The sequence below is a fragment of the Neorhizobium sp. SHOUNA12A genome (genome assembly GCF_023006505.1).
GTDB lineage: Bacteria > Pseudomonadota > Alphaproteobacteria > Rhizobiales > Rhizobiaceae > Neorhizobium.
Genome location: NZ_JALBGV010000001.1, coordinates 56,176 through 167,759, shown reverse-complemented (window position 1 = coordinate 167,759; position 111,584 = coordinate 56,176). Strand labels below are relative to the sequence as shown.

At 61.8% G+C, this 111,584-nt stretch carries 109 protein-coding genes (2 of these 109 only partly in view); 64 read left to right on the top strand and 45 right to left on the bottom strand.

All coding sequences use genetic code 11. The features are described from left to right. Positions 1–1,799, top strand: the 3' portion of a protein-coding gene (locus tag MOV63_RS00830; protein WP_247031102.1) for a xanthine dehydrogenase family protein molybdopterin-binding subunit. 490 nt of this gene lie to the left of the window's left edge; only the last 1,799 of its 2,289 coding nucleotides appear in the window; its start codon lies beyond the left edge, outside the window; its stop codon occupies positions 1,797–1,799. A 34-nt stretch (positions 1,800–1,833) separates the two neighbouring features. Here MOV63_RS00830 and MOV63_RS00825 read toward each other — a convergent pair whose 3' ends face one another. Further along, the gene (locus MOV63_RS00825) at positions 1,834–2,787 is read right to left on the bottom strand and encodes a LysR family transcriptional regulator (protein WP_247031101.1); all 954 of its coding nucleotides are present in this window, start codon (positions 2,785–2,787) and stop codon (positions 1,834–1,836) included. A gap of 107 nt (positions 2,788–2,894) precedes the next feature. Between MOV63_RS00825 and MOV63_RS00820 the strand changes: the two genes are divergently transcribed. Further along, positions 2,895–3,497: an NAD(P)-binding domain-containing protein gene (locus MOV63_RS00820; RefSeq protein ID WP_366518633.1), complete on the top strand. Its 603-nt coding sequence runs from the start codon at positions 2,895–2,897 to the stop codon at positions 3,495–3,497. On the opposite strand, the gene MOV63_RS00815 is transcribed toward MOV63_RS00820, so the two are convergent. Then, a complete protein-coding gene (locus MOV63_RS00815) occupies positions 3,494–4,156 on the bottom strand; it encodes a sulfite oxidase-like oxidoreductase (RefSeq protein ID WP_247031099.1) in 663 nt (220 codons plus the stop codon). The two genes, MOV63_RS00820 and MOV63_RS00815, sit on opposite strands and share 4 nt — an antisense overlap. 103 nt (positions 4,157–4,259) lie before the next feature. On the opposite strand from MOV63_RS00815, the gene MOV63_RS00810 reads away from it, so the two are divergent. Both MOV63_RS00810 and MOV63_RS00805 read left to right on the top strand, forming a co-directional pair. Then, positions 4,260–5,432: an aminotransferase gene (locus MOV63_RS00810; RefSeq protein WP_247031098.1), complete on the top strand. Its 1,173-nt coding sequence runs from the start codon at positions 4,260–4,262 to the stop codon at positions 5,430–5,432. A 27-nt stretch (positions 5,433–5,459) separates the two neighbouring features. Then, positions 5,460–6,725: a DUF763 domain-containing protein gene (locus tag MOV63_RS00805; protein ID WP_247031097.1), complete on the top strand. Its 1,266-nt coding sequence runs from the start codon at positions 5,460–5,462 to the stop codon at positions 6,723–6,725. A 105-nt stretch (positions 6,726–6,830) separates the two neighbouring features. Here MOV63_RS00805 and MOV63_RS00800 read toward each other — a convergent pair whose 3' ends face one another. From MOV63_RS00800 to MOV63_RS00790, 3 genes are all read right to left on the bottom strand, one after another. Continuing rightward, positions 6,831–7,427, bottom strand: coding sequence for a demethoxyubiquinone hydroxylase family protein (locus tag MOV63_RS00800; RefSeq protein ID WP_247031096.1), 597 nt, complete (start codon positions 7,425–7,427; stop codon positions 6,831–6,833). A gap of 136 nt (positions 7,428–7,563) precedes the next feature. Beyond that, positions 7,564–8,772: a pyridoxal phosphate-dependent aminotransferase gene (locus MOV63_RS00795; protein WP_247031095.1), complete on the bottom strand. Its 1,209-nt coding sequence runs from the start codon at positions 8,770–8,772 to the stop codon at positions 7,564–7,566. 15 nt (positions 8,773–8,787) lie between these two features. After that, entirely contained in the window at positions 8,788–9,429 is a 642-nt protein-coding gene (locus MOV63_RS00790; RefSeq protein WP_247031094.1) for a TetR family transcriptional regulator C-terminal domain-containing protein, read from the bottom strand. 259 nt (positions 9,430–9,688) lie between these two features. Between MOV63_RS00790 and MOV63_RS00785 the strand changes: the two genes are divergently transcribed. Then, positions 9,689–11,212, top strand: a complete 1,524-nt coding sequence (locus MOV63_RS00785; protein WP_247031093.1) for a globin-coupled sensor protein — start codon at positions 9,689–9,691, stop codon at positions 11,210–11,212. Between the two features lie 2 nt (positions 11,213–11,214). Here MOV63_RS00785 and MOV63_RS00780 read toward each other — a convergent pair whose 3' ends face one another. Both MOV63_RS00780 and MOV63_RS00775 read right to left on the bottom strand, forming a co-directional pair. Continuing rightward, positions 11,215–12,450 carry a nitrate/nitrite transporter gene (locus tag MOV63_RS00780; RefSeq protein ID WP_247031092.1) on the bottom strand — a complete coding sequence of 412 codons (1,236 nt, stop codon included), beginning with the start codon at positions 12,448–12,450 and terminating at the stop codon, positions 11,215–11,217. 4 nt (positions 12,451–12,454) lie between these two features. Then, positions 12,455–13,816, bottom strand: a complete 1,362-nt coding sequence (locus MOV63_RS00775) for an LLM class flavin-dependent oxidoreductase (protein ID WP_247031091.1) — start codon at positions 13,814–13,816, stop codon at positions 12,455–12,457. Between the two features lie 94 nt (positions 13,817–13,910). Between MOV63_RS00775 and MOV63_RS00770 the strand changes: the two genes are divergently transcribed. Continuing rightward, positions 13,911–14,474, top strand: a complete 564-nt coding sequence (locus MOV63_RS00770) for a helix-turn-helix domain-containing protein (protein WP_405029283.1) — start codon at positions 13,911–13,913, stop codon at positions 14,472–14,474. Positions 14,475–14,583: 109 nt separating this feature from the next. Here the strand turns inward: MOV63_RS00770 and cydB are convergent, their stop codons facing one another. Then, a complete protein-coding gene (gene cydB / locus MOV63_RS00765) occupies positions 14,584–15,588 on the bottom strand; it encodes a cytochrome d ubiquinol oxidase subunit II (protein ID WP_247031090.1) in 1,005 nt (334 codons plus the stop codon). Beyond that, positions 15,578–16,996, bottom strand: coding sequence for a cytochrome ubiquinol oxidase subunit I (locus MOV63_RS00760; protein WP_247031089.1), 1,419 nt, complete (start codon positions 16,994–16,996; stop codon positions 15,578–15,580). Before MOV63_RS00760 ends, cydB begins: the two co-directional genes overlap by 11 nt. 336 nt (positions 16,997–17,332) lie before the next feature. Here MOV63_RS00760 and MOV63_RS00755 point away from each other — a divergent pair, with 336 nt between their 5' ends. From MOV63_RS00755 to MOV63_RS00740, 4 genes are all read left to right on the top strand, one after another. Then, on the top strand, positions 17,333–17,602 hold the full coding sequence (locus tag MOV63_RS00755) for a hypothetical protein (protein WP_038545760.1): 270 nt from the start codon (positions 17,333–17,335) through the stop codon (positions 17,600–17,602). 42 nt (positions 17,603–17,644) lie between these two features. Then, complete coding sequence (locus MOV63_RS00750; RefSeq protein ID WP_038545756.1) at positions 17,645–17,851, top strand: hypothetical protein; 207 nt, start codon at positions 17,645–17,647, stop codon at positions 17,849–17,851. Positions 17,852–17,871: 20 nt separating this feature from the next. Further along, complete coding sequence (locus tag MOV63_RS00745; RefSeq protein WP_247031088.1) at positions 17,872–18,114, top strand: hypothetical protein; 243 nt, start codon at positions 17,872–17,874, stop codon at positions 18,112–18,114. A gap of 134 nt (positions 18,115–18,248) precedes the next feature. Then, the gene (locus MOV63_RS00740) at positions 18,249–18,932 is read left to right on the top strand and encodes a phosphoribosyltransferase (RefSeq protein WP_247031087.1); all 684 of its coding nucleotides are present in this window, start codon (positions 18,249–18,251) and stop codon (positions 18,930–18,932) included. A gap of 3 nt (positions 18,933–18,935) precedes the next feature. On the opposite strand, the gene MOV63_RS00735 is transcribed toward MOV63_RS00740, so the two are convergent. Next, positions 18,936–19,715, bottom strand: coding sequence for an endonuclease/exonuclease/phosphatase family protein (locus MOV63_RS00735; RefSeq protein ID WP_247031086.1), 780 nt, complete (start codon positions 19,713–19,715; stop codon positions 18,936–18,938). Between the two features lie 65 nt (positions 19,716–19,780). Between MOV63_RS00735 and MOV63_RS00730 the strand changes: the two genes are divergently transcribed. Beyond that, entirely contained in the window at positions 19,781–20,722 is a 942-nt protein-coding gene (locus MOV63_RS00730) for a UPF0104 family protein (protein WP_247031085.1), read from the top strand. Here the strand turns inward: MOV63_RS00730 and MOV63_RS00725 are convergent. The 3 genes from MOV63_RS00725 to MOV63_RS00715 all read right to left on the bottom strand — a co-directional run bounded on the left by MOV63_RS00725 (position 20,702) and on the right by MOV63_RS00715 (position 22,728). Next, a complete protein-coding gene (locus tag MOV63_RS00725) occupies positions 20,702–22,207 on the bottom strand; it encodes a phospholipase D-like domain-containing protein (RefSeq protein ID WP_247031084.1) in 1,506 nt (501 codons plus the stop codon). The two genes, MOV63_RS00730 and MOV63_RS00725, sit on opposite strands and share 21 nt — an antisense overlap. Before the next feature lie 101 nt (positions 22,208–22,308). Next, a complete protein-coding gene (locus tag MOV63_RS00720) occupies positions 22,309–22,512 on the bottom strand; it encodes a hypothetical protein (RefSeq protein ID WP_157885172.1) in 204 nt (67 codons plus the stop codon). Between the two features lie 36 nt (positions 22,513–22,548). Beyond that, on the bottom strand, positions 22,549–22,728 hold the full coding sequence (locus tag MOV63_RS00715; RefSeq protein WP_247031131.1) for a hypothetical protein: 180 nt from the start codon (positions 22,726–22,728) through the stop codon (positions 22,549–22,551). A 1-nt stretch (position 22,729) separates the two neighbouring features. On the opposite strand from MOV63_RS00715, the gene MOV63_RS00710 reads away from it, so the two are divergent. Both MOV63_RS00710 and MOV63_RS00705 read left to right on the top strand, forming a co-directional pair. Then, positions 22,730–22,927 carry a hypothetical protein gene (locus tag MOV63_RS00710; RefSeq protein ID WP_247031083.1) on the top strand — a complete coding sequence of 66 codons (198 nt, stop codon included), beginning with the start codon at positions 22,730–22,732 and terminating at the stop codon, positions 22,925–22,927. Positions 22,928–23,168: 241 nt separating this feature from the next. Then, positions 23,169–23,681 (top strand): ferritin-like domain-containing protein, encoded by a 513-nt coding sequence (locus tag MOV63_RS00705; RefSeq protein ID WP_247031082.1) that lies wholly within the window; start codon positions 23,169–23,171, stop codon positions 23,679–23,681. Between the two features lie 58 nt (positions 23,682–23,739). Here MOV63_RS00705 and MOV63_RS00700 read toward each other — a convergent pair whose 3' ends face one another. Together MOV63_RS00700 and MOV63_RS00695 are read right to left on the bottom strand one after the other, a co-directional pair. Further along, complete coding sequence (locus MOV63_RS00700; protein ID WP_038545737.1) at positions 23,740–23,955, bottom strand: hypothetical protein; 216 nt, start codon at positions 23,953–23,955, stop codon at positions 23,740–23,742. Between the two features lie 188 nt (positions 23,956–24,143). Beyond that, complete coding sequence (locus MOV63_RS00695; RefSeq protein ID WP_247031081.1) at positions 24,144–24,359, bottom strand: hypothetical protein; 216 nt, start codon at positions 24,357–24,359, stop codon at positions 24,144–24,146. 137 nt (positions 24,360–24,496) lie between these two features. On the opposite strand from MOV63_RS00695, the gene MOV63_RS00690 reads away from it, so the two are divergent. After that, positions 24,497–25,612, top strand: a complete 1,116-nt coding sequence (locus MOV63_RS00690; RefSeq protein WP_247031080.1) for a glycosyltransferase family 4 protein — start codon at positions 24,497–24,499, stop codon at positions 25,610–25,612. Here the strand turns inward: MOV63_RS00690 and MOV63_RS00685 are convergent. Beyond that, positions 25,609–27,033 carry a lipopolysaccharide biosynthesis protein gene (locus tag MOV63_RS00685; protein ID WP_247031079.1) on the bottom strand — a complete coding sequence of 475 codons (1,425 nt, stop codon included), beginning with the start codon at positions 27,031–27,033 and terminating at the stop codon, positions 25,609–25,611. The genes MOV63_RS00690 and MOV63_RS00685 overlap by 4 nt on opposite strands. A 134-nt stretch (positions 27,034–27,167) precedes the next feature. Between MOV63_RS00685 and MOV63_RS00680 the strand changes: the two genes are divergently transcribed. Both MOV63_RS00680 and MOV63_RS00675 read left to right on the top strand, forming a co-directional pair. Continuing rightward, positions 27,168–28,355, top strand: coding sequence for a glycosyltransferase (locus tag MOV63_RS00680; protein ID WP_247031078.1), 1,188 nt, complete (start codon positions 27,168–27,170; stop codon positions 28,353–28,355). A gap of 49 nt (positions 28,356–28,404) precedes the next feature. Beyond that, a complete protein-coding gene (locus MOV63_RS00675; protein WP_247031077.1) occupies positions 28,405–29,178 on the top strand; it encodes a polysaccharide deacetylase family protein in 774 nt (257 codons plus the stop codon). On the opposite strand, the gene MOV63_RS00670 is transcribed toward MOV63_RS00675, so the two are convergent. Together MOV63_RS00670 and MOV63_RS00665 are read right to left on the bottom strand one after the other, a co-directional pair. Continuing rightward, positions 29,175–29,990: a WecB/TagA/CpsF family glycosyltransferase gene (locus MOV63_RS00670; RefSeq protein WP_247031076.1), complete on the bottom strand. Its 816-nt coding sequence runs from the start codon at positions 29,988–29,990 to the stop codon at positions 29,175–29,177. The genes MOV63_RS00675 and MOV63_RS00670 overlap by 4 nt on opposite strands. Next, positions 29,971–31,278 carry an O-antigen ligase gene (locus MOV63_RS00665; RefSeq protein WP_247031075.1) on the bottom strand — a complete coding sequence of 436 codons (1,308 nt, stop codon included), beginning with the start codon at positions 31,276–31,278 and terminating at the stop codon, positions 29,971–29,973. Before MOV63_RS00665 ends, MOV63_RS00670 begins: the two co-directional genes overlap by 20 nt. A 283-nt stretch (positions 31,279–31,561) precedes the next feature. Between MOV63_RS00665 and MOV63_RS00660 the strand changes: the two genes are divergently transcribed. Next, entirely contained in the window at positions 31,562–32,659 is a 1,098-nt protein-coding gene (locus MOV63_RS00660) for a glycoside hydrolase family 5 protein (protein WP_051899823.1), read from the top strand. 5 nt (positions 32,660–32,664) lie between these two features. Here the strand turns inward: MOV63_RS00660 and MOV63_RS00655 are convergent, their stop codons facing one another. The 4 genes from MOV63_RS00655 to MOV63_RS00640 form a co-directional block, all read right to left on the bottom strand. Beyond that, complete coding sequence (locus tag MOV63_RS00655) at positions 32,665–34,308, bottom strand: GumC family protein (RefSeq protein WP_247031074.1); 1,644 nt, start codon at positions 34,306–34,308, stop codon at positions 32,665–32,667. A gap of 107 nt (positions 34,309–34,415) precedes the next feature. Further along, positions 34,416–36,374 carry an asparagine synthase (glutamine-hydrolyzing) gene (asnB, locus tag MOV63_RS00650; protein WP_247031073.1) on the bottom strand — a complete coding sequence of 653 codons (1,959 nt, stop codon included), beginning with the start codon at positions 36,372–36,374 and terminating at the stop codon, positions 34,416–34,418. Positions 36,375–36,479: 105 nt separating this feature from the next. After that, the gene (locus tag MOV63_RS00645; protein WP_247031072.1) at positions 36,480–37,853 is read right to left on the bottom strand and encodes an FAD-containing oxidoreductase; all 1,374 of its coding nucleotides are present in this window, start codon (positions 37,851–37,853) and stop codon (positions 36,480–36,482) included. Then, complete coding sequence (locus MOV63_RS00640) at positions 37,850–38,326, bottom strand: DUF4126 family protein (protein ID WP_247031071.1); 477 nt, start codon at positions 38,324–38,326, stop codon at positions 37,850–37,852. Before MOV63_RS00640 ends, MOV63_RS00645 begins: the two co-directional genes overlap by 4 nt. A gap of 281 nt (positions 38,327–38,607) precedes the next feature. On the opposite strand from MOV63_RS00640, the gene MOV63_RS00635 reads away from it, so the two are divergent. From MOV63_RS00635 to MOV63_RS00615, 5 genes are all read left to right on the top strand, one after another. Next, a complete protein-coding gene (locus MOV63_RS00635) occupies positions 38,608–40,434 on the top strand; it encodes a sensor histidine kinase (RefSeq protein WP_258719067.1) in 1,827 nt (608 codons plus the stop codon). Further along, positions 40,431–41,801 (top strand): sigma-54 dependent transcriptional regulator, encoded by a 1,371-nt coding sequence (locus tag MOV63_RS00630; protein WP_247031070.1) that lies wholly within the window; start codon positions 40,431–40,433, stop codon positions 41,799–41,801. Before MOV63_RS00635 ends, MOV63_RS00630 begins: the two co-directional genes overlap by 4 nt. Before the next feature lie 210 nt (positions 41,802–42,011). Beyond that, positions 42,012–42,995: a tripartite tricarboxylate transporter substrate-binding protein gene (locus MOV63_RS00625; protein WP_247031069.1), complete on the top strand. Its 984-nt coding sequence runs from the start codon at positions 42,012–42,014 to the stop codon at positions 42,993–42,995. A 197-nt stretch (positions 42,996–43,192) separates the two neighbouring features. Continuing rightward, positions 43,193–43,654: a tripartite tricarboxylate transporter TctB family protein gene (locus tag MOV63_RS00620; RefSeq protein ID WP_038545707.1), complete on the top strand. Its 462-nt coding sequence runs from the start codon at positions 43,193–43,195 to the stop codon at positions 43,652–43,654. 9 nt (positions 43,655–43,663) lie between these two features. Beyond that, positions 43,664–45,169 (top strand): tripartite tricarboxylate transporter permease, encoded by a 1,506-nt coding sequence (locus tag MOV63_RS00615; protein ID WP_038545704.1) that lies wholly within the window; start codon positions 43,664–43,666, stop codon positions 45,167–45,169. Between the two features lie 75 nt (positions 45,170–45,244). On the opposite strand, the gene MOV63_RS00610 is transcribed toward MOV63_RS00615, so the two are convergent. Then, positions 45,245–46,297 carry a LacI family transcriptional regulator gene (locus MOV63_RS00610; protein WP_247031068.1) on the bottom strand — a complete coding sequence of 351 codons (1,053 nt, stop codon included), beginning with the start codon at positions 46,295–46,297 and terminating at the stop codon, positions 45,245–45,247. Between the two features lie 266 nt (positions 46,298–46,563). Between MOV63_RS00610 and MOV63_RS00605 the strand changes: the two genes are divergently transcribed. The 8 genes from MOV63_RS00605 (at position 46,564) to MOV63_RS00570 (ending at position 55,027) form a co-directional block, all read left to right on the top strand. Next, positions 46,564–47,814, top strand: coding sequence for an ABC transporter substrate-binding protein (locus MOV63_RS00605; RefSeq protein WP_174479299.1), 1,251 nt, complete (start codon positions 46,564–46,566; stop codon positions 47,812–47,814). Between the two features lie 112 nt (positions 47,815–47,926). Beyond that, positions 47,927–48,853, top strand: coding sequence for a carbohydrate ABC transporter permease (locus MOV63_RS00600; RefSeq protein WP_247031067.1), 927 nt, complete (start codon positions 47,927–47,929; stop codon positions 48,851–48,853). Further along, on the top strand, positions 48,850–49,731 hold the full coding sequence (locus MOV63_RS00595; RefSeq protein ID WP_247031066.1) for a carbohydrate ABC transporter permease: 882 nt from the start codon (positions 48,850–48,852) through the stop codon (positions 49,729–49,731). The genes MOV63_RS00600 and MOV63_RS00595 overlap by 4 nt, the downstream gene beginning before the upstream one ends. A 6-nt stretch (positions 49,732–49,737) precedes the next feature. Continuing rightward, complete coding sequence (locus tag MOV63_RS00590) at positions 49,738–50,844, top strand: ABC transporter ATP-binding protein (RefSeq protein WP_247031065.1); 1,107 nt, start codon at positions 49,738–49,740, stop codon at positions 50,842–50,844. Between the two features lie 114 nt (positions 50,845–50,958). Beyond that, a complete protein-coding gene (locus MOV63_RS00585) occupies positions 50,959–51,759 on the top strand; it encodes a BON domain-containing protein (protein WP_309500809.1) in 801 nt (266 codons plus the stop codon). Positions 51,760–51,837: 78 nt separating this feature from the next. Further along, positions 51,838–52,053, top strand: a complete 216-nt coding sequence (locus MOV63_RS00580) for a hypothetical protein (RefSeq protein ID WP_247031064.1) — start codon at positions 51,838–51,840, stop codon at positions 52,051–52,053. A gap of 176 nt (positions 52,054–52,229) precedes the next feature. Then, a complete protein-coding gene (locus MOV63_RS00575) occupies positions 52,230–53,930 on the top strand; it encodes a sensor histidine kinase (RefSeq protein ID WP_247031063.1) in 1,701 nt (566 codons plus the stop codon). Between the two features lie 83 nt (positions 53,931–54,013). Then, complete coding sequence (locus tag MOV63_RS00570; RefSeq protein WP_247031128.1) at positions 54,014–55,027, top strand: DNA topoisomerase IB; 1,014 nt, start codon at positions 54,014–54,016, stop codon at positions 55,025–55,027. Positions 55,028–55,087: 60 nt separating this feature from the next. Here the strand turns inward: MOV63_RS00570 and MOV63_RS00565 are convergent, their stop codons facing one another. Together MOV63_RS00565 and MOV63_RS00560 are read right to left on the bottom strand one after the other, a co-directional pair. Then, on the bottom strand, positions 55,088–55,648 hold the full coding sequence (locus MOV63_RS00565; RefSeq protein ID WP_247031062.1) for a type 1 glutamine amidotransferase domain-containing protein: 561 nt from the start codon (positions 55,646–55,648) through the stop codon (positions 55,088–55,090). Between the two features lie 51 nt (positions 55,649–55,699). Continuing rightward, positions 55,700–55,897 carry a hypothetical protein gene (locus MOV63_RS00560; RefSeq protein ID WP_157885169.1) on the bottom strand — a complete coding sequence of 66 codons (198 nt, stop codon included), beginning with the start codon at positions 55,895–55,897 and terminating at the stop codon, positions 55,700–55,702. A gap of 355 nt (positions 55,898–56,252) precedes the next feature. On the opposite strand from MOV63_RS00560, the gene MOV63_RS00555 reads away from it, so the two are divergent. Beyond that, a complete protein-coding gene (locus tag MOV63_RS00555) occupies positions 56,253–57,317 on the top strand; it encodes a c-type cytochrome (protein WP_247031061.1) in 1,065 nt (354 codons plus the stop codon). Positions 57,318–57,550: 233 nt separating this feature from the next. On the opposite strand, the gene MOV63_RS00550 is transcribed toward MOV63_RS00555, so the two are convergent. Next, positions 57,551–57,814 (bottom strand): hypothetical protein, encoded by a 264-nt coding sequence (locus MOV63_RS00550; RefSeq protein WP_038545678.1) that lies wholly within the window; start codon positions 57,812–57,814, stop codon positions 57,551–57,553. Between the two features lie 115 nt (positions 57,815–57,929). Here MOV63_RS00550 and MOV63_RS00545 point away from each other — a divergent pair, with 115 nt between their 5' ends. The 3 genes from MOV63_RS00545 (at position 57,930) to glgX (ending at position 60,609) form a co-directional block, all read left to right on the top strand. Then, entirely contained in the window at positions 57,930–58,217 is a 288-nt protein-coding gene (locus MOV63_RS00545) for a hypothetical protein (RefSeq protein WP_038545675.1), read from the top strand. Continuing rightward, positions 58,214–58,459 carry a lipoprotein gene (locus MOV63_RS00540; RefSeq protein WP_247031060.1) on the top strand — a complete coding sequence of 82 codons (246 nt, stop codon included), beginning with the start codon at positions 58,214–58,216 and terminating at the stop codon, positions 58,457–58,459. The genes MOV63_RS00545 and MOV63_RS00540 overlap by 4 nt, the downstream gene beginning before the upstream one ends. A 71-nt stretch (positions 58,460–58,530) precedes the next feature. Beyond that, positions 58,531–60,609 (top strand): glycogen debranching protein GlgX, encoded by a 2,079-nt coding sequence (gene glgX, locus MOV63_RS00535; protein ID WP_247031059.1) that lies wholly within the window; start codon positions 58,531–58,533, stop codon positions 60,607–60,609. A 79-nt stretch (positions 60,610–60,688) separates the two neighbouring features. Here glgX and glgA read toward each other — a convergent pair whose 3' ends face one another. Together glgA and MOV63_RS00525 are read right to left on the bottom strand one after the other, a co-directional pair. Next, complete coding sequence (gene glgA, locus MOV63_RS00530; RefSeq protein ID WP_247031058.1) at positions 60,689–62,173, bottom strand: glycogen synthase GlgA; 1,485 nt, start codon at positions 62,171–62,173, stop codon at positions 60,689–60,691. 299 nt (positions 62,174–62,472) lie between these two features. Further along, entirely contained in the window at positions 62,473–62,823 is a 351-nt protein-coding gene (locus MOV63_RS00525; protein ID WP_247031057.1) for a DUF2934 domain-containing protein, read from the bottom strand. A gap of 174 nt (positions 62,824–62,997) precedes the next feature. Between MOV63_RS00525 and MOV63_RS00520 the strand changes: the two genes are divergently transcribed. Then, entirely contained in the window at positions 62,998–63,246 is a 249-nt protein-coding gene (locus tag MOV63_RS00520) for a hypothetical protein (protein WP_051899820.1), read from the top strand. A gap of 102 nt (positions 63,247–63,348) precedes the next feature. On the opposite strand, the gene MOV63_RS00515 is transcribed toward MOV63_RS00520, so the two are convergent. Next, entirely contained in the window at positions 63,349–63,846 is a 498-nt protein-coding gene (locus MOV63_RS00515) for a ferritin-like domain-containing protein (RefSeq protein WP_038545669.1), read from the bottom strand. A gap of 85 nt (positions 63,847–63,931) precedes the next feature. Next, positions 63,932–64,324, bottom strand: a complete 393-nt coding sequence (locus MOV63_RS00510) for a BON domain-containing protein (RefSeq protein WP_247031056.1) — start codon at positions 64,322–64,324, stop codon at positions 63,932–63,934. A 145-nt stretch (positions 64,325–64,469) separates the two neighbouring features. On the opposite strand from MOV63_RS00510, the gene MOV63_RS00505 reads away from it, so the two are divergent. Beyond that, complete coding sequence (locus tag MOV63_RS00505) at positions 64,470–64,799, top strand: hypothetical protein (RefSeq protein WP_038545666.1); 330 nt, start codon at positions 64,470–64,472, stop codon at positions 64,797–64,799. A 33-nt stretch (positions 64,800–64,832) separates the two neighbouring features. Here MOV63_RS00505 and MOV63_RS00500 read toward each other — a convergent pair whose 3' ends face one another. Continuing rightward, on the bottom strand, positions 64,833–65,012 hold the full coding sequence (locus tag MOV63_RS00500; protein ID WP_247031055.1) for a hypothetical protein: 180 nt from the start codon (positions 65,010–65,012) through the stop codon (positions 64,833–64,835). Positions 65,013–65,205: 193 nt separating this feature from the next. Further along, positions 65,206–65,406 carry a hypothetical protein gene (locus MOV63_RS00495; protein WP_247031054.1) on the bottom strand — a complete coding sequence of 67 codons (201 nt, stop codon included), beginning with the start codon at positions 65,404–65,406 and terminating at the stop codon, positions 65,206–65,208. A 110-nt stretch (positions 65,407–65,516) separates the two neighbouring features. Here MOV63_RS00495 and MOV63_RS00490 point away from each other — a divergent pair, with 110 nt between their 5' ends. Then, a complete protein-coding gene (locus MOV63_RS00490) occupies positions 65,517–66,323 on the top strand; it encodes a Ku protein (RefSeq protein ID WP_038545660.1) in 807 nt (268 codons plus the stop codon). 18 nt (positions 66,324–66,341) lie between these two features. On the opposite strand, the gene ligD is transcribed toward MOV63_RS00490, so the two are convergent. Both ligD and MOV63_RS00480 read right to left on the bottom strand, forming a co-directional pair. Continuing rightward, positions 66,342–68,873 (bottom strand): DNA ligase D, encoded by a 2,532-nt coding sequence (ligD, locus tag MOV63_RS00485; protein WP_247031053.1) that lies wholly within the window; start codon positions 68,871–68,873, stop codon positions 66,342–66,344. Positions 68,874–68,875: 2 nt separating this feature from the next. After that, positions 68,876–69,727, bottom strand: coding sequence for a Ku protein (locus MOV63_RS00480; protein WP_247031052.1), 852 nt, complete (start codon positions 69,725–69,727; stop codon positions 68,876–68,878). A gap of 202 nt (positions 69,728–69,929) precedes the next feature. On the opposite strand from MOV63_RS00480, the gene MOV63_RS00475 reads away from it, so the two are divergent. Continuing rightward, the gene (locus MOV63_RS00475; protein WP_080719211.1) at positions 69,930–70,421 is read left to right on the top strand and encodes a sigma-70 family RNA polymerase sigma factor; all 492 of its coding nucleotides are present in this window, start codon (positions 69,930–69,932) and stop codon (positions 70,419–70,421) included. Positions 70,422–70,533: 112 nt separating this feature from the next. Here MOV63_RS00475 and MOV63_RS00470 read toward each other — a convergent pair whose 3' ends face one another. Together MOV63_RS00470 and MOV63_RS00465 are read right to left on the bottom strand one after the other, a co-directional pair. Then, positions 70,534–71,259 carry a glutathione S-transferase gene (locus MOV63_RS00470; protein WP_247031051.1) on the bottom strand — a complete coding sequence of 242 codons (726 nt, stop codon included), beginning with the start codon at positions 71,257–71,259 and terminating at the stop codon, positions 70,534–70,536. A gap of 2 nt (positions 71,260–71,261) precedes the next feature. Next, on the bottom strand, positions 71,262–71,897 hold the full coding sequence (locus tag MOV63_RS00465; RefSeq protein ID WP_247031050.1) for a UdgX family uracil-DNA binding protein: 636 nt from the start codon (positions 71,895–71,897) through the stop codon (positions 71,262–71,264). Between the two features lie 170 nt (positions 71,898–72,067). Between MOV63_RS00465 and MOV63_RS00460 the strand changes: the two genes are divergently transcribed. Beyond that, a complete protein-coding gene (locus MOV63_RS00460; RefSeq protein ID WP_247031049.1) occupies positions 72,068–74,410 on the top strand; it encodes a glucose/quinate/shikimate family membrane-bound PQQ-dependent dehydrogenase in 2,343 nt (780 codons plus the stop codon). Positions 74,411–74,474: 64 nt separating this feature from the next. Here MOV63_RS00460 and MOV63_RS00455 read toward each other — a convergent pair whose 3' ends face one another. Together MOV63_RS00455 and MOV63_RS00450 are read right to left on the bottom strand one after the other, a co-directional pair. Then, positions 74,475–74,750 (bottom strand): BON domain-containing protein, encoded by a 276-nt coding sequence (locus tag MOV63_RS00455; RefSeq protein WP_038545642.1) that lies wholly within the window; start codon positions 74,748–74,750, stop codon positions 74,475–74,477. A 52-nt stretch (positions 74,751–74,802) separates the two neighbouring features. Next, positions 74,803–76,746: a PAS domain-containing sensor histidine kinase gene (locus tag MOV63_RS00450; RefSeq protein ID WP_247031048.1), complete on the bottom strand. Its 1,944-nt coding sequence runs from the start codon at positions 76,744–76,746 to the stop codon at positions 74,803–74,805. A gap of 273 nt (positions 76,747–77,019) precedes the next feature. On the opposite strand from MOV63_RS00450, the gene MOV63_RS00445 reads away from it, so the two are divergent. The 3 genes from MOV63_RS00445 to MOV63_RS00435 all read left to right on the top strand — a co-directional run bounded on the left by MOV63_RS00445 (position 77,020) and on the right by MOV63_RS00435 (position 82,039). Further along, the gene (locus tag MOV63_RS00445) at positions 77,020–77,622 is read left to right on the top strand and encodes a TetR/AcrR family transcriptional regulator (RefSeq protein ID WP_038549637.1); all 603 of its coding nucleotides are present in this window, start codon (positions 77,020–77,022) and stop codon (positions 77,620–77,622) included. 71 nt (positions 77,623–77,693) lie between these two features. After that, positions 77,694–78,851, top strand: coding sequence for an efflux RND transporter periplasmic adaptor subunit (locus MOV63_RS00440; RefSeq protein WP_247031047.1), 1,158 nt, complete (start codon positions 77,694–77,696; stop codon positions 78,849–78,851). 26 nt (positions 78,852–78,877) lie between these two features. Then, positions 78,878–82,039, top strand: coding sequence for an efflux RND transporter permease subunit (locus tag MOV63_RS00435; protein ID WP_038545631.1), 3,162 nt, complete (start codon positions 78,878–78,880; stop codon positions 82,037–82,039). Here the strand turns inward: MOV63_RS00435 and MOV63_RS00430 are convergent. Continuing rightward, complete coding sequence (locus tag MOV63_RS00430; protein ID WP_051899818.1) at positions 81,985–82,974, bottom strand: LysR family transcriptional regulator; 990 nt, start codon at positions 82,972–82,974, stop codon at positions 81,985–81,987. The genes MOV63_RS00435 and MOV63_RS00430 overlap by 55 nt on opposite strands. 184 nt (positions 82,975–83,158) lie before the next feature. Here MOV63_RS00430 and MOV63_RS00425 point away from each other — a divergent pair, with 184 nt between their 5' ends. From MOV63_RS00425 to MOV63_RS00365, 13 genes are all read left to right on the top strand, one after another. Further along, positions 83,159–84,385, top strand: a complete 1,227-nt coding sequence (locus tag MOV63_RS00425; RefSeq protein WP_258719066.1) for an ABC transporter substrate-binding protein — start codon at positions 83,159–83,161, stop codon at positions 84,383–84,385. Beyond that, on the top strand, positions 84,385–85,167 hold the full coding sequence (locus MOV63_RS00420) for an ABC transporter ATP-binding protein (RefSeq protein WP_247031046.1): 783 nt from the start codon (positions 84,385–84,387) through the stop codon (positions 85,165–85,167). Before MOV63_RS00425 ends, MOV63_RS00420 begins: the two co-directional genes overlap by 1 nt. After that, positions 85,167–85,868 carry an ABC transporter ATP-binding protein gene (locus MOV63_RS00415; RefSeq protein ID WP_038545622.1) on the top strand — a complete coding sequence of 234 codons (702 nt, stop codon included), beginning with the start codon at positions 85,167–85,169 and terminating at the stop codon, positions 85,866–85,868. The genes MOV63_RS00420 and MOV63_RS00415 overlap by 1 nt, the downstream gene beginning before the upstream one ends. A gap of 4 nt (positions 85,869–85,872) precedes the next feature. Next, positions 85,873–86,760, top strand: a complete 888-nt coding sequence (locus MOV63_RS00410; RefSeq protein WP_038545619.1) for a branched-chain amino acid ABC transporter permease — start codon at positions 85,873–85,875, stop codon at positions 86,758–86,760. Between the two features lies 1 nt (position 86,761). Next, a complete protein-coding gene (locus MOV63_RS00405) occupies positions 86,762–87,760 on the top strand; it encodes a branched-chain amino acid ABC transporter permease (RefSeq protein ID WP_247031045.1) in 999 nt (332 codons plus the stop codon). 70 nt (positions 87,761–87,830) lie between these two features. Next, on the top strand, positions 87,831–89,426 hold the full coding sequence (locus MOV63_RS00400) for a GMC family oxidoreductase (protein ID WP_247031044.1): 1,596 nt from the start codon (positions 87,831–87,833) through the stop codon (positions 89,424–89,426). A gap of 13 nt (positions 89,427–89,439) precedes the next feature. Continuing rightward, on the top strand, positions 89,440–90,519 hold the full coding sequence (locus tag MOV63_RS00395; protein WP_247031043.1) for an enoyl-CoA hydratase/isomerase family protein: 1,080 nt from the start codon (positions 89,440–89,442) through the stop codon (positions 90,517–90,519). 26 nt (positions 90,520–90,545) lie between these two features. Beyond that, complete coding sequence (gene mmsB / locus MOV63_RS00390; RefSeq protein ID WP_247031042.1) at positions 90,546–91,439, top strand: 3-hydroxyisobutyrate dehydrogenase; 894 nt, start codon at positions 90,546–90,548, stop codon at positions 91,437–91,439. Between the two features lie 98 nt (positions 91,440–91,537). Beyond that, positions 91,538–91,741, top strand: coding sequence for a DUF1059 domain-containing protein (locus MOV63_RS00385; RefSeq protein WP_038545604.1), 204 nt, complete (start codon positions 91,538–91,540; stop codon positions 91,739–91,741). A 204-nt stretch (positions 91,742–91,945) separates the two neighbouring features. Beyond that, complete coding sequence (cysP, locus tag MOV63_RS00380) at positions 91,946–92,944, top strand: thiosulfate ABC transporter substrate-binding protein CysP (protein ID WP_247031041.1); 999 nt, start codon at positions 91,946–91,948, stop codon at positions 92,942–92,944. 82 nt (positions 92,945–93,026) lie between these two features. After that, positions 93,027–93,848: a sulfate ABC transporter permease subunit CysT gene (gene cysT / locus MOV63_RS00375; protein WP_247031040.1), complete on the top strand. Its 822-nt coding sequence runs from the start codon at positions 93,027–93,029 to the stop codon at positions 93,846–93,848. Positions 93,849–93,850: 2 nt separating this feature from the next. After that, entirely contained in the window at positions 93,851–94,738 is an 888-nt protein-coding gene (gene cysW / locus MOV63_RS00370) for a sulfate ABC transporter permease subunit CysW (protein WP_247031039.1), read from the top strand. Beyond that, positions 94,735–95,757 (top strand): sulfate/molybdate ABC transporter ATP-binding protein, encoded by a 1,023-nt coding sequence (locus tag MOV63_RS00365; protein WP_247031038.1) that lies wholly within the window; start codon positions 94,735–94,737, stop codon positions 95,755–95,757. Before cysW ends, MOV63_RS00365 begins: the two co-directional genes overlap by 4 nt. Positions 95,758–96,002: 245 nt before the next feature. Here MOV63_RS00365 and MOV63_RS00360 read toward each other — a convergent pair whose 3' ends face one another. The 3 genes from MOV63_RS00360 to MOV63_RS00350 form a co-directional block, all read right to left on the bottom strand. Continuing rightward, a complete protein-coding gene (locus tag MOV63_RS00360; RefSeq protein WP_247031037.1) occupies positions 96,003–97,103 on the bottom strand; it encodes a DNA alkylation repair protein in 1,101 nt (366 codons plus the stop codon). Between the two features lie 132 nt (positions 97,104–97,235). Continuing rightward, positions 97,236–98,672 carry an NAD-dependent succinate-semialdehyde dehydrogenase gene (locus MOV63_RS00355; RefSeq protein ID WP_247031036.1) on the bottom strand — a complete coding sequence of 479 codons (1,437 nt, stop codon included), beginning with the start codon at positions 98,670–98,672 and terminating at the stop codon, positions 97,236–97,238. A gap of 158 nt (positions 98,673–98,830) precedes the next feature. Next, positions 98,831–99,412, bottom strand: coding sequence for a cupin domain-containing protein (locus MOV63_RS00350; RefSeq protein ID WP_247031035.1), 582 nt, complete (start codon positions 99,410–99,412; stop codon positions 98,831–98,833). A gap of 217 nt (positions 99,413–99,629) precedes the next feature. Between MOV63_RS00350 and MOV63_RS00345 the strand changes: the two genes are divergently transcribed. Continuing rightward, the gene (locus MOV63_RS00345; protein WP_247031034.1) at positions 99,630–100,103 is read left to right on the top strand and encodes a VOC family protein; all 474 of its coding nucleotides are present in this window, start codon (positions 99,630–99,632) and stop codon (positions 100,101–100,103) included. A gap of 12 nt (positions 100,104–100,115) precedes the next feature. Continuing rightward, positions 100,116–100,607 (top strand): SRPBCC family protein, encoded by a 492-nt coding sequence (locus tag MOV63_RS00340; RefSeq protein WP_247031033.1) that lies wholly within the window; start codon positions 100,116–100,118, stop codon positions 100,605–100,607. Positions 100,608–100,902: 295 nt separating this feature from the next. Here the strand turns inward: MOV63_RS00340 and MOV63_RS00330 are convergent, their stop codons facing one another. Together MOV63_RS00330 and MOV63_RS00325 are read right to left on the bottom strand one after the other, a co-directional pair. Next, entirely contained in the window at positions 100,903–102,279 is a 1,377-nt protein-coding gene (locus MOV63_RS00330) for a hypothetical protein (RefSeq protein WP_247031032.1), read from the bottom strand. Positions 102,280–102,436: 157 nt separating this feature from the next. Then, complete coding sequence (locus MOV63_RS00325; protein ID WP_258719065.1) at positions 102,437–103,612, bottom strand: acyl-CoA dehydrogenase; 1,176 nt, start codon at positions 103,610–103,612, stop codon at positions 102,437–102,439. Positions 103,613–103,725: 113 nt separating this feature from the next. Between MOV63_RS00325 and MOV63_RS00320 the strand changes: the two genes are divergently transcribed. Then, positions 103,726–104,658: a LysR family transcriptional regulator gene (locus tag MOV63_RS00320; RefSeq protein ID WP_247031031.1), complete on the top strand. Its 933-nt coding sequence runs from the start codon at positions 103,726–103,728 to the stop codon at positions 104,656–104,658. Between the two features lie 132 nt (positions 104,659–104,790). Here the strand turns inward: MOV63_RS00320 and MOV63_RS00315 are convergent, their stop codons facing one another. Further along, a complete protein-coding gene (locus tag MOV63_RS00315; protein WP_247031125.1) occupies positions 104,791–106,218 on the bottom strand; it encodes an amidase in 1,428 nt (475 codons plus the stop codon). 153 nt (positions 106,219–106,371) lie between these two features. Here MOV63_RS00315 and MOV63_RS00310 point away from each other — a divergent pair, with 153 nt between their 5' ends. The 6 genes from MOV63_RS00310 to MOV63_RS00285 form a co-directional block, all read left to right on the top strand. Continuing rightward, positions 106,372–107,469 carry a LacI family DNA-binding transcriptional regulator gene (locus MOV63_RS00310; RefSeq protein ID WP_247031030.1) on the top strand — a complete coding sequence of 366 codons (1,098 nt, stop codon included), beginning with the start codon at positions 106,372–106,374 and terminating at the stop codon, positions 107,467–107,469. Beyond that, positions 107,466–108,500, top strand: coding sequence for a PotD/PotF family extracellular solute-binding protein (locus MOV63_RS00305; protein ID WP_247031029.1), 1,035 nt, complete (start codon positions 107,466–107,468; stop codon positions 108,498–108,500). The genes MOV63_RS00310 and MOV63_RS00305 overlap by 4 nt, the downstream gene beginning before the upstream one ends. A gap of 100 nt (positions 108,501–108,600) precedes the next feature. Further along, a complete protein-coding gene (locus MOV63_RS00300) occupies positions 108,601–109,443 on the top strand; it encodes an ABC transporter permease (protein ID WP_247031028.1) in 843 nt (280 codons plus the stop codon). Continuing rightward, positions 109,440–110,222, top strand: a complete 783-nt coding sequence (locus tag MOV63_RS00295) for an ABC transporter permease (RefSeq protein WP_247031027.1) — start codon at positions 109,440–109,442, stop codon at positions 110,220–110,222. The genes MOV63_RS00300 and MOV63_RS00295 overlap by 4 nt, the downstream gene beginning before the upstream one ends. Continuing rightward, on the top strand, positions 110,215–111,240 hold the full coding sequence (locus tag MOV63_RS00290; protein WP_247031026.1) for an ABC transporter ATP-binding protein: 1,026 nt from the start codon (positions 110,215–110,217) through the stop codon (positions 111,238–111,240). Before MOV63_RS00295 ends, MOV63_RS00290 begins: the two co-directional genes overlap by 8 nt. Positions 111,241–111,251: 11 nt before the next feature. Then, positions 111,252–111,584, top strand: partial view of a nucleoside hydrolase gene (locus MOV63_RS00285; protein ID WP_247031025.1) — the beginning only. 609 nt of this gene lie beyond the right edge of the window; only the first 333 of its 942 coding nucleotides appear in the window; its start codon is at positions 111,252–111,254; its stop codon lies off the right edge, out of view.

Here is a 111,584-nt window from a genome sequence, read left to right as displayed (position 1 = left end):
GATGGGGTGATGCCGAGGCCGCACTTGCGGCCGCGCCAGTTCAGATCGAAGGCGAATATTCGACGCCGCGTGAATATCACGTCGCCATGGAGCCGCATGGGCTGACCGTGAAGTGGGATGGCGACCAAATCACGGTCTGGGAGCCGAGCCAGTGGTCTCACGGCATGGCGCGCAGCTATTCCGAATGGTTCGGCATTCCTTACGAAAATGTCCGCCTGATCTCGCCGTTCATCGGCGGCGGGTTCGGCTCCAAGGGGGCGGCGCTCGCCCATGGCGCGGTGGCAGCTTTCGCGTCCAGGAAGCTCGGCCGGCCGGTAAAGCTTGCGCTCACGCGACCGCAGAATTTCACCAACTATGGCGGTCGCGCCGCGACACGCCAGCGGATCAAGATCGGCGCGACAGAAGACGGCATCTTGCAGGCTATCGTCCATCGCGGCGCCAGCGAGACCTCCACCTATGCGGATTGGCCTGAGCAGACCGGTGCCGCAACGCCGATCCTCTACAGGATAGAGAATTTCTCGTCGCAGCATCGGGTCGTGCCGGTCAACGCCGTCACACCGGGTGCGTTACGCGGACCGGGCAAGAACCCCAGCGCGTTCGGCATCGAAAGTGCGATGGAGGAGCTCGCCTACAAACTCGGCATGGACCCGCTCGAACTGCGGCTGAAAAACTACGCCGACCACGACTACCAGTCGGGAAAACCCTGGTCGACCCGCCGGCTGCGCGAAGCGCTGACCGAAGGGGCCGAAGCCTTCGGCTGGTCGAGGCGCAGCCATGAGCCACGTTCGATGCGCGACGGCAAAACCCTGATCGGCTGGGGCATCGGCTGCGGCACGTTCCCGGTCCTTCAGGCGCCCAGCGAGGCGATGATCCGCATCCTGCGCAACGGCCGTGTCGAGGTCGTCAGCGGTGCGATCGACATGGGGCAGGGGACCTATACGATTCTTGCCCAGACGGTGGCCGAAGTGTTCGGCATTCCCGCCGACCAGGTCGAGGTCCATCTTGGCGATTCCCGGTTGCCGGGCTCGGCGATCGCCGGCGGCTCGATGCTGGCGGGCTCCATTCTCGGCGCCGTGCACAAGGCGGCGACAGCGGCCCGCGACGAACTGATCGGACTGGCGCTCAACGACGAGAAATCGCCGCTGCGCGATACCGGCGCCAATACGCTGACTTTCAGCGGCGGCCGCGTTGCCGCTCCCCGCGACCAAGGCCCGTCGCTCACGCTTTCGGAACTGATGGCGGCGCTCGGTCGCGACGAGATCGAGATCCTGAGGAATACGCTGCCGGAAGGTGCTACCGCCCAGGAGCAGCATCAGGCCTGGACGAGCATGGTAAAGGTTCAGGGGCCGACCATGGGCGAATATTCCATGCATAGCTGGTGCGCCCATTTCGCCGAAGTGAGGGTGGATGAGGATTTTGGAACGGTGCGGGTGTCCCGCATCGTCTCGGCCTTCGATTGCGGCCGGCTCTACAATCCGCGGCTGGTCGAAAGCCAGTGGCGGGGCGGCATCATCATGGGCATCGGCCAGGCGCTCCTCGAGGAAGGTCTCGTCGACCAGCGCAACGGCCGCACCGTCAACAGCAACATGGGCGACTATCTGGTGCCGACCAATGCGGACGTGCCGCATATCGAGGTAATCTCGGTCGGCATTCCCGACTACGGCGCCTCGGCGCTGGGCGGCAAGGGCGTCGGCGAAGTCGGCATCGTCGGCGTCGCGCCGGCAATCGCCAACGCGGTCTTCCACGCGACCGGCAAACGCGTCCGGGACCTGCCGATCACGCTCGAAAAGCTGATCTGATCGATCCCGCGCATCCGGCGTCAGTCGGGTGCGCCTATTTTCGCTTCGGCGTGTTGGATGCCCCGAGGCTGCCGGCAAAACGTTCGGCCAGACGTTCCTTCCGGAAATGCTCGACCACGAAGTCGATAAAGACGCGGGTTTTTGCCGGCAGCAGCGTCTTGCTGGCGTAATAGATCGAGATCGGCCCGATATCCGCATACCAGTCGGGCAGCAGGCGGACGAGCGTACCGCTCTCCATATACGATAAGGCATCCGGCATCGCGATCATCGCAACGCCAAGGCCGAGGTTTGCTGCGTGGGCAATGGCGGCTGGGTCGTTGAGCACCATCTTTTCCCTCAGTGCCACCGGCACCTCTTCGCCGCCGGCATTTCGCATCACCCATTGTCGGATACGGCCGGTATTGGAAGAGCGCATATGGATGCCGTCGAGGTTCGAAAGGTCCGCCGGATGGGCCGGCATGAACCTGTCCTTTATGTAGGCCGGTGAAGCGACCAGAACGATGTGGGCCGGCGCCAGCACCCGGGCGACCGCGCCGGGCGTCAGCTCAAACCCGCCGCCGATCGCCGCGTCATATCCCTCGGCGATCAGATCGACCTGCCGGTTTTCGAACGTCCAGTCCGGGCGGATCAGCGGGTAACGCGCCATGAACTCCGGCAGCAGCGGCAGGATATACCCTGTTCCGAAATGCGGGCTCATGCTGACTTTCAGCACACCGGCCGGTTCTGCGCTTTCCGACGAGGCGCCGGCGATCGCGGTCTGCAGCGCCTCGACGTGGTCGCGGATCTCCGACAGAAAACGTTCGCCCGCTTCCGTCAGCGTCAGCCTTCGCGTGCTGCGCTGGAAGAGGCGGGTGCCGAGGTTCCTTTCGAGCATCGCCACGTTGCGGCTCACGGCCGCGGGTGTCAGTGCCAACCGCCTGGCCGCAGCCGAGAAACCGCCAAGTTCGGCGCTGCGCACGAAGGATTCGAGATTGGCGAGACTTTCCACGCGGCCTATTCTCAATGATTGCTTGAAGATGATTGGCTATATTACCGGCTAATCAACCGCCAATCCAGAGGTGATATTCCAGCCATCGAAACCACTGGAGTATCGCAATCATGACCATCGGTATCATCGGCGCCGGCAATATCGGCGCAGCCTTCGCCCGCACTCTTGCAAGAAACGGCGTGCGCGCCACCATCGCCAACAGCCGCGGCCCGGCCTCGCTCGAAACACTGACGGCCGAGCTGTCTCGCTGGATTTCCGCGGGCACGATCGAAGAGGCAGCAAGTGCGGACATGGTGCTGATCGCGGTTCCCTGGTCGAAGCTGCCGGCTGCCCTTGCCGGCCTGCCGGCCTGGAACGGCCGGATCGTCATCGATGCAAACAACCCGATCGAAGCGCCGCTGTTCAAGCCGGCTGAACTCAATGGCCGCCTTTCCAGCGAGATCGTCGCGGACCTCGTGCCGGGCGCCCGAGTTGTTAAGGCCTTCAACCATCTGCTGGCAAAACTGCTCGAGGCTGATCCTTCTTCCGAAGGCGGCAAGCGTGTGCTGTTTTATTCCGGTGACGATGCGGCCTCGAAGTCGGAGGTCGGCGGGCTGATCGACAAGCTCGGTTTCTTCGGCATCGATCTCGGGCCGCTTGCGGTAGGCGCCAAGCTGGCGCAGTTCCCCGGTGGCCCGCTGCCGGCGCTCAACCTCGTCCAGTTCGGTTAGTCGTCCGAATAACGCTCCTCGGACCAGGGGTCGCCGCGCATATGGTAGCCGTTCTTTTCCCAGAAGCCGGCTTGGTCGCGGTCGAGGAACTCGATGCGGTTGAGCCATTTGGCGCTCTTCCAGAAATAGAGGTGCGGCACCACCAGCCGCACCGGCCCGCCATGTTCCTCGGTGAGCGGCTTGCCTTCCCACTCAGTGACGATGATCGCGTCCGGCGAGGCGAAATCCGAGAGAAGCAGGTTGGTGGTATAGCCGTCATAGCTGGTCAGCATGACGGCAACCGCCTCCTCTTGCGGATCGACGAGATCGAGAAAGTCGTGTGTCGAAACGCCTTTCCAGTTGTTGTCGTAGCGCGACCAGGTGGTCACGCAATGGATGTCGGAGCGCATCTCTGTCTGCGGCAGAGCCTGGAAGGCCGCCCAGTCCAAGGTCCTGCGGTTGTTGACGAGGCCGCGCACGTCGAGTTTCCAGCGCTCGGGCGAGACCTGCGGCTGCTGGCCGAGATCGAGGACCGGCCAGTTCTTGACCAGGTGCTGGCCGGGCGGTAGGCGGTCGGTTTCCGGCCTGGCGATCCGGCCGGTCAGGAACTTGCCTTGCTCCGCCCATTTCCGCTTGGTGATGGTGAGCTTCGAATCCTTGGGCTCAATCTCGTCGGCCATATCCGGTTCTCCTTGCGTCGCCCGATAATCTGATAAACAAGAAAGGCAATCAATTGCCCATCTTGGCAATTGCCTGTTCGGAAAATCCTGTTCTCGGAAGATCATGCCTGCCTTCAATCCGCTTATCGAAAAGCTCAGCCCTCCACCCGTTCCCTCCGTCGCCGCCTGGGGGCGTGCCTATGACGGGTCCCGGGGTCCGCTGATCGATCTCTCTCAGGCCGTACCGGGTTATCCGGCCCATCCGGACATGCTGAAACTGCTCGGCGAGACCGGCTCTTCAAAAGCCTTTACCGGATATGGGCCGATCGAAGGCGAGGCGGAACTTCGGACAGCCTATGCCGCGCATGTCTCGGAAGTTTATGGCGCGAGTATCGGGCTCAGGAACATCCACATCACGTCGGGCTGCAACCAGGCCTTCGTCTGCGCGGCGATGACCGTCGCCGGTCCGGGCAATACTGTGCTGATGACCGAGCCCTTCTATTTTAACCACGAAACGACGTTGGCGATGATGGGCATCAAGACCGCTTTCGTCGCCTGCGATGCAGCGAACGGTTTCCTGCCGGATCTCGTCGGGCTCGAAGCGGCGATCACCGGCGACGTCAAGGCACTGGCGCTTGTATCGCCCAACAACCCCACCGGCGCGATCTATCCGCCATCGTTGCTCGAAGCGATCTTCAGGCTCTGCCGGAACAAGGGCATCTGGCTGATCCTCGACGAGACCTATCGCGACTTTCTGCCTGCCGCCGACCAGGCGCCGCATGTTCTCTTCAGCCTCGAAAGTTGGCAGGACACGCTGATCAGCCTCTACAGTTTTTCGAAATCCTTCTGCATCCCCGGCCACCGGCTCGGGGCGATCACCGCGGGTCCGGTCGCGGTCGAACAGATCGCCAAGATCATGGACAATCTGCAGATCTGCGCGCCGCGGGCGGCCCAGGCTGCCGTCGCCAAGGCGCTGCCGCTGCTTGCCGACTGGCGCGAGGATAACCGCCAGGAGATCGGCCGCCGCGCCGATGCCTTGAAGGCGGTGATGCGCTCCGTCAACGACTGGAAGCTCGACGCGATCGGCGCCTATTTCGCCTTCGTGCGGCATCCCTTTCCGGGCAGGAGCTCCGCGGAAGTGGCGGAAAAGCTTGCGAAGCAGGCCGGCATTATCTGCATTCCTGGCGCCTATTTCGGCGAGAGTCAGCAGGATTACCTGCGCTTCGCCTTCGCCAATGCGGATGTGCCGACGATCGGGCTATTGCGAGAACGTTTGCAGAACTTTTCCCTATCGTGAGCCCGGGCGTCCGTATATAAGCGGATCATGGTTCAAAGAGCAGGCAGCGCCGATCTCCCGCTTCATGGCGGCCGGGTTCCCCGGTGGCTCGGTGAGCGCATGACCAAGCTCGGTGCCGTGATCACTCAGGCGATCGTCATCGAATATGGCCGCGACGAACTGCTTCGGCGGCTGGCGCATCCCTTCTGGTTCCAGTCCTTCGGTTGCGTTATGGGCATGGACTGGCATTCTTCCGGCATTACCACCAGCGTTCTCGGCGCACTCAAGCGCGGGCTGACGCCGATGGCCGGCGAGCTCGGCGTCCATGTCTGCGGCGGCCGCGGCCAGAGCTCCCGCAAGACGCCGGACGAATTGATCGCCGTCGGCAACCGCGTCGGCATCGATGGCAGTGGCCTTGCGACGACCAGCCGACTGGTCGCCAAGGTCGACAGCGCCGCGGTGCAGGACGGTTTTGATCTCTATCTTCATGGTTTCATCGTCACCGACGACGGCAAATGGGTAGTGGTGCAGCAGGGCATGAACGGCGACAAGCGCCAGGCGCGGCGTTACCACTGGATCTCGGAGGGTTTGAAGAGCTTCGTCGATTCTCCGCATGCGGCCATCGAAGGCCGCGGGCAGGGCGAGATCGTCAATCTCGCCGACCACCGTGCCGAAGCCTCCCGAAAGGGCCAGCTCGATCTGCTCGCGACGCTCGGGCCGGACCGGATCGTCCGCAAGGTGATCGCCATCGAGCCGGCGCGCAAGGTGAAGGAACCGGCGCAGCCGATGCTGCCGCATCTGGTCATGCCGGCGCATCACGATGTCCGCGAGGAGGACGTCAACATGAGGCGGCTGCATGGCACGCTGGCGGCGGCGGCCGATCGCGGCCCGGAGGATTTCGAGAACCTGCTGCTGATGCCGGGCGTCGGCGCGCGGACGGTCAAGGCGCTCGCAATGGTCGCCGAGGTGGTGCATGGCACGCCCTGCCGGTTTTCCGATCCGGCGCGCTTCTCGCTCGCCCATGGCGGCAAGGACCGGCATCCGTTTCCGGTGCCGCTGAAGGTTTATGACGAGACGATCAAGGTGATGAAGTCCGCCGTCGGCAAGGCCCGGCTCGGCCGCGAGGAGGAGCTGCAGGCGCTGAAGCGGCTCGACGACCAGGCCCGCCAGATGGAACGGTATGTGACAGGCCCGGACCTCAACGAGATCGTCGCTGGCGAATTCCGCCAGTCGCACGAATGGGGCGGCCGCAGCGTCTTCGGCTGGGAGCCGCCATCGGAGGAGACTAAGAAGTGTCGGGACAAAGGAATTTAGTGGTTAAGGGGCAGACGCAAACCGCGTCGTATTCTTATCGGAAGTGCTCCGGTAAGGGCAACTTTGTGCCGTTGCAGTCGGTACGCAAGCGATCGTCCCAAGAGATCAGGTCTTTTTAACGCGCGCCATTTCAGCTCGCATCCGGCTGGAGTCCCCCCAAGTGGACAACCAGATCATGCTCTCGGTAAGGCCCCCCACGATTGGCATGAGCAGTGCGTGACGCAGACCACGCCTTCTCTGGTTATCTTCCGCCTTCCGAAGGTGCGCCAATTCTTGCTCTTGAATCGACGCGATGAGGGCATGAAGCGACGGATCCTTGGTCAGAAGGAAAGCCAATTGGTCTTCCAGATGGCGGTGGACCGTACTTTCGACCGCCTCGGTGCAGATCCAGACCATAGTCCTTCCGCCGAGTGCTGTCAGGAAGCCGAGCACATAACCGCCGAGGCTCCAGAGCGACATCACACGGCAAGGTTTGGCGCTCCTAGCGGGCATTGCGTCATGAAACAGGGTGCAATGCTCGATCTCATCTTCGCGCATTTCTTGAAGCGCTGGCACGATATCCGGGAACAATTGTCGGGCCACCAAAATCTGGGCGCCGTAAATTCGAATGGCTCCAAACTCGCCAGCATGGTTGACCTTGAGAATGCGGCGGATGGTTACAGCCGGGTCGGGAGCGTTCAACTTGTTCAACGGATTGATCATTACCCTTACTGCGCCCCGGTTGTCTTGGGGCAGTAAGGACCTGCCACCGCTGTCGTCAAGGGGTCAAGGGAATCGAGTGCCGGTCTGATACTCGTAATTGCTTACAGAGTATCCCGCCTGGAAAGTGCCGCAGCCCTCACGCCATCGGGTTTGTCGCGCGGTCTCTGCCAGTGGATGCGATGCGGCCGGCGAGGTCGGCGATACGGTGCATGGCGGTTGCAACCGCATCGTCCGGGACCGTCAGCGAGATGCGCAGGAAGCCTGCGGCCTGGGCGCCGAAGGAGGTGCCGGGCATGACGGCCACTTTTTTCTCGCGCAGCAGTTCCCAGGCGAATTCCTCGCCGTTGAGGCCGGTGGCGGTCACGTCGAGCAGGACAAACATGCCCCCTTCCGGCGGCATCGGCTTGACGAGATTGCTGCCGGCAAAGGCCTTTTCGACGATGGTGGCACGGCGGCGATAATTTTCCCGCATCACGTCGGCGGTGTCGAAATGCTGCGACAGCGCCATGGCGGTCATGTCGGAGATGAAGGGCTGCACGCCGAACAGCATGGTTTCGGACACCGGCAGCAGTCTTTCACAGAACTCTTCGGGGCCGGCGGCCCAGCCGCTGCGGAAGCCGGGGGCAGCATGGGATTTCGAGATCGACGAGACCGCGATGGTACGTTCGGCCAGTGCCGGAATGTCGAAGGGCGAGGCGAAGGGCGTGCCTTCGAAGATCAACTGCTCATAGACCTCGTCCGAAACGATCCAGAGGTCATGCTTGCGGCAGACGTCGCCGATGGCGGCGATTTCCGCGGCAGTCAGCACCGCGCCGGTCGGGTTGTGCGGCGTGTTGAGAAGGAGCACGCGGGCCTCCGGCGTGATCGCCCGTTCGAGGTCCTCGGCCTGCAGGTGGAATTTCTTTTCCGGACGCAGCGGCACGGGGATCATGTGCGCGCCGGTGGACTGGATGACACCTTCATAGGTGGCATAGAGCGGATCGCCGACGAGCACGCCGTCGCCGGCTTCGACGAGACCGGTCATGACGGCATAGAGAGCGGTCTGGGTGCCGGGGAAACAGAGAAAATTGCGCTCCGTGACACCTGGCCGGCGTTTCGAATACTTTTCCACCAGCGCCTTCAGCACCGGCGGCTCGCCGCGGCCATTGGAATACCGGGTGCGGCCGGCATACATGGCGCGCGCCGCCTCATCGAGCAGGGCCTTGTCCGGCTTGACGTCCGGCTCGCCGATGGTGAGTTCGATGATGTCCTCGCCCGATGCCTGCATGCGGCGGGCGGTCAGGTGGAGTGCCCAGCGGCCGGAGCCGAGATGGGCGAGGCGGTCGGTGATCGAGGCATAACGCATCGGTGGTTCCTTTTCTTATCGTTGTTCGGCTGAAAGCTCGCCGGGCTGCAGGCGCAGCAGCGCTTCCACGGAGACCAGGGCATTTTCTGCGAGTTCGTGTTCCGCAAACGTATCGGCTGCAAGCGTTCCCTCCAGCCAGAGGCCGTCGACGAGCGCGTTGACCCCGATCGCATAGGTGCGGCATTGGGCGGGGCTCAGAGCCCGCTTCTCCTCGACGAAGAAGGCGGACAGCAAGGTTTCCAGCGCCGCAAGGAAAGAGAGATAGTTTTCGCGGTGGATGGCGGCGAAACTCTGATCGATCTGGATATGGCTGATAAATGCGGCCCAGAGCGACAGCGTGCGCGGGTCGGTGACCGGCGGCGTCACGTTGGCGACGATGAAGCGGCGCAGGCGCGAACGCGCCGTCTCGCCCTCGATCGCGGCAGCAACCGCCGCCTCGGTCATGCCGGCCATCACCTTGCGATAGGCCGCCTGCAGCATCTGGTCCTTGCTGCTGAAATAGTGCCGGATCAGCCCGCCGGTGACGCCGGCGCGCATGGCGATCTGACGGACCGTCGCGCCCTGGATGCCGAACTCGGCAATGCAATCGAGCGTCGCGGCAATCAGGTCCTCGCGCCGCTCGGCCTCGCTTGCCCTATGGTAGGTGCGGCGGTTCACGGGGGGCATCTCCTGAGGAACGGGCAGGCCGTTCTTCGCACGGCGTCAGGGCTTATTATACGCTCGAATAATTCGCGCAAGCAAATTCCTTGAGCGTCCGCCGCATCTGCGTCGTATGGTCGGCCAAAATACGTCGCAAATTGTAACTTTCTATCAGTTTTTGGGGGTCGTTATTAAGAGATCCTACACCTTAGCCTTCACAATATGGAACCGATACACCCGATGCTGGGTGGTGACCGCGGCGGATTGGGGGATCATAATGTCGTCGGCTGAAGAAAAACGCGAACTGCAAAAGCGCCTGGATTTCATCGGTCTGGATCAGGAAGCGCGAGCGACGCTTCGTCGTCTTGCGCCGATCATCAATGCCGGTCTTTCGGCAGCTCTCGGCACGCTTTACAAGAAGATCCAGTCGACACCCGACACCGCCAAGTTCTTCGCCAGTCAGGCTCACACGGAGAGCGCCAAGAAGCGCCAGATGAGCCATTGGAACGTTGTCGGCGAAGCCAAATACGACGAGCGTTATGTGGAAAGTGTGCGGGCCGTCGGCGCCGCGCATGCCCATTCTGGCCTCGATCCGCGCTGGTATATCGGCAGTCAGGCGCTGGTCGTGGAAAGCCTCATCCACAAGGTGATGGCCGAGAACTGGCCGTCCCGTTTCGGGCGCGGCAAATCCGAAAAGCTCGCCAAGGACGTCGCGACGCTGGTCAAGGCGGCGATGCTCGACCTGGACTATTCGATCTCCGCCTATCTGGAGATACAGGCAGAACAGCGCCGCCACGCCGAGGAGGCGAAGCTCGCCGCCGACGAGGAGCAGGAAGTTGCGCTCGAGGCTCTGGACGACGTGCTGAAGGGCCTTGCCGCAGGCGATCTGGAGAGCCGGCTTTCCACCGCTCTTCCTGAAAACTTCGTCAAGATGGCGGAAGGCTATAACGGCAGTGCCGAGAGGCTGCGCGGCACATTGGCGACCGTGCGCCATGCCGGCGAGGAAATCCTCGTCAGCACCAACGGTATCTCCCAGGCCTCGAAGGATCTTGCCCGGCGGACGGAGGAACAGGCCCAGGGCCTGGAGGAGAGTTCCGCGACACTGCACCAGCTCACCCACAGCGTTTCCGGCACCGCCGAAGGCGCCAGCAAGGCGGCCGGGGCCGTCGATGTAGCGCTTTCGGAAGCACGGGCCTCGGGACCGGTCGTCAAACAGGCGGTCGCGGCGATGGGCGAGATCGAACGGTCGTCCGACGAGATCTCCAAGATCATCGGCGTCATCGACGAGATCGCCTTCCAGACCAATCTTCTGGCGCTCAACGCGGGCGTCGAGGCGGCGCGTGCCGGCGAAGCCGGTCGCGGTTTCGCTGTCGTGGCGCAGGAAGTGCGGGCGCTGGCGCAGCGATGCGCCGATGCCGCCAAGGAGATCAAGGATCTGATCTCCGACAGTTCACGCCAGGTGCAGGCGGGCGTCGACCTCGTCAATAATGCCGGTGCGGCGCTCAGCCAGATCACCACGCGCATCGACGACATCAACACCATCGTCAAGACGATCGCCACCGAGGCGGCGCATCAGTCGATAGGCCTGCATGAGGTCAACGGGGCTCTGAGCCGGATGGATTCGCTCACCCAGGAAAATTCGGCCATGGTGCTGGAGACGTCGAAACAGACGTCGGACCTGCGCGATGCGGTGGAACGGCTGGTGACGGCGTTACGCGGCTTCAAGACCCGCAGTGCGGAACGGCTCGCCCGCGATCGCCAGAAGCGGGAAGAGATGCCCGGCCGTCGCCTCGTCGCCTGAGATCAACGCCTTCCGCCTGCAAGCCGGATGGCTTCCGGCCTACCGCGCAGGATCAGCATCGAGGCGGCGCCGAAGATCGGCCCGACCGCCAGCAAGACGAACGTCCACCGCCACCCGCCCAGCAGTGCGGCCAGATGCGGCATCAGCCAGATCATGAAAATGGTCAGCGCGAACCCCATGCCCATCTGCAGCGACAGTGCCGTGCCGATGTAATTGCGGTCGGCAAGTTCGGTCACCGCGGCGGAGAACTGCGCCGAATCTCCGATGATCGAAATCCCCCAGACGATTACCACCAGCGCCAGCAGCCAGAAGGGGCCGTCGAAGACGAAGCCGATGGTCAGGGCGCAGGCGCCGGAGACGATCATCAGGCCGGCGGTGGTGGCGGTACGGCCAAAACGGTCCGAGAGCACGCCGCCGGCGAAACAGCCGAACACGCCCGATGCGACCGCGATGAAGGTGAGCAGCGAGGCTTCGCTGCTGATGCCGGTTCCACCCTTGTCGAGGGCGGCGGTCAGATAGGCGAGCAGCCAGGCCCACATGGCGTAGAGTTCCCACATGTGGCCGAGATAACCGCCGTTGACGAGCAGCAGGTTGCGGTCCTTCAGCACCCGACCGATCTGGCGCGGATCGAACAGAGCCTTTCCGAACGGGTATGGGCCTTCACGGGTGAAAAGGAGGAGAACGACGGCGCCAACCAGCGTCGCACCGCTCGATGAGAGGACGACATTGTGCCAGTCGACCGCCGACGACATGCCGCGGAAGAGATGCGGCAGCGACGAGCCGGCGGTGATCGCACCGATGACGCCGGCAAGTGCGAGGCCACGGCCCGAGATGAACCAGGTCGAGACGAGTTTCAGTGCCGGTGGATAGACGCCCGCGAGTGCAAAGCCGGTCAGCATACGGCAGAGGATGGCGCCGGCCGGGCCGGGTTCCACAGCCAAGGCGGCGTTGGAGAGCGCGGCGAGCAGGGCTGAGGCCGCCATCAGCCGGTTCATGCGGATGAGGTCCGGCAGGTTGAACAGGCTTGCCGCCAGCGCGCCGATCACGAAGCCGATCTGCACGCCGTTGGTGAGCCAGGCGGCGGCACTTTCGGACAGCGACCAGGCGCGTTTCAGCTCCGGCGCGATGGCGTTTGCCGAAAACCAGCAGGAGAAGGAGAGCACGACGGCGAGGCACAACAGCGCCAGCATCGACCAGCGGCCTTCGGCTGGCGTTTCCAGGGTCGTCGCGGTGCTCATCGGTTTATCCCATGGTGCGATATCTGGCGGCGATATGCCTGTCGGGCAGGCGCGGCGCCCCGAACAGCTTTTCACGGAACGGGCCTTCGCGATAGCCGGTCTTGTAGAGACCGCGTTCCTGCAGGATCGGGATCACAAGCTCGATGATATCGTCGAAACATTCCGGCACAACGGTGCGCGACAGGTTGAAACCGTCGACGCCGGCCTCATCCATCCAGACGACGAGGTTGTCGGCGATCTGTTCGGCGGAACCGATCATCGGCGCCTGGCGGCTGCCGAGCACCATCTGTTCGAGCAGCTTGCGCTTGGTCCATTGAGGTCCGGCGGTGCGGGTCATAGCCTCGACATTCGAGACGATCGCAGAGCTCTTGCCGGTCTCGATCGGTTCGTCGAGATCATATTTTGCAAAGTCGATGCCGAGCGAGCCGGCCGCATGCACGAGCGCTCCTTCGGAGCTCGCATAGGCGCGATAATCCTCGAACTTTTCGCGCGCCTCCTTTTCGGTTCGGGCGGTAACGATCGTGGCGCCGACGAAGACTTTGACGTCCTCGGCGTTGCGGCCGTATTCGACGGCGCGAGCCCTGATGTCGTCGACGATGCCCTTGACGCCTTCGGTCTTCTGGCCGTTGACGAAGACGCATTCGGCATGGGTGGCGGCGAACTGCCGGCCGCGGGTCGAGGAACCGGCCTGGTAGAGGACCGGCGTGCGCTGCGGCGAAGGTTCGCAGAGATGGATCGCCTCGATGCCATATTGCTTGCCGCGGTGATGGACCTTGTGGACCTTGGCCGGGTCTGCATAGACGTGATTTGCCCGATCGAAGACCACGGCGTCGTCTTCCCAGCTCGCCTCCCAGAGCCGGTACATGATCTCCATGTATTCGTCGGCGAGGTCGTAGCGGTCGTCATGGGCGGCCATGCCGTCGAGGCCGATCGCCTTCGCGGCACTGTCGAGGTAACCGGTGACGATGTTCCAGCCGATCCGACCGCCCGTCAGATGATCGAGCGTCGACATGCGGCGTGCGAAGACGAAAGGCGGTTCGTGGGTCAAGTTGGCGGTAACGCCAAATGAGAGATGTTCGGTGACGGCAGCCATGGCCGGCACCAGCAGCAGCGGATCGTTGACCGGCACCTGTACCGCACCCCTCAGCGCCGCCGCATTGCTGCCGCCGAAGACGTCGTTGACGCCGAGAACGTCGGCGAGGAATATGCCGTCGAACAGGCCGGCCTCCAGCCTTTTCGCATAGTCCGTCCAGTAGCGCAGTTGCGCATAACGGTGCGACTGGTCCCGTGGATGCGCCCAGAGCCCCTGCTGGATGTGGCCGACGCAGTTCATGTCGAAGGCGTTGAACCGGATTTCGCGTGTCACGATCTTCCCTTTAAATTCCTCATTGCCGATAATGCTTGTCTCTTATAAGATTTTTTCGTCCACTATAGAAGACGATTATTGAAAGGCAAGCCGCTTGCAGCAGATGGAGAACGACCCGGTCCAGGCGATCGCCATGCGGCTGAAGATCGAGCGGGAAGCGCGGGGCTGGTCCCTGGCCGAGCTTGCCGAACGCTCGGGCGTTTCCAAGGCGATGATCAGCAAGATTGAGCGCAACGAGGCGAGCCCGACGGCGACAGTGCTCGGCCGACTCTCGGGCGCTTTCGGTCTGCCGCTCTCAGTTCTGCTGGCGCTTGCCGAGCGGGCGCAGGAGCGCGTCGCGCTGCAGGCGGAACAGCCGGTCTGGACCGATCCGGAAACGGGTTACACCCGCCGCGCGGTCTCTCCGGCGAATTCCCCGTTGGAGCTTCTGGATGTATCGCTGCCATCAGGCGTGCGCGTGCCTTATCCGGCATCCGCCTTCGCCTTCCAGCACCAGCAGATCTGGGTACTTTCGGGCCGGCTCGATTTCCAGGAGGGGACGGTGATGCATCATCTCACCGAAGGTGATTGCCTTCTGCTCGGCCCGCCTGCCGATTGCGTCTTCTTCAATCCGGGCAAGGAACCGGCACGTTATGTGGTGGCGCTGACCCGGCGTTAGGCGCCGAGCCAGAATTTGATGATCAGGCCGACAGTGCCGACCGTTACCACTCCGGCCACCCAGAGGCCGACGAACCAGGCGAGTCGCCTGAAGGTTTCGCCGCCGGCCATCAGTGATAACCCTCTTCCGGATCGACCTTGCCGCGGAAGACCCAATAGGCATAGCTCGTATAGGCAAGGATCAGCGGCACCAGGATCAGCGCGCCGACCAGCAGGAAGCCGAGGCTCTCGTCGGGCGCCGCGGCGTCCCAGATCGTCACGGATGTCGGCACGATATAGGGATAGAAGCTGATGCCGATGCCTGCGTAGCCAAGTATGAAAAGCCCGAGCGCGGCAAGGAAAGGCCGGCTGTCGCGGTTGTTTTTCAGGCCCGTAAGCAGAAGCCAGAAACAGCCGAGGACAAGCAGCGGCACGATGACGCTGAAGATCGCCGTCGGCCAGGAGAACCAGCGTTTCAGATAGAGCGGTTCGAGAAAGGGCGTCCAGAGACTGAAGATCGCCATGGCGGCGAGTGTCGCGAGCGCTGCGATATAGGAAAGGCTGCGGGCCTTGTCGCGAAGGTCGCCCGTCGTTTTCATCACCAGCCAGGTCGAGCCGAGCAGCGCGTAACCAATGACGACAGCAAGGCCGGTGGCGATCGAAAACGGGGTCAGCCAGTCCCACCAGCCGCCGGAATAGGCGCGATTTGCAACCGGAATGCCTTGCACTAGCGCGCCAAGCGCGACCCCTTGCGCCAGCGCCGCCATGAACGAGCCGCCGGCAAAGGCCCAGTTCCAGAGATATTGCGCCCGGCCGGTGCGCCAGCGGTATTCGAAGGCGACGCCTCGAAAGATCAGCCCGAGCAGCATGGCGATGATAGGTGCGTAGAGTGCCGGCAGGATCGTCGCATAGGCGAGCGGAAAAACCGCCATCAGCCCGCCGCCGCCGAGGACAAGCCAGGTCTCGTTGCCGTCCCAGACCGGTGCGACGCTGTTCATCATCACGTCGCGATGGCGCTTTTCCGGAAACAGCGGGAAGAGGATGCCGACGCCGAGGTCGAACCCGTCGAGGATGACATAGGCAAGCACCGCAAAGGCGATGATGGCCGCCCAGATGAAGGGAAGGTCAATGACCATGACGGGTTCCTGCCTGAAGTGCCGGGGTTTGCGGGCCGGGATTGATGCCGGCGGTTCGGATCGGGCCTTCGCCGAGGTCGCCGCTCGGATCGCGCGGCAGGCGGGACATCAGCCGCAGAATGTAGAAGGTGCCGGCGCCGAAGACGAGGAAATAGACGATGATGAAGGCGATCAGCGAGGAGCCCACGGCCGCCGCCGCGATCGGCGAGACGGAATTGGCGGTCAGCAGGTGGCCATAGACGGTATAGGGCTGGCGGCCGACCTCGGTTGTCACCCAGCCGGCGAGCACAGCGACGAAACCGGCCGGCCCCATCACCATCGCGGCGCGGTGCAGCCACTCGGTCGTGTAGAGGCTGCCCTTCCATCGACAGTACAGGCTCCAGAGGCCGAGGCCTAGCATCGCAAAGCCGAGACCCACCATGATGCGGAAGGACCAGAACACGATTGGTACCGGCGGCTGCAATTCGCGCGGTACGGTATCGAGGCCCTTGAGCGGCGCATCGAGGCTGTGTTTCAGGATGAGGCTCGAGAGCTTCGGGATCTCGATTGCATAGTCGATCCGTTGCTCGGCCTGGTTCGGCAGGCCGAAGAGGATCAGCGGCGCGCCGTCCGGATGGCTCTGGTAGTGGCCTTCCATCGCCATGACCTTGACCGGCTGGTGTTCCAGCGTGTTGAGGCCGTGCTGATCACCGGCAAAGATCTGGATCGGGGCGACAATCGTCAGCATCCACATCGCCATCGAAAACATCGTGCCAGCGCGCAAGGGGGCGGTGCGGCGCAGAAGATGCAGGCCGCCGACCGCGCCGACCACAAGGGCGGTCGTCAGATAGGCGGCAAGCACCATGTGGACGAGGCGATAGGGGAAGGATGGGTTGAAGATGACTGCCCACCAGTCGGCGGGGATGAACTGACCCTTGTCGTTCATCGCAAAACCTTGCGGCGTCTGCATCCAGGAGTTGGCGGAAAGGATCCAGGTTGCCGAGATCAAGGTGCCGACCGCGACCATCAAGGTGGCGAAGAAATGCAGGCCGGGGCCGACGCGATTGCGGCCGAACAGCATGATGCCGAGGAAGCCTGCCTCCAGGAAAAATGCCGAGAGCACTTCGTAGCCCATCAGCGGGCCGATGATCGGGCCGACCTTGTCGGAGAACACGCTCCAGTTCGTGCCGAACTGATAGGACATGACGATACCGGAGACGACGCCCATGCCGAAGGCGAGCGCAAAAATCGTCTTCCAGAAGTCGAACAGCTCCAGATAGACGACCTGTTTCTTCCACAGCCAAAGACCTTCCAGCACGGCGAGATAACTCGCCAGCCCGATCGAAAACGCGGGAAAAATGATGTGGAACGAGACCGTGAAGGCGAACTGCATGCGCGCCAGCAGCGTCGCGTCGAAGGTCTCGAACATGGCGTCATCCCTTTTCTGGCGGGGGCCGGAAGCCCATCCATCTCATCGGATGACAATCGGCGGGGGGCGTCAAGAGATCAATGCGCATCAATGCCGCGCGCCCGGATGCCGCGGCCCTGCGTTGAACCGCCGCAGTGAACGAAAAGGCGCTTCCCGGTGAGGGGAAGCGCCAAGTTGGGGAGGGTACTTATGACAATGTCGGCCGCGTGGAGGTCATGCGTCCGACCCGCGGTGAACCCATGATCATGAGTTTTGTTCCCCCTTCGCTTGTTTTGACGCGGAACCTTCGGTGGCGGCCCCGGTTCGACAAGCAGGTATGGAAAGGAGAAACGCACCATGAGCAAAGCCGTCGAAACCACCGATCACAAGGAAATCCGGCAATGGATCGAGGAACGCGGCGGCCATCCGGCCCGGGTGAAGGGTGCCCGGGAAGAGGGCATTCTGCGCGTCGATTTCGGGAAGCCGGAAGAATCCCTGGAGGAAATCGCATGGGACGACTTCTTCTCGATCTTCGATGAGAACAAGCTCGTCTTCCTTTTCCAGGAAGAAACGGAAGCCGGCAAAACCAGCCGCTTTAACAAATTCGTGTCCAGCACGAAACACTGAGGCCGCGGCCAGACCGCGGTCCCGGAGCCAAGGAGGACGATCATGTCCACTTCCAAGCACTTCAAGACCCGCAAGCCGAGCGACGCCGATCTCAAGGAGGATCCAGGCATAGGCCAGTCGAAAGGGTTGAACCGCTTTACCGGCGCTGACGAGATCGCCGGCGAGAATACCGAGGAAGGCGATGTCGGCAACGACACGACCCGTTTCGGCGGCGTCGATCCCAACCAACGCGGCCGGGCGAACAAATGACCTCTCAAGGAGGATAGACCATGCGAGGCAATAAAACTCATCAGCAACAACGTAACGTCATCGAAAAGCGGGAAAATACCGCCAATGCGCCCAAGGATTTCGATCCCGGCCCCGACCTGCGACGGAGCGAAGCGGCCAAGGATGCATTCCGTCGCGGCGATAACCTGGACATGCGGGCTGCGGAAGTTTCCCTCCATGACGATCCGTCGATCATTCGCGGCCGCAACCAGGAAAGCGAACACCACAAGGGCAAGGGCTCCTGACTCTTTTGGAGAGCACGGAACCCAAACCCCATCCTCACGGTTGTCGGACGTCCGGCTGGTGATATGTTACAGTCGGGCTGGCAGAAGAACCAAGTGCGGTGGCAGATGTCACCGCACCATCCTGGGAGGATGACATGTTCGGTCTAAGCCCAACCTTTGTCGATCGCGAGGATGCCGGAAGGCAATTGGCGGAAGCCATGCAGGCGGCGATGCCGCCCGATCCGATCCTGATGGCGCTGCCGCGTGGCGGCGTACCCGTGGCCTTCGAAGTCGCCCAGCGGCTCGGCCTGCCGCTCGATCTCCTCATCGTCCGCAAGATCGGCGCGCCCGGTCATCCCGAATACGGCATCGGCGCTGTCGTCGATGGGCGGGAGCCGCACGTGATCGTCGACGAAGACGCCGCCCGCCGGTTCCACGTGCCGCCAGGCTATCTCGCAGCCGAGCGCGAACACCAACTTGCCGAAATCGAACGGCGCCACCGAATGTATTTCGGGGAGGATGAGCCGAGCGAGCATGATCACACCGGACGCGACGTCATTCTCGTCGATGACGGGATTGCGAACGGCGTCTCGATCCGCGCTGGCATCCATGCGCTGAAGGACATGGGGGTTGCATCGATCCGGATTGCGGTGCCGGTCGCGCCGCGTCTATTGCTGGAAGCCCTGCAGGAAGAGGTGGACGACATCGTCTGCCTGTCGGCTCCGGACCGCCTGGAAGCAGTCAGCCTGCACTACGGCGACTTCAGGGAGACGACCGACCAGGACGTGGTGCGCCTTCTGAAGGAGGCTCACCGGCTCAGCCGCACCCTGAGCCATTGAGGATCAGAGCTCGACAGTGACCAGAAGCGGCAGATGATCGGAGGCCCGGCGGGAAAGCGGGGTCGACACGACCTGCGTGGCGATGGGCGTGACTTCGCTGGAGACGAAGACGTGGTCTATCCTCAGGAGCGGCAGACGCGATGGGAAAGTGGGCTTGGGCCGTCCCCCGCTCACAAGCGGCGCGTCCGCCATCTGGCGGGCGACGGCCTTGTAGGTCGCAGTCACGGGAGTTGCGTTGAAATCGCCGATCAGGATCTTCGGCTTGCCCTGGCAATCCGGGGCCCCCATCCAGGACGGCCCGAGGATCTCGCCGATCTGGCGCATCCGGTCGCCGCCCAGCAGGCCGAGATGGGTGTTGAAGACCTGCAGCTTCTGTTCTCCGACGTCTATTTCCACCCAGACGGCGCCGCGCTGCTCGCCATGCGAGGGCAGGCCGGCACCCTTGACCATTCTTGCCGGAAGGGCCGTCAGGATCGCATCGCCATAACGCTCTTCGGCGACGTTGAGTGCAGCGTGGAAATGGAATTCCATCCGTAGAAGAGACGCAATCGTATGCGCCTGGTCTATCCCGCCGGTACGGCTGCGGCCGACATCCAGTTCCTGCAATCCGATGATATCCGGTTCCAGGGCTGCGATGACCTCGGCCACCCGGGCGGGGTCGAGCCGGCGATCGGTACCGATGCAGCTATGCACATTATAGCTCAGGATTTTCAGGCGATGCCTTGTCTTCAAAGGCTGGGCCGGGGCGCGGCCGGCCTCGGCTGGCAATATCTGATCCGTCATGGCGCTGGGAACACCTCGGGCCCGGTTTCGTTCCCATTGTTATACAGCCGTTTACGAGAGGGACCATGATCGCCAGACGCCATCTGCTCAAGTTTCTGCTCGGCGTTGCGATCTGCCTGGCGGCCTTCCTCGTCTATCGCAGTCTCGGTCGCTACACGGTCGACGAGATCGAGGAATCGGTCCGGTCGATCGCCGGTTTGCGGCTGGCGACTGCCTTCTTTTTCGTCATCCTTTCCTATCTTTGCCTCGGCGGGTTCGATGCGCTTGCCGTGCGGTATGCGGGCAAGCCGCTTCTCTTGCGCCAGACCTCGCTCGCGTCCTTCACGGCTCTGTCGATCGGTCACAATGTCGGGCTTTCCGCGCTCAGCAGCGGTGCCGTGCGCTACCGGTTCTACACGCGCTGGGGTCTGACCGGCGAGGATATCGCCAAGGTCATCGTGTTCTGCGGAGTGACCGTCGGCCTCGGCCTTGGAACGCTGGCCGGACTGGCGCTGCTGCTGCAGCCCGGTGACGCGGCGGACCTGCTCGGCCTCGACCGACCGGCGCGGCTGGCGACCGGTCTTCTCTGCCTGGCGGGTCCTGCCGCCTATCTGCTGATCTGCGCCCTCGTGCGCCGTCCTCTTGTCGTGCGCAGCTGGCGTTTCGAACCGCCGGCGATACAGCTCGCCCTCGGCCAGATCGTCATCGGCACGCTGAACTTCGCCTGCGTCACGGCGTCCATCCAGCAGCTTCTGGCGAGCTTTGCCGCCGCCGGTTACATGGATGTGGCCAGCGCCTACGTCACCGCCAACCTGGCCGCGCTGATCAGCCATGTGCCGGGCGGGCTCGGCGTGCTGGAGGCGACCATGCTGGGGATACTGCCGACATCCGCTTCGATCGGTGCACTGATTGCCTTCCGCGTGCTTTATTTTTTCGTACCGCTCACGGTCGGCGTGCCGACGCTACTCGTCACCGAGGCTTATTATCGTCATCGGGGCGGCAGGTTCCTAGAGCAGACGGTAATGTGACAGGCGGGCGAAAAGCCGCCGGAAACCGGCCTTGATTTCCGGTATCGGCCAGAAGGGCTGTTTCGGATCGATGATCCCTGTGCCGACCAGAGATTCCGTTTCGCCTTTGTCCGTATCGACGTCGTAGCTCCGCAAGCCACGCGGCTTGACGTTCAGCCGATCGACGGCCGCCAGCATGGAGCCGGTTTCCACGATGATCCGCGTTACTTCCGCCGGTTGGGCGTCGAGGTGTTCGGCGATCAGCTCGTTGCGCAGTGCTGCGATCGCCTGTCGGCCCGCCGGTCGAGAGGTTTCGATCGCAAGGTCCGCCTCCGTGTCCAGGCCTTCCGAGCGATTGTTGAGATTGGAAGAGCCGACGCGCACGAACCGGTCGTCGACGATGATCAGTTTCGAGTGAACGATGATCTCCTGCTCCCTGCCGTCGCCGTCGGAACCCACGGCATAGAAAACCCGCAGCCGTCCATAACGATCCGCGCGCTTCAGGCGGCGGATCAGCCGGTTGCGGTTGTGGCCCATCATCAGCTTTTCCAAGAAGCCGTGGGATTCGCGCGTAACGATCACGAGGATTTCGGGGCCGTCTGCTTTCCTCAACTGTCTGGCAAGCGTCCGCGCCACGCCGAAGGAGGCGAGATACTGGGTTTCGATATAGAGGTGGCTTTTGGCTGCCTTCAGCGCGTCGTGGGTCAGCCGGATCGCCTCGCGGTGGCCGCGGCGGCCCTTCCATTTCCATGCTTCGGTCAGCGCCAGACCGGTGTTGCAGTCGGTCAACGCCGGCTCCAGGTCTGCTGGCCAGGGAGGCGCGCTGTGCGTATCAAGTGGCGCAAGCGTTTCTCGGGTCGCCTTCTTCCACCGGCGGCGGGCGACATCGCCGATCAGCTTTGCCGTATCACCGGTCACGATCGCCTGCATGTCGTGGACAGGGCCATAGGCGGCTCCGTCCGGAGCCCGGCGAAGCGGGTTGACTATTGCGTGGCTGCGGTCGTCCCAGCGACGGGCGGTCAGGTCGATGCCGCCGAGGAAGGCTGTCCCGTCGTCGACCGCGACGATTTTCTGGTGATGGCTGGCGCGCAGCGGATGATCGAAGTCGAAATGCAGGAAAATGCGCGGATGATCGTTCCAGCCCATCCTGCCGAACACCTTCAGGCTCTTGCCGGAGTAGACCGGGCCCATGCCCCAGACCAGGATGCGGATTTCAAGCGAAGGTTTTTCCTCGACCATCCTGTGCAGCAGCGCGCCGAGGGTCTCTCCGTCCGGACCGCGGGGACGAAGGAGAATGTCGGGATTGAAATCCCAGCCGATGATAAAGACCGAACGTTTCGCCTGCCTCAGCACCTGATCCAGTCGGCGGTAATAATCGTCGGCATCGATCAGAAAGGCGAGTTTTTTCGCCCTCGCGCTGCGCCACGCGTTGCGGCCCGGTCGGATGATTGGGTCGAACGCGAATGACGTTTTTAGGGTCGGGAGTGATTGCGTCGTTGCGTCCACCTGCGCCACCTCGTCATAGGATGACAGATGAACGCGCGGATTTTATCCTTTGTTCCAAGGTTGAGTTCATGTGCCGACCCGGATGGGTGCAAGGTGAGGCGTTATTCGAGAACGGTCTGCTGAGCTGGATTGGGGGCAACGAAACCGTTGTTGCTATCTCCCAATACCTCCATCGCGACGATGAGCCCGAGGAGGATGAGAATTGCGGCGATCAGCAGTTTCCAAAGCCCGCCCGCCAGGTGTCTCTGGCTGTTCTCGCTCTGCATTTCTCTACGGTCTGAATGCGTATGGCTATGGATGTTCATGGTCGATCTGCCGGCGCTTTCGGCGCCGGTACCTCTTCAACTGAAAGCCAGGCTGCCGGGCGGCATATAAACTGGCGGATTGGGGTTTTCATCCGGATTGGGCAGCGGCGTCTCGTCCGGCAGCCGGTCCGGTTCCGGTTCGCCGATCGGGGGTTCCGGTTTCCAAACAGGGGCCGGCATAGGCGGCCGTTCGCTGGGTTCGCGAGGATCGGGTATCATGGAAAACTCCCTGTTACTCATTCCACAACCACCCGGCATGGCGATTGTTCCTCGCGAATTGCCCTACCGGTTGGTGGAGCCGGTGCTCGTCGGATCCGTGCCGGGAGCCGGTGCTGGTGCCGGCTTCTGCGCGGTATCGTTGGTCGCCGGAGGTGTCGGCGCCTGCGCCGTATTATCCGACGTGCCGGTGAAATAATAGCCGACAGCCATCAAGAGGAGCACTATAATAATGCCTCCGATGATCGAATTTGCCCTCGTCTCGCGTGACATGATCTCGCCTCTGTGCTGGTGAAGTTATCGCCGGACAATTCGCAGATGGGGGCAAATGTTCCAACGCATTGAAGCGAAGAGGAACTTCGGATGCTTTCGGGGGTTGAATCCTGCCATCTTGCCATTCATCCGCGTTCTGGTGGCAACCGATTTGCGAGGAGAAGCGAATGACCCATGCCCGAGACAACTTCCTCGCCTGGCTGCGTGCGGCGCATGCGATGGAGGAGCAGGCAATCATCACGCTCTCCGCTCAATCCAGGCGGATCGAAAGCTATCCTGACCTCAAGGCAAGGATTGTCCAGCATCTGCACGAGACGGAGAAGCACGCCCAGGCGCTGAAGGCGCTTCTGGATCAATTTTCCGGAACCGGCAGCGCATTGGCACTCAAGGACATGGCGGCCAAGCTGGCGGCCAAAGCACAGGGCGTCGGCGGCATGTTGACCAGTGACGAGGTGGTCAAGGGAGCAATGGCAAGTTATGCCTTCGAACACATGGAGATCGCCAGCTACAGGGTTCTGATTGCAGCGGCCGACGAACTCGATGAAATGGAAGCAAAGACCGTCTTCGAACGCATTCTGGGCGAAGAGATCGCAATGGCGAACTGGCTGGAAGCCAATCTCGATGCCATCACCCGCGTATTCCTGATGCGGGACGAGCGGGACCTGATGGCCAAGAGATAGCGTGAAGCGCTGAAGGGGAATAGTGGCCAGCCGCGGCGGTTGCGGCTGGCACGAAATATCAGGTTCTTATGGGTGCATCCGGGTCCAGATAGACCTGCAGATCTCGTGGATCGCGCACACCCTGTTGATAAAGCTGAATCATCTGCGCTGCGAGATTGTTTGCGGCAAGGCTGCCGCCGACAAGTCCGCGCTCTGCACAGATTTTGTCGAACAAGCGTTGAAGGAATGCCAATTCCGTCGGTTCGAAAGTATTGGTCAGGATTGCTGCGTTCATATTTTCAGCCTCCCAAAAGGTGGCGAAAGCGTTTCCTGTCTTCCAGTCGCCAGCGCTCTATTTCTCCTATGCCGGTGGTAGCTAAAGACTACTACTTCTCTTCCACTTTGCAAGGGCGGAAAGCCGAATAGCGCCCTCTGCTGAGGCTCAAGATCCTTTCTCAAACAGTCATGAATGTAGGCGCTTCTTCAGTCGCTGAGATGATTCGCCTCGTGATCGTGAAACTGCTCGGTCTGTACCATTTTGCTGTCCAGTCCGCGTTCCCTCGAATGCTGCGCCTTGTCGCGGTTTGACAGCACTTTGTTTTCAGGAAGAGTCCTCTTGTCGATGTCCGTCATGGCGCCGTTGCCGCTGCTTTTTCCCTGCGTTCCTGCGCCCATCCGTTTCGAACTGGCATTGGCCATGAGATCTGCCTCCTGTTTCTGTTTTGCTCATCAGGCAAAACCGCGCAGGAGAGTTTTTGATCCGCGAAAAATCGGATAGGAGGAATGTGAATGATCTCTCTTCACAGATTTTAAGATTTCAGCCCTAGGTTCCGGTCATGAGGCACGAATTCAGCTCCGCTTTTCCAGAAGCTGCCGATACGCTAAATCCTTCGGGGATGCGGATCCTCCAGCTCGTCACCCATGACAAGATGGGCGGCGTGCGGACACTCGTGCAGATGGTCGAAACCGGACTGCATGCCCGCGGTTTCGACGTGCAGACCCTGCCTCTCGATACCGGTCATGGGAGGGTCGCCACGCTTCGCAATGTTGCGCACCTCGGATGGGCCATCCTCTCCCGAAAGTACGACGCGATATTCACCTACCAGGCGGCAGCCTCAGTCTTCGGCGGATTCCTCGGCTTTCTCGGCCGTGTGCCTGTGCGCGCTGCCCATCACACCGCAGCGCCCGAGGGTATTCGCCGGCATTGGAAAGCGCTCGACTGGCTGTTCGGCTCAACGGGAATCTTCACCCATTTCGTATCCAATTCCGTATCGACCAGCGCTTCGTTCGGCAAATGGCCAGCCGCCTACCGGCGGCGTTTCATTCTGATCCCGCATGGTGTGGATCCCATTCCGCCGGCCCGTACAGCTGTCGATTGGCGGCAGCGCCTTTCCATTCCGCCGGATGCATTCGTGCTGGTCGCGACCGGCAGGCTGGTGGATCAGAAAGACCACGGCGTATTGGTGGAGGCGCTCCGGCTGCTGCCCGGAATGCACCTGATCATCGCCGGCGATGGCCCCAACCGCGGGGCGCTTGAAGACAAGGCGCGCGCCTTCGATGTGGCTGAGCGCATCCATCTGGTGGGCTCCATCGATCGGGATGAGCTCGGTGACATCCTGGGAGCCGGCAATATCTATGTGTTTCCCTCGATCTGGGAGACTTTCGGCCTTGCAGGGGTCGAGGCTTCGATGGCTGGTTTACCCGTTGTTGCGTCCGATCTCCCGGTTCTGCGCGAGGTGCTTTGCATCGGCAACGGTCATGAAAACGCATCCATGACGCGGTTCCATCCGCCCTGCGATGCGACCGGTCTTGCCGATGCGGTCAAAGACCTCGCTGCGAATTATCCGGACGCGTGGCTTCGCGGCGATTTCGCGCGATTGCATCGCGAGCATCACAGCCGGGAGCTGATGCTGGAGCGGTATACGAATTTCCTGCGCTCCGAGGCCGGCTAGCCCCGTCGCGGATAAAAACGCTGAAGCAGCGAACGGGCATCGAACAGGTTCCAGCGCAGGGCGATATAGGCGCTGGCGATGCCGATCAGCACGAAGTTGACGGCGCTTGCAGCCGGCTCCGCCGCCACGAACTGGACACCCTTACCGACGGCCACCAGAGCTATGCCGAGCGCCAGCAGCAGGCTGCCCCGCGGCAGGTCGAGAGGCATGCGCAGGTTTCCGGACGCGTAGATCAGGCAGATCAACAGCGCCGCCGCCTGCCCGAGCGTGAAGGCAATGGCGGCGCCCATTGCGGCATATGAAGGGATCAGCAGGTAGCTCAGCGTACCGGTGACCGCCAACATTGCGACGGACGCGACCAGTTCCAGGTTCGTTGTCCCGCTGAAATAAATCACCTGGCCGAAATAGTGGGATCGCATGACGAGAAGCGCATTTGCGACGAGCAGGATCGGCATGATCTGGGTGACGACCGGCAGATAGCTTGGAGCCAGCAAGACCGCAAAGACGACGTCGCCGAGCAGGATGAAGGATACCGTGCCGAAAATGACGATATAGCACTGGGTAATGAAGGCGCGCTTGAGGGTATGGCGCGCGTCCGAGCCCTTTCCCTCGGTGTGAAGGTTCTTGGCGCTTGAAATATATCCCGCGCTGATCGCCTCGGCCAGGACCAGGAAGGTCTGCTTCATGAGGTCGAGCACGGTCCCGTAAGGCGCGACAGTGCTGGTATTATAGAGGCCTGCCAGGAGCAGCCGGTCGACATTCATGGCGGCTGCGGAAGCGCCGAAGGCTATGGCAAGCGGCCATCCGTAGCGCCACATCCGCCGCACGTCGCTGCTCCGCGGCCAGACGAAGCCGGACGCCCATATGGTGCGGCTGAAATGCCGGAAAACCGGCACGGAACCCAGCGCATAACCCAGCCCTACGCCCGCCAGCAGCGCGCCGGGCGTCTCGAATTCGAGCACGGCGATAAAACCGAACAGTAGAGAGAAGACGCTGCGGGCGATGGTCGCGATGGCAACAAGCCGGACAAGAAGGTGGGCGCGGCTGATTTCGACTGCGACAAAATACAAGGTGAAGCAAACCACCAGCAAGCTGCTGCTGGCCGCGACATCGGCATGCAGTGTTCCAAACAGGTAGAAGAGGTATATGGCGCCGACCGCCGGCAGCATCACGACCCCTGAAACCAGCAGTAGCGCACCGGCGAGCCGATCGGCTTCCCTCGGGTCGTATCGTCCGAAATGCGCAAATACGATCCACTGGACGCCGAGGCTGTAGACCATCATGCAGATCGAAAATCCGATAATGTACTGGCCGTAAACGTCGGCGCTGGTCATGCGCGTGAAGATGGAAACCGACACGAGATTGATGATGGCCGAGGCCGCCCGCGAGGCTAAATACACCGAGGCATGTCTATCGCTCAATTTCGTCGCCCAATAATATGCATTTGGTCAGAATTAACCGCTAACCCTCTAGGGTAGGCCGGATCGTTGCCGGGAGTGATGCAGATCCTTCCTTAGCAGGAACAAACGCAATAATCATAGGGCATGTGATGATTATGAATAGCTCTCGGATTGTTGATCCGATCGCAGCCCGAATCTGTTTTCTCGTTCGCGGTTTCGATGGCGGCGGTGCTCAGCGTGACGCCATCCTGCTGGCGAACGAATTGCAGGCCCAGGGATTTCCGAGCGCAATCGTCACGCTTCAGAGTTCGGGTCCCTTGCGGGAGCTGATTCGCTCCGACGTGCCTGTCATCGATCTCGGCAATGGCCGCAAATTGCGCCTTGCCTTCGCGCCCGCGGCATTGAGACGGTTATTGGCCACGGGGCGCCCCAGGGCGCTGGTGTCTTCCGAGGCGGCGGCGAACGTTCTGGTGATCCTTGCCTCCCGAGGGCTTGCGAAGGAAACGCGGCCATCGATCGTCTTGCGGGAGGTGGCAAGCCCCCTGCAGGCACGAACGGGTGATCCCTACTGGCAGAACCGGCTGGCCTACAGGCTGATCCGGTTTGCCTATCCGCGCGCCGATCTCGTGCTGACGCTGACGGCGGGTGCGCGAAACGATCTCATCGACCGTTTTGGAGTGCCGGCGGCGAAGGTTGCCAATCTTGGAACCAATGCCGTTCTGACACCGCAGATGCGGCAGCGGATCGGACAACTTGGCCGCGCCCCGGAACCGGGCCACATCGTCTCGGTCGGCAGGCTCTCTCCGGAAAAAGGATACGCGACGCTGATCGAGGCCTTCGCGCAACTCAGGCGGACGCGCGCCGCGCGGCTGACGATCGTCGGAGAAGGTGATGAGCGCGGCAATCTGGAAGCCTTGATCGAAGCCAGGAACCTATCGGCGGATGTCAGCCTGCCGGGACACGATCCAGACCCGTTGTCTGTCGTGTCGCAGGCTTCGCTTTTCGTATCGTCCTCCTCGCACGAGGGGCTGGGGAACGCGCTGATCGAGGCCATGGCCTGTGGCGTACCGGTCGTCGCGACGGATGCGCCTTATGGGCCGCGCGAGATCTTGGAGGGCGGCAGGCTTGGGCGGCTGGTGCCGGTCGGCGACGCGGCCGCGCTTGCGGAGGCCATGGCCGGGACACTTGACCACCCGCTCGAAAGCGCAGTTCTCCAGGCCCGCGCAGCGGAGTTCAGCGTCGAGAAATCGGCCGAAAGGTTCATTCATCTTCTTCAGGCCGCAGGGATAGCGGGAAGTGCCATTTCTGCGGTGCCTGAGGTTGAGACAACCGTAAGTATTTGAGGTTATGTTTTCAGGCTCTGGGAGATCCGATTGCAATGGATGGGGGTAGATGAAAAAGCCGAAACTCTGGGAAATGTCCGGTTCGGAGATACTGGCAGGCGTATCCCGCAAGATCGGGCGGCACGTCTATTTTCGCCCGCACCTGTTGAAGCTGGATGCGCCTGTCGTTGCTTTCACGTTCGACGACTTTCCTGTCTCGGTCTTCGAAAATGCGGCGCCCGCTCTTGAGGATGCGGGCATGCTCGGCACGTTCTATCTCGCGAGCGGCCTGATGCAGCGCGTCGAAAACGGCCAGCTGATCGTCGATGAGGAGATGGTCGCGACGCTTTCGGACCGGGGACACGAGATCGGCGGCCATACGCATGGCCATATCAACGTCCAGAAGACGCCGCGTCGTGATCTGATGGCCGATGTCGGGCGGAATGATGAAGAGATCGCCCGGATCGTCGGCTCTGCAAGGCCGGTTTCGTTCGCTTATCCTTTCGGGATGATTTCGGTTCCATCCAAGCTGGCGCTGATGCACCACTATCCGGGCTTGCGGGGCATCAAGGTCGGCACCAATTCCGGCCTCATCGATCTCGCCCATCTGAAAGCGCAGGAACTCTATGACTGCAGCAACAACTCAGCGTCGATCGACAGGATGCTGGACGACGTCGAGCGGCGCTGCGGCTGGCTGATCTTCTATACCCACGACGTGCGTGAAGACCCGACGAATATCGGCTGTTCGCCGGCTTTCTTCTCGCAAGTGGTCGACAAGGTGCGCCGGCGCGGCATCAAGGTCGAGACCGTGATCGATACGCTGAAGCGGATTGGGGTCGCCTAACGGGTCTTATCCGTGTCCGGGCGGTCGCTCGTCAGATCCTTGTAGACGGCCCAGCAGAACGCCCAGGACGTGACGAAATATCGTCGTGCCAGGCGGCGCGGTTCGGTCGCCACGCGCCAGAGGAATTCCAGCCCAGCTTTCCGCAGGAAGACCGGAGCACGCGATTTGACGCCGGCATAGAAGTCGAGCCCGGCGCCAAAACCGAAGCCGTAGCAATCGGGAAGATCGGCGCGGTGCCTGTCCATCCAGATCTCGGACTTCGGGGCACCGATGCCGAAGAAGATATGGGTCACCCGGTTTTCCCGGAGCTTGGACACCAATTCCCGGCCAAACACCTCGTTCCGCTCGAAGGCCGGCGGTGCCGTGACGATGACGTGTTCGGAAAGGCCGAGCGCGCGCAGTTTTTCATCCAGGATAGCAGCGGTGGTTTCGCTTGAGCATAAAAGCAGGGGCCGGTGTATGCCCGGCTTCAGGCGCTCGATGATCTCGGGGAACAGATCGGCGCCGGTGATGCGGCCGGGGACGTCGAGCCCACGCAGCCGCGCATAGAGGAAGACGGGAGCTCCGTCGACAGTTGTCAGCCAGGCCTTGTCGTAGGCGGCCTTGAAGGCGGCATTCCTGTTCAGTTGCACGATGTGATCGAGGTTGGCGGTCACCAGCAGCCGTAGGCCTTCTCCGGCAGGAACCGGTTCAGTGACGATGGCATCGACGATCCTGCCGGCGTCCCAGGTGGAGAACTCGATGCCGAAGACTGAGGTTCGCCGTTGTTTTGCAGGTGCTTGCTCAGACATTTCAGGCGTACGCTGGTCCATACGCAGGCTCCGCCTTCCTGGAGGCTATGATGCGGTAGCGCGCCTGGTAGCCAAGGCCGAACATGGCAACCATCATCGTGAACCAGATCGGTCCCGACCGTGCGAGGAAGATGCTTTCGAGGCAAGCCAGAAAGATCGAGAAAAGCCAGATCCTCAAAAAAAGCCTCGTGAGCGGCGTGAAATTCTTTGCGGCGTCGATTGCCGCCAGATTTTTAAGGGGAGTAGCCAAGACCCATATCACCATCAATATCAATCCCGGTATGCCGGCGTTCATGGCGGCATCGACATAGGCATTGTGGGCATCCACCGCGCGCACGGCCCAATTCAAGGTGCGCATATCGCTGTTGACGAGGCTCTCTGCGCCCCAGAACGAGCCGAAGCCATAACCGGTGATCGGATGCTGTGCAATAGCATCCAGCGCCAGCCGCCAGATATCGGCGCGTGCCGTATAGGTGGTGTCGATACCCGTTGCCGCGACGATCTCCCGCAGCGGCGCGATGGTGGACACGCCGACGGTGGCCAGGTTGAGCAGGCCGACCCCGCCGAAGACGACGGGAATGCGGATCCAGCGCCAGCGCTCGAAGAAAATACTGAGGAGGAAGATGCCCGGCAGCATCGCGGTCGAAGTCTTGGCACCGGTCTTCAGCAGGAACAGGCAGCTTGCCGCGATCAGGAGCAGCCCGATGATCCGAGACCAGGCCGACATCAGATAGATGCCGACGAAGCAGGAGAGCGCCATGACGACGCCCGTCTCGTTCTTCTGGACGTAAATTCCCTTCCAGCGCCCCGCATGCTGGGGCTCGAGAAAATCGGTCAGCTGATGGATGGCGAGGCTCGGGAGAAACAGCACTCCGAAATAACAAAGGCCGACGATCAGCATCACGCCGCCGCCGGCCAGCCTTGCAAACTGGTTTTCGCCCTTCGGCAACATCAGAAATGCGCTGGCGCTGATGCAGACGGTGAGGGCAATCAGGACGCGCCGCACGGCCCCGAGAGGATCCACGGAAAGCGCCGCCGTCAGAAACAGCCATCCGAATACCAACGCAAGCAGCAGGCGGGGCTGGAAGATGACGCTCCGCACCCTCGGGGTCATCGCATAGACAACCACGATCAGGAACAGCATATAGGCGAGCAGCTGGCTCCAGAGAGCAGGCTTCGCGAGGGCAGGATTAAGGCTGGTGTCGACGAAAGGCGTCAGGGTGATCCAGTAGAAGCACCCGACGCAGCAAAACAGTAACGCTGCGCCAAAATTTCCAGAAGACGCAACTTCGTCCGTGTCTCTCGCCATCCATCCGCCGCCGCGTTCTCTTCGCGCGCGAATCGTAACAGAAACCGCCGAATCTCGCCAGCATCCATATCCCGGCAACGGCTGCTGCGAGGTTCGTCGAGAGCGATTGGGCGTCTGGTTTGGAGGGCCCGCGACGCGAAAGTGCGGCCGTGTGATATTCCGGGCGTTCATCATAACCGGATAAACTTCCGCCCGGTTGCTTGACCTTACCTGCGTCGAACCGGACTTTGCCCGTCATGAAGCAATCCGACGGCGCTCTTTTACAGACGACTGGAGATCTTGAATGCTGAGGATGGTGGCGCGGCTTGCCGGATCTCTGATGCTGATGGCGCTCGGGATTGCCGGTGCGCAGGCGCAGAATTTCGTGCTGAAACCATTTTCGGACGCCCGCGCGCCCGAAATCGCCGGACTGACCGCGGCCGATCAAGCCAAGGCGCTGGGGCGAGGGGTCAATTTCGGGGGAACGCTGGAGGCGCCGAGTGAGGGCGCCTGGGGAGGGCGGCTTTCCACGGAGCTGTTCGCGGCAGTCAGGGAGGGCGGGTTCCAGACCATTCGGCTGCCAGTCCGTTTCAGCAGCCATACGGCCGTCTCGGAGCCCTACAAGCTCGACGAGCCTTTCATGAAGCGCGTCGACTTTGCGATCAACAACGCACTGTCCCGGGGTCTCAATATCATCATCGACTTCCACCATTATCATGAGATGGATGGCGATCCTCTGGAGGCGGAGGAGGTCGCGATCGGTGTTGAGAAGAGCCGCGAGCGTTTCCTGTCGATCTGGGAACAGCTTGCACGGCGATATCAGAGCCTGCCCAACGACAAGGTGCTGTTTGAGATCTACAACGAACCGCACGGCAAGACGGAGGAGGTCTGGAACGATTTGCTCGCCCAGGCGCTTGCGATGATCCGCAGGACAAATCCCCACCGCTTCTTGATTGTCGATCCGGCAGAGTGGAGCACTGCCTGGGGGCTAAATAAGTTCGCAATCCCGGCCGACGACCGCCGCCTGATCGTCACCATACACAACTACGCACCGTTCAAGTTCACGATGCAGGGCGCCAGCTGGATAGAAGGATCCAGACCCTGGCTCGGAACGGCCTGCTGCGAAAAGGCGCAGATCGAGGAGATCAGGACGCCTCTCGACATGGCGGTCGAGTGGGGGAAAAAGAACGATCGCCCGATTTTCGTCGGTGAGTTCGGCTCCAATTCGCTCGCCTATTATCCCGACCGGGTGACCTATACTCGGATCATCCGGGAAGAGGTCGAGAAACGCGGCATGAGCTGGGCCTACTGGGATTTCGCGTCGCACGAATTCGGCCCCTGGGACCCCACCACCAAGTCGTGGCTGCCGGAACTGCACGAGGCGCTGGTTCCGAAGAAGTAGAAGCTTCAGGCGAATTCGCGGCCGGCTTCGCGCATATGGCCGAACAGGCCGAATGTGAGTGCCATCAGCACGCCGAAAACGGCGCCGGCGAAAGCGCCGCCGACCATCAGCAGCAGCGAGCTTGGCGGCCAGCTCTTCGATTGCGGCGGCACCGGCGGCGAAATCACGCGGACATTGCTGGTATCGATCTGCTGACGTTCGCTGATCTGGTGCGTTCGCGACAGATAGGTTTCGTAGACGGCTGCCTTGGAACGGGCATCCCTCTCAAGCTCGCGCAGGCGCACCTGGGCGTCGTTTTCGGTAAACACGGTCGAGCGCGAAGCGTCGGACTTGCGGCGCAGTTCCTGAAGAGCGTTGTTTGCCTGATCCACATCGGTCTTGGCGGACTGGAGAAGACGGGCAGCTTCCTCTGAGATCGCGCGATCGACGGAGGCAAGTTCAGACTGCAGAGCGACCAGGCGCGGGTGGCGGGCGCCATAGACGAGCGTCATCGAGCTGATCTGCTGCTGCAAGGCGCTATAGCTGGCGCGCAGGGTGACCATGGTGGCAGAGTCGAAGACAGCCGAGTTCGCAACCCGCCTGTCGGCATAGGCCGCCTGCAGCTGCTTATAGCGGGTATCGGCCTGAATCAGCCGTTGCTGGGCGTCGAGAACCTGGGTGTCGAGCGCGCCGGAAATACGGGTGCTGGTGAGTTCGCCGGCCGTCGATTGCAGGTCGTTCTGGCGCTTGAACTGCTCGACCTTCTCCTCGGCTTGCGTGACGGAGCGGCGCAGTTCGTCGAGCCGGCTGTTGAGGCCGATTGCAAGCTGGCCGGCGCTGGCCGAGGAGGATTTGAACAGTTCGCCTTCGAAGGCCGAGACGATCGCGTTCGACAGCTTGATCGACTTGTCGACGTCTCCCGTCCATACGGAAAGGACGACGACGAACGAGCCGTCGTCGCGGGTCGCGGTAACCTGCTTTTCGAGCTGCCGCAGGACGCTCAACTGCCTGTCCTCGGGCGCGGACGGCGACGAAATGAGGTTGCGCAGGCCGTCGAGCCGTCCGGGGCGGTTGAATTCCGGGTCTTCGGTGAGGTTGAGATCGTTGATGACCTTGGTCAGCACGTTGCGAGACGTCAGCACCCGCAATTTGCTCTCGACCTCCAGAAGCTGGGAGTCCCGCTGCGGGTTGGCGGAGAAGACATCGTCGGAAACGACGTTGAGGTTGGAAGGATCGATGATGATCTCGGTGCTGACCGTATAGCGCGGCGAGGCAATGGCGGCGTAAAGCAGCGCGAGCACGGCGCCGAGGATCGCGGCGGCAATGATCCGCAGAAAGCCCTTGCGTAGCCAGCGGATGATATCGGTGAAATGGATATCCGTCAGGCTGTGAAGCTGTGCCTCGATCCGTTTTTCAAACGGAATGTCCTCGTATCGCATCCGGTCGTCATCTTCCCGTTCATAGGCGAGCGGATGGCGATGATAATCCGAACGGGGTCGATAGTCAGGTGCTGAAGAAGGACGAGGCGGATGGCGCGCGGGGGGCTGTTCTTCGGGTTCTTCCTCTTCGAGGAGAGGGTGGTTCAGGAGTGAGCTCTGATAGTCGCTGCGATAACGCAACGCCCGGGCCGATGCCGACCGCCGAGTATGTGGCTCCTTCGGCTCGTACATGGACTACCTCCGCTCTCCCGCCACAGCGAAAGAACCTACAATTGGACACACTCTGGCGATCATGCCGAATTGTCGTGAATTTTAAGTTAATTGAAGATTTTCAAGAGCTAATAAGCAGCCTTACGAACGGGATGCGTCTCGTCCGCAGCGGATCGGGTAAAACCCTTCAGCCAGAGCTGGGTGGACAGTATGCCGACAAACGCGGTGTTGTCGCGAAACCCGGAGACCGGGGCCAAGCGGCATTTCTGATGGAGTTTTGCGACGGCCTTCGGATTAAAGAGACCGGAGGCAGCGATTGCCTGTTCGCCGAGCATCTCGCCGACATAGGCCTGCGCGTTATTACCGATGAAGGAACGGCTGTCCGGTGCGCGGTAGGGCTGTTTCGGACGCTTGCTGATGACATCGGGCAGCAGGTCCCCGGCGACACGGCGCAGGATGTGCTTCTCGTCGAGGCTCTTGAGCTTCATGCCCGGCGTCAGGCGACTGGCAAATTCCACCAATCGGTGGTCGAGGAAGGGGAAGCGGCCTTCGATACCATGCGCCATCGCCATGCGGTCGCCCTGGCTCGACAGGATATAGCCGGGCAGCAGGAAGCGGCTTTCGAGATATTGCGCCTGATGCAGTGGGTGCCAGCGGCCGAAGTTTTCCGGCAGGCGGGAGGCAAGTTCTTCGGCGGCATCATAGGTGCCCAAAGTGGCGCGGAGATCGTCGGAATAGAAGATCTTGGCGGCCGCCGTCGAGCGGAAGCGCGGGCGATGCGAGAACAGCGGATCGTCGGCCGCATCGTTGCCGGCGCCGAAGAAGGCGGCAAGATATTCCGCCGACTGCTGCTTTAGCCCGGGCAGATAGGGATAGAGCTTGCGGAAAAGATGTGGCCGCATTTTTGATCCCGGCTGGCGGGCACAGAAACGGCGCACGCGCGCCTCGCGAAAAATGTCGTAGCCGGCGAATACTTCGTCGGCGCCTTCGCCGGTCAGCACCACCTTCATGCCCGCATCGCGGACAAGGCCCGAGAGGCGGTAGAGCGGGGCAGGGGCGGTGCGCAGGACCGGCCGCTCGGTGAAACGGATCACATCCGGGAAATTTGCGGCGATATCGGCCGAGCCGCTGGCGACGGCGTGATGACGGGTGCCGAGCGCTTCTGCGACCTGTCGCTGGAAGGCGCTTTCGTCGTGCTCGGCATCGTCGAAGGTCACGGAGAAGGTGTTGAGGCCATTCGGAGCCATCGGTGCGGCGAGTGCCGCGATCAGCGAGGAGTCCAGTCCGCCGGAGAGGTAGGCGCCAACCGGCACGTCGGCGCGCATGCGCAGCCGCGTCGCATCGGTCAACAGCGCCCGCAATTCCTCTTCCCTGACAGACTGGTCGGCTTCGGCGTGATCGCCCGCATCCGGAAAATCGAGCACCCAATAGGGCCGGGTCTCGGTTCGGCCGTTCCTGGCGACCATCAGGTGGCCGGGTTCGAGCTCGATAACGCCCTTGAAAGCGGTGCGCGGCGCGATCGGCGTCCAGAGCGTGAAAATCTGGTCGAGCGCTACGGGATCGAGTTCGGCCTCGATGCCCGGCACTTCCAGCAGCGCCTTGATCTCGGAGGCGAAATACAGCGAACCCTTGTGCTCGGTATAAAAGAGCGGTCTGACCCCCATCCGGTCGCGGGCGAGCATCAGCCGGCGCTCGCGGTGATCCCAGATGGCGAAGGCATAATCGCCGTTGAGGCGCGAGAGACAGGCTTCGCCATAGATCGCGTAAAGCTGGAGCAGGACTTCCGTATCACTGCCGGTGCGGAAGGTTAGGCCGCGCGCCTTCAACTCGTCGCGCAGTTCGACATAGTTGAAGATCTCGCCGTTGAAGACGATGGTAAAGCGGGCCTCGGCATCCGTCATCGGCTGTTGGCCGTCGGAAAGCCCGACGATCGACAGCCGGACATGCGTAAGGCCGAGGCCGGGAGCGGTGAAAATGCCTTGTCCGTCCGGTCCGCGATGGGCGATCGCGTGTGCCATGGAAGACAACAGGGCCTCCGGATTTCCGGAGCCGTATGCCTCACCGACGAACCCCGCAAAACCGCACATTTGTTTCCATCATGAACAGGGACACTGATGCGCCCGGTCATAAACGGAAATGCTTGCCGGTCGCTTCAGGCGATCGATAAAATTGTAATCGTGTCCAAAAGAGGCTCAGATCGGCTTCATGCCGAGCACCACGGTCGGCCAGAATTCCGAGACCGTCGGATGGATCGGCACCGCCCAGCGCAGCGTATCGTAGGTGGCGCGGGCATTCATCATGTCGAGCACGCCGTGGATCGATTCGTCGCCGCCGGTTCCGAGGATCGCGGCACCGAGGATCTCGTGCGTGTCCGCATCGGCCACGAATTTCATCAGGCCCTGCGTTTCGCCCTTTTCGACCGCGCGGCCGACCCTTGCCATGGACTGACGACCGACCAGGACCTTCCGCCCGGACTTGCGCGCCTCTGCCTCGCTCATGCCGACACGGCCGAGTGGCGGGTCGATATAAAGCGCGTAACCGACCAGCCGGTCGGAGACCTTGCGGTTCTCGCCGTCGAAGAGGTTGGCGGCGATGATCTCGAAATCATTATAGGCGGTGTGGGTGAAGGCGCCGCGGCCGTTGCAGTCGCCCATCGCCCAGATGCCTTCGACATTGGTCGAGAGGTCGTCGCCGACCTTGATGTAGCCCTTCGCATCCAGCTCGACGCCGGCCTTGTCGAGGCCGAGATCATCGGTGTTCGGGCGTCGTCCGACGGCGAGCAGCACATCAGAGCCGATCACTTCCGGTGCGCCGTCGGTGCAGTCGACGCCGACGGCGACGCCGTCCTCATGCTTTCGGAACCGGATGCACTCGGCGCCGGTGCGGATATGAATGCCTTCGGCTTCGAGGATCTCGCGGATCGCCTGTGAAATATCTTCGTCCTCGCGGCCGACAAGGTGCGGGCCTTTTTCAACGACGGTGACCTCGGCGCCGAAGCGGCGGTAGATCTGCGCGAATTCCAGCCCGATATAGCTGCCACCGACGATGACCAGATGTTTTGGCACCCGATTGAGCATGACGATATCGCTATTGGTCATGTAGGGCACGTCATCGACGCCCAGGAAATCCGGGATTGCGGCACGGCCGCCGACATTCAGGAAAATCTGCGGCGCGGTCAGAAGTTCGTCGCCGACGCGGATCGTGTTCTTATCCTCGAACCGGGCGTGGCCGCGGATCAGCGTGCAGTTCGGCATGCCCTCGAGCCAGCTTTCGTTACCGTGGCGCGAATCGAGCGTCACCTTGTGCGAACGCCGCATGACGGCCGGCATGTCGATCTTCACCGGGCTGTCGAGCACCACGCCGTAGTCACCGCCGCGGCGGGCGAGATGGGCGGCATAAGCGCTGGCGACGAGCGTCTTGGTCGGTTTGCAGCCGGTATTGACGCAGGTGCCGCCGACATGTTTGCGCTCGATGATCGCAACCGTCTTGTCGGCATCGTTGAAGCGTCCTGCGAGTGAGGGACCGGCCTGGCCGGCTCCTATGATGATAGCGTCGAAGCTTTTCATACTGCGGCCGCGACAGGTAGGGACGCGACGATGATGTAGGCCGCGACGATCGCGACAGCGTCCTCGATGAAGGCGGCCGGCGGATCCTTGCCGAAGCTGGCGGCCAGCTTGGCGCGGACGGCGGCGCCACCATAGGTACCGATTGCGGCGCCGATGATGCCCGCGATGAGACCGACGATCCAGCCGCCATAGGGCGTGCCGATCGCCGCACCTGTGAGCGCGCCCATGATCAGCCGGGCGCCGAATTGCTGCGGCACCTTGCGGCTTGGCGTCGAGGGAAGCTGGTCGGTGACCAGTTCGACGACGGCAAGAATGGTGAAGATGCCAACGGCCCAGATGGTGCCCATGAAGGCGAGCCAGGAGCCGGAGAGGTTGAGCCAGCCGAGATAGGCGGCCCAGGCGATTGCGGCAGGTGCGGTCATGGCGCGCAGGCCGGCGACGACACCGATCAAAAGTGCGAGTAGATAGACCATTGAAACCCCCTTGTGGCTTTCCCCATTTGCGCCTGTGATCGAAGCACGATCAGTCGTGAAGTCAAGCAGCAGGTGGAAATTATCACGACGATACGAGGAATGCTTGCACGATCCGATCACGCACGCCGGCGCCTTTAAACGCCTGTAGCGACCATGATCCGAGATGCCGGCTACATGCCAGCCCCATGCCGGAAGGATTTTATGGAAATCAGCAGTGCAGTGGTTAGAATGCCGTTTTCCCGTCAGCCCGGGCGGGAAATGAGCGGAGGAAACCGGACCTGTTGAGATATCGCATTCTTCTGCCGTTGGCCCTGCTTGCGGCGATCGGCGTTGCGCTGGTCTTCAAGGGCAGCGATATCCTCGCGCGGGGTTATATCGACGAGGCCGAGATCCAGGCGGGCACAACGCTGCGCCTGGCGGTGTCGGCGCTCGACGGCCATCTGAAGCGTTACGAGGCATTGCCGGCTCTGATCGCCGACCAGCAGAATATCGAGGCGCTGATCCTCGATCCGAAGAACGAGACGCTGCGGGCGACAACGAACACTTATCTCAAGGAGATCAATGGGGTTCTGAAATCCTCCGACATTTACGTGATGACCATGGACGGCGAGACGATCGCGGCCAGCAATTATGACAGCCCGGTCAGCTTCGTCGGCGAGAATTTCACCTATCGACCCTATTTCCAGGATGCGGCGGAGGGCCGCCAGTCGCGCTTTTATGCGCTCGGCACGACGTCTTTGAAGCGCGGCTACTATTTCGGGTCGCCGATCGAGATCGGCGGCGCCATCCGCGGGGTGATCGTCTTCAAGGTGGATATCGACAACCTCGAAGCCTCCTGGGGCGGCGGCGACGATCGGATTTTCGTTTCGGATCCCGAGGGCATCATCTTCATGACCGGCAGTCCCGAATGGCTTTATGCCAGCATCCTGCCGCTGACGCCCGACCGGATCGCCCGCACGGAGGCGTCGCGGCGATACGCGGACGCCAAGCTCCGCGAATTGCCGGTCGAGCGCGGCAGCTTCGCAGGACGCGATGTCATGACCATCCGGGATGGCGGGGTCGAGAAGGAATATCTCGTCGTATCGCAACCGATGCCGGATGCCGGCTGGACCGTCAACGTGCTGATGGATACCAGCTCGGTCCATACCCAGGCAAAGACCGCGACGGTTGCAGCACTTCTGACGCTCTGCCTTGCAGGTCTGGGACTCGCCATTGTCCTCCAGCGCCGAGCGCGGCTCAACGAACGCCTGACGCTGCAAGCCGAGGCGCGCAACGAGCTGGAGCACCGCGTCGCCGAGCGCACCGCCGATCTCGCCCGCGTCAACAGCCGCATCGAGGAGGAGATCGCCGAACGGCGGCTCACCGAACAGCGGCTGAGACAGACCCAGGCGGACCTCATCCAGGCCGGCAAGCTCGCCGGCCTCGGCCAGATGTCGGCGGCCCTGTCGCACGAACTCAACCAGCCGCTCGCCGCTGCCAAGACCTATGCGGAGACGACCGGCGTGCTGATCGATCTCGGACGGACCGACGAGGCGCGGGACAATGTCCGGCGCATTTCAGCGCTCATCGACCGGATGGCCTCGATCAGCCGACACCTGCGCAACTTCGCCCGCAAGCCGAACGAAAAGCTCGGGCCTGTCGCGCTCGACGATGTGATGCGCGACACGCTGGAGATCGTCGCGGCACGCCTGAAGGCGGCGGATGCAGAACTGGACATTGAGATCGATCTCGATATTCCCGCGGTGAAGGCAGGCGCGGTGCGTCTCCAGCAGGTTTTGGTCAACATCATCACCAATGCCGCCGATGCCGTTGAAGGCCTTGACGACCGGCGCATCTCCGTCTCCGCCAGCCAGGCAGATGGCAAGGTTCTGGTCTCGGTGCGCGATCGCGGGCCCGGCGTTGCCGCGGCAATTCACGAACGCATCTTCGATCCGTTCTTCACGACCAAAGGTGTCGGCAGGGGTCTGGGGCTGGGGCTGTCGATCTCCTACAACATCATCAAGGATTTCGGCGGCAGCTTGAGCGTTGCCGATCATCCGGACGGCGGCGCGGTCTTCCTGATCGAACTCGAAGTTTCCGACGGCAATCTTCTGGAGGCAGCCGAGTGAGCGAGCAAAGAGTTCTGCTGGTCGACGACGAGGAGGAACTGCGCCGTTCGACGGCGCAGGCGCTGGAACTTTTCGGCCTGTCGGTCCAGACCTTTTCCAATGCCGATCATGTGCTGGAACTGACCGGTTTCGGCTTCGATGGCGTCGTCGTCAGCGATATCCGCATGCCGGGCACCGACGGCATGACGCTGCTTCAGAAGATCCGCGAGCTCGATGCGGAGATCCCGGTCATCCTGGTCACCGGTCATGGCGACGTGCAGCTTGCGGTCAAGGCCATGCGGGAAGGCGCCTACGATTTTCTCGAAAAGCCGTTCACGCCGCAACATCTCGCCGGCATCATCCGGCGTGCGCTCGACCGGCGCAGCCTGGTGCTGGAAAACCGCCGCTTAAGGGCCGTCGCCGGCAAGCGCGACGATGTCGAAGCCCGGCTTCCGGGTCGCACCCAGGTCATGGTCGATCTGCGCTACCGGATCCGTGCCATCGGCGCCACGGATGCCGATACGCTGATCATCGGAGAAACCGGCGCCGGCAAGGAAGTGGTGGCACGGGCGCTGCACGACATCAGTTCTCGCGCCAACAAGCCCTTCATCGCCATCAATTGTGCGGCTCTTCCCGACAACTTGATCGAGAGCGAGCTTTTCGGCCATGAGGCCGGCGCCTTTCCAGGCGCGCTCAGGCCCCGCTACGGCAAGTTCGAACACGGCCGCGGCGGCACGATCCTGCTTGACGAGATCGGCTCGATGCCAGTCGACCTGCAGGCGAAATTCCTGCGCGTGCTGCAGGAGCGGGTTATCACCCGGCTCGGCTCCAATGAGACCGTGCCGCTCGACGTGCGTTTTATCGCTACCAGCAAGGTGGATCTGGAAGCGGAAGTGGCGGCGGGCCGGTTCCGCGCCGACCTCCTTTACAGGCTCAACGTGGCGACCATCCATGTGCCGTCATTGGCACAGCGACGGGCGGATATTCCGCTGCTCTTTCTCCAACTCGTGCGGGAGGCCGCGGCGCGGTATGGCCGCGAGGACCTGGATGTACCGGCCGAGGTGACCTCCGCCATCGCCCAGCGCGACTGGCCGGGCAATGTCCGGGAACTGCGCAATGCTGCCGATCGGCTGGTGCTGGGGCTCGATCCGAAGCCGGGCGAAACCGGCGGCGCAAAGGATGGGGCAGGGCGGCTCGCAGACAAGGTTGCAGCTTTCGAGCGTAACCTGATTGCCGGCGAGATCGCCGCTCATGGGGGCGCGCTCAGGCCGGTTTACGAATCCCTCGGCATCTCGCGCAAGACGCTCTACGAGAAGATGCAGAAATACGGGCTGGACAAGAAGTTGCTCGGTCCGGAACACATGCTGCAGGATGACAGGGAGCGCTGATTGCGAGCTGCATGTGTGGAAATCCACCCATGCTTTTTGCGAATTGTTTCCGAATCCACCCATGCTGCGTCGCGGTATTCGCTGAAATGGCGCTTTGTGGCTTCTACAACGATTGCGCGTGCTCCGCGCCCTGCCGCAAATAGTGCTCAGGTTGGCGCCGGAGGAAATTTTGGGCGTCCACTGGTCCACATTTCATCCTGGAGGAGCCCGATGAAAATCCTGAACGCCGTTATCGGCGCAACCGCTCTTGCGGCGCTTTCCCTTTTCTCCGCTTCCGCCAACGCCGCGGGTTATCCCGAGCGCCAGATCACCATGATCGTACCGTTTGCGGCCGGCGGCCCGACGGACACGGTGGCGCGTCTCGTCGCCGAGTCGATGTCGAAGGATCTCGGCCAGCAGATCGTCGTCGAAAATGTCGGCGGCGCCGGCGGCACCCTCGGCGCGGCGCGCGTCGCCAATGCCGAAGCGGACGGCTACACCGTTCTCCTGCACCATATCGGCATGGCGACCAGTGCCTCGCTCTATCGCAAGCTGCCCTATGACACGCTGAACGCCTTTGACTATGTCGGCCTCGTCACCGACGTTCCAATGACGCTCCTCGCCCGCAAGGACATGCCGGCGAACGACCTCAAGGGTCTCATCGAATATGCGAAGGCCAACAGCGACAAGGTGACCGTTGCAAATGCTGGCATCGGTGCCGCCTCGCATCTGTGCGGCATGCTGTTCATGAGCTCGATCAAGACGTCGCTCGTCACCGTCCCCTACAAGGGCACCGGTCCGGCGATGACCGATCTCCTTGGCGGTCAGGTCGATATCATGTGCGACCAGACCACTAACACCACGAAGCAGATCCAGGGCGGTACGGTGAAGGCCTATGCGGTCACCTCTCCGGAACGTCTCGGCGTCCTGAAGGACATCCCGACCGTCAAGGAAGCGGGCCTTCCGGACATGCAGGTCGGCATCTGGCATGGTCTCTATGCGCCGAAAGGCACTCCGAAGGATGCGGTCGACAAGCTCAACAAGGCTCTCAAGTCTGCGTTGAAGAGCCCGAACGTCGCCGCCCGCTTCGCCGAACTCGGCACCGTGCCTTCGCCCGACAACGACGTCACCCCGGCGGCGCTGAAGGCCAAGCTCGAAGGCGAGATCGCTCGCTGGAAGCCGGTCATCCAGGCCGCCGGCCAGTACGCGGACTGAGGTGTCCGTCGGCGGCCGCCCTCATTCGGCTGCCGCCACCTTCTCCCCGTTCTGACGGGGAGAAGGGATATGCCGCACCGTTACCGCCATCCTCGGACGATGGATCGGGCACGTTCCCTCTCCCCGCAAGCGGGGAGAGGGTTAGGATGAGGGCAACCCCCCTCTGCCCGTGCCTCCTCCAGCCCATCGGAGACACCATGAATTCCTTGAAATTCGACACTGCCAATCTGATCTGCGGGCTGCTGCTGATCGCGACGGGCCTGTTTTTCGCCTACCAGTCGTTCGAGCTCGAACTGGGTACGGCCCTGCGCATGGGGCCTGGCTATTTCCCCTTCATCCTCGCCTGCGCGCTCGTCCTGTTCGGCGCGATCATCCTCATCCAGTCGATGCGGGTGGATGGAGGGCCGATCGGAGCGCTCGCCTGGCGCGGCATGTTCTTCATCCTGCCGGCGCCGATCTTCTTCGGGCTCACAGTCCGTGGCCTCGGCTTCGTGCCGTCGATCTTCGTCACCGCGCTGATTGCGTCCTTCGCCTCGGGACGCATGAAACCGCTCATGGCACTGGTCCTGTCGGCGGCGCTGACCCTCTTTTCGGTCGCTGTCTTCAGTTACGGCCTCGGCCTCCCGTTCCGCCGTTTCGGGCCATGGCTCGGTAATTGAGGTTGAGTGATGGATCTGTTCAATAATCTCGCGCTGGGTTTTGCGACAGCGACGTCGCTGGAGAACCTGTTCTTCTGCCTGATCGGCGTGCTGCTTGGCACCCTGATCGGCGTGCTTCCCGGTATCGGCGCCACGGCGACAATCGCCATGCTGTTGCCGATCACCTTCCAACTCGAGCCGGTCTCGTCGCTGATCATGCTCGCCGGCATCTATTACGGTGCGCAATACGGCGGATCGACCACGGCGATCCTGATCAACATGCCGGGCGAATCCTCGTCGGCCGTCACCGCCATCGACGGTTACCAGATGGCGCGCAAGGGCAAGGCCGGCGCCGCACTGGCGATCGCCGCGATCGGCTCTTTCTTCGCCGGCACGGTCTCGACCTTCCTGGTGGCGATCTTCGCGCCGCCGCTCACCCAGATCGCGCTGAAGTTCGGGGCGGCGGAATATTTCTCGCTGATGGTGGTCGGTCTCGTATCCTCGATCGCGCTTGCCCACGGTTCGATCCTCAAGGCGCTTGCCATGGTCGCGCTTGGCCTGCTGCTCGGCCTTGTCGGCACCGACATCTACACCGGCACCCCGCGTTTCACCCTCGGCATCCGTGAATATGCGGACGGGTTGAACTTCGTGGCGGTCGCGGTCGGTGTCTTCGGCATCGCGGAAATCCTCCGCAATCTCGAAAACGAAAAGACCCGTTCGGTCCTGATGGCCAAGGTTAGCGGCCTGATGCCGAGCCGCGAGGATTTCAGGGCCATGGTCGGACCGGTCCTGCGCGGCACGGCCATCGGTTCCATCCTCGGCATCCTGCCGGGCGGCGGCGCGATCCTTGCGGCATTTGCTTCCTACACGGTGGAAAAGAAGGTTTCGAAACATCCGGAAGAATTCGGCCACGGCGCGGTCGCCGGCGTCGCCGGTCCGGAATCGGCCAACAATGCCGGCGCTCAGACCTCGTTCATCCCGCTGCTCACCCTCGGCATTCCAGCGAACCCCGTCATGGCGCTGATGGTCGGCGCGATGATCATCCAGGGCATCGTTCCTGGCCCGAACGTCGCGATCGAACAGCCGGCACTGTTCTGGGGCATCATCGCCTCGATGTGGATCGGCAATCTGATGCTCGTGGTGCTCAACCTGCCGCTGATCGGGCTGTGGGTGAAGCTGCTAACCATCCCCTATTACGTGCTGTTCCCGATCATCATGGCCTTCTGTGCCATCGGGGTCTACAGCGTCAATTCCAACGTCTACGATCTCTACGCCGTCGCCTTCTTCGGCCTCATCGGCTACGCGCTTGTGAAGCTCCGCTGCGAACCGGCGCCGCTGCTGCTCGGCTTCGTGCTCGGCCCGTTGCTGGAAGAGAACCTCAGGCGGGCGATGATCCTTTCGCGGGGAGATCCGACGACGTTCGTCACGCGTCCCATCAGCGCGGGCCTCCTCTTCCTCGCAGCCCTCGTCCTCATCGTCGTCTTCCTGCCGAGTGTGAAGAAGAAGCGCGAGCAGGTCTTCGTCGAGGAGGACTGAGAAGCCGCGGACAGCGCGGCGCTGAAACTCTTCGCATGACTTCCTGACGGGTCATGCGGACGGCGCTCCGGGCGGTCAAACCGTCTGGAGCGCCTGCAATTCGGCGATGGGGGCGGGGCCGGCAATCCGCTTCAGCAGCAGCTTGCCCATCAGCAGGCCCGCTTCTGTCAGATCCTCATAGATCGTCTCGACGCGGGGGCGGATCTGGTCGAACAGGCCCGACGTCTGCTTGGCCACCAGCCTGATATCCTGGCCGAGTTCGAGTTGGTGGTCGTAGACGGATGCCATGACGGCGAGCGCCGACACTTCACCACCGCAGATATAACCGTCCGGGCGCTCAGGCTCGGCCATCCGGCGGAACAGATAATCACGGATATCGTCCGACTTGCTGTCGAGCGTGACGCCCTTGGCGATCTCGAAGCCGACGCCTTCCTCGCGCACCGCCGTCATGAAGCCGTGACGTAGATGATGAGCGAAGGTGAAGCGCTCTGGCGGCAGGATGATCGAGAGCCTTCTCGCCCCTGCGGCGATCAGCTTTTTTGCGGCCTGGTAAGCGAAGCTGTAATTGTCGTAGTCGACGTATGGGTGAGCCGTGGCAAGCTCGGTTCGGCCGTGACAGATGAACGGAAAATTGTTCTCCATCAAAAGCTTGACTCGTTCGTCCGCCGGTTCGGTGCGGGTGAAGACGATGCCGTCGGCCATGCGGTTGCGCATGATGTGGCGCACCGGGTCGATCTGCGGCGTATCGGAAAAATGCGGTGTGATGACGAGATGATAGGCCGTGCCGCGCAGGGCTTCGGTCAGCCCGTTGATCATCGAGGTGGCATAGCCGAGGATTTCCTCGTGCGGATCGAGGACCAGGCTGATGACATTGGTGCGGCCGGTGCGCAGGCGCTGCGCTGCCCGGTCCGGCAGGTAGCCGATATCGGCTGCGACCTTGCGGACGCGCTGACGGGTTTCGAGCGCGATCTGCGGCGCATCGGCAAGCGCGTGCGATACGGTCGTGACCGCGAGTCCCGTCAGTTCGGCGATCGTCTTCAAGGTAGGCTTTGCATCAACGCGGGGCTTTTCGGTTGCCCGCTGCGACTTCGCCCGCCGACCCTTGTCCCCCAGGTCTTCCAGCGACATATCCTCTTCTCCTCCGTTCCCGCCCAAAAACCGGAGCGAGCCTCATCTATATCGTTGCAAATCCTGCGGAAGTCGCCAGGGATTTTTCTCGGATCCTGAGGAAAATTTGGCCATTCGATAAATTTGCAAGTTTTTTCATCACGTTAACTGCGGTCACCCAGATATCAAAAACTCCTCCGACCGGGTTGACACCGACAGCAATTATATCGTTATAAATCGCCATATCCGGAGAGGAGCCCGGATGCAAAGGGAGATTCTCAATGAATATTCGAATGATTGCCAAACTTGCCGCCGGTGCGGCACTTATCGCCATGACCGCCGGTGCCGCCAAGGCCGCAGAACAGGTCGAAGTCCTGCATTGGTGGACTTCGGGCGGTGAGGCAGCAGCGCTGAACGTCTTGAAAGAAAACCTGCAGAAGCAGGGCGTCGCCTGGAAGGACATGCCCGTTGCCGGTGGTGCAGGTTCCGCCGCCATGACCGCGCTGCGCGCCCGCGTCACGGCCGGCGACCCGCCGACCGCCGTCCAGCTTCTCGGCTTCGACCTGAAGGACTGGGCCGAAATGGGCGTCGCCGCAAACCTCGACGACCTCGCCAAGAAGGAAGGCTGGGACAAGGTTATCCCGGCCGCTCTCCAGAACTTCTCGAAGTATGATGGCCACTGGATCGCTGCTCCGGTGAACATCCACTCCACCAACTGGCTGTGGATCAACAAGGCTGCACTCGACAAGGCCGGCGGCAAGGTTCCGACCAACATCGCCGAACTCATCACGCTGCTCGACGCCTTCAAGGGCCAGGGCCTCACCGCCCTCGCTCACGGCGGCGTTCCGTGGCAGGACGGCACGCTCTGGGAAGCCGTCGTGCTTTCGACCGGCGGTCCGGACTTCTACAAGAAGGCCGTTCTCGATCTCGATCCGGCAGCACTTTCCGGCGACACTATGAAGAAGGTCTTCGACACGATGTCGAAGCTGCGCACCTATTTCGACCCGAACTTCTCAGGCCGCGAATGGAACCTCTCGACGGCCCTCGTTATCGAAGGCAAGGCCGGGGCTCAGGAAATGGGCGACTGGTCGAAGGGCGAGTGGCTGCGCGCCAACAAGAAGCCAGGCACGGACTTCGTCTGCATCCGCTTCCCCGGCACGCAGGGCTCGGTCCTCTTCAACGCCGACCAGTTCATGATGTTCAACGTTGGCGGCGACGCCGAAAAGGCTCAGTTCAAGATGGCATCGGCCGTCGAAGATCCAGCCTTCCAGATCGCCTTCAACACGGTCAAGGGTTCGGTTCCTGCCCGTACCGACGTCTCGAACGAAAAGTTCGACGATTGCGGCAAGAAGGGCATGGCGGACCTGACGGAAGCTTCTTCCAAGGGTACGCTGATGGGCTCGCTCGCCCATGGTTACGCTCAGCCGGCCGCCATCAAGGAAGCCATGCTTGACGTCATCACCCAGCACCTCAACGGCCAGCTGACCACCGAAGCAGCGCTGAAGCGCCTGCCGGAAGCGGTGAAGGCTGCCAAGTGATCGCGTTTCCGCAAAAGCTCTGACATCCGAGTGGCCGGGATAATCTCCCGGCCACTTTTCAAATTCCGGCTTGCCGGTCTATTTTTCTGTCTGGTATCTGCCGGAGGTCATCATGACGACAATCGAACCGGTTCCCGTGCTTGAGCCGCACAGAGAGCGCCGCTCCATTGCGGACGGAGTGCGCAACGCTCTGCCGAAGATCGTGCTGGCGCCGTCGTTTGCGGTGATCCTCGTCTTCGTCTACGGTTTCATCCTCTGGACGGTCTACCTTTCGTTCACGACCTCACGCATCCTGCCGGTCTACAAATGGGGCGGTTTCGACGCTTATTTCCGCCTCTGGTCGCAGCCGAACTGGTATGTGGCGATGCAGAACCTGGCCATCTTCGGGGTTCTCTATATTGGTATCTGCATCATCCTCGGGCTCGGCATCGCGATCCTGATGGACCAGCGGATCCGCGCCGAAGGCGTATTGCGGCCGATCTTCCTCTACCCGATGGCGCTCTCCTTCGTCGTCACCGGCACGGCCTGGAAATGGTTCCTCAACCCCGGCCTCGGGCTTGAGAACACCATGCACAATCTCGGCTGGACGAGCTTCAAGTTCGACTGGCTGGTCAATCCCAAGATGGCGATCTACACCGTCGTCATCGCCGGCGTCTGGCAGGCGTCAGGCTTCGTCATGGCGATGTTCCTGGCCGGTCTGCGCGGCATCGACGGCGAGATCATCAAGGCGGCCCAGATCGATGGCGCCTCGACGGTATCCATCTATCGACGCATCATCATTCCGCTGCTGCGGCCCGTCTTCCTTTCCGCCTTCATCGTGCTCGCGCATATGGCGATCAAGTCCTACGACCTGGTCATCGCGCTGACCGGCGGTGGACCGGGCAATGCGACCGAGTTGCCGTCAACCTTCATGTATTCCTACACGTTCACGCGCAACCAGATGGCCGTCGGTTCGGCGAGCGCCGTGATGATGCTGATGGGGATCACCGCCATCATCGTGCCCTATCTCTATTCGGAGCTTCGGGAGAAGCAGTCATGAGCGCGACACAAGAAACCGTCAGCGCCGGCGGCGCCCGCACCGCCCGTTATTTCATCTATGCCGCGCTAGTTATCCTGGCCCTCGTCTATCTTCTGCCGCTCTACGTCATGCTGTCGACGTCCCTGAAGTCGCTCGACGAAATCCGCGGCGGCGACATGCTGGCGCTGCCGCGCGATCCCTCGGTCGCCGCCTGGGTGCGCGCCTGGGGCGAGGCCTGCATCGGGGTCAGCTGCGTTGGCATTAAGGGGTATTTCTGGAATTCCATCAAGATGGTCGTTCCGGCGGTTCTGATCTCGACCCTGCTCGGTGCGCTCAACGGCTATGTGCTGACCAAGTGGCGTTTCCCGGGCCACAAGCTGATGTTCGGCATGATGCTGTTTGCCTGCTTCATTCCGTTCCAGGCGGTCCTGATCCCGATGGCGCGCGTGCTTGGCACGTTTGGGCTCTCGAACTCCACCACGGGCCTCGTTATCGTTCATGTGATCTACGGCCTCGGCTTCACGACGCTGTTCTTCCGCAACTATTATGAAGCCTTCCCGGACGAGCTGGTAAAGGCCGCGATGATCGACGGTGCCGGGTTCTTCCGGATTTTCTGGCGCATCCTGCTGCCGAGTTCCGGACCGATCATCGTCGTGACGATCATCTACCAGTTCACCAACATCTGGAACGATTTCCTGTTCGGCGTGTCCTTCTCATCCGGCACGTCCTCGCCGATGACGGTGGCGCTCAACAACCTCGTTGCCTCCTCCACCGGCGTCAAGGAATACAATGTCGATATGGCGGCTGCCGTGTTCGCAGCGCTTCCGACGCTGTTCGTTTATGTCGTCGCCGGACGCTATTTCGTGCGTGGCCTGATGGCCGGCGCAGTCAAGGGATAACCGCATATGAGCTTTCTTGAAATCAAGGATATTCGCAAGAAGATCGGCAATAACGAGATCTTGAAGGGCATCAATATCGAGCTCGAAAAGGGCGGCTTCCTGGTTCTCGTCGGCCCGTCCGGCTGCGGCAAGTCGACCCTGCTCAACGCGATCGCCGGCCTGCTGCCGCCGTCGTCGGGCGACATCGTCATCGACGGCCAGGTGGTCAACGACCTGCATCCGTCGCGGCGCGATATCGCCATGGTCTTCCAGTCCTATGCGCTCTATCCGAACATGACGGTGGAACAGAACATCGCGTTCGCGCTGGAAATGCGCGGCGTCGAGAAGACGCAGCGCGAGGCAGCCGTCAAGCAGGTCGCAAAGACGCTGCAGATCGAGCATCTCCTGAAGCGCCGTCCAAGCCAGCTTTCCGGTGGCCAGCGCCAGCGCGTCGCCATGGGCCGGGCACTGGTGCGCCAGCCGCGCGTCTTCCTGTTCGACGAGCCGCTCTCAAATCTCGACGCCAAGCTGCGCGTCGAGGTGCGCGCCGAAATCAAGGCTTTGCACCAGAATACCCACGCCACGATCGTCTACGTCACCCATGACCAGATCGAGGCGATGACGCTGGCCACCAAGATCGTCGTGCTGAAAGAAGGCATGGTGCAGCAGGTCGGCACGCCGGCGGAAATCTATGGCCGTCCGGCCAACCTCTTCGTTGCCGATTTCATGGGCTCGCCGGCGATGAACATGCTGAAGGGCAAGGTATCCGGCGCCAATGGCCAGCAGAGCATTACGCTGTTCGGCAATGAAGGCGTCAAGGTTGCAATGCCGCCTTCCGTGACTACCAGTCTTTCGGATGGCAAGGACGTTATTCTCGGCCTGCGTCCGGAGACGATTACCGATGCCGGTCTCGTCGATCCGCACGCACGCGCCACCGCCCAGATCGAGGCGGAAGTGATGATGATCGAGCCGACTGGTTCCGATACCTTCGTCACCGGCAAGCTTGACGGCGCCACCTTCACCGCCCGCACCCGTTCCGACGTGCATGTCGAACTTGGCCAGAAGTTCCCCTTCGCCTTCAATCTCGACAAAGCCGTCGTCTTCGATCCGGAGACGACCAGCCGTATCGAATAGGCGGCAGAGGGTTTGACCTCCAGCATTCCTCCCGAAGGGGGAACAATCCCGGGGAGGCGGGGTTGAGTCTGTGTCCCATGCGAACGGGACCAAACCAGATCGAGGAGACAGACAATGGCTAGTGGAAATCATTCCCAATCGGGTGGGTATCGAAACGACCGGATGCGCGACGAGCGTGATTTCGCGCGCGAGTCGTCCAGCGATTACCGTCCCGGCGATACGGGTTATGTGCGTGGTTTCAGTGACGATCTGCGCGGCGGCGACGCAAATCGGGAGGACGGCGATCGTTCGCGGTTTTCCCGCTACGGCCGCAGCGAACAATGGGCTTCCGATGACGGCGGGTTCGAGGCCGGTTATGGCGACTCGGCACGTTCTCAGGCCTGGGCTCGTGAATCCTATCGCGGCCGGCCTTCGTCGTTCAGTTACGAGCCCGGCCGCAACCGCGTCAACCAGGCCTATGGCGACCGGTACGGCTCGGACTACCGTTTTGGCGGCGAAAGCCGTTCAGGTTCTGACAGCCGCTTCCGCGGCTCGGACGACTATGGCCGCAGACGCGGGTTCATGGAGCGCGCCGGTGATGAAGTTGCCTCCTGGTTCGGCGACGAAGATGCCGAACATCGCCGGATGATGGACGAGCATCGCGGCAAAGGCCCAAAGGGCTACCAACGCTCCGACGCCCGTATCGAGGAGGACGTCAATGATCGCTTGAGCGACGATCCGGTGCTGGACGCATCCAATATCACCGTGACCGTCCAAGACGCCGAAGTGACGCTCGACGGTTTCGTGTCGAGCCGCTGGGACAAGCGGCGTGCGGAGGATCTGGTGGACGATGTTTCCGGCGTCCGGCATGTGCAGAACAACCTGCGCGTCAACAATAGTTCGACCGATACGCTGGCGGGTTCGACCACGGTCTGATCGGTCTGATCCACGCGTCAGGCCGCTGTCGGCGGCCTGACTTCGTTGGGGCCTGACTTCATTCGGGAATGAGACATTATGACCGAGAACAATAACAGAGCCAAAATCCACAAGGATGCCGAGGGGCAGTATGCCAAGTCCAAGGCCGACCGCAAGTCGAGCGGCGTCGCAAGTGCCAAACCGACGGTCATCACCGGCTCCGACGACGCCACGAAACACCGCACCCCTCCCGGCGAGAAGGCGCCCAAAAAGGACTGGGACGTGAATTTCGACGTGGCGGAACGGCCTCGCTGAACCGCAGCCGTCTTTCCGGAAAAACATATCGCCGGCAATCAATCCTTGGCCCGGCCTTCAAAACCAGTTAGAAAAGACCCCGCTAGAATATTAGCAGATGGCGGGATACGGAAATGGACAATGCCGGCAGGTGGCACAGGCACCTGCAGCTTTCTTCTATAGGGTAAACGCGCGGAATGGTTAGAATTTCGCGGTTTTTCCCGACGGCGCCGATTGGTGCGTACCTGGTCGCTCTGGCGGCTGGCGTGGCATTGCCTTTGCTGATTTTCGTCGGTTATCTGATGATGGAGCTGGAGGCGAACGAGCGGGAGATTCTTGCGAGCGAAACCGCCGAGGATGCCCAGCTTATCGCCCGGTCGATCGACCGTGAGCTGCAGGACATGGCGACGACGCTGAGGCTGCTGATTACGTCGCCGGAGCTTGAGGCCGGCGATCTGCGCGCCTTCCACAACCGAACTCAGAACAGCCTCCGGTCCGATTCGCTCTATATCCTCGTCGTTAATGCGGATGGGCAGCAGCGGCTCAACACGCGCGTGGAGTTCGACGCGCCGCTCGGCAAGATCTCCAACATACCGGCGCTCCAATCGGCTCTGAACAACGGCGTGACCGAGGTCTCCAACGTCTTTTTCGGCGCCACCAGCGGCAAGCATGTCTTCAACATCACAATGCCCCTGCCCAAGGAGATTTCCCATTCCGGCGCCGCGATGATCATGACGCAGAACGCCGAGGACCTGCAGAAACTCGTCTCGACGGAAGGTCTTCCTGTCGGCTGGTCGGTTGCGATCGTCGATGGAGCCGGAAAGGTAGTGACCTCGCTCGGCGCCCATGCGCTCAGTTCCGGCACCGCGTTTCCGGCCGATACGCTGAAGCTGATGACGGGGTTCAAGGGCACGATCGAAGATGTCGATGGCAACCGCCGGCAGATGTACGGCTACGCGCAGATCACCGGCTGGACATGGAAGGCCATCGTCTGGGGACCGATCGATGCGGCCCAGGCGAGTATCCTGACGACGTGGCGGCAGTTGATTGCCGGCGGCGCGATCTTCCTTGCCGTCGGAATGCTGATTGCATGGCTTGTCGGCCGCCAGCTTCGCATCCCGATCCGGCAGATCGCCGAAATGGCCGAGCGGATCGGCAAGGGCGAGATCGTCTCTCCGGTGGAGACGAAGATCCGGGAAGCCAACCAGGTCGCGGTGGCACTTTCGAATGCCTCGTTCGACCGCAGCGAGGCGGAAGACCGTATTCACCTCATCCTGCATGAACTCGTGCACCGGACCAAGAACATCCTGACGCTGATCCAGGCGATGATGCGCCAGCTGGCGCGCCAGGACACCACGATGGAGGAGTTCCAGAAGGCAATCAGCACGCGTCTACAGGGTCTCGGAAAATCGATCGAAGCGTTGGCGAAGGAGCAATGGGCGGGGGTCTCGATCCGGCGGGTCATCGAAATCCACATGAGCACGTTCGCGGACGCGGCCGACCGGGTCGAGCTGCAGGGCGCAGATTTTATCCTGAAGGCCGAAGCGGTCCAGAACCTTGGCCTCATCCTCCATGAGCTTGCGACAAATTCGGTGAAATACGGCGCGCTCTCGGTGCCGCAGGGCAAGGTGCTCATCGCCTGGAAGGATCTGGTCGAGGAGGACGACGGCGAAAACCGGCTGGAACTCGTCTGGGAGGAGAGAAATGGCCCCGCAGTCCATGAGCCTTCCCGCACCGGGTTCGGCACGACGATCATCAAGCGCCATGCGGCGGCGGCTTTTGCGGGCCGTGTCGAGATCGACTTCCGCACCGAGGGGCTTTGCTGGACCTTGAACGCACCACGCTCCGCCTTCGAACGAGGCGAGGGCGCCGAAAATCTCAAGGACATCGCTATCTAGCTGTTTATCTTGGTGAGTGCCGGAACGAAGGCGCGGGCCTCGCCGTTTGATCGGCCATGGACGCTATGCTCACCACGATCGATATCGATCAAGACTCCCTCAGGACAATCGGCCTTACTTATGTCAGCGACACGGAGCCCGGCATCCGACGGCTCAAGCGCGGCAAGGGCTTCACCTACCGCCTGCCGGACGGCACCTTGCTTGCCGATCCGGAACATCGCGTGCGGATCGCGTCGCTCGGCCTGCCGCCTGCCTATGTGAATGTCTGGATCTGCCTTGATCCGCGCGGACATCTGCAGGCGACGGGCTACGATTCGCGCGGCCGCAAGCAGTATCGCTACCATCCCGACTGGCAGAGTTTCCGCAGCGAACGCAAGTTCGATCAGCTCGTCCGGTTCGGCGAGGCCTTGCCGCGCATCCGCCGCAAGGTGAAACGCGATCTGGAACTTGGCCTCGACACGTCCGATGCGGTGATCGCCGCGCTGGTGGCCCTGATGGATGCGACCCATCTGCGGGTAGGCAACCGTCTCTACGCCAAGAAAAACAAGACCTACGGCGCGACTACGCTCCTGAAGCGCCACATGACGCTGTCGGGCGAGTCGATCATGCTGCGCTTTGTCGCCAAGGGCGGCAAACGCGTCCAGCACACGCTGAAGCATCCCCGTCTGCAGCGCATCCTCGAAGAGATCGCCGACCTTCCGGGCCGGCAGCTATTTTCCTGGCCGGACGAGCAGGGCGTGCCGCATCCGATCGATTCGGGCCGGCTCAACGCCTACCTCGCCAAGGCTGCGGGGTTCGCCGTCTCGGCCAAGACGTTCCGCACCTGGGGTGGCAGTCTCGCCGCCTTGATGGCAGCCTGGGAGGTGGCGGAGGAGGGCGGGCGCCCGAAGATCAAGGCGATGTGCAAGGCGGCGGCGGAAGTTCTGCACAATACGCCGGCGGTCTGCCGCTCAAGTTACATCCACCCGAGCATTCTCGCACTCTCGGAGGATGTCTCACCGCTGGAAAAGGTGATGAGGGATAAGGCGGCGCTGACGCGGCCGAAGGAGTTGCGCGCCAACGAACGGCGGCTTCTCGCTTTTCTAAAGGAAGTCTAGGCTTCCGCGTCGGCCGCCCGCGAGGAGGTTGCGGGCGGCCGGAGCCGAGCTGACGTCAATTTACGCTGCCCGGCGATTGTGGCGCCCTTCCTGGACCTCCTCGACAATCTTCGCCACGAATTGCGGCAGATCTTCGGGTGAGCGCGAGGTGATGATGCCGTTGTCGACCACCACCGCCTCATCCTTCCAGGATGCGCCGGCATTGCGGACGTCGGTGCGGATCGAATGATAGGACGTCGCCTTGCGGCCGCGAAGTGCATCGGCCTCCACCAGCAACCATGGGCCGTGGCAGATCGCCGCGACTGGCTTGCCGCTTTTCACGAAGTCGCGCACGACCTTCATCGCATCTTCGTTGTCACGCAGGATGTCGGGGTTGATCTGGCCGCCCGGCAGCACGAGGGCATCGAAATCCTCCGCCTTGACGTTCTTGGCCTGCAGATCGACCGAGACGCTATCGCCCCAGTCCTTTCTGTCCCAGCTTTTGATCTCTCCCGCCTTGATGGACGCGATCTTGACAGCGGCGCCGCGGTTTTTCAGTTCCTCCAGCGGGACGCGCAGTTCCGATCGCTCATAGCCGTCTGCCGCGAGAATCAGGATGTTGGCGGACTCGATGGTGGTCATACTGGTCTCCTTTGGTGGACAGTTCTGTTGTTCGCAAAGTCTCGACCGGGTTTAAAGCCGGCCGGTCGAGAGATCCCGGCCGTTGATGGAGGCGGGGACGCTGATTTCTTCTCGGGGCGATTTGGGTAGCGGAAGGACGACGGCCTCGGGTACGACGACCTGCAGTTCTTCCGGATGGGCCACGGCGAAAGTTTTCTTCTGCTGAGTGCCGGTGAGCCTGTTTCTGAGCATTTTTAGAAAGTGTCTCATGGTTTTCTCCCGTCGCGAATGCTGGGCTATTGCCCGTTCACACGGGAGCAAACCCGTCGTCCAAGGATTCGTTCCATCTTTTTCACAGCCGGTTACACAAAGTTATCACGGGGCTGGAACAAATTTCGGGATGGTACGTTTGGCGCCGAATTTTTCGCCCGCTCCTCTCCCGAAGTCGCCGACCTTTCCTGACGGTGCTGCGGGACGTGCTGCTTTCCCTTTCTCCCCATCCGTTTTACGGTGACGGCCGAGACGAGCCGCCTCGCCGCGGACGCTTGCGCCGTTGCGAACACAGGGGCTGTCGCCCCGCATGCCGGACGGCGCCGCGCTGGGGGCCTTTGTGGAGGAGTGGCCGATGACGATCCGCTGGAAATATCTCGCGATCCTGGTGATCGTGGCGCCGCTTCTGGGGCTCGGGTTCGCCTGGTCCGGACTGATGAGCGTCAAGGCGAGCACCGGTCATTGGGGAATGACCGACTGGTTCCTGCACTGGGTGATGCGCAATTCGATCCGGACTGCGGCTCTTTCCATCGAAGCGCCGCCGCTCGATAATCCGGCATTGCTGCCGCCGGCGGCCGGGCATTTCGAGACCGGCTGCGCGATCTGTCATGGCTCACCGGCGCAGGGGCGCTCCGGCGCCGTGCTCGCCATGCTGCCACCACCGCCGGACCTGAAGACAGTGGTTTCCACCTGGAGCGATGCGCAGCTCTTCGAGATCGTCAAGCACGGCGTACGCTTCACCGGCATGCCGGCCTGGCCCGCGCAGGTGCGCGACGACGAAGTCTGGGATATGGTAGCGTTTCTGCGAAAGCTGCCGGGCATGGACAGCGGTGCCTATCTGCAGGCATCCGGCCTTCATGGCATCGGCACCGCGGGGGAAGTCTCACCGCTGCCGATCACCTGCGAAAGCTGCCATGCGGAAAAGCGGCTCAACGGCAACAGCATCATTCCGCGACTGACTGGCCAGTCGGAAGCCTACCTGCTCAACAGCCTGCGCGCCTATGCGCACGGTGAAAGGGCGAGCGGCATCATGAAGGTTGCGATCGGGACTTTGCCCGACGAGAGCCTGCCGGAGCTTGCAAGCTATTATGCCAAGCAGGCGAGGCCGCCGCGACCCGCTGCGCCTTTGGACGCACAGCTCGTGGAAAAGGGCCGCGAGATTGCGGAAAGGGGAAGAGCGGCAGACAAAATTCCCGCCTGCCTCAGTTGCCACGAAAAGCCCGGCGGCAATCCTGCCTATCCGCGCATCTCAGGTCAAAGCGCCCCTTATCTGGAGCGCCAGCTCCGCCTCTTCCACGCAGGTGTCCGAGGCGGGTCTTCCTTCAGCCACCTGATGACGGAGGTGGCAAAAAAATTGAATGAAGAAGATTTTGCCGCTCTCGCGGCCTTCTTTGCCAGCCGCGAGAGCAGTGGGCCTTGACCTCAAGGCCGCTCTCCTCCCCAGGAGCTCAAAAACTCAGACCGGGATGACCATCATGTAACAGGCGGCGATCACCAGCACAAAGCCTGCCGCTTCTACCCATTCTCTGACCATCGTCGCCTCCATCGCTTCGGTCGTGAATGAACGAGAAAGTCGTATTGTAGTTCCACGAAATGGCCATAAACGTGGCGGGATCGCCCTAAATGTGAAATCGCTTGGTTAACAGGGCGTTGTCATTTGTCCGCTTCCGCTCGGGCGCGGGCAGCGTCGAGGATCGAACGAACCTCGCGGGCAGCGGCGTTCTCGATCGCGAAGGCTCCTTCCGGCAGCAGGCCCGGGTCCTCCTCATTATCCTTGAACGTGGCGTCATCGCGCAGCCGTCTGAGGAACGAGGTGATGGTCACTTCGCCGCCGATCATGGCGGACAAGAGCTCGATGAGCACTTCGCGATGCGCATTTAATCGCCCTTCCAGTTCCTGGGGTGTCAGCGTCGACATGATTTCCTCTCCTTATCCGTACCTCGCCTCTTCAAGGAGATAGTGGAACCTTTCGCAGAGGGAACAATCGCTGTGACCGAAAGTTCATCCTTCAGCAAGAACACGGAGGAAGACCATGGCAGAATTTGCCAGATCGGACGGTAATCAGGGTCGGCGCGATGTACGCGACCGGCTGATCCTTGCCCTTTACGCCCAGCTGAAGGCCGAACGGCAGACCCGCGAGGCATTGGAATATGTCATCCGCAATGGGGCTCTGGCGCCTGAAGTGCTCGAAGCCATTGCCGGCGACCCTATTCCGGCTGCAACCGCCGAGGATGTCGCCGCAGTCGAAAAGGTGATCGCGCTCGATGCGCATCGCCGGCAGGCCGCATTCCGAAAGTCCCATGGAGAAGACAAGACATGAAGCGCTTCGTTGTGGCGCTGTCGGCTGTCGCGCTTTTGAGCGCCTGTAGCGACAGTGGCGAAAAACAGAGCGATCCGATCAACAACACGCCGCCGTCGCAACCCAATAACACGGCGCCCACGGATCGCAGCCCTTCACCGCAGACCGGTACAGGTGGCCAAAGTCCGGCGACGTCGCCATCCGGCACCACCAATACGACGCCAGGAAGCCCGCCGCCGGCACCCGGATCGGGCAATCCATAGTTTTCCCGGAGCCGAAGGAACGAAATGCTGTGTCGCACCATTATGACGCCAGTCTTTCAATTGGGTGCGACATGGATACGAAATCGAACCATTTTGTCATCGAGCCCGGCTCCTGGCTTCAGCTCGGCGCCAACTTTGACGGCGAGGGCGTCAATTTCGCGATTTTCTCGGCCCATGCGGAGCGCGTCGAGCTGTGTCTCTACGACCCAAGCGGCAAGATAGAGATCGCCAGGCTGGAGCTCCCGGAATACACTCACGAGATCTGGCACGGTTATGTGCCGGGACTGAAGCCGGGCGCCCTCTACGGCTTCCGTGTCCACGGCCCCTACGATCCGGAAAACGGTCATCGCTTCAACCCGAACAAGCTGCTGATCGACCCCTATGCACGCGAACTCGTCGGCAAGGTCGATTGGAACGAGGCACATTTCGCCTACGATCTTTTGCACGAAGACAAAGATCTCACTTTCGACGAGCGCGACAGTGCGCCGTTCATGCCGAAATGCCGGGTCATCGATCCGAACGAATTCGATTGGAAGGACCAGAACCGGCCGAACATCGCCTGGCCGGCAACGATCGTCTATGAAGCTCACGTGAAGGGCTTCACCCAGCTGAACCCAGGCATTCCGAAGGACCTGCGCGGCACATTCGAGGGCATGGGGCACAAGGCCTCGGTGAATTACATCAAGAGCCTCGGCATCACTTCGGTCGAACTGATGCCGGTCCATTATTTCCCCGACGATCAGCATCTCCTCGACAAGGGCCTGCATAATTTCTGGGGCTATAACACGCTTGGCTTCTTCGCGCCGGCATCCCGTTATTATGGCCCCAGAGGCATCCAGGGGTTCCGCGACATGGTGCGGTCGTTTCACGACGCGGGCATCGAGGTCATCCTCGACGTGGTCTACAACCACACGGCGGAAGGCAACGAGCTCGGGCCAACGCTGGCGTTCAAGGGGATCGACAACTTCTCCTACTACCGGACCATGCCCGACCAGCACCGCTATTACATCAACGACACCGGCACCGGGAACACGGTGAATACCTCGCACCCGCGCGTGCTGCAGCTGATCATGGATTCCCTGCGCTACTGGACCGAGAGCATGCATGTCGACGGGTTCCGTTTCGATCTCGGTACGATACTCGGCCGCGAACCGGAGGGTTTCGACGAACGCGGCGGGTTCTTCGATGCGATCACGCAGGATCCGGTTTTGTCGAAACTGAAGCTGATCGGCGAGCCGTGGGACATCGGTCCCGGCGGCTATCAGGTCGGCGGTTTCCCGCCCGGCTGGGCAGAGTGGAACGACAAGTATCGCGATACGGTGCGCGAGTACTGGAAGGGCACCAATGTCTCGACGGACTTCGCCGCCCGCCTGCTCGGTTCCGGCGATCTCTACGACCAGCGCGGCCGGCGGCCGTGGGCGAGCGTCAACTTCATCGCCGCCCATGATGGTTTCACCCTGAACGATCTCGTCTCCTACAACGACAAGCACAACGAGGCGAATGGCGAGGACAATAACGACGGCCACAACGACAACCGCAGCTACAATTATGGCGCCGAGGGTCCGACCGAGGACGAGGGCATCAATGCGGTGCGCGATCGCCAGAAGCGGAATTTCCTCGCCACCCTGTTCTTCTCGCACGGGACGCCGATGCTGCTCGCCGGCGACGAATTCGGCCGCAGCCAGATGGGCAATAACAACGGCTATTGCCAGGACAGTGAAATCTCCTGGGTTCATTGGGAGGACCTGCCGGAGACCTGCGAAGAGCTTCGCGAGTTCACCCGCCAGATCATCAGGCTGCGCCGCGAACAGCCGCTGCTGCGTCGAGAAAACTGGCGCGACGGCCTGGACATCAAATGGTTCAACGCCGGCGGCGGTTTTCAGACGCCGGAGCAGTGGGACGAGGGCTCCACGCTCGGCCTCCATATCGGCCGGACCGATCTTCGGGAAGAGGAGGGCATCTGGCACGACGTCCTGCTGCTCTTCAACCCGTTCGAGGGCAATGTGCCCTTCCGCATCCCGCAGTTCGGCGAGGGCGGCTGGGTGCTTGAACTCACCACCTCCGACCTTTCCAAGCGTGGCCTGGTGATCACCAAGGAGAAGGATTTCGAGCTCGAAGGCCGCAGCTTGGCGCTGTTCCGGAGACCGTAACGCCTTCAACTTGCTCCCATAGACAAGAAGAACCCGGCTCTCAGGCCGGTTTCTCCTTGTCAGCTGGTTGGTTGGGACCTTAAAGCGTCGCGCGGCGGATATCCGAGCTTGTCGAGACAACATGTCCGGATTTCAGCACAAGATTGGCATAAACGGCGGCATATTGCTGGGCGCTACGTTCCCAGGAGAATTTCGCCTTCATGCCTTGGTTCTGCAGGCGCGCCCACATTTTCGGATCGGCATAGGCGTGCAGCGCGCGGCGAAGCGCCAGCCGCAACCCATCGGTCGTCACCGGATGGAACTGAAAGCCGGTCGCAACGCGGGCGGACATCGCCGCGTCATTGGCATCTATGATGGTCTCGGAGAGCCCGCCGGTGCGGGAGACGACCGGTACGCAGCCGTAGCGAAGCGCATAGAGCTGCGTCAGGCCGCAGGGTTCAAAGCGTGAGGGCTGGACGATCGCGTCCGATCCGCCGTGGATCAAATGCGCCGTTGGCTCGTCATAGCCGAAATGAACCGCCATCCGGCCCGGAAAACGCGCGGCGGTGTCGGCGAGCGCCCGCTCGATTTCCCGATCACCTTGCCCGAAGACGATTACCTGACCTCCGTGGCGAATGATCTCGTCCGCCGTATCGGCAAACATGTCGAAGCCCTTCTGCCATGTCAGCCGACTGACGGCGGAAAATAGAGGGCCTTCCCGACCGGCATCCAGCCCGAATCTTTCGAGCAGAACGGCGCGGTTCTCGCGCTTGCGGCGCAGCGTGCCGACGTCGTAATTGCGCGGCAGGTGCGGGTCGGTCGACGGATCCCAGATATCGAGGTCGATGCCGTTGACGATGCCGCGCAGGTCGGAGACGCGGGCGTTCAGGACCCCGTCCATGCCCATGCCGAAGCGTGGCGTGAGTATTTCGCGCGCATAGGTCGGGCTGACGGTGGTGATCGCATCGACTGTCTGCAGCCCACCCTTCAGGAAGCTGATATCGCCGAAATATTCCATGCGGTTCATGGAATAGGCCTCCGGCGGCAGGCCGATGCTCATCAGTACGCCGGCAGGATACTGCCCTTGGAAGGCAAGGTTGTGGATGGTCAGCACCACGGGCGTCCTGCAGCCGCGCTCGCGCATGTAGACCGAGGTCAGCGCCGACTGCCAGTCATGGGTGTGAACGAGGTCCGGAACCCATCCGGGGAGCACTCCATCGGCGATTTCCGCCGCGGCAAGGGAAAGTGCGGCGAAACGCCTCCAGTTGTCCGGATGGTCGACGCCGTCTTCGTCGACATAGGGGCCGCCCGGCCGATCGTAGAGAGCTGGCGCATCGAGCACGAAGAGGCTGAGGCCTTCGACCCGGGTGTGGAGGAGCGAGGCTTTTTCGCCCAGCAGATTTTCGAAGGTGACGAGCGGCATGGCGCTCTTCAGCTGCTGCATGACCTGCGGATAACCGGGGATCAGAGACGTCGTCTCGATGCCGAGGGGAGCAAGTGCCTTGGGCAGGGAACCTGTCACATCTGCAAGCCCACCTGTCTTCACAAGAGGAAAGATTTCGGACGTGACCGAAAGAATCCTCATTCCCGGAAGCCCCCGCTTTCCATAACCTGTCTTGATCCCCTGATCCATTGCGCTCCGCTCATCTCGACGGGGTTCGTCGAATGGGACGTAAGCGTTCATCATGCGTGCCTCAGCCATCTGCCAGTCTCACCCTCAAGAACGTTTCGGCCTTGGCCAACGTTCCCCGACAGAGTGGAGCCACGGCCAAGTTCAGACGCAAAAGCCATTTCGATTTTTCCAGGGTAAATAAGTCTGCGGCCGCGATGATGTCAGTCGCCGCGACCAATAACGATAGTGATGAAGTTGGGTGACGGGCGGCGTCAAGCGCCAGCCGGAACCTTCTTGGAGCGCTTCTTGGCCGGTTCGACGGCTTCCGGCATGGCAACGGCCGGTGCCTTGGACGTTGTCTTCGCCGGAGAAGCCTTGGCTGCGGCCGTTTTCGGAGTTGCAGCCTTCGCCGCCGCTTTCGGCGACTTCGCGGCGATGGCTGACTTGCCGGCTGACTTGCCGCGCGACCCTGCCGCAGGCTTCTTGGAAGCGGTCGGCCCGAGCGTCGCATATTCCAGCTTGGCCCGCTCCCAATGCTCCCTATCCTTGCCTGAGGGATAGCCTTCTTCTTCCCACAAAATGTAGGCCCGCTTTCTGATCCAGACTTCTTCGGATTCCGCCATTCTTGTCTCCATTCGCCCAAGCGCCGAAACGTGTGCGGCGCAGAAAAGTTCCCTGGTAAAAACGAAAAATCGCAACCCGGCCGAGACGCGGCCAACACTTGAAAAAAACTTCCCCGGAGGCGGAACTTTTGGCTGTCAAATATACTTATGGCCGCCGGGAAGGAGACACATCCAATGGGAAAGTACTGCGATATCGTCCCACACGCAACCGGCTGGGTCTATGTCATCGACGGCGTTCAGTCTGCGTCCTATTATCACACCTATGAGCTCGCCATGGAGGCTGCCAAAGCACATGTGGCACGCGACCGAAGCGGGCGGGTGGAGATTTTCCGGCGGCAGGCGCTGAACGGCGAAATGTTGCCGGTTCCCCCAATGCAAGGGAACCCGGACCCGTCGGCACTAAGGCGATCTTTCCCGGCTTGAGAAGGCCGGAAGGGAGGAAAAGCCCCGGATCGTCTCCGGGGCTTTTTTTCGGGTCGATGAAAAGGCGCGGCCGGCGCCGCGCCTCTCATGGGATTGCGAATGTCACGCAGCTTTCTGGGCCGCGGTGTTCACTGCGGTCTTGGCGAGAGCCGTCAGGGCCTCGTCGGTCTTGCTTTCCTCGGCGAGCGTCTGTTCGAGAAGCGTTACGGCGTCCCGGTGACCGAGCTGCTGGGCCCAGGCACGCAGGGTGCCGTAGCGGCTGATCTCGTAATGTTCGACGGCTTGCGCTGCGGCGAGCAGCCCGGCGTCGAGAGCTGGCGTGCCCTTGAACTCGTCAAGGATCTCCTCGCCTTCTTCGATGATGCCGTCGATCGCGGGGCAGGTCTTGCCCTGGGCCCGCTTACCTATAATCTCGAAGACCTGCTTCAGGCGATCGATCTGACCTTCGGTTTCGTCCCTGTGTTTCTCGAATGCTGCCTTCAGCTTCGGATCCTGGGCGCCGCGTGCCATCTTCGGCAGCGCTTTCACGATCTGGCGCTCGGCGTAATAGATGTCCTTCAGGGTTTCATGAAAAAGGTCGTCGAGGGTCTTACTGGCCATGGGTCTCTCTCCTTGTTGATGGGTGTTCTTATGGGGGGATTGCGAGGCACCTAACGAGCGGAGTGCCTCGCCGGTTCCACGAAAATCAATGCCTTTCGGGAGCAATTCGAAGATTATTGCGGCAGGCGACGACACCCTCGATGTCGAGAACGACGTCTTCGGCACGGGTCTTGTCGGCAAGCTGCGCGACGTATCCCTCCAGCGTCACCTCGCCGTTCTCCACCGAGACCGCCATGTTGGTCGGGTCGAGAAAAGCGTCCTGGGTCAGGTGCTCATTGACGTCCTGTGCGATCAGATCGTCGGGTCGGTCGTAACCGTTCGGTGCCTTGCCGATCTGCTTTTCCTGTTCCGATCCCTCGGCGAAGATATTCGCTTCGCCCTGAAGATAACCGCTCGGGCGGCTTTCTGCCGGGCCCTCCCATCGAGGCCATTGCGAGGTCTCGCCGGGACGGCCAGCTTTCGGCTGCTCATTCTTCATCGGCTTTCTCCTTTTCAGGGGCATGATCGCCCGCAGCGGAGGAACCCACGGTTGCCGGAAAAGTTCCATGCGACTTGATGGAACCGGAACGCCCGAAACGCGTTTGGACCGTCAACTAGAAAAATGTTTACGACGGGAGAGACACATGCAGGACAGGCTGAAGATCTATCGGCTGGTGCCGACTGCTGCGCCACATGATCCGAACTGGCAGAACTCGCCACCGCATGGCGAGGTGGTGGTCAGGGCAAAGACCGCTGGCGATGCGCGCCTCGTGGCGAGCCAGGCGGAACTTGATTTCATGGAAATCGACGCTTCCCCCAGCGAAGGCAATTCGACGGAGATGGCGAGCGCCTTCCGTAGCGACAAGCTCTATACGGTGATCGAAGACAGCAGCGGGCGGTTTGCGCCGAACGGGCCGCGGTGCGTGATCGGCGGCCGTGTGCGCACGGACAACCTGATTTCCACCCAGCTATGATGCTTGGGGTAGAGGTGCGCAAGAGCGAGGATATCAGTCGGTGCGACCGTCGATCTTTTCGTTGAGTGCCTTCTGTAGCGCGCGCGCCAGGTCAAGCAGTCGATCAGGAACCTCTTCCTTCTCGATCTCGGTCAGAAGGACCGAAACCTTGCGGCTGACCCGCCGTCCCATCCTGATGTCCTGTTCCGCAACCGGAGTGTCTTCTTTCGCCATCCCGACCTCTGACGTAATCACTACCGGCATCCGTTGCCGAAACAATAGGCGCCCGCCATAACGCTACATTAGCCTTCCATACATCAGGAAGGCCAACTTCGGATATCCCGAAAAAGTCACAGAGGACAAATGAAATAAGACGACTTCCTATCCAGGAAGCCGCCCAATTTGTTCCATAAGTTTTTCAGAAAGATCAGTGCCGGGGCGGTTTCGGCGTGCCGGAGGGGATCGACGTCACCGTGGTCGACACCGGATCGCTTGCTGGAAAGGTATTTTCCAGGCCTTCGTTGAGCTGTTCATCCAACTCCTTCTTTTCGCCGCGCTCGCGAGCCGACTGCTCGGCTTTTTTGTGTGAGTCTTTCTGCGCAGGGTTCGGGGTGCTGCTGGTGCTCATCTCGTTTGTCTCCTTGGCCTGTTTCGTCATGAAAACGGTCTGGTGCGAAAGTTTGTTCCGGAACCAAGCGGAGGCAGCGCGGGTTATCGGGCAAACGAAGGAGTTTTGTCGTGGCCCCGCGCGTATTCTGGAAAGGTTATCTGAAGCTCTCGCTCGTCACCTGCCGGGTGACGATGACGCCGGCGGTCTCCGAAGGCGCCAAGGTGCGGTTCCACAATATCAACCGCAAGACCAATAACCGCGTCCTCAGCCAGTATGTCGATGCGCAGACAGGCGAGGCGGTCGAGGATGACGATCAGGTCAAAGGGTATCCGAAAGGCGAGGACGACTACGTTCTTCTCGAAGACGAAGAGATCGAGGATGTCGGGCTCGAAAGCACCCGCACCATCGATATCGAAACTTTCGTGCCGGCCGACTCGATCGGCTGGATCTGGTATGATCGACCGCATTATCTGGCGCCCGACGACGAGGTGAGCGCCGAAGCCTTCGCTGTGATCCGGGAGGCTATGGCGAAGACCAACACCGGCGGTATTGCCCGGCTCGTCATGTATCGTCGCGAGCGGGCGGTTTTGCTGTTGCCGAAGGACAAAGGGATCGTCGTCTGGACCTTGCGTTACGGCGACGAAGTCCGCGACGCTGGCGAATACGCGGCTGAGAAACCGAAGGAGAGCGCCGGTTCCGAACATCTGGCGATGATGAAGAAGATCATCGATGAGCGCACCCAAGCCTGGAAGCCTTCAATGGCGGACGACCCGGTCCAGGACCGGCTGCTCGAAATCATCGCCGAGCGCAAGAAGAGCCGGAAATCCAGGAAGAAAGTCGAGGAGAAGGGACCCGAGCGCAGCAGCAATGTGATCGATATCACCGCGGCGCTGAAGAAGAGCCTGGAAGCGGAGCGGAAAGCGCCGAGGAAGTGAGGCGTCTCATCCCAGCGTCTACCGTTTCTTCTTTGCCTTGAACTCGATCGGGGCTTCCGCCTTGCGAAAATCTCCCCACGGATCGCTCGTCTGCTGGGCGATGCGCGCCGGGGCGTTGATGACCGTGAAATAGTTGGGGCCGATCGCGCCGCCGAGTTCGTCCCACTCGACCGGCATGGAAACCGGTGCGCCGGGGCGGGCACGGGTGGAATAGGGGGCGACGGCAGTATTGCCGCGACCGTTGCGCAGGTAGTCGATGAGGATCTTGCCGCTTCGCTTCGACTTGGTGATCGTCGATACATATTTGTCGGGGTCGTCGCCGGCCATGCCGTCGGCGAGCGCCTTCATCGCCGCCTTCACCTCCGGCCATTCTGCCTTTGGTTTGACCGGTGCGACGACATGCAGGCCCTTGCCGCCCGAGGTTTTTACGAAGGCCACCAGCCCCATGTCCTCGAAACGACGCTTCACCTCATGAGCGGCAGCGATGATATCGGTCCATGAGACGCCTTCGCCCGGGTCGAGGTCGATATTGACCATGTCCGGCTTTTCCCAGTCGTCAAGCGTCGAGCCCCAGGGGTGGATTTCCAGCGTTGCCCCTTGGACGAGGCCGAGCAATCCATCGAGGTCGCGGATGGTGATATCCTCTTCCGCCGGATCGGTGGGATCCTTCACGAGCACGGCGTTCTTGGTCATGCCCTTCCAGCCATGTTTCTGGAAGAATAGCGGTTTACCGATCCCATCCGGCCCACGCACCAGCGCCAGCGGGCGGTTGACGACGAAGGGCGCCATCAGCCGCCAGACTTCGGTGTAATAATCCGCAAGCCCGGCCTTGGTCACACCGGCATCTGGCCAGTAGACCCGGTCCGGATGGGTAAGATTGACTGTCCGTTTCGGTGGCTTCGGTTGTTCCGCTGCATTCACAAGTCCGCCCTCCCGGACGATATCCTCCGGATCCTTGTCTTCGCGCAGGCCCCGGAAGGCCGCGTGGCGGATATGCGCATCCGCCGTCCAGCCGCGAAACTCCACTTCCGCAACCAGCTCGGGCCGCACGAAAACGACATCCTTCTTTTCCACCGCTGCGAGCTTTTCGTCAAACGGGCTTTCGCCGGTCTGGATCTCCTGGAGGCTCTTGAAGAGCGATTGCGCCATGGCATTCGAATAACCGGTGCCGACGCGGCCGGCATGCCGCAGCTTCCCCTTGTCGTAGTATCCCATGACCAGCGATCCGATCGCCGTCCTCGAAACGGAGGAGGGGACAAATCCGGCGATCACGAATTCCTGTCGTGCCGAACATTTCGACTTCACCCAGTCGCGACCGCGGCCAGGGCGATAGGGCGCATCCGATATCTTGGAGATGATGCCTTCGAGGCTCAGCCGGCAGGCATGTTTCAGGACCAGACCGCCTTCGTCGCCAAAATGCTCGCTGTAGCGCAGGGCCGGGCCGCTGCCGGCCAGCAGTGTTTCCAGCGCCTCCTTGCGCTTCAGAAGCGTCGCGCCGGTCAGGTCGTAACCGTCGAGATGCAACAGGTCGAATGCGTAGAAGGTGAACCGGTCGTCCCGGCCTTCGCTCAGGTCCTGCTGGAGCAGGGAGAAATCGGTGGCGCCGGAACCGGCCTCGACCGCTACTTCCCCATCGATAATCGCATCGGCCGGGCTAAGCTTTCCGAATTCCGCGATGATCTCGTCTCCGAACTTATGCGTCCAATCGAGCCCGGTGCGCGTCAACAGCTTTACCTTGCCATTTTCGATACGGGCCTGCAGGCGATAGCCGTCGAGCTTAATCTCGTGGACCCAGCGTTTGCCGGAGGGCGCGCTCTTCACCAGGGTCGCAAGCTGCGGTTCGACGAAATCCGGGAGTTCGGCTTTCCTGGCGCCCTTAATCTTCGAGGCAGCGATGTCGGATTTTTCCGGTCCGGGATCGGATTTCGTCTTCGTCTTCGGTTTGGCCGTACTCTTTCCCGCCGGCGCCTTGCGGCCCCAGATTTCGTCCAGCGTCTTGCCCGATTTCACCGAAAGTGGCATCTCGTCGAGAGTGTCCTTGTCGCCCTCGGCGCGGGCGAATTCGTCCTCGCCTTTCACCAGCAGCCAGTTCTCGCGTTTTTCGCCCTCTCTGCGGGCCATGCGGATCAGGTGCCAGCGGCCCTCCAGCTTCTCGCCCTTCAACTCGAATTCCATATGGCCTTTCTTATAACCCTTGTGTGGATCGCCGATCGGATCCCAGGTGCCGCGGTCCCACAGCAGCACCGCACCGGCGCCGTAATTGCCTTTGGGGATCATGCCTTCGAAACCACCGTAATCGAGCGGATGGTCTTCCACATGCACTGCCAGCCGCTTTTCGCCGGGAACGAAACTTGGGCCCCGGGTCACGGCCCAGCTTTTCAGCACACCGTCCAGTTCCAGCCGGAAATCGTAATGCAGCCGGGTGGCGTCGTGCTTCTGGATCACGAAACTGTTGCCGGATGCCTTGGCCTTGCGGCCGCCGGAGACTTTTCCTTGAGGCTCCGGGGACACCTTGAAATTCCGCTTCTGATTATAGGTTTCGAGCGCCATGATCAGCTCGCCTTTCTCTGCGGGGCGGCAGTCTTACGAGGTACGGTTTTCTTGGCTGACTTCTTCGGTGCGGTCTTCTTGCCGCCGCCGGCGCTCTGTCGCAGTGCGTCGAGCAGGCTGGAAACCTTCTTCGGTTCCGGCTTCGGCTGCTTCCTGAGCTTGCGGCCCTCGATCTTCGCCTTGATCAGCTCGGCAAGTGCTGCCTCATAGCGGTCGTCGAACTCGCTCGGGTCGAACTCACCGCGTTTGGTGTCAATGATGTGTTCGGCAAGATCGAGCATCTCGCCCTCGATCTTGAAGCTCTTGATATCGGAGAAGATTTCCTTCGCCGGCCGGACCTCGTAGTCGTAGTTCAGTGTGCTGGCGATCAGGCCTTTTTCGCTGGGGCGGATCAGCAGTGTCCGCAGCCGCCGGAAGAGCACGGTGCGGGCGAGTGCAGCGACGTTCTTCTCCTTCAGCCCCTTGCGGATCAGCTCGAAGACTTCCGCGGCCGGTTTGTCGGCCGGCGCCAGGTAATAGGGTCGATCAATGAAGATGGTGTCGACGCCGTCGCAGGGAATGAAGGTTTCGAGCTCCAGCGTCTTGTCGCTCTCGGGTACTGCGGCCTTCACCTCGTCGGGCTCAAGGAAGACATATTGGCCGCTTGAAACTTCGTAGCCTTTGACGATGTCCTCGCTTTCGACCTGCCTGCCGGTGTCGGCATCGACCATCTGGCGGTGGACGCGGTTGCCCGTCTCCCGATTGATGATGTGAAAGCTGACACGGTCGGATGTCGAGGCGGCGGTATAAAGCGCCACCGGGCAGCTTAGTTCGCCGACCTTCAGATAGCCTTTCCAGTTTGCACGCGGTGCCATTCCGAACTCCCGGCAGAACTCCGTGAAAGTCCTATCAACAGGCCTGCCGGCCCGTTTGTTCCCTTGAGCGGTGCGCGGTTTTCGTCAGGAAGATGAACAGGGCGTCCATCTTGGCGGAACCAAATACGCGAGGCGTGCGTTTGCCCCCGTCATTCCAGCCATGAAGACTTCGGAGAGGTAGGCAACGGTGTCTGAATCACAGTTGAATGGTGATCCTGCACGTGCAGACATAGTAAGGCTTATCCCGGCTCTCCGCGCATTTGCCCGTACTTTCTGCCGCAATCCCAGCGATGCAGACGACCTGGTGCAGGAGACGTTGATGAAGGCGCTCGCCAATCTCGACAAGTTCGAGCCGGGCACCAAGTTGAAAAGCTGGCTTTTCACCATCATGCGCAACACCTTTTATTCGCGGGCCAAGGTACTTGGCCGAGAGGCGCCGGGGATCGAGGAGAATATTTCCGGCGATACGCCGGTCGCAGCGAGCCAGGAGGTTGCTGCTCGGGCGCAGGAAGTCCAGCGGGCGCTCCAGAAATTGCCTCCGCATTATCGCGAAGTGCTGACGCTGGTGGCGATCCTGGGCGAAAGTTACGAGGCGACGGCGGAGATATGCGATTGTGCGGTGGGCACGGTGAAAAGCCGCCTCAACCGGGCACGGCATCAAATTCTGCAGGAATTGGGAGAAGAAACGAATTGAGCTGCCTCATCCGGCAGCTTTTATGCTTTGGAGGTCGCCGTGAAGTTCACTTTGATCGCGGCGGCGATCGTTCTTGTGACGATCGCCCCGGTTTTCGCATTCATCTAGCAGATCAGGCCGGATCCTGGTCAAGGTCCGGGTAATGCCGGAATATGCCCGACTCATTGAACGCGAGCCGGCGTTTCGACCTTAGATAGGCCTCGATATTCGGACGTTGGGCGACCGCGTCGCGTAGTTTGGCGACATGGGGGTAATCATTATCGAAATTTTTCATCGCACGCGGGAAGGCATAGGCGAGACCTTTGGCGAGCTGGAAGAGCGACAGGTCGGCGTAAGTCAGGGTGTCGCCCACCGCATGGCCGCTCTTGGTAGGGTTTGCGGCGATGATACGGTCGAAATAGCCGATGAATTTCGGCACCCGGTGTTTCAGGAAGGCCTTGGAACGCGCCTTGGCCTCCTGCCTCTGATCCTCGTAGTAGTCGGCGGTGCTGATCGGGTGGTGCGTATCATGCACTTCCGCGAGGAAATCGGTGACCGTCAGCTGGAGGCCGTGGGCGAAGAGGCGGGATTTCTCGTCTTTCGGCACCAGATTCAGCTTCGGCCCGAGGTAATTGAGGATGTTGGCGACGTGTGAGACGACCAGGTCGCAATCCTTGAGAAAGGGCGGTGCGAACGGCATGTCGTAACCGTGCTTGCCGTGCATATAATCCATCATTTTCGCAGTGCCGCGTTCGCCGCGGGCTACGTCCACATAGTCGGCTCCAGCCTCTTCCAGCGCCAGCCGCACGAATTCACCGCGGCCCTGAAGGCCGTCCCAGTAATAAAGTTCGTAAGTCATAGTCACTCCAGAAATTCTGCGATCTTCTCCAAGTCTTCGACGAAGCGGGCCCGGTTGAGCTCCGCGTCCGGCTGATCCAGCGTCCTCAGCAGCGCCGAAGGATGGATGGTCACCAGTACCGGCAGGCCGTCCGGCGATCTCAACATCGTGCCGCGATCACGGGTCACTTTCGCCTGCCTTCCCAGCAAGGCATAAAGCGCTGTCGCGCCGAGCGCTACGGCAAGTTTCGGTTTGACCAGGCGCAGCTCCGCTGCCAGCCACCAGGCGCAGGCCTGGACCTCGCCGGTATTGGGTTTGGCATGGATGCGGCGCTTGCCGCGTGGGGTGAACTTGAAATGCTTCACCGCATTGGTGACGTAGCAGATATTACGTTCGACGCCGGCTTCCTCCAGACAGCGATCGAGGAGCTTTCCCGCCGGCCCGACGAACGGCTTGCCCGCCTGATCCTCCTTGTCTCCCGGCTGCTCGCCGACAAAGAGCACCTTGGCCTTGGGCGGCCCCTCTCCGAACACGAGATGGGTGGCGTTCCTATAGAGGTCGCAACGCGTGCAGCTTTCCGCATCCTGCTCGACGTCCGGCAGTTTTTCGCCCTCCGCGCCCGATGTCTCGAAGGCTGGGCCTTTGCGCGATGTCAGCATGTTCGCACTCCTTGTAGACGGTTTAGAACCGGCTCGCCCGTCTGACTGTTCCTTTAAATTTGCATGGCGGGAATATGGGTTGGAACTTTTGCACAAAGGTTGGGTTGAAGGCTCGTCTGGTTTGGCAACGTTTTTCGCTCGAGATTTTCAAGTTTGGCAGGATTTTGAACATGGCTATCAGGATTACCGCGATCGTTTTTATTTTGATCGGTTTGGCGTTGGCCGTCGGCGGCGGACAACTGGTACTGCTCGGAGGCAGCGTCTATTACATTATCTGCGGTCTCGGCTTCGTGGTGACCGCCATCCTGCTTTTCCTCCGGAATGCCATGGCGCTCAGGGTCTATGCAGTTGTCGTGCTCGCTTCGCTCGCCTGGGCGATCTGGGAGGTCGGGCTCGACTGGTGGCAGCTCGGCCCGCGCGGCGGACTGATCATCCTCCTCGGTCTCTGGCTCCTGACACCCTGGGTTCGCACCCCGCTCGGCTTTTCGAGCCCGACCGGCATGCGCTACGGCGCCAGTGCCCTGCCGCTCGGTATTTCGCTGATGATCGCGATCGTCGTCGCCATAGTTTCGATGTTCCTCGATCCGCTCGACCGGAGCGGCGAGCTGCCGCAACAGTCGGTCGCTGCCGCTCCGCCGATGGGCGGCAACGTGCCGCCCGGCGAATGGCATCAGTATGGACGGACGCCCTATGGGCAGCGTTATTCGCCGCTCGACCAGATCAAGGTCGACAACGTCGCCAAGCTCACGGAAGTCTGGCGCTACCAGACCGGGGACGTGAAACGGCCGGACGATGTGGGCGAGACCACCTATCAGGTGACGCCGCTCAAAGTCGGCAATTCGCTCTATCTCTGCACGCCGCACAATCTTGCCATCGCTCTCGATGCGACGACCGGCAAGGAGAAGTGGAAATACGACCCTAATTCCGGCATGAACCCGGATCGCCAGCACCAGACCTGCCGCGGCGTCAGTTATTACAAGGACGCCGCCGCGGCAGCCGGCAGCCCGTGTGCGGAACGGGTCTATCTGCCGACCTCGGATGCGCGGTTGATCGCCCTCGACGCCGCGAACGGCCAGGTCTGCACCTCCTTTGCCGACAACGGAACGCTGCAGCTCACCAGCGGCATGCGGTACAATCCAGCCGGCTACTATTATTCGACCTCTCCGCCAGCGATCGCCGGCAACAAGATCATCATCGGTGGTGCGGTCAACGACAACTATTCCACCCAGTCGCAATCCGGCGTGATCCGCGCCTTCGACGTCAATACGGGACAGCTGATCTGGAACTGGGATTCGGGCAATCCGAGCCAGACCCAGCCGCTGCCGCCGGGTCAGACCTACACGACCAATTCGCCCAATAGCTGGTCGGTGTTCAGCGTCGACGAGGAGTTGGGGCTTGTCTATGTGCCGCTCGGCAACCAGGTACCGGATCAGCTCGGCATGGGCCGCAGCGAGAGCGTGGAGAAATATTCCTCCTCGATCGTCGCGCTCGATCTCAATACCGGTGCCGACCGCTGGGTGCGCCAGACGGTGCATCACGATCTTTGGGACATGGACGTGCCTGCCCAGCCGGTCCTCCTCAACATCTCGAGGCCGGACAATACGGTCGTGCCGGCTCTCGTCGGCCCGACCAAGCAGGGCGACATATACGTGCTCGACCGCCGCAGCGGCGAGCCGATCATCCCGATCACCGAGGAACCGGCACCGGGAGGTGCGATCCCGGAAGATCGTACTGCGCCGACGCAGCCCACCTCAGCCTTGTCCTTCAAGCCGAGACCGCTCGAAGAACGCGACATGTGGGGCGTCACCATGTTCGACCAGATGGTCTGCCGCATCTGGTATCATCAGTACAATTATCTCGGCCGCTACACGCCGCCGTCGCTGAAGGGCTCGATCATCTATCCGGGCAATTTCGGCACGTTCAACTGGGGCAGCGTCGCGGTCGATCCGGAGCGGCAGGTGATGTTCGGCATGCCGACCTATCTCGCCTTCACCTCAAGGCTGGTGCCGCGTGCGGATATCCCGCCGAAGGCACAGGATCAGAAGGGCAGCGAACAGGGCCTCAACCGCAATGACGGCGCACCTTACGGCGTCTACATGGGTCCGTTCCTCGGGCCGCTGCAGATCCCCTGCCAGGCGCCGCCCTGGGGTTACGTCTCCGGCGTCGACCTGCGCACCGGCCAGATCGCCTACAAGCACCGCAACGGCACGGTCTATGACATGACGCCGCTGCCGCTGCCCTTCAAGGTCGGGGTGCCCGGCATCGGCGGGCCGATGATCACCAAGGGTGGCGTGGCGTTCCTTGGCGCTGCCGTCGACAACTATCTGCGCGCCTACAACCTCACCAACGGCCGCGAGCTCTGGAAGGCGCGGCTGCCGGCCGGCGGCCAGGCGACGCCGATGACCTATGCGGTCGACGACGGCCGGCAGTTCGTGGTGATGGTGGCCGGCGGACACGGTTCGGTCGGCACCAAGCCCGGCGACTACGTGATCGCCTATGCGCTGCCGCGATAGACGCAGCCAAACGAAAGGCCCGGGCGTCCGACGCCCGGGCCTTTCCGGTTCCATTTATCGGGGGTTACATCGGGCGGTTGAAACGGAGTTCGTTGCGCACGGTGGTCACTCCGGCAACGTTCAGGGCCACGTCCTCGGCTCGTGCGATCTCGCTTTCCAACTGGACCGTCCCGCTCAGCGTTATCTCGGAACCGCGGGCGATGACGGCGACGTCGCTTGCATCGACGCCGCCAGCGGAAGCCAGGGCATCGGAAACCGCCCCTTCGAGCGTCGCGCTTGGAGGAAATTCTACTTCGACCTCAGGGGGCGTCTCGTGAAAATGCTGATGCTTCAAGACCATTGTCGTACTCCGTTCTGACACGGCACGACAACGCGCGGCGAGGGCGATTGGTTCAGCGTCCGCCGGCGAGAACCGTGACGATGATCTCCTGAAGCTGGTTCTGCGAGAAGGGTTTGGGCAATCGCGGCAGCCGATTGTCGCCGCCTGTCGGCAATTCCGCGTAACCGGTCGCCAGCACCACCGGCAGGCCCGGTCTCTCTTCGCGGATGACGGCGGCCAGTTCGGAGCCGGTCATACGCGGCATCGAATGATCGGTGATGACAAGATCGATGTCATGGGCGCCGCTTCTCAGCTCCTTCAGGGCGTCGGTGCCGCTATAAGCCTCGATCACGGTGTGGCCGAGATCCTCCAGCATCAGCGTGGTGTTCATCAGGACCAGCGCATCGTCATCGACGGCGAGAATTGTCAAGCGTCCTCTGGGAGTTGCGGCGGGCGAGGGCATGGTCTGCTCCGAAGACTGCGGACAGTCGTTTGCATCGGCCACAGGCAGATAGAGCGAAACCGTCGTGCCCTTGCCTTTTTGGCTTTCGATTTCGAGTTTGCCGCCTGACTGTTCGGTCAGGCCCTGCACCATGGAAAGTCCGAGCCCTGTCCCCTTGCCGACACCCTTGGTGGTGAAGAAGGGTGTCGTTGCGCGGATGAGGGTTTCCTCGTCCATGCCTTCGCCGCTGTCGGCGACAGCCAACCGCACATAACGGCCGGGTTTCAGCCTCTCGGTATTCTTGTCGGCGAAATACTCCTCGGCGCTGATGACGATCATGCCACCGCCCGCCATCGCGTCCCGGGCGTTGACGACGAGGTTCAGAAGCGCGGTCTCGAGCTGAACCGGGTCGCTCGTGACATGCGGCAGGTTTTTGGCAAACCGGGTTTCGACGGATGCGGAGGCGCTGAGTGAGCGCTGAACGAAATCCATCATGCCGCTCACGAGTGCCGGCACGTTGATGGCTTGCATATTCAATTCCTGGCGCCGGGAGAACGCGAGCATGCGCTGGGTCAGGGCAGCACCCCGTTCGGCGCCCTGAATGGCATTGTCCAGCAGTGGCGTCAGCGCCGGATCGTCGGGCAGGCGTTTCTTCAGAATTTCCAGGCTGCCCAGCACGGCCATCAGCAGATTGTTGAAGTCGTGGGCAACACCACCGGTCAACTGGCCGATCGCTTCCATCTTCTGGGATTGGAAAAGTTCCTCACGTGCCTGGGTAAGAGCCTTCTGCGCCTCGACTTTTTCGGTGATGTCGCGCGTGATCTTGGCGAAGCCGAGGAGCGTGCCTTCCTCGTTGCGGATCGCGTCGATGATCACATGTGCCCAGAAACGCGTGCCATCCTTGCGCTGCCGCCAACCTTCCTTCTCGAGTCGTCCCTCGCGCCGCGCGGTCTCCAGGCTTCGGTTTGGTTCGCCGCGCTCGCGGTCCTCCGGAGTATAGAACTGCGAAAAATGCTGGCCGACGATCTCGTCCGCCGTATAGCCCTTGATGCGCGTGGCACCGGAGTTCCAGTTGCTGACGCGGCCATCCGGGTCGAGCATGTAGAGAGCATAGTCCGTGACACCCTGGACGAGGATCTGGAATTTCTCTTCGCTCAATCGGAGTTCCGTCTCGGCCCGTTTCCGTTCCGTCAGATCGCGGGTCACCTTGGCGAAGCCGAGAAGTTCGCCGGACCTACTCCAGATCGGGTCGATGATGACGTGGGCCCAGAAGCGGCTGCCGTCCTTGCGGACGCGCCATGCTTCCTTTTCGAAGCGGCCTTCTGTCGCAGCCGTCCGCAACGCGTGTTCGGGCGCCCGCGCCAATCTGTCTTCAGGCGTATAGAAGCGGGAAAAATGCTCGCCCAGGATTTCCCATGCCTCGTATCCCTTGACGCGCTGGGCGCCGGGATTCCAACTCGCGATCTTGCCCTCCGGGTCAATCATGTAAATCGCGTAGTCGGTGATGGAGTCGACGAGCAGACGGTAACGTTCCTCGTCAAGCAACGAAACGTCATAACTTTGCGGCACGCTCATTAATTATCCCCGTCCCACGACGTTTTTGCCCCTGGCGTGATGCAACAACGAACTTCGTAGCTCTGCAGCACGCTCATCGCTGGTCCCTGGTCCACGAAGCTTATGATCTAACGCGACTTAATGCCTAAATCCCATTTTGGTTCCCTGTTTTTCAGATTTTTATCCGGCGTCGAATGGGGCGGTCGTGTGGCAGGGGTTGACTGATGACGGGTTTCCGTTTACGAATGACGAAAGATGAAAATCGTCACACATAAAACGAAAGCCATCAGCGGTATGGATACCAACGAAAATACCCTGGACACGTCGCGCCAAGACAATGTCGGCCGTATTCTCGATGCGGCGGAGCGGCTGTTCAAGCATTACGGCTACACGAAGACGAATGTGGCGGATATCGCGCGCGATCTCGGTATGTCGCCCGCCAATATCTACCGCTTCTTCTCGTCCAAGGCGGACATCCATCAGGCCTTGGCAAGCCGTATGCTGGACGGTAGCTATCAGGCGGCACTCGCCAATGCAAAGCGGCCGGTGAGCGCCACGGAACGGCTGCGCAATCACGTCCTGCAGCAGCACCGCTTCACGCTCGAGACCATGCTCGACGAAAAGAAGGTGCATGAGATGGTGGTGATCGCCATCGAGCAGCAATGGCCGGTCATCGAACAGCATCTCGAACGCATCCGTGTCGTCATTGCGGGTCTCATCAAAGATGGCATCGAAGCCGGTGAGTTCCGCGAACAGGATCACCAGCTCGCATCCGAATGCTTCATGTCGTCCATGGTCGTGCTTTGTCATCCGCAGCTCATCGCGGATTGCCTTCTGGAGAGCCGGATCGGCAAGCCCGAGGACCTCGTGGAATTCGGCCTCAGGGCCCTCAGATAATTCGCCTGAAATAGTTCCGGGGCGCCAAGGGGGCGTCTTGATCGAAAACCCGCCACCAGGAGTGCGGAACCATGTTTTTCGTAAAGACCAGACGTAATGTCTCGTTTCTCGTCAAAGGCCTTTTAGTCGCGACCGCGTTCGGCGCGCTGACGGCCTGCTCGCAAGAGAAGAAAGTCGAAGCTCCGGAAATCGTCCGCCCGGTGAAGGTGACCGAGGTTGCCGCCGCCGATCACGGCCGCAAGCTTCAATATTCCGGCTCAGTCAAGGCGCGCACCGAAATGAACCTCGGCTTCCGCGTCGCCGGCAAGATCACCGAGCGGCTCGTCGATGTCGGTCAGCGTGTTCGCCCCGGCGACGTGCTCGCAAAGCTTGACGCCGTCGATTACCAGCTCGCGGTGCGCCGCGCCGAGGCCGATCTCGCCTCCGCCCAGAAGCAGGTGGAAATCTCCGGCCTCGCCCGCCGGCGGGCCGAGACGCTTGCCGAAAAGAGCATTTCTTCCCAATCGCAGCTCGAACAGGCGCAACTGGCCAATGACCAGGCCGTTTCGCAAAAGGAATCGGCCCAGTCGGCACTCGACCAGGCCCGCAACCAGGTCGCCTATACGGAATTGAAGTCCGACCAGAACGGCATCGTCACCGCGGTCAGCGCCGATATCGGCCAGGTGGTCGCGTCCGGCACCCCGGTCCTCTCCGTTGCGGTCGAGGGCAGCAAGGAAGTGCAGATCGCCGTTCCGGAAATGGACGTCGCTCAGTTCAAGCCGGGCAAGACGGTGAAGGCCCGCTTCTGGTCGGCCACCGATCTCGTGCTCGACGGTAAGGTCCGCGAAGTGGCCGGCAGTGCCGATGCCCAATCGCGCACTTTCGCGGTTCGCGTCAGCCTGCCTGCGGATACACGGGTGCTGCTCGGCATGACTGCGACGATCGAGGCGGACGAAGACAATGCCGTCGCCACCTATGCCGTTCCGCTTGCCGCGCTTTCCAAGAAGGATGGCCAGTCCGTCGTCTGGATCGTCGACCGCGGCAAGGGCACCGTCAGTTCGCGTGCCGTCAAGGTCGCCGATTTCTCCGACGACGGCGTTCGTGTCGCCGACGGCGTTGCCAAGGGCGACCTCGTCGTCTCGGCCGGCACGCAGTTCATGAAGGAAGACATGAAGGTCAAGCTGCCGGAAAACATCGCCTCACGCTTCGGCAGCGTCAGCAGCCTTACCACCGCTTCGCTCGCGCCCTGATCGCCCGGCTTAAAGGACCCAAGACCATGAGCTCCTCTCATCAGGCCAATCCCCAGGAAAAGGCCCGGTTCAACCTGTCCCGCTGGGCGATTGCCCATCCGAGCATCGCCCGTTTTCTCTTCGGCCTCATCATCGTCATGGGCGCACTCGGCGTCATGAACATGGGGCAGAAGGAAGACCCGGACTTCACCTTCCGCGTCATGGTCGTGCAGACCGTCTGGCCCGGCGCCTCCATTCAGGAGATGCAGGACCAGGTCGTCAACAAGATCGAGCGAAAGCTGCAGGAAACCCCGCATCTCGACTGGGTCAAGTCCTATACCCGCGCCGGCGTGGCGATCACCACGATACAGATCAAGGGCGACACCAATACCGCCCAGGTCAACGACGCCTTCTATCAGGTTCGCAAGAAGGTCGGGGACATCGCCCAGGATCTGCCGGCCGGCCTGCTCGGTCCCTATTTCAACGACGAGTTCGGCGATACCTACATCACCCTCAACTCGATCAGCGGTGAAGGCTACAGCTATCCTGAACTGAAGCAGTTCGCGATCCAGGCCCGCGACATGCTGCTCGCCACACCCGGCGTCGAAAAGGCGGTCATCCTCGGCGACCAGCCGCAGAAGATCTTCATCGACGTTTCGTCGAAGGCGCTCGCCGAGCGCGGCCTCACTGTCCTCAACATCCGCGATGCGTTGTCCGGCCAGAACAATATCGATCCCGCCGGCAACGTTCAGACCGCCGATCGGTCGGTGCGGATCGCGGTCGAAGGCGGCGTCACCACGCCGGAAGACATCCGCGAACTACGCCTCAAGGCCGGCAGCCAGGTGATCCGGCTCGGCGATATCGCCACCGTCACCGCCGGCCTCGAAAACCCCTATCAGCGCAAGTTCCGCTTCAACGGCCACGACAGCGTCCAGCTTGGCGTCGTCATGGCCAAGGGCTTCAAGGTCACCGATGTCGGCCATCAGGTCGAGGCGACCTATGAGCGCTTCGAACAGACGCTACCGGTCGGCGTATCCGTCGAGCAGGTCTCCAACCAGCCGGAAGTCGTCACCGAAGCGGTCGGCGAATTCACCCAGGCCCTGCTGGAAGCTCTCGTCATCGTCCTCATCGTCTCGCTGATCTCGATCGGCTGGCGTTCGGGCATCGTCATCGCCATCACCATTCCGCTGGTTCTGTCAGCTACGTTCGCGATCATGTTCTACATGGGCATCGAGCTGCAGCGCATCTCGCTCGGCGCGCTGATCATCGCGCTCGGCCTGCTCGTCGACGATGCGATGATCGTCGTCGAGATGATGGAACGGAAGCTGGAGGAGGGGCTCGCACGCCTCGATGCCGCCACCTTCGCCTATTCATCCACCGCCTTTCCAATGCTGACCGGCACATTGATCACCACTGCCGGCTTCATCCCGGTCGGGTTCGCCGATTCCACCGCCGGCGAATACGTGCGCACGCTGTTCTACGTGGTGGGCATCGCGCTCGTCGTGTCGTGGTTCGTGGCCGTCTATTTCACTCCCTGGCTCGGCTACATGATCCTCAAGCAGCGGGCGCACGCAGGCACCCATCACGATGCTTACGACACACGGATGTATCGTGGTGTCCGACGTGCGGTCGGCTGGTCCGTGCGTCACAGGGCGATCGTGCTGCTCCTCACCCTCGGCGTCTTCGCGGGCAGTCTCTGGTCCTTCCAGTTCATCCCGCAGAGCTTCTTCCCGCAGTCCTCGCGGCCGGAAATCCTCGTCGATCTGTGGCTGCCGGAAGGCACGGCCATCGAGGAAGTGGAACGCCAGGCAAAAGCCCTTGAAGACAAGATCCTGCCCGACCAGGACAAGACCTTCGTCGCGACCTATATCGGCGAAGGCGCCCCGCGCTTCTTCCTGCCGCTCGACCAGCAGCTCCGCAACCCGAACTACGCGCAGCTCCTCATCATGTCGAAGGACGTGGACGCCCGCGAACGGCTGATCGTCAAGCTCAGGGGTATCCTCGCACAGGACTTCCCGACCGTACGCGGCAAGGTCGATCGTCTGTTCCTCGGCCCGCCGGTCGGCTGGCCCGTCCAGATGCGTGTCACCGGTCCCGACGCGGCGGAAGTCCGCCGGATCGCCGACCAGGTCAAGGAACGTTACCAGCAGCAGCCGCTGTTCGGCGCCATCCACGACGACTGGATGGAACCGGTGACGGCCATGAAACTGGTCATCGACCAGGATCGCGCCCGCGCTCTCGGCGTCACCTCCCAGCGCGTCCGCCAGATGCTGCAATCGGCTACCGCCGGTGCGCCGATCAGCGACTTCCGCGATGGCGAAGAGACGGTCTCGATCGTTGTCCGCGAGCCGGATGCCACCCGCAACCTGCTCTCGGCCGTCCAGTCGGTCTACGTGCCGACGGATTTCGGCGGCTTCGTGCCGGTCTCGCAGATCGCCAAGGTCGTGCCGGTTCTCGAACAGGGTATCGAGTGGCGCCGCGACCGCCTGCCGACGATCACCGTCAAGGCGACGCTGCCGGACGGCGTGGAACCGACCCAGGTGTCGCTCAACCTCTACAACAGCATGGCTGACCTGCGCGCCAGCCTGCCTGCCGGCTACCATGTCGACATCCAGGGCGGTGCGGAGGATGCAGCCGAAAGCCAGAACTCGATCGCTGCCAAGGCACCGATCATGCTCCTGGTCATCCTCGTGCTGCTGATGATCCAGCTGCAGCATTTCGGCAAAGCGATGATGGTGCTGGCAACCGGCCCGCTCGGCATCATCGGCGCCGCCATGGCGCTGCTCCTGACCGGCGCGCCGTTCGGCTTCGTGGCGATCCTCGGGGTCATCGCGCTGCTCGGCATCATCATCCGCAACTCGATCATCCTGGTCGACCAGATCGACCAGGACATCGCGGCCGGCATGGAGCGGATGGAGGCGATCGTCGGCGCGGCCGTGCGTCGTTTCCGGCCGATCATGCTGACGGCGCTGACAGCCGTGCTGGCGCTGTACCCGATCTCGCGCGGCGTGTTCTGGGGTCCGCTCGCCTATGCGATGATGGGCGGCATCTTGGTTGCCACCGTGCTGACCATCCTGGTCCTCCCGGCCGCCTATGCCCTCTTCTTCGGCCGCGAGCCGAAGAAGGCCAAAACCGACGACAGGACGCCCGCCAATCAGGGCGACCTTTTCGACAGCCGCGACGACGACCTGCCGATGGCAGCGGAGTGACGGCGAGCGCCTTCCTCGGGAGCCTGGTAACTCCTGAGGAAGGCGTGCTGATTGGCCCGGACGGACTGGAAGATATAGTCCGTCACCATCCGCACGCGCGGGATCTGGCTCAGGTCCCGATGGCACATCAGCCAGTAGCCGCGTCTCAGCTCCACCTCCTCCGGTAGCACGATTTCGAGGTCAGGCTGGACGCGGGTGATGAAATGCGGCAGCACGCAGAGGCCGAGCCCGTTCAGCGTCGCGGTCAATTGCGCAAAAATGCTGGAGCTCTGGAAGCGCGCCTTGATGCCCGGATGGACGTCGCCGAGATAGTCTAGCCCTGGCGCGAAGATCATGTCCTCGATATAGCCGATGAACGGATGCGACAGCAGATCCTGCCGGCTGCGGATCGGACCCACCTTGGACAGGTAGGATTTCGCCCCATAGACGTTGAGGCTGTAGTCGGTAAGCTTTTCCGTAAGATAAGGCCCTTCCTTCGGCGGATCGAGCGAGACCGCGATATCCGCCTCCTTGCGCGACAGCGACATGATCTGCTGGATCGTCACCAGTTCCAGCGAGATGTTCGGATGGCTGTCGCAGAAGCTGCGGATCTTGTCGGCGAAGAAGAAATTCGCAAACCCTTCCGGCGTGCTTAAGCGCACCACGCCGCGCTGTGCCGTGGTGCCCGAGGCGACATCCGCCTGCAGCCGGTCCGCCTCGGTCTCGATCCGTTCCGCGGTCTCGATGAACCGCTGGCCCATGCTGGTCAGGACATAACCACGTGGATTGCGCTCGAACAGCTTGACCTTGAGTGCGAATTCCAGCCGGTCGATACGCCGGGACACGGTGGCGTGGCTGGTGCGCAATTGGCGGGCTGCGGTGGACAGCTGGCCGCTGCGCGCCACTGCCAGAAAATATTGAAGATCGTCCCAGGTGAAGTTCTGATTGTTGCTCAATACGTTCCCGTCTGTTCAAAAATGCACAGATGCTGTTTGCAATTAATTACAGAGACCTGCTTGCGTCAACGGCGGTTTTCCTGAACCATGCAATCCGGAGCAGCCGCTTTGAGGAGAACGGCTCACCAATTTTGAACAGACCTCTGGCCAAATTTTCTGGGCACATTCTCTGGGAGGAGAAATCATGCACAAGACAATTCTGACATCACTTGTAACGTCCCTGGCAGTGCTTCTCGCAAGCAGCGCGGCATTCGCGCAGAGCGCGCCCGGGGGCGTGTCCGACAACAAGGTCAAGATCGGCATCCTGAACGACCAGTCGGGCGTCTATTCCGAGTTCGGCGGCAAGTCGTCGGTCGAGGCGGCCAAGATGGCGGTCGAGGATTTCGGTGGCAAGGTTCTGGGGCAGCCGATCGAGATCGTCGATGCCGACCATCAGAACAAGCCGGATATCGCCTCCAACATCGCCCGCCAGTGGTACGACACGCAGCAGGTCGATGCGATCATGGAACTGACGACCTCGTCTGTCGCGCTCGCCGTGCAGGCGATCGGCAAGGAAAAGAAGAAGATCGACATCGTCACGGGCGCGGCGACCACCGATCTGACCGGCAAGGCCTGCACCCCCTATGGCTTCCACTGGGCCTATGACACGCATGCGCTCGCGGTCGGCACCGGCGGCGCGCTCGTCAAGCAGGGCGGCGACAGCTGGTTTTTCCTCACCGCCGATTACGCCTTCGGTTATTCGCTGGAACAGCAGACCGGCGATTTCGTGAAGTCTTCCGGCGGCAAGATCGTCGGCGCGGTCCGCCATCCGCTCGCCACCACCGATTTCTCGTCCTTCCTGCTGCAGGCCCAGTCTTCCGGTGCCAAGGTCATCGGTCTTGCCAATGCCGGTCTCGACACGGCGAACGCCATCAAGCAGGCGGCGGAGTTCGGCATCACCGCCGGCGGCCAACGCCTTGCGGCGCTGCTCTTCACGCTCGCCGAAGTGCACGGCCTCGGCCTGCAGGCGGCACAGGGCCTGACCCTGACGGAAGGTTATTACTGGAACCTCGACGACAAGAGCCGGGAGTTTGCGAAAAAGTTCTTCGCCCGCACCAAGAAGATGCCGAACATGGTCCATAGCGGCACCTATTCGGCGGTCACGCAGTATCTGAAGGCGGTCCAGAAAGCCGGCACCGACGATGCGGATGCCGTTTCCAAGGCGCTGCACGAAATGCCGGTGGACGATTTCTACGCCCGCGGCGGTACAGTCGCCAAGAACGGTCGGATGATCCACGACATGTACCTGCTGCAGGTCAAGAAGCCGGGCGAAAGCAAGGAGCCCTGGGATTATTTCACGGTGCTGGCCACCATCCCCGGCAAAGAGGCCTACATGGATCCCGCCAAGAGCGGCTGCGATCTGGTGAAGTAATGGCGGTCGCCGCAACAGCAAAACAAGAAGAGCCGCGGGTGGTGTTATCCGCCCGCGGCCTCTCGAAGAGCTTCGGCGCCTTCATGGCGGTGAAGAACGTCGATCTCGACGTCCGTCACGCGCGTGTCCACGCCTTGATCGGCCCGAACGGCGCAGGCAAGACCACGGTCTTCAACCTGCTCACCAAATTCCTGCAGCCGACGGCGGGTTCGATCACGCTTCTGGGCACCGACATCACCAGAACGCAGCCGGACAGGATCGCGCGGATGGGGCTGGTGCGGTCCTTCCAGATTTCGGCGGTCTTTCCGCATCTGACGGTGCTCGACAACGTGCGCGTCGCGCTGCAGCGACAGAGCGGGCTTTCGACGCAGTTCTGGCTGCCCGTCTCCTCGCTCGATCGGCTGAATGCGCGGGCCGACGAATTGATCGAGTCGGTCGGCCTGAAGCGCGAACGCAATGCGCTCGCCGCCGACCTTTCCTATGGCCGCAAGCGCGTGCTGGAGATCGCGACGACGCTGGCGCTCGATCCCAAGGTGCTGCTGCTTGACGAGCCGATGGCCGGCATGGGGCAGGAGGATATTGGCACCGTTTCCAACATCATTCGCGAGGTGGCAAAGACCCGTGCGGTGCTGATGGTCGAACACAATCTCTCTGTCGTCGCCGACATCTGCCACCATGTGACGGTGCTCCAGCGTGGCGAAATCCTCGCCGAGGGCGACTATGCCACCGTCAGCCAGGATCCGCGGGTCCGCACCGCCTATATGGGCACGGAGGAGGCTTGATGGCACCCTTGTTGCAAGTTTCCAACCTCAATGCCTGGTACGGCGAAAGCCACGTCCTGCACGGCGTCGACATGACGGTCGGCGAGGGCGAGACGATCACCATTCTCGGCCGCAACGGCGTCGGTAAGACGACGACGCTGAGGACCATCGTCGGCATCATCCGCGAGCGGAAGGGCGAAATCCGCTTTGCCGGCAAGGATATGGCCAACGTGCCGCTGCACAAGACCGCGCATAACGGCATCGGCTTCGTGCCGGAAGAGCGCGGCATTTTTTCGACATTGACGGTCGAGGAAAACCTGATGCTGCCACCGGTGGTGGCCGAAGGCGGCATGTCGCTCGAGGAGATCTACGAGCTCTTCCCCAACCTTCAGGAACGCCGCTCCAGCCCCGGCACCAAGCTTTCCGGTGGCGAACAGCAGATGCTGGCAATCGCCCGCATCCTGCGCACCGGCGTTAAGCTTCTGATATTGGACGAGCCGACCGAAGGCCTGGCTCCGGTTATCGTGCAGCGGATCGGCGAGGTGCTGAAGACGCTGAAGGAACGCGGCATGACGGTGCTTCTGGTGGAGCAGAATTTCCGCTTCGCGAGCCGCGTCGCCGACCGGTTCTATCTGATGGATCATGGGCGGATGGTCGCGAATTTCCCGGTGGCTGAGCTGCCGGGGAAGATGGACATGCTGCATAAAGTGCTGGGAGTGTGACGTTATGACGATGATCTTCGGCATACCGCTTCAGGCCTTTCTCGGGCAGCTCCTGATCGGCCTGATCAACGGGTCCTTCTACGCGCTCCTGAGCCTCGGCCTTGCGGTCATCTTCGGCCTTCTGCGCGTCATCAACTTCGCCCATGGTGCGCAATACATGCTCGGCGCCTTTGCGGCGATGCTGATGCTGGAATATTTCGGCATCAACTATTGGGTCGCGCTGATCCTCGGGCCGATCGTCGTCGGCCTGTTCGGAGCCGTCATCGAACGGACGATGTTGTCTCGGCTCTACAATCTCGATCCGCTTTATGGCCTGCTCTTCACGTTCGGCCTGGCGCTGGCCATCGAAGGCACGTTCCGGTATCTCTATGGTGCCGCGGGCCAGCCTTATTCGGTGCCGGCGCAGCTGGCCGGCGGCACCAACCTCGGCTTCATGTTCCTGCCCATCTATCGTGGCTGGGTGGTCGTCGTGTCGCTGGTCGCCTGCATTGGCACATGGCTGCTGATCGAGAAGACCAAGCTTGGCGCCTATCTGCGCGCCGCTACGGAAAACCCGGTCCTGGTCCAGGCTTTCGGCGTCAACGTGCCGGTGCTCCTGACGCTGACCTACGGGCTGGGGGCAGCACTCGCCGCCTTTGCTGGCGTGCTGGCTGCGCCGATCTACCAGGTCTCGCCGCTGATGGGTTCGAACATCATCATCGTCGTTTTCGCGGTGGTCGTGGTCGGCGGCATGGGCTCGATCATGGGCGCCATCCTCACCGGCTACATGCTCGGTATTGCAGAGGGCCTCACCAAGGTGTTCTATCCGGAAGCATCCAACATCGTGATCTTCGTGATCATGGCGATCGTGCTTCTACTCCGGCCAGCCGGCCTTTTCGGACGGGATGCGTGAGATGAGCGAGATGACCCAAACCGCTGCCAAGCCGCGTATCGAACGGTCGGCCACCGCTTCCAGGACCTATGCGATCTTCCTGATCATCGGTCTCGTGGCCCTGATCCTCGCGCCGATGTTCTTCTACCCGATCTTCCTGATGAAGCTCTTGTGCTTCGCGCTGTTTGCCTGCGCCTTCAACCTGCTGCTCGGTTATACCGGGCTGCTCTCCTTCGGTCATGCGACCTTCTTCGGCGGGGCGGCCTATTTCACCGCCCATGTGGTCAAGGAATGGGGCTTTCCACCGGAACTCGGCATTCTGACCGGCGTCGTGGGCGCTGCGTTGCTCGGCCTGATCATGGGGTTCTTCGCGATCCGCCGGCAGGGCATCTATTTCGCGATGATCACGCTGGCTCTGTCGCAGATGTTCTTTTTCTTCTGCCTGCAGGCGAAGTTTACCGAGGGCGAGGACGGCATCCAGTCGGTACCGCGCGGCCATCTGTTCGGCTTCATCGATCTCTCGGGCTCGACCAACATGTATTATTTCGTGCTGGCCGTGTTCCTGATCGGCATGGTGATCATCTGGCGGTTCATCAACTCGCCCTTCGGCATGATCCTCCGGTCGATCCGCGAGAACGAGCCGCGCGCCATTTCGCTCGGCTATTCCGTCGCCCGCTACAAGCTCGGCGCCTTCGTGATGTCGGCGGCGCTGGCCGGCCTTGCGGGCGGGCTGAAGGCGCTGGTCTTCCAGTTCGCGACGCTGACGGATGTCGCTTGGCAGATGTCCGGCGAAGTGATCCTGATGACGCTGCTCGGCGGGATCGGCACGCTGATCGGGCCGATCTTCGGAGCCGGCCTGGTGGTCACGCTGCAGAACTATCTGGCGACGTCGCAATTTCCGGTAACGATCGTCACCGGCGTGATCTTCATGGTCTGCGTCCTCGTCTTCCGGCGGGGCATTATCGGGGAGTTCTACGCCTCCCGGCTCGGCCGGAAGCTCGGTTTCGAGCATAGACGATAAGATAGAGGGAGGGCGCAGGGATGCGGCTGCGGACATGGTTCGCGGGGCGCATTTCCCTGGAGCATAAAGCATGGAAAATTACGACTATATTGTCATCGGCGCAGGCAGCGCCGGCTGCGTATTGGCCAATCGGCTATCGAAGGATCCCGGCAACCGCGTACTGATCCTCGAAGCGGGCGGCAACGACAACTATCATTGGGTGCATATTCCGGTCGGTTACCTCTACTGCATCAACAATCCGCGCACCGACTGGTGTTTTACCACCGAGAAGGAAGAGGGGTTGAACGGCCGATCGCTCTCCTACCCGCGCGGAAAGATCCTCGGCGGCTGCTCGTCGATCAACGGCATGATCTACATGCGCGGCCAGGCTTACGACTACGACATGTGGCGGCAGATGGGCTGCACCGGCTGGGGCTGGGACGATGTCCTGCCGATCTTCAAGAGATCCCAAGATTTCTACAAGGGCGCCGACGACATGCACGGCGCCGGCGGCGAATGGCGCATCGAAAAGCAGCGTCTTCGCTGGGCCGTGCTCGACAGTTTCCAGAAGGCGGCGGAAGAGGCCGGCATCCCGATCGTCGACGACTTCAATCGCGGCAGCAACGAGGGCTCCAGCTATTTCGACGTCAACCAGCGTTCTGGGATCCGCTGGAACACGTCCAAGGCCTTCCTGCGCCCGGCGATGAAGCGGCCGAACCTCACCGTGCTCACCAAGGCGCATGTTCGAAAGCTGATCATCGAAAACGGCGAGGTGAAGGGCGTCGAGTTCCAGCACGATGGGGTGGCGAAGACGGCCTATGCGACACGCGAAACCGTGCTCAGCGCCGGCGCGATCGGCACGCCACATATCCTCGAGCTCTCCGGCATCGGCCGCGGCGATGTCCTGCAAAACGCGGGTGTCGAGGTGGTCAAGGAGGTCAAGGCTGTCGGGGAGAACCTGCAGGACCACCTGCAGCTCCGCCTCGTCTACAAGGTGACCGGCGTTCCGACCCTCAACGAAAAGGCGTCGAGCCTGATCGGCAAGGCCTCGATCGGGCTGGAATACGCCTTCCGGCGCTCCGGGCCGATGTCGATGGCGCCGAGCCAGCTCGGCATCTTTACCAAATCCGGTCCCGACAAGGAGACGCCGGATCTCGAATATCACGTCCAGCCGGTGTCGCTCGACAAGTTCGGCGAACCGGTCCACTCGTTCCCGGCAATGACCGCGAGCGTGTGCAATCTTCGTCCCGAGAGCCGCGGGTCCGTGCATCTGAAAAGCCCGGATTTCGCAGCGGCACCGGGTATCCATCCGAACTACCTGTCGACCGCGGCCGACCGGGACGTCGCCGTCAAGTCGATCCGGATCACCCGCGAAATCGTCAAAAAGCCGGCGTTTGCGCGCTATCATCCGGAGGAATACAAGCCGGGTCCGTCCTACGAGACCGATGCGGACCTCGAAAAGGCAGCCGGCGACATCGGCACGACGATCTTCCATCCGGTCGGCACCGCGCGGATGGGATCCGATCCGGACAGCGTCGTCGATCCCCGCCTGAAAATGCGCGCAGTCGGAAGGCTGCGTATCGCCGATGCCTCGATCATGCCTAATATAGTCTCCGGCAACACCAATTCGCCGACGATCATGATCGCTGAAAAGGCGGCGGAGATGATCCTGGCGGACAATCGGTAGACCGGAGAAACGCATGCCCGATACCTCCATCCAGAGCGACGAAGTCCTCATCGACCGCATCGGTTCGGCCGCCGTCATTCTGCTTAACCGACCGAAGGCGCTGAATAGTTTGAACTCCGCCATGGTGCGAGCGATGAAGGCCGCGCTGGAGGAATTTGCCGGCAATCCGGAAATCTCCTGCGTCGTCGTCAAGGGCGAGGGGGAGCGTGGCCTCTGCGCTGGCGGTGACATCCGTGTCATCTACGAGAGCGGCAAATCGGACGATCCGGAGGTCACGCGGTTCTGGCGCGAGGAGTTTCCCCTTAACTACATGATCTCCCGTTACGAAAAACCGTATGTGGTGCTGATGGACGGCATCGTCATGGGCGGCGGCGTCGGGATCGCTTCGCACGGGAAACACCGGATCGTCACGGAACGGACCCGTCTTGCCATGCCGGAAACCGGCATCGGCTACGTGCCGGATGTCGGCGCCACTTGGCTGCTTCCCCGCGCGCCCGGCGAGACCGGCACCTGGATGGGGCTGACGGGCGAGGTGATCGGCGCGGCGGACGCCATCTATACCAATCTCGCCGATGTGAACGTGCCCTCGGAGCGGTTCGGCCCGCTTGTCGAGGCGCTGGGAGAACTGAAGGGCGGCGCATCCGACGAGCAGGTGAGGGCGGTGATCGATCGCTTTGCCGTCATGCCCGGCGAAAGCCAGCTCGAAGCCCATCGCGACCTGATCGACCGGGTTTTTCGCTTCGATACGGTGGAGGAGGTTGTCGAGGCCCTGAATAGGGAGGATGATGAATTCTCCATCAGGACGCGCGACATCATCGCCAAGCGGTCGCCGACCAGCCTCAAGCTCGCGCTTCGGCTCATCAGGCGCGGCCGCGAAAGTTCGAGCCTCGTCGAATGCCTGGAGCGGGAATTCACCGCCGGCGCCGAAATCCTGCGTAACCACGATTTTTACGAGGGCGTGCGCGCCGCGATCATCGACAAGGATCGCAATCCTAAATGGTCTCCGGCAACGCTGGAGGAGGTCGCGGACACTGATCTCGACCGCTATTTTGCTGCGCGGCATCCGGTTCTGTTTCCGGATCACAGACTTTAAAACAACAACGAGGAGGGGAGGAAGACATGAGCAAGATCGCTTTCGTGGGCCTTGGCAATATGGGCGGGCCGATGGCCGCCAATCTTGTGAAAGCCGGCCATGAGGTGCGCGGTTTCGACCTGTCGGAAGCGTCGGTGAAGGCGGCCGCCGAGACGGGCGTGAAGGCTGCCGGTGCGCTGGCGGAGGCGGTGCGCGATGCGGAATGCGTCATCACCATGCTGCCGAAAGGGCAGCATGTCACGGCCGTGTGGACCGATCTCACCACGCTCATTCCCGAGGGCACTCTCGTCATCGACTGCTCGACCATCGACGTGGAAAGCGCCCGCAAGGCACATGAACTGGCGGACGTCATGAACTGCATTTCGCTCGATGCACCCGTCTCCGGCGGCACCGGCGGGGCGGCGGCTGGCACGCTGACCTTCATGGTCGGCGGTTCGGAAAAGGCGTTCGCCCTGGGCAAGCCGATCCTCGAGGCGATGGGAAAGAAGATCGTCCATTGCGGCGACGCCGGCGCCGGCCAGGCGGCCAAGATCTGCAACAACATGATCTTGGGCATCTCGATGATCGGCGTCTGTGAGGCATTTGGCCTCGCGGAAAAGCTCGGCCTTTCGCATCAGGCGCTGTTCGACGTCGCCTCCACCTCGTCCGGCCAATGCTGGTCGCTCACCACCTATTGCCCGGTGCCGGGCCCGGTGCCGACCTCGCCGGCGAACAACGACTACAGGCCGGGCTTTGCCGCAGCGCTGATGCTGAAGGATCTGACGCTGTCGCAGGAGGCCGCAAGACAGTCTGGCGCCGCCACGCCGCTTGGCGCCCACGCGGCCGAGCTCTATGCCGAGTTTGAAAGGACCGGGCACGGCGCGGACGATTTTTCCGCCATCATCCAGATGCTGCGGGAGAAGGCGGGCCGGACGAGCTAGGCCGATTGATCAGGCCGGCGGTGTTTGTTTCCTCTGCGCAAAGGGAGTAAATTCCTGTCCTCTGGCCAATCGGTTCAGGGCTTGTGATGGAGGCAGACATGGGACGCCAATACATCGATTGCCGCGAATTTCCGAGCGAGATGAAATGCACCGTTGCGATCTCGGCGGACAACGCGGATGAACTCGTCAATGCAGCCGTGCAGCATGCCATTTCCGTGCATGGTCACCACGACACTCCTGAATTCCGCACGGAGATCAGGAAGGCCATCCACGAGATGGATGTCCCGCGCGTCGTCGCTTGACGCGACAGGGCCTTCGCCAACATTCCCGGTGCTGCCTCTTCCAATGGAGCAGCACCGGCCCGGATGACGCGCGAAAAGCTCCGCCGTTTATGGCGAATAATGGACAAAATTTCTAACCCCGTAACAAAGGAAAGTCCGCGGTTCCTCGCCGTTTGCTGGGCGTACCGGTAGTTTCACCGGCACAATCCAACACCGGAGACTTGCATGAACCGCCTCCTGATCCTCGGCACTGCGCTTATTGCGCCCTTGGCCGCGCTTTTTGTTACCCCCGCGCTGGCCCAGTCTCCGACGAAGCTGCTCAACGCCTCCTACGACGTTTCGCGCGAGCTGTTCGTCGCCGAGAACGAGGCCTTCATCAAGAGCCATCCGGGCGTCACCATCGACCAGTCGCATGCCGGCACCTCGAAGCAGGCCCGTTCGATCGCCGAAGGCCTTGAAGCCGACGTCGTGACGTTCAACCAGTCGACGGACATCGATTTCCTCGCCAAACAAGGCTTCGTTGCCAAGGACTGGACCAAGGCATTCCCGAACAATGCCTCGCCCTTCTATTCCTTCCCGTCGTTCCTGGTGCGCGCCGGCAATCCGAAGAACATCAAGGATTGGGCCGACCTGGCTCGCGCTGACGTGCACGCCGTTTTCCCGAACCCGAAGACCTCGGGCAACGCCCGCTACACCTATCTCGCCGCTTACGCCTGGGCCAAGGAAGCCTATAAGGGCGATGAAGAGAAGATCGATGCCTATATCACCAAGATCTTCGATAACGTACCTGTCTTCGATACCGGCGGCCGCGCCTCCACCACCACCTTCGTCGAGCGCGAAACCGGCGACGTGCTGATCACCTTCGAGGCCGAGACCCGCGGCATCGTCAAGCAGTACGGCGCCGACAAGGTGCAGAGCGTCATCCCGTCGGTCAGCCTTCTCGCCGAGTTCCCGGTTGCGGTGGTCGACAAGGTTGCCAAGAAGCACGGCACGGAAGCCCTCGCCAAATCCTATCTCGACTTCCTCTATACCGAAGAAGGCCAGCGGATCGCTGCCCAGTTCGGCCATCGTGTCCAGAACGAAAAGGTCGCCGGCGAGTTCAAGGATCAGTTCCCGGCAATCCGCCTCGTCAAGGTCGATGACGTCTTCGGCGGCTGGGACAAGATCCAGAAGGATCACTTCGCCTCCGGCGGCACTCTCGACAAGCTGTACGGCAGCCGCTAAGCGCAGACTGGACTTCACAACCAAGCCTCGCCCGGCGAACGAAAGTTCGCCGGGCTTTGCCGTGAAAAGAGGATACGACCGCTTGAGACGCAATGTCCTGCCCGGGTTACGCCTGTCGCTGGGGGTGACGCTGTTTTATGTCGGGCTGATCGTGGTCCTGCCGCTGGCAGCTCTGGTCTTCAAGGCCGCGAGCCTCGGCCCCGAGGACTATTGGCGGATCGTCTCCTCGTCGCGGGCGCTTGCGAGCTACCGCGTTACCGTGCTCTCGGCGCTCGGCGCCACTGTCTTCAACCTGTTCTTCGGCCTGGCGCTCGCCTGGGTGCTGACGCGTTATCGGTTCCCGGGCTGGCGGATCGTCGATGCCATGGTCGATCTGCCCTTCGCGCTGCCGACGGCGGTGGCCGGCATTGCCCTGACGGCACTTTTCACCACCAACGGCTGGTTCGGTTCCATCCTCGCCGACCTCGGCATCAAGGTCGCCTATACGCCGCTCGGGATCATGATCGCGATGTGCTTCACCTCGCTGCCGTTCATCGTGCGCACCGTGCAGCCGGTGCTGGAAGATCTCGATCCGGCGCTGGAAGAGGCGGCGCTGTCGCTTGGCGGCTCGGATTGGGAGATTTTCCGCAAGGTCATCCTGCCGCTTCTGACCCCGGCGCTGCTCGCCGGCGTGTCGCTGTCCTTCGCCCGCTCGCTCGGTGAGTTTGGTGCGATCATCTTCATCGCCGGCAACCAGCCGATGTCGACGGAGATCACCGCACTTCTCGTTTTCATCCGGCTGGAGGAATACGATTACCAGGCCGCCGCCGCCATCGCCTCGGTGCTGCTGATTGCGGCCTTCGTCATGCTCGCGCTCACCAACTGGATGCAGTCGCGGGCGCTTCGCTACACGGTGAGGGGGTGACCATGGGCGTGACCCGTACAGGCAGAAAGCCGCCGCGCGTCGGCGACCAGCCGCTCTTCCGCCGGATGCTGATCGGCATCGTTCTGGTGATCGTTGCCCTGCTGATCGTCGCGCCGCTGGTGGTCATCGGCGTCGAGGCTTTTTCGAAGGGGTGGGCTGTCTATCGCGACACGATCATTCATCCGGATACCTTGCATGCGATCGGGCTCACGGTGTTTGCGGCGATCGTCGCCGTGCCGGTCAACACCGCTTTCGGTATCGCAGCCGCCTGGTCGATCACCAAGTTCGACTTCTGGGGCAGGCGTTTCCTGCTGGTCGTCATCGAGATCCCGTTTTCGGTCTCGCCGATCGTCGCGGGTGTCGCCTATCTCTTCGTCTACGGCCTGCAGGGCGTCTTCGGTCCGACGCTGGACGAATACGGGGTCAAGATCCTGTTTGCGATCCCCGGCATCATCCTTGCCTCGATGTTCGTCACCGCCCCCTTCGTCGCTCGCGAACTGATCCCGCTGATGCAGGCGCAGGGCCGCGATCTTGAGGAAGCCGCCACCTCGCTCGGCGCGTCCGGCTGGCGCACCTTCTTCTCGGTGACGCTGCCGAATATCAAATGGGCGCTGCTTTACGGCGTCGTGCTCTGCAACGCCCGCGTCATGGGCGAGTTCGGCGCGGTCTCGGTCGTCTCGGGCAATATCCGCGGGCAGACCAATACGCTGCCGCTGCATATCGAGCTGCTCTATCACGACTACCAGGCGGCCGGCGCCTTTGCCGCAGCCTCCATCCTGGCGCTCATCGCCGTCTTCACCATCATCGCCAAGGTGGCGCTGGAGCGCCAGGGAGCCGGCCGCGTCCGTCGCCCGGCTCTGGTCGCTAATCCCGCGGAGAAAACCCAATGAAAATCCGCCTCGAAAACGTCGTCAAAACCTTCGAGACCTTTCGCGCCGTGCGGGATGTCTCGCTCACGATCGAAAGCGGCGAACTCGTCGCGCTGCTCGGCCCTTCCGGTTCCGGCAAGACGACTATTCTGCGCATGGTCGCCGGCCTTGAATATGCCGATGGCGGGCACATCTATTTCGGCGATCAGGACGCCACCGACATTCCGGTGCGCGACCGCGGCGTCGGTTTCGTCTTCCAGCATTACGCGCTCTTCCCGCATATGACGGTGGCGGAAAACATCGCCTTCGGCATGAAGGTCTCGAAGGTGAAGCGCGAGAAGGCGGCGATCGATGCGCGTGTCGTTGAACTGCTGAGATTGGTGCGCCTGGAAGGTCTCGGCGACCGGTTCCCGGCGCAGATTTCCGGCGGCCAGCGGCAGCGCGTGGCGCTGGCCCGGGCGCTGTCGGTCGATCCCAAGGTTCTGCTGCTCGACGAGCCGTTCGGCGCACTCGACGCCAACGTGCGCCATGACCTGCGCCGCTGGCTGCGCGAGATCCACCGCGAGCTCGGCATCACCACGATCTTCGTCACCCACGACCAGGAGGAGGCGCTGGATCTCGCCGATCGCGTCGTCATCCTGAAAGACGGCCACATCATTCAGCAGGGCACGGCGGAAGAAGTCTGCCGCAATCCGCAATCCGCCTTCGTGATGAAGTTCCTCGGCGACGCCAACGTGCTCGCCGCCGAAGTGCGCGACGGCAAGGCCTATGCCAGCGGTGCTGCGATCGACGTTTCCGGCATGGCGGACGGCAAGGCGGAACTCTATGCCCGCCCCGCCGATCTCGACTGGTCCGCGCAGGGGCCGGGCATTCCGGCCAGCATCACCCGCGTGCTCGACCGCCCGGACGGGCGGCGGGTGCTGGCGACCACCGAGACCGGCGATCAGCTGGAGTTCGACGTCGAGCCGGAGCGGGCAGTCAAGGCGGGCGAGGGTGGTTTTGTGACGCTGCGCAGGGCGAAGGTGTTTGCGCTGGGTTGATGGGTTTCTTTGACGAGCAGTAGATTTTGGCGACATACGTCTGCGGCACTCCCTCATCCGACCCTTCGGGCCACCTTCTCCCCGCTGGGGAGAAGAGGTTATGAGGCACTGTCTCTGGTTCCTTTTCTACCGAAGAGGGAAAAGGCGCTGACGCCCCCGTTCATCCTCTCCCCTCGGGGAGAGGTCCGCCGAGCGAAGCGGAGGCGGGGTGAGGGGGCCGCACCCGCCAACCTGGCCGAAAAAGCTTAAGCCAGAAGCTCGAACGCACCCTCGGCCAGCACCTCGCCATTGACGATCAGCTCGACCGGATGCCGCCCTGCATAATGCACGCGGGTGGTGAAGTCGCGGATGGCGCGGCTGATCGTGAGTTCACAGCTCTCGCCGGCACCCAGCGTGATCTCCTTCCACTTGAAGACCTTCTTTGAGGTGCCGCCCGCCTTCTTCACGTAGTGGACCGCATAATCGATGACGAGCTTCTGCGGCGCCGACGCGGTCGACACCATCCTGGCCGATATCTTCACCGCGCTACCGAGTTTCAGCGACGACGGCGTCACCATGAAACTGTCGACCTTTACCTCCGCCTTGTGACCGGCGCCGAAGACGTGGAGCGCCCTGGCATCGCCCTTCTTGATCAGCGTGCGCAGCGCCTGCTTGATGATCCAGGCCGTGCGCGGGTCATCCTTCGGCCAGTCGGCGATCCTGTCGAACACCCAGGCAGGGTGGTCCTTGGTGATGTCGTTCAGATGGTTGGCGACGGATTTGCGTACGTAAAGGCTTGGGTCGCTCTTCAGGTTTTCGAGGATCGGCGCGACAGGTGAGGGGTCGGCAATCAGTTCTTTCAGCTGGAACGACCAGGGCAGGCGCGGCCGGCAGCCTTCGCTCGAAAGCCGGCGCACGTGCTCGTTGTCGTCCCGCGACCAGCGCTCCATCACTTTCAGCGTCCGGGCGAGGTCCTTCAGGAGGAAATGCCGGACGGCGAATTCCGACGAGCCGAAGCGGGTGAAGAAGGCGAGCGCCTCCATCGACAAGTCGAAATGGTCATGGCCATGGAGCGCCACATATTCCGGCAGCACAATGGAGGCAAAGCCATGGTTGATGCGGGGTGCCAGTGCCCGCAGGATGTCGATATTCTTTTCGATCCCGCCGGGCAGGACTGCGTGGTAGGCGACGGCGATCTGACGCAGGCGCTGCATGATGCTCAGATCGTCGAGACCGGCGGAAGTGAGCGCCAGGAAGCGCTCCCCGTCGAAGCCGGGATGGATGGCCTTGGTCTCGGCCGCAAAATGCTGGAGGCGATCGCGGTTAAAGATTTCCTTCAGGAGCGGTGCTGCTTCAGTCTCGGCCATGGCGCTTCATCCGATGTTCACTGTTTGTTTTTGGTATTTGACTCGAATGACGCGGGCAAGCGCAAAAGAAAACGCCGGCCGATGCATCAGCACCGACCGGCGTCGAGAACGCGGGTCTAAAAAACCTTCAGGTCAGCTCATCTGGCTGACGAAGCGGGTTTCGAGATAGGCTTCGGTGGCTTCCGAGCCGCCTTCCGTGCCGTAGCCAGAGTCCTTGATGCCGCCGAACGGGACTTCCGGCAGGGCAAGGCCGTTGTGGTTGATAGTCAGCATGCCGGCTTCCACCTGGCGGCTGAGCGCGTGGGCGGTCTTGACCGAACCGGTGAAGGCATAGGAGGCGAGGCCGAAGGGCAGCCGGTTGGCTTCCGCGATCGCATCGTCGTAATGCGAGAAGCGGTTGATGATCGCGATCGGGCCGAAGGGCTCGTCGTTCATGATCTTGGCCGAGGTCGGCACTTCGGAGAGCACCGTCGGCTCGAAGAAGTGGCCCTTGTTGCCGATGCGGTGGCCGCCGGTTTTCAACTCGCCGCCATGGGTGATGGCGTCCTGAATCAAAGCCTCCATGGCCGGGATGCGGCGCTCGTTGGCGAGCGGACCCATGGTCACGCCGTCTTCCAGGCCGTTGCCAACCTTGATCGCCTGTGCCGCCTTGACGAAACCGGCGGTGAACTTGTCGGCGATGCCGTCCTGCACGAGGAAGCGGGTCGGGGCGACGCAGACCTGGCCGGCATTGCGGAATTTCGACATGGCGGTGACTTCGATCGCCTTTTCGAGATCGGCATCGTCGAAGATCATCACCGGCGCATGGCCGCCGAGTTCCATCGTGGCGCGCTTCATGTGCTTGCCGGCAAGGGCGGCCAGATGTTTGCCGATCGGGGTGGAGCCGGTGAACGAGATCTTGCGGATGACCGGATGCGGGATCAGGTATTCGGAAATCTCGGCCGGAATGCCGTAGACGAGGTTGACGACGCCTGCGGGCACGCCGGCATCGATGAAGGCGCGGATCAGTTCGGCCGGCGAAGCGGGCGTTTCTTCAGGCGCCTTGACGATAATCGAGCAACCGGTCGCAAGAGCTGCGGAGAGCTTGCGAACCACCTGGTTGAGTGGGAAATTCCAGGGCGTGAAGGCGGCGACAGGGCCGACCGGCAGCTTGATCGCCATCTGCGAGACGCCGCTCATGCGGGCCGGGATGATCTGGCCATAGGTGCGGCGGGCTTCCTCGGCGAACCAGTCGATCGTATCGGCGGCGCCCATGACTTCCATCTTCGACTGGGCGAGCGGCTTGCCCTGTTCGCGGGTCATGTAATAGGCGATCTGATCGACGCGCTGGCGCAGCAGGTCGGCAGCCTTGCGCATCAGCTTCGAGCGGTCGAAGGGCGAGGTATCGCGCCAGATCCTGAAACCCTTATCGGCGGCTTCCAGCGCCAGGTCCAGGTCCGCCTTGCGGGCATGGGCTATTTTCCCGATCACTTCTTCCGTCGCGGGATCGGAAACGTCGATGGTTTCGCCGCCAATGGCATCGCGCCATTCGCCGTTGATGAAAAGCTTGACGTCGGGATAGCTGTGCATGGTGTCCACTTTCATTTCAAGGCTGGATACGCCGTTTTTAACGGCGTTGGGAGAGGGTGCGGGAATATCGGGTTCTGACCTAAAATAATTGACAGGAACAATCAACGTTCATTGGCAATGTCCAAAAGGTGCTGAGTGAAATTCGGGCTTCGCTCTTCTTAAAGATAGGGCGGCGTGCAGGCACTTACCACCTCGCAGCGCTCGGTTCCGACGTTACGATATCGGTGCGGCTGGCGGCTGTCGAAGAGGAAGGCGTCGCCCTTTTTGAGGATGCGCGTCTGGCTGCCGACGGTCAGTTCCAGTTCTCCGGCGACAACCACTCCGCCTTCTTCGGCATCATGCTGCAGCATGGTCTCGCCGGTATCGGCGCCGGGCTCGTAGAACTCGTGGAAAATCTGGACGCTGTGGGATTTGGCGTCGCCGACCTGCAGCAGCGTCAAAGCGCCGGTCGAAAGCGGCGTCAGTTCCTCAGCACGGTAGAACACCTGGTCGACCGGCGGCAGCGTCAGCGCGAAAAAGTCGGTCAGCGGATAGTTGATTGCTTCGAGGATCTTCTTCAGCGAGGCGACCGAGGGGCTGACCTTGTTCTTCTCGATCAATGAGACGAGGGAGTGGGTGACGCCCGCCTTGACAGCCAGCGCCCGTTGCGACAGGCCGTGCTGCTTGCGCACCAGGCAAAGACGCTCGCCGACATTGAAACCGCCACCGGCCCCTTCCGCCGCATTCTCCATGGCGTGCATTCTTCAAAACGACCTTTGTTTCATTTCCTCGCCGCCGATCACGGCAGCGTTTCACTGATACACTGAAGGCGGGAATTTCTCCAATGACGAAAAACGGCGCAGTTGGTGAGGGATGCAACTTTTTTCGGCTGGATGTCGGATTACCGAAAGCACGTACGTCTTTGAGTTATGGTCGCCATCGACGGCCGCTTAACCAGGATTGAAAGGGAGAAATGCAATGGCGAAGAACACGATCTGCTTATGGTTTGACAAGGACGCCGAGGAGGCTGCCCGCTTCTATGCCGAGACTTTTCCGGACAGCAAGGTCGGCGCCGTAACCCGCGCGCCCGGCGATTACCCGGACGGCAAGCAGGGGGATGTGCTGGTGGTAGAATTCACCGTTGCCGGAGTGGCATGCATCGGCCTGAACGGCGGCCCGATCTTCAAGCACAACGAAGCGTTTTCCTTCCAAATCTCGACCGAAGACCAGGAAGAGACCGATCGCTACTGGAACGCCATCGTCGGTAACGGCGGTCAGGAAAGCGAATGCGGCTGGTGCAAGGACAGATGGGGCGTCTCCTGGCAGATCACGCCACGTGTCCTCATCGAAGCCCTGGCTGTCGGCGGCGGCGAGGCGAAACGTGCCTTCGAGGCGATGATGACCATGAAGAAGATCGACGTTGCGGCAATCGAAGCTGCCCGGCGTGGCTAAGGGAGACAACCAATGGACAACAAAGTGAGCAATGGCCGCACGGCAGTCGAACGGGGATCGGAGCGCGAACTCGTCGTGACGCGCAGCTTCGACGCCCCGGTTCGCCTCGTATTCGATGCATGGACCAAGCCCGAATTGTTCAAGCAGTGGTGGGCGCCGAAATCCAGCGGCGTTCCGCTTCTTGCCTGCGAGATGGATGCGCGCACGGGAGGCGGTTATAGCGTCACCTTCGGACATGACGCCTCCAGCTCCATGACCTTCTTCGGAAAATATCTCGAAGTATCGCCGCCGTCGCGCCTCGTCTGGACCAATGACGAAAGCGAAAACGGCTCCGTCACCACGGTCAGCTTCGAGGAGGAGGATGGCGGGACGCTGCTGGTCCTGCACGAGCTCTATCCTTCCAAGGAGGCGTGCGACGAATCCTGTGCCGGCATGGAAGGTGCCATGCCCGAACAGTTCGGACAGCTGGATGAACTGCTCGTCATCCTGGACGCGCGTGCGTGAACGCGCGACTGCCTTTCAGCTAAAACGCCGAGAAATAAAAGCCCGGCGCGCTGGAAGCGGCCGGGCTGATTTGGCGCAGCTGTAAAGTTTCCGATCAGAAGAACGCCTGAATGCCCGTCTGCGCCCGACGGCCATCAACGCGCTTCATTCCCCGCGCTTCCGTGGGCAGAAGCGGTGCAATCCGAGCCCATTGCGCATCCCAAAACCAAAAGAAATCATCTATATTGTTGCCTCCAAAACAGAGACACTGAATCACATTAGGCCGATTTGAGAAGCCAGTTATTGGGTCCGGGCCCTAGGGATGTTCCGATAAATCGGGGGCGAGAACGTTGCGATCCAAATCATACTTCTCCACCACAACTTGATTGCCCAAAGGGTACAACGAGTTTTCGGGGAATCGGCGGATCGCTTTTAAATATGTAAGATTCTCCTTGGAGATCCATATCTCCGTTGATGCAGAAAATGCACTTCGCTGCCACTCTCCTTTGAAACGCATAGCGGCAATTCCATCGACCGTCTCATTACCCATGTGCACGCAGCCTTGAATGACTGGTCTTTTCCTGCCTGCTTCCCACCTCACCGTAAGAAGCATGGGCCGACTTCTCCTTACCCAGGGTTCATTGTTTCTGCGTGTAAAGTAGCTGCGATCGACAAATCGAGTTTCCATATCAAAAACATCATTTCCGTCAGCTTCAAGATGGAAAAAGTTCACTTGATAGCGCCCGCTGTTTACGGTTCGCATATAGGCGCGATTGACGAGGGCACAGCTGGGATCCTCACCAACATCGCGCGGCTCTGATTCATGTGACCTGGGATCTTCAAACTCGTCGCAAAGGGATACCGATTTGGTATTTGGACCGCAGGACACGTAGCCTGGCTCGTCTCCATATGGTAATACTTTAGTAATCACTCCCGATCTCAGTGCTTCGGGCATCCGGATGTGATACATGCCCTTTGGGGTAGCAAGTGCCATCATGGCAAATACTTCCCTGCTCACTCCCATCTCATTAAAGTACTTGGAAAGCTTTTTGCCCATCGCTACGGTGGTCTTCGCCGATACGCTTGTAATTTGATGGACGCCAACAGCGGCGCCAACTGTGGCACTGCGGACTTTGCCTCCAGCGAGGGCAAACGGACACGCCGAAAAACAGTATGCGCCTCCAGCGCGAACTTCACCTGTCGACCAGCCATCTTTAATGATCTGCTCTTGGCAGCGCGGGTCCAGCATCGGGCAGTCTTTTAACTGTGTCCTTCCGACCGCGGTTTCCAATCCAGCAGTTCGTATCATACGTCCAATCGAAAGAGCAGCATCGACATTGCCACCGTAAGATTGGAACACGACCGGAAGTTTTCGGCCGCCAAGCTTTTTCAGAAAAGTCCTGAAAAGCTCTGGTGTGCCAGCTGTAATTTTCCCCTCTGCGGATATCCACTGGGTGCAAGTTTCTTGGCAACTGCCACTTTGTACCAGGGCAAAATCCATAGGCCTTGTTGCAAGCTGGTAACCGCTTGTCTCAGCTTGTGCGCTATTGTTCCTGGGTAGGATGAGGCAAGCAATGAAAAGGAAATTTAAAATGCGATTGCGGCTTTTCATTACGGGGCCCCAGGAAAAAACTAAGACAGTGAATTGAATGGCATATACGATGCAACCTGCATTGTGGGCAAGCGAGCGCATTACTCTCCTAAACTCGTTGAGATTGCGCGCTGTCTTGTTTTAGGACGGCAGGTCCAGGTCGCTCCTTACGCACAGCCGCCGCCATACCGGCGGCATGCGAAAGCCCGGCGCGCTGGAAGCGGCCGGGCCGATTTGCCGAAAAGGCGAAACGCTCTTCTCAGAAAAACGCCTGGATACCGGTCTGGGCGCGGCCCAAAATCAGCGCGTGGACGTCGTGCGTGCCTTCGTAGGTGTTGACCGTCTCCAGGTTCTGCGAATGGCGCATGACGTGGTACTCGATCTGGATGCCGTTGCCGCCGTGCATGTCGCGGGCTTGCCTCGCGATATCCAGCGCCTTGCCGCAATTGTTGCGCTTGACGATGGAGATCATTTCCGGGGCCATCTTGTGCTGGTCCATCAACTGGCCAACGCGGAGCGAAGCCTGGAGGCCGAGGGTGATTTCGGTCTGCATGTCGGCGAGCTTCTTCTGGTAGAGCTGCATGCCGGCGAGCGGCTTGCCGAACTGTTTTCTGTCGAGACCGTACTGGCGGGCACGGAACCAGCAGTCTTCCGCCGCACCCATGACGCCCCAGGAAATGCCGTAGCGGGCGCGGTTGAGGCAGCCGAAGGGACCCTTAAGGCCCGAAACGTTCGGCAGGATCGCATCTTCGCCGACTTCGACGCTGTCCATGACAATCTCGCCGGTGATCGAGGCACGCAGCGACAGCTTGCCGCCGATCTTCGGCGCCGACAGGCCCTTCATGCCCTTTTCGAGTACGAAGCCGCGGATCTCGTTGTTGTGGGCTTCCGATTTTGCCCAGACGACGAAGACGTCTGCGATCGGTGCGTTGGAAATCCACATTTTCGAACCGCGCAGGCGGTAACCGTCTTCGATCTTTTCGGCGCGGGTCTTCATGCCGCCCGGATCTGAGCCGGCATCCGGCTCGGTCAGGCCGAAACAGCCGATCAGTTCGCCGGAGACGAGGCCGGGCAGATACTTCTTTTTCTGCTCGTCGGAGCCGTAGGCGAAGATCGGGTAGATGACCAGCGAGGACTGCACGCTCATCATCGAGCGGTAGCCGCTGTCGATACGTTCGATCTCGCGGGCGACGAGGCCGTAGGCGACGTAGGAAGCGTTGGCGGCGCCGTATTCTTCCGGCAGGGTCACGCCGAGCAGGCCGGTCTGGCCCATCAGCTTGAAGAGGCCCTTGTCGGTCGTCTCGTCGAGATAGGCCTCCTGGACGCGCGGCAGGAGTTCGGCCTTGGCGAAGGCGGCAGCCGCGTCGCGGATCATCCGCTCCTCGTCGGTCAGCTGCTCTTCGAGAAGAAAGGGATCGTTCCAGGAAAAAGCCAAGGGTCTGCCTCCGGTTTGAAATCTGGCAATTGAAGTTTAAAGAATTATCGCCAGCACGGCGCCCGAGAGCAAGCACCGTTTACTCATCTGGCCATGATCTATAGTCATAGGCAATGGTCAGCCTCTCGCGAAAACTGCTCCCCTCCACCTCCGCGCTCGCGGCCTTCGATTCCGTCGCCCGGCTCGGCAGTTTCTCAGGCGCGGCGGAAGAGCTGTCGCTGACGCAAGGGGCGATCAGCCGGCAGGTTTCCGGCCTCGAGGAGCAGCTGGGGATCCAGCTTTTCGACCGTACCAGCCGTGGCGTCAGCCTCACTTCGGTGGGGGCGGAATACGCCAAGGTCGTGGCGAACGCACTGTCGCAGATACGCTCCGCTTCGCTGCAGGTCATGACCAAACGGCATAGTGACCAGCTGAACCTGGCAATTTTGCCGACTTTCGGCACTCGCTGGCTGATGCCACGCATCCCGCAATTCGTTGCCAGGCATCCGGAAATCACCCTCAATTTCGCCACCCGCATCGGGGTCTTCGATTTCGATCGCGACGGCATCGACATGGCGATCCACATAGGGCCCAGGGGTGAAAAGGGGCCGGACTGGCCGGGCGCGGAATGCACCTTCCTGATGGATGAAATGGTGGCGCCGGTCTGCTCTCCGGCATTCCTCGCCTCGCACCCGATCAAAAAGGCCGAGGACCTCTTGCGCCTGCCGCTGTTGCACATGGCCTCGCGGCCAGGCGCCTGGAACCACTGGTTCGAAAGCCTCGGCATCACCGGCACGCCGTCGCAGGGAATGCGCTTCGAGCAGTTCGGCAACGTCGCCCAGGCCTGTATCGCCGGCCTGGGTGTCGCGCTGATGCCGCTTTTCCTGATCGACGCGGAGCTTGCGAGTGGCCAGCTTGTCGAAGCGTACCCGCATCAAGTGACGAGCCCCAGCGCCTATTATGCGGTGGCGCCGCTCAGCAAGGTGGATTTCCGGCCGGTGGTGGCTTTTCGGGCGTGGCTGATCGAGGAAGTTGGTCGGTATCGGGAAGAAGTGGTGGGATGGTAGAGCGGGTGCGCGGAGCCCGGCCCCCTTGTGGAGAGGGGTTGGGGAGAGGACTTTGCTCCGCATTCAGGCCCCTCCCGCCTGCCGGCCACCCTCCCCACAAGGGGGAGGGTTAAAAACGCCGCGCCGTCTCGTCTAAAGCTTCGGTCTCCGCCCCAACCAATCCGTGGCCGCTTCATAGGCAAGTGCAATCTCCAGCACCGCCTTGTCGGCGCGCGGGCGGCCGATGATCTGGATGCCGGCGGGCAGGCCGTTTGCGCCAAAGCCGGCGGGCATGGCGGCGACCGGCAGGCCGGCCATCGAGGCCGGGACCACCACTTCCATCCAGCGGTGATAGGTGTCCATCGTCCGGCCGCCGATTTCCTTCGGCCAATGGATTTCCGCATTGAAGGGAAAGACCTGGGCGGACGGCAGGATCAGGTAATCGTACCGGTCGAACACGGTCAGCAGGTATTGATACCAGGCACTGCGGCGTTTCGAGGCGAAATGCACTTCGCGCGCCGTCATGTCGAGACCGCGCTCGATTTCCCAGATGATCTCTGGCTTCATCTTGGCGCGCTTTTCCGGATCGTCGTAGTTGTCGCGCATGCCGCTCGCGGTCAGCCAGCTGCGCAGTGTCGTCCAGGAGCGCCAGAGGTCGTCCATGTCGAAGTCCGGAACGAACTCGTCCACCGTGCAGCCGATCCGTTCGAAGACCGGAAGCGTCGCCCGGCATAGTTCCAGCACGCCGGGTTCGAACGGCAGGTAACCGCCGAGATCGCCGAGCCAGGCGACGCGAGCGCCTGAAAAGTCGCGGCCGTCCTGCGGCGTCAGGTCCTCGGTCGGCAGGGACAGCGGATCGCGCGGATCGTAACCGGCCTGGGTCGAAAGCAGGGCGGCGACATCGCGCACCGTGCGGCCCATGGGTCCCAGGACGGAGAGTTGGCCCATGAAGTTCTCGAGCTTCAGGGAGGAGGGGACGCGGCCGAAACTCGGGCGGAAACCGACGACGTTGTTGAAGGCCGCGGGGTTGCGCAGCGAGCCCATCATGTCTCCGCCATCCGCGACCGGCAGGAGGTGTGCCGAAAGGGCGGCCGCCGCGCCGCCGCTCGAGCCGCCGACCGTCTTGGTCAGGTCGTAGGGGTTCCTGGTGATGCCGTGAACCGGATTGTAGCTCTGCGAGCCGAGCCCCTGTTCGGGCGTGTTGGTCTTGCCGATGATGATCGCGCCGGCCGCGCGAATGCGCTCGACCATCACCTCGTCCTTCTCAGGCACGAAATCGGCAAAGATCGGCGAGCCATAGGTGCAGCGGATGCCCTTCACCTCGCAGAGATCCTTGATGGCGATCGGCATGCCATGCATCCAGCCGCGCGATTTGCCTGAGCCAAGCTCTGCGTCGCGTTCCGTGGCTTCCGCCAGAAGCTCGTCCCGAGGGCGCAGGCTGACGATCGCATTGATCGCGGGATTGAGCCTGTCGATCCGTGCGAGATAGGCCGTCATCACTTCGGCGCAGGAGGCCCGGCCATCATGGATTGCTGCCGAAAGTGCCGTGGCGGAAAGGCCGGTTATCTCGTCGTCCTGCATCATTGTTTCCTCATGAAATACCCGAGGATTTCCACAGGTCGGGGCGGGGAAGTCAAGGCCGCATGTGGGGATACCCGGGCTGACATTTACAAACGACTCGACAAAGGCCTTTGATCAAAGTATGCGTGCTTAAACGTTTAATCAGAGCATGATATGGCTTCACTCCGTCCCGGACCGAACATGAGCGCCATCGCTGCCGCCCTCGGCGTGTCGGCCGCGACCGTGTCGAATGCGCTTTCCGGCAAGGGACGCGTGTCGCCGGAGCTTATCGAGAAGGTTCGGGCCAAGGCAAGCGAGCTCGGTTATGTGCCGAGCCTGACCGCCCGGGCGCTGCGCACCGGCCGCACCGGCGTGCTCGGCCTTGTCCTCCCGGATATCGCCAACCCGCTCTTCCCGCAGATTGCCCAGGCGATCGAGAACGCCGCCTCGAATGCCGGCTACGGCGTGCTCATCGCCGACTCCCGCGGCGATATCGCGGCGCAGACCGAGGCGATCGGCCGGCTTCTGGAACGTGGCGTCGACGGCATGGTCATCGTTCCCCGGCGTGGCACGCGGATCGCCGATGTCGGCTGCCCCGTCGCCGTCATCGATACGCCCTCCACACCCGGTAATACCGTTTCGGCCGACCATTGGGACGGCGGCAGCCAGATGGGCCGCCATCTTGCGGAGCTTGGCCATCGCAAGGTGCTGCTGATCGGCACCAGCGCCTCCTCGAATGTGCAGAACGACCGTATCGGCGGGCTGAAGGCCGGCCTCGGCGCGCAGGCCGAATGCGATACGATGTGGATCGAGAAAATCGAGGCTGTCTCGGGCGAAGGCTGTCCACTGGGTTTGGCGGACAAGGCCAGGGCGGGTTTTACGGCCTTTGCAGCCGTCTCCGATCTTTCGGCGCTTCGGGCGCTGACGGAGCTGCAGCGCGCCGGCATCGGCGTGCCGGAAACGGTCAGCGTCACCGGTTTCGACGACCTCATCTGGTCGGCGGTCGTCACGCCGGCCCTGACTACGGTCCGCATGGACATGGCGACGATCGCCGATCTGGCGATTGCCGCGCTCATCCGCGCGATCGAGCCCGAAGGGGAGGCCGAGAACGGCGCCGAGGAGATTTCGACCGGCAACGTTACCTCCGAGACGGACCGCGTCCCGATGCAGCTCATCGTGCGCCAGTCGACGGGCGCCCCGCAGGCCGGTCGTACTCCGAATTTGCATGCCCCAACCTCCAACAAGCCGACAGCAGGAGAACTCAAATCATGAACAAGGTCATTCTTGCGTCGGGCACCGCCCTGATGCTCGCCATGGGCGTCGCGCAAACCCCGGCGCTGGCCCAGGAAAAGACGCTGACGATTTCCGTCTATGCGTTGGCCCAGGACGAATACAAGCAGATCGTCTACGATCCCTTCCAGAAGATCTGCGGCTGCAAGCTGGTCGTCGAGACCGGCAACAGCGTCGAGCGCCTCGCCAAGATGGAGGCCAACAAGGCCAACCCGGTGGTCGACATGGCCGTCATCTCGATGGCGGATGCGCTCGCCGCCTCGCGCGCCGGCCTAACCGATAAGATCGATACCTCCAAGCTCGCAAACTTCAGCAAGCTCTATGACGTTGCCAAGGATCCGAACGGCGACGGCATGAGCGTCGGCTACACGTTCTATGCCACCTCGATCGCCTATCGTTCGGACAAGATGAAGATCGACAGCTGGGCCGATCTGCTGAAGCCGGAATATGCAAGCCACGTCGCATGGCCGAACGTCACCACCAACCAGGGGCCGCCGGCGCTCTACATGCTGGGCCTGGCGCTCGCGAAGGACACCCCGGACCTGAAGGCCCCGATCGAAGCGGTCGGCGCCAAGAAGGGCGAGATCGTCACCTTCTACGAAAAGTCGTCGCAGCTGGTGCAGCTGATGCAGCAGGAAGAAATCTGGGCAGCGCCGATCGGCCGCTTCACCTGGGCGCCCTTCACCAAGCTCGGCTTCCCGATCGCCTGGGCCACGCCGAAGGAAGGCCAGACGGGCGGCATGAACGTCATGACCGTCACCAAGGGCTCCAAGAACCGCGACCTCGCGCTGCAGTTCATGGATTTCTGGCTCTCGACCGAAGTCCAGACCAAGCTCGCCGAAAAGCTGATCGACAGCCCGTCCAACAAGGACGTCAAGCTTCCCGAAGCGATTGCCAATAACCTCACCTATGGCGAGGAAACGGCAAAGAGCCTGAAGCTGATCCCGTCCGCCGTCGCGCTCGACAACCGTGCCGGCTGGATCAAGACCTGGAACGAGAAGGTCGGCCAGTAAGGGCCAACGCAACCACGGAATAGCCTCCCAAGGCTGAGGGATACGGGCAGCGCGCGAATGCCTGCCCGTATCCCGACTAGTTGAACAGGATCGAACCACCATGTTCCAGAACAGGGCTGAAGCGCTGGCACTTGCGCTGCCGGCCGCGATCTTCGCGGCGGCGGTGTTTCTCGTGCCTGTCGTGATCCTGCTATCGGATGGATTTCGCGTGCCGACCGGCGGCTGGACGATTTCCGCCTATACGGACTTCTTCTCCAATTCGCTGAACCAGACGGTCTTCCTGCGCACGCTCCGGCTCGGCGCGCTCGTTACCATCGCCTCGGCCGCGATCGGTTATGCGGCGGCGTTCGCGATCGTCAGCCTGGAACCCGGCGCCAAGGGCAAGGTCACCGGCCTCGTAGTGCTGCCGCTGATGATCTCGCCGGTTGCCCGCACCTATGCCTGGATCGTCATCCTCGGCCGCACCGGCATCGTCAATCAGGCGTTCCAGGCGCTCGGCATCACCGAGGCGCCCCTGCGCATCCTGTTCTCGGAGACGGCCATCTTCATCGGCCTCTTACAGCTCTTCCTGCCGCTGATGATCATCTCGCTGATCTCCGCGCTCGAAAACATGCCGAAGGATGCCATTCCGGCGGCCCGCGTACTCGGCGCCAACTGGTTTCAGGTGTTCTGGAAGGTCGTGCTGCCACTCACCAAGGAAGGCCTCGTCATCGGCGGCACGCTGGTCTTCACCGGCTCGCTGACCGCCTATATCACTCCGGCCATCCTCGGCGGTTCCAAGGTGCTGATGCTCGAAACGCTGCTCTACCAGCAGGTTGCGGTCTCCAACAATTTCGTCGCGGCCAGCGTCATCGCCTTCATCCTGATCGTCATGAGCTTTGCCGCCAACATTCTCCTGAAGCGCGTCGCCACGGCGCGCAACAAGCAGAGGAGCCAGGCATGACGCTGCGCAGCCTCTTCATCCCGATCACGCTCCTCCTGGTGATCGCCTTCCTGATCGGGCCGTTCCTGATCATCGTCGCCGCCTCCTTCTCGGCCGGCGAAACCCTTGCCTTCCCGCCGCAAGGCTTTTCGCTGCGCTGGATCGCCAAGGTCTTTACGGTCGAAAGTTTCCGCGCCTCGTTCGGCATGTCGCTGTTTTTGGCGATCGGCGGTACGGCGGTGGCGCTTGTCCTCGGTATTCCGGCCTCCTATGCGCTATCGCGCTACAAGCTGCCGGGAGCGGAGATCGTCCGCACCATCGTCTCGGCGCCGATCATCGTGCCGGGCATCATCGTCGGCCTGGCGCTGTTGCGCTACATCGTCGTGCCGTTCCAGGTCGGCATCACGCTGGCGCTGTTCCTCGCCCACACGGCGCTGGTTCTGCCCTATGCGGTTCGCGTCGTCTCCGCCAGCCTCGACAATCTGCGCTCCGACATCGAGGAAGCGGCCGTGCTGCTCGGCTCCTCGCGGATCGGGGCGTTCTTCCGGGTGGTGATGCCGAATATCCGCGGCGGCATCATGTCGGCCTTCATCCTCGGCTTCGTCACCAGCTTCAACCAGGTGCCGGTCTCGCTGTTCCTCTCGGGGCCAGGCGTGCGCACCCTGCCGGTCGACATGATCGCCTATATGGAAATCGTCTTCGATCCTTCCGTCGCAGCGCTCTCGTCGCTGCTCGCCTTCCTTTCCATCGGCATCGTTTTCATTGCCGAACGTTTCCTGGGGTTCTCCCGCTATGTCTGATGCGTCCTATCTCTCGCTCGAAAAGCTGACGCTCGCCTATGGCGATTCCGTTGCCGTCGCGAACCTCGATCTCGATATCCGCAAGGGCGAACTGATCGCGCTGCTCGGCCCTTCCGGCTGCGGCAAGACGACCACGATGCGGGCGATCGCCGGCCTGCTGGCGGTGAAGAGCGGCCATGTCCGCCTCGACGGTGCCGACATCACCCGGGTGCCGGCCAACAAACGCGCCGTTGGCCTGATGTTCCAGTCCTACGCGCTCTTCCCGCATCTCTCGGTCTACGAGAACGTCGCCTTCGGGCTGAAGCTCAAGGGCATGCGGGGCACCGAACTCGATACCAAGGTCCAGTCCGGCCTCAAATCTGTCGGTCTGTCGGCCTTCGCCAACCGCAAGCCGGCCGAGCTTTCCGGCGGCCAGCAGCAGCGCGTGGCGCTCGCCCGTTCGATGGTGATGGAACCGAAGGTGCTGCTGCTCGACGAGCCGCTGTCGAACCTCGATGCTCGCCTGCGTCTGGAAATGCGCACCGAGCTTCAGCGCGTCCAGAAGGAGACCGGCGTGACGATGATCTTCGTCACTCACGATCAGGCCGAAGCTTTGGCGCTCGCCGACCGCATTGTGGTCATGAAGAGCGGTAAGATAGAGCAGATCGGTTCGCCGGAAGACATCTACAACCGCCCGACATCGTCCTTCGTTGCGGACTTCGTCGGGTTCGAAAACATTTTCCCGCTCGAAAATGGAAAGATGAAGACCAGTGCGGGTCTCATCGATCTCTCGGGTAAGGCCCCTTCAGCGGCGGGTCTTGCCTGGCGGCCGCGTATGGTGACCCTGGGGACAGGTCCTTTCCAGGGCACCGTGCGCGGTACTTCCTTTGCCGGCGACGCACGGGAATACCTGCTCGATACTTCCTTCGGCCCGATCAAGGCCGAGGTGGAGGCAAGCCAGCCGACGCATGCGCTGGGTGCCGGTCTTACCTTCGACCTGCCGGCCGAAAAGGCCGCGCCGCTGTCGCGATTCGTGTAGGATCCGCTGACATGGGTATCTGGATCGACACGGACATGGGTTTCGACGACATCGCTGCGATCATGGTCGCAGCGCATGCGGGGCTCGGCGTCGACGGCGTTTCGCTGGTCTTCGGCAACGCGCCCATCGAGCATGTCCGCCGTAATGCAGCCGGCGCGGCCTCCGCTTTCGTCTGGCCCTTCCCGGTCCATGCCGGACGCGCTGCACCGGTGCTGGCAAAAATGGAGACCGCGACAGGCATACTAGGCCAGACCGGTATCCCGACCGCGGGCCGGGCCTTGCCCGAAGCGCCGGATGCATTTCATACAGATGCCTTCGAAGCGCTCTGTTCCTGGCTCGAAAAG

What these genes read in the sequence shown, in the direction of transcription:
- MOV63_RS00405 (WP_247031045.1), top strand. Translation starts at nt 86,762, where the DNA reads ATGAGCGAGATGACCCAAACCGCTGCCAAGCCGCGTATCGAACGGTCG.
- MOV63_RS00550 (WP_038545678.1), bottom strand. Translation starts at nt 57,814, where the DNA reads ATGTCGACGCTGACACCCCAGGAACTGGAAGGGCGATTAAATGCGCAT.
- MOV63_RS00810 (WP_247031098.1), top strand. Translation starts at nt 4,260, where the DNA reads ATGCCTGCCTTCAATCCGCTTATCGAAAAGCTCAGCCCTCCACCCGTT.
- MOV63_RS00295 (WP_247031027.1), top strand. Translation starts at nt 109,440, where the DNA reads ATGACGCTGCGCAGCCTCTTCATCCCGATCACGCTCCTCCTGGTGATC.
- MOV63_RS00340 (WP_247031033.1), top strand. Translation starts at nt 100,116, where the DNA reads ATGGACAACAAAGTGAGCAATGGCCGCACGGCAGTCGAACGGGGATCG.
- MOV63_RS00625 (WP_247031069.1), top strand. Translation starts at nt 42,012, where the DNA reads ATGAAAATCCTGAACGCCGTTATCGGCGCAACCGCTCTTGCGGCGCTT.
- MOV63_RS00645 (WP_247031072.1), bottom strand. Translation starts at nt 37,853, where the DNA reads ATGAAAAGCTTCGACGCTATCATCATAGGAGCCGGCCAGGCCGGTCCC.
- MOV63_RS00385 (WP_038545604.1), top strand. Translation starts at nt 91,538, where the DNA reads ATGGGACGCCAATACATCGATTGCCGCGAATTTCCGAGCGAGATGAAA.
- MOV63_RS00610 (WP_247031068.1), bottom strand. Translation starts at nt 46,297, where the DNA reads ATGTCGCTGGAAGACCTGGGGGACAAGGGTCGGCGGGCGAAGTCGCAG.
- MOV63_RS00305 (WP_247031029.1), top strand. Translation starts at nt 107,466, where the DNA reads ATGAACAAGGTCATTCTTGCGTCGGGCACCGCCCTGATGCTCGCCATG.
- MOV63_RS00695 (WP_247031081.1), bottom strand. Translation starts at nt 24,359, where the DNA reads ATGGCCAATGCCAGTTCGAAACGGATGGGCGCAGGAACGCAGGGAAAA.
- MOV63_RS00480 (WP_247031052.1), bottom strand. Translation starts at nt 69,727, where the DNA reads ATGGCACCGCGTGCAAACTGGAAAGGCTATCTGAAGGTCGGCGAACTA.
- MOV63_RS00580 (WP_247031064.1), top strand. Translation starts at nt 51,838, where the DNA reads ATGACCGAGAACAATAACAGAGCCAAAATCCACAAGGATGCCGAGGGG.
- MOV63_RS00315 (WP_247031125.1), bottom strand. Translation starts at nt 106,218, where the DNA reads ATGCAGGACGACGAGATAACCGGCCTTTCCGCCACGGCACTTTCGGCA.
- glgA (WP_247031058.1), bottom strand. Translation starts at nt 62,173, where the DNA reads ATGAGGATTCTTTCGGTCACGTCCGAAATCTTTCCTCTTGTGAAGACA.
- MOV63_RS00500 (WP_247031055.1), bottom strand. Translation starts at nt 65,012, where the DNA reads ATGGCGAAAGAAGACACTCCGGTTGCGGAACAGGACATCAGGATGGGA.
- ligD (WP_247031053.1), bottom strand. Translation starts at nt 68,873, where the DNA reads ATGGCGCTCGAAACCTATAATCAGAAGCGGAATTTCAAGGTGTCCCCG.
- MOV63_RS00660 (WP_051899823.1), top strand. Translation starts at nt 31,562, where the DNA reads ATGCTGAGGATGGTGGCGCGGCTTGCCGGATCTCTGATGCTGATGGCG.
- MOV63_RS00745 (WP_247031088.1), top strand. Translation starts at nt 17,872, where the DNA reads ATGCGAGGCAATAAAACTCATCAGCAACAACGTAACGTCATCGAAAAG.
- MOV63_RS00735 (WP_247031086.1), bottom strand. Translation starts at nt 19,715, where the DNA reads ATGACGGATCAGATATTGCCAGCCGAGGCCGGCCGCGCCCCGGCCCAG.
- MOV63_RS00505 (WP_038545666.1), top strand. Translation starts at nt 64,470, where the DNA reads ATGCAGGACAGGCTGAAGATCTATCGGCTGGTGCCGACTGCTGCGCCA.
- MOV63_RS00420 (WP_247031046.1), top strand. Translation starts at nt 84,385, where the DNA reads ATGGCGGTCGCCGCAACAGCAAAACAAGAAGAGCCGCGGGTGGTGTTA.
- MOV63_RS00555 (WP_247031061.1), top strand. Translation starts at nt 56,253, where the DNA reads ATGACGATCCGCTGGAAATATCTCGCGATCCTGGTGATCGTGGCGCCG.
- MOV63_RS00525 (WP_247031057.1), bottom strand. Translation starts at nt 62,823, where the DNA reads ATGGCGGAATCCGAAGAAGTCTGGATCAGAAAGCGGGCCTACATTTTG.
- MOV63_RS00455 (WP_038545642.1), bottom strand. Translation starts at nt 74,750, where the DNA reads ATGGTCTTGAAGCATCAGCATTTTCACGAGACGCCCCCTGAGGTCGAA.
- MOV63_RS00585 (WP_309500809.1), top strand. Translation starts at nt 50,959, where the DNA reads ATGGCTAGTGGAAATCATTCCCAATCGGGTGGGTATCGAAACGACCGG.
- MOV63_RS00700 (WP_038545737.1), bottom strand. Translation starts at nt 23,955, where the DNA reads ATGAACGCAGCAATCCTGACCAATACTTTCGAACCGACGGAATTGGCA.
- MOV63_RS00755 (WP_038545760.1), top strand. Translation starts at nt 17,333, where the DNA reads ATGAGCAAAGCCGTCGAAACCACCGATCACAAGGAAATCCGGCAATGG.
- MOV63_RS00450 (WP_247031048.1), bottom strand. Translation starts at nt 76,746, where the DNA reads ATGAGCGTGCCGCAAAGTTATGACGTTTCGTTGCTTGACGAGGAACGT.
- MOV63_RS00470 (WP_247031051.1), bottom strand. Translation starts at nt 71,259, where the DNA reads ATGACTTACGAACTTTATTACTGGGACGGCCTTCAGGGCCGCGGTGAA.
- MOV63_RS00415 (WP_038545622.1), top strand. Translation starts at nt 85,167, where the DNA reads ATGGCACCCTTGTTGCAAGTTTCCAACCTCAATGCCTGGTACGGCGAA.
- MOV63_RS00540 (WP_247031060.1), top strand. Translation starts at nt 58,214, where the DNA reads ATGAAGCGCTTCGTTGTGGCGCTGTCGGCTGTCGCGCTTTTGAGCGCC.
- MOV63_RS00395 (WP_247031043.1), top strand. Translation starts at nt 89,440, where the DNA reads ATGCCCGATACCTCCATCCAGAGCGACGAAGTCCTCATCGACCGCATC.
- MOV63_RS00785 (WP_247031093.1), top strand. Translation starts at nt 9,689, where the DNA reads ATGTCGTCGGCTGAAGAAAAACGCGAACTGCAAAAGCGCCTGGATTTC.
- MOV63_RS00590 (WP_247031065.1), top strand. Translation starts at nt 49,738, where the DNA reads ATGAGCTTTCTTGAAATCAAGGATATTCGCAAGAAGATCGGCAATAAC.
- MOV63_RS00445 (WP_038549637.1), top strand. Translation starts at nt 77,020, where the DNA reads ATGGATACCAACGAAAATACCCTGGACACGTCGCGCCAAGACAATGTC.
- MOV63_RS00815 (WP_247031099.1), bottom strand. Translation starts at nt 4,156, where the DNA reads ATGGCCGACGAGATTGAGCCCAAGGATTCGAAGCTCACCATCACCAAG.
- MOV63_RS00690 (WP_247031080.1), top strand. Translation starts at nt 24,497, where the DNA reads ATGAGGCACGAATTCAGCTCCGCTTTTCCAGAAGCTGCCGATACGCTA.
- MOV63_RS00655 (WP_247031074.1), bottom strand. Translation starts at nt 34,308, where the DNA reads ATGTACGAGCCGAAGGAGCCACATACTCGGCGGTCGGCATCGGCCCGG.
- MOV63_RS00510 (WP_247031056.1), bottom strand. Translation starts at nt 64,324, where the DNA reads ATGAAGAATGAGCAGCCGAAAGCTGGCCGTCCCGGCGAGACCTCGCAA.
- MOV63_RS00320 (WP_247031031.1), top strand. Translation starts at nt 103,726, where the DNA reads ATGGTCAGCCTCTCGCGAAAACTGCTCCCCTCCACCTCCGCGCTCGCG.
- MOV63_RS00730 (WP_247031085.1), top strand. Translation starts at nt 19,781, where the DNA reads ATGATCGCCAGACGCCATCTGCTCAAGTTTCTGCTCGGCGTTGCGATC.
- MOV63_RS00565 (WP_247031062.1), bottom strand. Translation starts at nt 55,648, where the DNA reads ATGACCACCATCGAGTCCGCCAACATCCTGATTCTCGCGGCAGACGGC.
- mmsB (WP_247031042.1), top strand. Translation starts at nt 90,546, where the DNA reads ATGAGCAAGATCGCTTTCGTGGGCCTTGGCAATATGGGCGGGCCGATG.
- MOV63_RS00365 (WP_247031038.1), top strand. Translation starts at nt 94,735, where the DNA reads ATGAAAATCCGCCTCGAAAACGTCGTCAAAACCTTCGAGACCTTTCGC.
- MOV63_RS00300 (WP_247031028.1), top strand. Translation starts at nt 108,601, where the DNA reads ATGTTCCAGAACAGGGCTGAAGCGCTGGCACTTGCGCTGCCGGCCGCG.
- asnB (WP_247031073.1), bottom strand. Translation starts at nt 36,374, where the DNA reads ATGTGCGGTTTTGCGGGGTTCGTCGGTGAGGCATACGGCTCCGGAAAT.
- MOV63_RS00795 (WP_247031095.1), bottom strand. Translation starts at nt 8,772, where the DNA reads ATGCGTTATGCCTCGATCACCGACCGCCTCGCCCATCTCGGCTCCGGC.
- MOV63_RS00520 (WP_051899820.1), top strand. Translation starts at nt 62,998, where the DNA reads ATGGGAAAGTACTGCGATATCGTCCCACACGCAACCGGCTGGGTCTAT.
- cydB (WP_247031090.1), bottom strand. Translation starts at nt 15,588, where the DNA reads ATGGTCATTGACCTTCCCTTCATCTGGGCGGCCATCATCGCCTTTGCG.
- MOV63_RS00640 (WP_247031071.1), bottom strand. Translation starts at nt 38,326, where the DNA reads ATGGTCTATCTACTCGCACTTTTGATCGGTGTCGTCGCCGGCCTGCGC.
- MOV63_RS00760 (WP_247031089.1), bottom strand. Translation starts at nt 16,996, where the DNA reads ATGTTCGAGACCTTCGACGCGACGCTGCTGGCGCGCATGCAGTTCGCC.
- MOV63_RS00665 (WP_247031075.1), bottom strand. Translation starts at nt 31,278, where the DNA reads ATGGCGAGAGACACGGACGAAGTTGCGTCTTCTGGAAATTTTGGCGCA.
- MOV63_RS00780 (WP_247031092.1), bottom strand. Translation starts at nt 12,450, where the DNA reads ATGAGCACCGCGACGACCCTGGAAACGCCAGCCGAAGGCCGCTGGTCG.
- MOV63_RS00360 (WP_247031037.1), bottom strand. Translation starts at nt 97,103, where the DNA reads ATGGCCGAGACTGAAGCAGCACCGCTCCTGAAGGAAATCTTTAACCGC.
- MOV63_RS00615 (WP_038545704.1), top strand. Translation starts at nt 43,664, where the DNA reads ATGGATCTGTTCAATAATCTCGCGCTGGGTTTTGCGACAGCGACGTCG.
- MOV63_RS00675 (WP_247031077.1), top strand. Translation starts at nt 28,405, where the DNA reads ATGAAAAAGCCGAAACTCTGGGAAATGTCCGGTTCGGAGATACTGGCA.
- MOV63_RS00310 (WP_247031030.1), top strand. Translation starts at nt 106,372, where the DNA reads ATGGCTTCACTCCGTCCCGGACCGAACATGAGCGCCATCGCTGCCGCC.
- MOV63_RS00515 (WP_038545669.1), bottom strand. Translation starts at nt 63,846, where the DNA reads ATGGCCAGTAAGACCCTCGACGACCTTTTTCATGAAACCCTGAAGGAC.
- MOV63_RS00595 (WP_247031066.1), top strand. Translation starts at nt 48,850, where the DNA reads ATGAGCGCGACACAAGAAACCGTCAGCGCCGGCGGCGCCCGCACCGCC.
- cysP (WP_247031041.1), top strand. Translation starts at nt 91,946, where the DNA reads ATGAACCGCCTCCTGATCCTCGGCACTGCGCTTATTGCGCCCTTGGCC.
- MOV63_RS00400 (WP_247031044.1), top strand. Translation starts at nt 87,831, where the DNA reads ATGGAAAATTACGACTATATTGTCATCGGCGCAGGCAGCGCCGGCTGC.
- MOV63_RS00435 (WP_038545631.1), top strand. Translation starts at nt 78,878, where the DNA reads ATGAGCTCCTCTCATCAGGCCAATCCCCAGGAAAAGGCCCGGTTCAAC.
- MOV63_RS00805 (WP_247031097.1), top strand. Translation starts at nt 5,460, where the DNA reads ATGGTTCAAAGAGCAGGCAGCGCCGATCTCCCGCTTCATGGCGGCCGG.
- MOV63_RS00600 (WP_247031067.1), top strand. Translation starts at nt 47,927, where the DNA reads ATGACGACAATCGAACCGGTTCCCGTGCTTGAGCCGCACAGAGAGCGC.
- MOV63_RS00560 (WP_157885169.1), bottom strand. Translation starts at nt 55,897, where the DNA reads ATGAGACACTTTCTAAAAATGCTCAGAAACAGGCTCACCGGCACTCAG.
- MOV63_RS00740 (WP_247031087.1), top strand. Translation starts at nt 18,249, where the DNA reads ATGTTCGGTCTAAGCCCAACCTTTGTCGATCGCGAGGATGCCGGAAGG.
- MOV63_RS00350 (WP_247031035.1), bottom strand. Translation starts at nt 99,412, where the DNA reads ATGCACGCCATGGAGAATGCGGCGGAAGGGGCCGGTGGCGGTTTCAAT.
- MOV63_RS00425 (WP_258719066.1), top strand. Translation starts at nt 83,159, where the DNA reads ATGCACAAGACAATTCTGACATCACTTGTAACGTCCCTGGCAGTGCTT.
- MOV63_RS00345 (WP_247031034.1), top strand. Translation starts at nt 99,630, where the DNA reads ATGGCGAAGAACACGATCTGCTTATGGTTTGACAAGGACGCCGAGGAG.
- MOV63_RS00750 (WP_038545756.1), top strand. Translation starts at nt 17,645, where the DNA reads ATGTCCACTTCCAAGCACTTCAAGACCCGCAAGCCGAGCGACGCCGAT.
- MOV63_RS00680 (WP_247031078.1), top strand. Translation starts at nt 27,168, where the DNA reads ATGAATAGCTCTCGGATTGTTGATCCGATCGCAGCCCGAATCTGTTTT.
- MOV63_RS00410 (WP_038545619.1), top strand. Translation starts at nt 85,873, where the DNA reads ATGACGATGATCTTCGGCATACCGCTTCAGGCCTTTCTCGGGCAGCTC.
- MOV63_RS00545 (WP_038545675.1), top strand. Translation starts at nt 57,930, where the DNA reads ATGGCAGAATTTGCCAGATCGGACGGTAATCAGGGTCGGCGCGATGTA.
- MOV63_RS00460 (WP_247031049.1), top strand. Translation starts at nt 72,068, where the DNA reads ATGGCTATCAGGATTACCGCGATCGTTTTTATTTTGATCGGTTTGGCG.
- cysW (WP_247031039.1), top strand. Translation starts at nt 93,851, where the DNA reads ATGGGCGTGACCCGTACAGGCAGAAAGCCGCCGCGCGTCGGCGACCAG.
- MOV63_RS00465 (WP_247031050.1), bottom strand. Translation starts at nt 71,897, where the DNA reads ATGCTGACATCGCGCAAAGGCCCAGCCTTCGAGACATCGGGCGCGGAG.
- MOV63_RS00710 (WP_247031083.1), top strand. Translation starts at nt 22,730, where the DNA reads ATGGAAAACTCCCTGTTACTCATTCCACAACCACCCGGCATGGCGATT.
- MOV63_RS00705 (WP_247031082.1), top strand. Translation starts at nt 23,169, where the DNA reads ATGACCCATGCCCGAGACAACTTCCTCGCCTGGCTGCGTGCGGCGCAT.
- MOV63_RS00330 (WP_247031032.1), bottom strand. Translation starts at nt 102,279, where the DNA reads ATGCGCTCGCTTGCCCACAATGCAGGTTGCATCGTATATGCCATTCAA.
- MOV63_RS00290 (WP_247031026.1), top strand. Translation starts at nt 110,215, where the DNA reads ATGTCTGATGCGTCCTATCTCTCGCTCGAAAAGCTGACGCTCGCCTAT.
- MOV63_RS00440 (WP_247031047.1), top strand. Translation starts at nt 77,694, where the DNA reads ATGTTTTTCGTAAAGACCAGACGTAATGTCTCGTTTCTCGTCAAAGGC.
- MOV63_RS00670 (WP_247031076.1), bottom strand. Translation starts at nt 29,990, where the DNA reads ATGGACCAGCGTACGCCTGAAATGTCTGAGCAAGCACCTGCAAAACAA.
- MOV63_RS00575 (WP_247031063.1), top strand. Translation starts at nt 52,230, where the DNA reads ATGGTTAGAATTTCGCGGTTTTTCCCGACGGCGCCGATTGGTGCGTAC.
- MOV63_RS00800 (WP_247031096.1), bottom strand. Translation starts at nt 7,427, where the DNA reads ATGATCAATCCGTTGAACAAGTTGAACGCTCCCGACCCGGCTGTAACC.
- MOV63_RS00495 (WP_247031054.1), bottom strand. Translation starts at nt 65,406, where the DNA reads ATGAGCACCAGCAGCACCCCGAACCCTGCGCAGAAAGACTCACACAAA.
- glgX (WP_247031059.1), top strand. Translation starts at nt 58,531, where the DNA reads ATGGATACGAAATCGAACCATTTTGTCATCGAGCCCGGCTCCTGGCTT.
- MOV63_RS00620 (WP_038545707.1), top strand. Translation starts at nt 43,193, where the DNA reads ATGAATTCCTTGAAATTCGACACTGCCAATCTGATCTGCGGGCTGCTG.
- MOV63_RS00355 (WP_247031036.1), bottom strand. Translation starts at nt 98,672, where the DNA reads ATGCACAGCTATCCCGACGTCAAGCTTTTCATCAACGGCGAATGGCGC.
- MOV63_RS00720 (WP_157885172.1), bottom strand. Translation starts at nt 22,512, where the DNA reads ATGAACATCCATAGCCATACGCATTCAGACCGTAGAGAAATGCAGAGC.